The following is a 115,343-nucleotide window of genomic DNA, read 5'->3' on the forward strand; positions in this document are numbered from 1 at the left end:
GAGGGAGTAGGGTGCTTTGTACTGCTTCGCCTCGAATTAGTTTTAATAGATTTTCTACCAACATTTGTCCGGCTACTGTGGTGTTTTGTTCTACCGTGGTTAAAGGTGGGTTGGTATAGCTGGCAATGGCGATGTTATCGAAACCTATTACGGCAACATCTTTTGGTACGCTAATACCGGCTTCTTTGAGTGCGCGTATTGCACCAATGGCTATTAAATCGCTGGCTGCAAAGAGTGCATTAAATTTTATGTTATTGGCTATTAGTGAGCGAGTGGCATGATACCCCGACTCTTCAGTCGATATTGCATTTGCTGTTTTACGTTCGTTTAAGGTTACGTTATTAGCGCTTAGTTCATCTTTAAAACCTTGAAAACGGGCAAAAAACTCAGGGCTATGATCCGATGCGTCGCCTATAAACGCGCAGTCGGTTCTGTTGCGCGCAATTAAATGCGCTGCAGCTAGTTTTCCGCCACCATAATTGTCGCAGCACACAGTCAGATCGGGGCGATTGTCGACCGTTGCACCCCAACAAACAAACTTGGTGTTTTGCTCAAGCAGGGTGTTAAATTTAGGTTGATAATCTAAGTAATCACCATAACCGAGTAAAATAATACCATCGGCGCGGTGGCTATCTTCGTAGTCGGCTTGCCAATCGGCACTGGCCGATTGAAACGACACCAGTAAATCGTAACCTTCTTTAGCACAAGCGCGGGTAATACTGCCTAGCATGGCTAAAAAAAACGGGTTAATTTGTGATTCATCAGAGGTTGGATCTTCAAACAATAATAGCGCTAAGGTGCTACTTTGTTGGGTGCGTAAATTGCTGGCGTTTTTGTCTACTTTATAGTTGAGTTTTTTAGCTATATCGAAAACGCGCTTACGGGTTTCTTCGTTTACCAAGGGGCTGTTACGTAAAGCACGAGATACAGTTGATTGCGACACTCCAGCATAATGGGCTATATCAAATGACGTTGCTTTACCTTTCATGAGCACTACTTAAATAACAAAGAGAATAATGCAGCCATTCTCGTTTATTAATGATTTATTTCAAGCTAATTTATCAATTAAGCACTTTTTTAGTTGATCTACCCATGACACCGGTGTCATAATGAGGGCGTTTTATCATTTTGTTGTCAAAACGTATTGGCTGCCTATATTTTTATAGGCAGCATTTTTTTACTGTGATAGCTGCTTTGGGGTGATAGCCTAAAGTAATAAAAAGAACAATGGGTTACCCGTTGTAAAATAATAAGCATGAATCGCTTATACTAATCGCATTAAAGAGTGGACTATTAAAACGCAAAAAAAATAGCGCCAAAAAATGGTTTAATCACAAGGCGAAAGTAATCATATAGAGTTGTTTTATATGAATTGTTTTAACGCAGTGAGTAAGTTATTTAATTAGTTAAAATGTTCATTTTTTTAATAAGATTAGTATTATACAAAAGAGATAACACTATGAGCTTACACTCTTCTGCCCAATTTGATCCTATTTTAGTTGCCGATATTGGTGGTACCAATGCGCGGTTTGCACTAATTACTGCCTTTGATGCAGCAAAAAACGAATTTGTTATAGAATATAATCATACCTTTCCTAGTGCCGACTTTGGCTCGTTACAAAATGCAACACGCCATTATTTATCAACTGTGCCTCATATTAAACCTGTGCGCGCGTGTTTGGCAGTGGCAGGCCCTATAAAAGCAGGGCAGGTTCACCTTACTAATTTAGGTTGGCATTTTAGCGTTAGTGAGTTTAAACAGGCTTTTTCTTTTTTGCAGCTTGAAATTATTAACGACTTTGCTGCATTTGCCTACGCTGCCCCTTATTTAGATAGTAACCAAAATGTGGTTATTAAAGCAGGGCAAGCCGATGAAAACTCAAACATTGCAGTTATGGGCCCAGGCACAGGATTTGGTGCAGCTTGCCTAGTTAGAACAGCGCAGTCTAGTGCGGTGCTTAGCTCTGAAGGCGGGCATATTTCGCTGGCTGCCGTTACCGATTTAGATGCAAAGTTACTTATAGAATTACGCAAAGAACATCCGCATGTGTCTTTAGAAACTGTTTTTTCAGGCCCGGGTATTGCCCATTTATATAAAGCGATGGCGGCGGTTAAAGGTATTACTGCTAAGCATTTAGATGCCGCGCAAATTAGTAATTTAGCCAATACAGGCGAGTGTGAGGTTTGCGATGCAACTCTAAACCAGTTTTGTGACTGGCTTGGCAGTGCCGCAGGCGATTTAGCATTAGCTTATGGTGCGTTGGGCGGTTTATTTATTGGCGGTGGTATATTGCCACGCATGCAATCGCGCTTGTTAGAGAGTCGTTTTGTTGAACGTTTTTCACAAAAAGGTATTATGTCGCAATATAACGGGCAAGTTCCTGTTACGCTAGTAACCCAAGATAATATACCTTTGATTGGCGCTGCGGCGTGTTTGCATAATAGTAAGCAGGAATAATGCTGCTGGTATTTGGAAGTAAATAGATGAAAAAAGTCACCATAAATAGTGTAGCGAGTTATGCGGGGGTTTCTAAAAAAACAGTCTCTCGGGTGTTAAATAACGAGCCAAATGTAAGTGCAGCTACCCGCGAAAAGGTACTTAAAGTATTTAAAGAGCTTGATTATACGCCTAATCCTATTGCCCGTGGTCTTGCTCAAAATCGCAGTTTTATTATTGGTTGTATTTACGATAATCCAAGTAAAAGTTATATTACCCGCGTGCAAACAGGCGCATTGGCTGCCTGCCAAGAAAACAATTACAATTTATTAATTCATCCTTGTGAGCTGCGCGGTGAAGCACTAATCAATAATATTGATCAGTTACTGCAGTCATCACGCTTAGATGGCATTGTATTAACGCCGCCTTTTTCGGACTTTGCTGAACTAGTTGATTTTTTAAAATCGAAAAAAATACCTTATGCACGCGTTGCCTCTGCAGTACTTGAAGATGATTCGATTTCGGTGCGCAGCAATGACGAGCAAGGGGCATTTGAAATAACCGAGCATTTAATTACACTGGGTCATAAATCAATTGCTTTTATTAAAGGTCATCCCGATCACAGTGCCACTGAACAGCGTTTTAAAGGTTACCGACGGGCGTTAGCAAGCCATGGCATTGAATTTGAAGAGCGTTTAGTAGAAGAGGGTAACTTTAGTTATCATTCAGGGGTAGACAGTGCCCGTAGTATTTTAGATTTATCGCCACGGCCAACCGCAGTATTTGCTTCAAACGATTACATGGCAGCCGCCGTACTTAAATTAGCAACTCAACGCAGTTTACGTGTGCCCGATGATATTTCAATTGCTGGCTTTGATAACGCCCCTATAGCACGCCATATTTGGCCTGGGTTAACTACCATAGCGCAGCCAGTTGAAGAAATGACCAAACAGGCGGTTACTCAGCTTATTGCTCATATTATTCAGCCACAAGAGGTTGCGTATCAGGTGACCCTAGAGGCGCGTTTAATTACTCGCGAGTCGACAGCGCAGGTTAAATAAACTCAACTTAAAACGAATATTTACAGTAGCCCGAATGTGCACAAAGCATATTCGGGCTTTTTGTTGGCTGTCGTTAAATACAACGATGCTATACAACATTATTAAATGTCTATTTATAAAAAATAGTTGGCTATGTTAAAAAAAGTCACTATTTTTATTAGACAGGGTTGACACCGGTGTCATGGTCGTGCGTTAATACAGTGACACCGGTGTCAGGGTGGTTGTGAGAGGCCCTCTGATAAGGTACCTTTGAACGGGTAAGCCAAAGATGCTCAGTGCAATTAATTACGTGGAGTCTTTAATTGCCACTGAGCCTTTATCCTCTAACGAATAGAGCTGAGTTTAATTATGTTGCATCCACGAATTCAAGAAGTCACCGAACGTATCATTACGCGCAGTAAAGCAACCCGCCAAGCTTATTTAGATCGCATTTCGCACGCAAAAAAACAAACAAGAGTTCGTGCTGGATTAGGCTGCGGTAATATTGCCCACGTTATGGCTGCGTGTAGCACCGATGACAAAGCGCGTTTAAAAGCCGATGAGCAACCAAACCTTGCAATTATCAACTCATATAACGATATGCTTTCGGCACATGTGCCTTATAAAGATTACCCAGATTTAATTAAAAGCATTGCTACTAAATACGACGCTACAGCTCAAGTGGCAGGCGGCGTACCAGCAATGTGTGATGGCGTTACGCAAGGGCGTGACGGCATGGAATTGTCACTTTTTTCACGCGATGTAATTGCTATGTCTACGGCAATATCGTTATCGCATGATGTGTTTGATGGCGTTTTTTGTTTAGGCGTATGCGACAAAATAGTCCCAGGGTTATTAATTGGTGCACTGTCGTTTGGCCATTTACCGGTGTTCTTTTTACCGGCAGGACCAATGCAGTCAGGTATTCCAAATAAGGAAAAAGCCCGTATTCGTCAAAAGTTTGCGCAAGGCTTAGTAAGCCGCGAAGACTTGCTAGAAGCCGAAAGCGCGTCTTACCACAGTGCTGGTACCTGTACTTTTTACGGTACTGCTAACTCAAATCAAATGTTAATGGAAATAATGGGCTTACACCTTCCTGGTAGCTCGTTTATTAACCCATACACAGAGCTTCGCGATGGTTTAACCGGTAATGCGGTAGAAACCATGCTTAAGCAATTAACCGACGATAAAGACAGCCCGTGTTTAGCAGATGTGATCAGCGAAAAAACTATAGTAAATGGTTTAGTTGGTTTGCTATCTACCGGTGGCTCTACTAACCACGCCATTCACCTTGTGGCTATTGCCAAAGCGGCAGGTATTCAAATAACGTGGAAAGATATGTCTGATTTATCAGCTGAGGTTCCACTATTAACGCGCATTTACCCTAATGGCTCTGCTGATGTAAATCATTTTCAAGCAGCCGGTGGTATGGGCTTTTTAATGCGTGAACTTGCCAGCGCAGGCTACTTACATACCGACGTTAAAACTATGCTAGGCGATGGTTTAGCACCCTATATGACCGAGCCGCGTCTTGATCAAGACAACAGCTTAATAATGAGTGATGCAACCGGCCCAAGCAAAATTAAATGGGTAGCTTGCCCTGATAACTCACACGATGAAGATGTACTTCGCCCAGTGAGTAATCCGTTTAGTAAGCAAGGTGGTTTACAACTGCTTACGGGTAACTTAGGCAAAGCGGTTATTAAAGTATCGGCAGTAGCAATTGAACATCAAGTAGTTACCGCCCCAGCTAAAGTATTTAGCTCGCAAGGTGAGTTACAAGATGCTTATAGCCGCGGCGAATTAAACCAAGACTTTATTGCAGTGCTAAAAGAGCAAGGCCCTAAAGCTAAAGGTATGCCAGAGCTACATAAATTAACACCTGTAATGGCAACGCTACAAGATCAAGGCTTTAAAGTAGCTATTGTAACTGACGGTCGTATGTCGGGCGCGTCGGGTAAAGTACCTGCGGCGATTCACTTAGCGCCAGAAGCAGTTGAAGGCGGCATAATTGCTAAAATTCATGAAGGTGATTTAGTTACTTTAGATGCACCAAACGGCATATTAAAAGTACATGTTAGCGATGAAGAGCTTGCTAAACGTGAACTGCAATTAAGCCTACCAAGCTTAACCTTTGGCACAGGCCGAGAGTTATTTACCGGATTTAGAAATATCGTAAGCAGCGCCGATTTAGGTGCGAGTGCTTTCGGAATTGAAGAATAATCAGCCATTGTGGGTAATGAGGAACACGTAATGAGTATTGAAAAAATATTAGCATCGGCGCCAGTTGTGCCAGTAGTGGTAATCGAAAAATTAGAAGATGCAGCACCACTTGCTAGAGCCTTATATAACGGTGGCTTAAAAGCGCTGGAAATCACTTTGCGCACGCCCATTGCGGCAGAAGCAGTAAAATTAATGAAAGCAGCCGTACCTGAGGCCTATGTTGGCACAGGCACGGTAGTTGATAAAGCCAGCTTTGATGCTTCGGTAGCTGCAGGCGCTGACTTTATGGTAAGCCCAGGGGTTAGTGACGAGCTACTTGAACTGATAAAAACGAGCGATATCCCGTTTTTACCAGGCGCTGCTACGCCAAGCGAAGTTATGAAACTAGCGTCGCACGGTTTTAAGTATTTAAAGTTTTTTCCGGCAGAAGCCGCAGGCGGAACCGCCATGCTTAAATCAATCGGTGGGCCATTACCCGATATTACTTTTTGCCCAACGGGCGGCATAACGCTCGCTACTGCACCTAACTACTTAGCACTAAATAATGTTATTTGTGTGGGTGGTACCTGGATGTTAGATAAACAACTAATTGAAAATAAAGACTGGCAAGCTATTGAAGCGCTTGCTCGACAAGCTTGTGAAGTAAATAGGAGTCAAAAATGATTAACGTAGCAATTAATGGCTATGGCCGTATAGGTCGCAATGTATTGCGTGCACTTTACGAGTCGGCACAAAATAATGAGATTAAAATTGTTGCAATTAACGATTTAGCCCCAGCTAATGTTAATGCTCATCTTACGCAATTTGACTCAGTACACGGACAATTTGCTCATAAAGTAACGCTAGCCGATAACACTATGCTAATTGGCGACGATGTTATTACTTTAACGCAAGAGCGCGACCCAGCAAATTTACCGTGGAAAGCGTTAAATGTTGATATTGTTTTAGAGTGTACCGGTTTGTTTACTACGCGCGAAGCAGCCGCTAAGCATATTACTGCTGGCGCTAAAAAAGTAATTGTTTCGGCACCGGGCAAAGATATGGATGCAACCGTAGTGCATGGCGTTAACAGCGAAGTACTTAATGCACAAAGCCAAATTATTTCAAACGCTTCGTGTACTACTAACTGTTTAGCACCGATTGCTAAAGCAATTAACGACACGGTAGGCATTGATCAAGGCAGCATGACCACTATTCATGCATATACCAACGATCAAAACTTATCAGATGTATATCATCCTGATCTATACCGTGCACGCAGTGCAACGCAGTCGATGATCCCAACTAAAACTGGCGCAGCTGCAGCTGTTGGTTTAGTGCTACCTGAACTTGCAGGCAAGTTAGATGGTATGTCGGTACGTGTGCCTACAATTAACGTATCTTTGGTTGATTTTACGTTTATTGCGAAGCGCGATACCAGCATTGAAGAAATTAATGCAATTATGAAAGAAGCGTCAACGGGCTCAATGAAAGACATTTTACAATATAATGAGCTGCCGCTTGTTTCTATTGATTTTAACCATAACCCAGCGTCTTGTGTGTTTGATTCAACACAAACCAGAGCGAATGGTAAATTGGTTAAAGTTATGGCTTGGTACGATAACGAATGGGGTTTTTCAAACCGCATGTTAGATCAAGTTAAAGCGTTAGGTAAGTTTTTATAATTTTAGAGTTTAAGGTTATATAAATAACGTTAAAAACCACGCATTGCGTGGTTTTTTTGTGCCATTTATAAATTTACTACGCTTTACTTTATAACTGTGTAGTTAGCTGTGTGCTTAACTGCGAAAGTGTGGGGCGCTGTAAAATATCAGTTGTCATGCATTGCTTAGCTAGTTGCGCAAGCTTAACTGCTATTGCATTATTGTCGCTGCAAACACTTAGTAAATCATCAATTAAACAACCTAGCGCGCGTACTTCAATTAATTGCATTTGCTGGCGCTGATACTCACTCAACATAGCTAAATTAGTTGCTGCACCAAAATCGCCAAATAACACATCTGCGTCTTGGTTTACCATAGTGTTATGCGCATATACATCGCCATGGCTTACTTTATTTGCATGCAAATGTTGTAGGGTACTGGCCATTTGTTGCACAACTTTATAAATAGCTTGGCTACTATAATTACAGCCATCTGCGAAGGTGTCGCGAGTACACGTTTGTAAACTTGGCGGTAATCCTAAATTGCTAAAGCTATTATCTATTAGCTCCATTACTAAACCAAGTTGGCTGCCTTGCTCTATATAGGCAAGTACCTTAATTAAATTGGCATGTTCATTTGCCTGCAAGCAGCAATTAACTTCATCAAGCGGATAACCATCGCTGGTAATTGCGCCTTTAAACAGCTTAATAGCTACCGCTTTATTTGCTGCTTTTGCAAGGTGAATAACCCCAGAGGCACCTTGGCCAATAACCTGCTGTAATGTGTAATCACTCAGTGGCTTATTCTCTAAACTACTTTTTGTTAGGCACTGGGCTTTATTAAAGGTGTTACCAGCAAAGGCCAGCCAAGTAAGCTTTGGTAACTCAAATAACCAGTTATCTAGGTGCGTTAAGTTATTGGCAGATAAGCGCACTAATTCTAAGTTTGTACACTGCTGCATACTGCTTGGCAAAGTGCGTAACCGGTTACCCGCTAAAGCAAGTTTGCGCAGCTGTTTAAGCTCGCCGAATGATGCGGGTAATTGCTCAATACGGTTGTCGGTTAATATTAACCACTGTGTTGTAAGCGGCAGGCTATGCTGGGCAAACTCACTAATTTGATTGCCTTTAAATGCGATCATAACAAGTGCTGGGCATTGTGCTAAAACAGCAGGAATATGCTTAAACTGATTAAACGATAAAAACACCCGTTTAAGGCGGGTTAAACTGGCAAACTCTGCGGGTAAATCACTCAGGTTATTATTAGATAGGTCGAGTACTTCTAGGGTGTCGGCAAGGGTAAAAATTTCTTTTGGGAAATCAGTGAGGTTTTCCACCAATTGTAAGTGGCGAGCACCGCTTAAAGCACCGCTGCGTAGTTGTTCAAGGGTATTCAAAATTAACTAATCCATTTTACAAAAACAAAAAGGCCAAACTAAGTTGGCCTTTGATCACGTTTTATTATTAACGCTTAAAACTCTGCGTTGTGGTAAACGTTTTGTACGTCGTCGCAATCTTCTAGCATAGCTAAAAAGCGCTCCATAACCTCAACATCTTCGCCTTCAATAGGCGCTGCTATTTGTGGTACAAACGAAATTAAATCTTCGTCAAATTCAGTAACGCCCATTTCTTCAAGTGCTGTGCGAGTATTGTTGTACTCAGTATGTGGTGCAAATACAGTTACCTTGCCGTTTTCAACTTCTACGTCGGTTACATCTACATCAGCCATCATTAGTGCTTCAAGTACTGTTTCGTCGTCATCACCGTCAAATACAAAAATTGCAAGGTGATCAAATAAATGCGAAACCGAGTTTTGTGCACCAATTTTAGCGTTAGCTTTAGTAAAGCAAACACGTACATCAGCAAAGGTACGTTTATTGTTGTCGGTTAAACAATCAACAATAATCATACAGTTACCCGGGCCGTAACCTTCGTAACGTGTGGCTACGTAGTCTTCACCGCCGCCGCCTTTTGCTTTGTCTATTGCGCGGTCAATAACATGCGCCGGTACTTGGTCTTTTTTAGCGCGCTCAATTAAACGACGTAGCGATAAGTTACCGTCTGGATCGGTACCGCCATTTTTAGCACAAATATAAATTTCTTTACCGTACTTAGAATAAACTTTAGTTTTAGCACCCGCAGTTTTAGCCATTGAATCTTTTTTGTTTTGGTAAGCTCTTCCCATCTGCGTTTCGCCTTTAAATATAAGTATTAAAATAATTTTCAGGGGCATAGTTTAAAGGTAAATGTGGGGGAGGGCTAGTAACTATTAAATAGATTAATGCAGATAAAAACAGGATGGGTTGAGTTTTATACTAAGGGCTATAAAAATAACTGGGCAGAAAAAATATAACCCGCAATGGCGGGTTATATTTAATTGCAATTTAGCGCTCTATTACCAAATGCGTACGCGTTGATCCTCAGGAAGATACAGCTCATCGCCTGGTTTTACATCAAATGCTTTGTACCATGCGTCGTGGTTACGCGGGGCTTGTGCTCTAAAGCGACCCGGCGCATGCGTGCCACCGCGTAGCTGATTTAACATGCTTTGCTCGGTGCGTTTTTCTTTCCATACTTGTGCCCAAGCAAGAAAGAAACGCTGATCGCCAGTAACACCGTCAATAACCGGTGCTTCTTTACCGTTTAAGCTCAGTTTGTAGGCATGATAAGCCATGGCTAAACCACCCACATCACCAATATTTTCACCTAGGCTATTACGCCCGTTAACAAAGTTACCTTCAATTGGCTCATACTTATTGTACTGCGCTGCTAACTGGTCGGCTTTTGCGTCAAATGCGGCGCGATCGGCATCAGTCCACCAGTTACGTTGGATCCCATTTTCGTCTGATTTAGAACCTTGGTCGTCAAAACCATGGCCCATTTCGTGGCCAATTACTGCGCCAATGCCGCCGTAGTTTACTGCTGCGTCGGCATTTGGATCGAAAAATGGTGGTTGTAAAATTGCCGCTGGAAATACAATTTCGTTAAATGAACTGTTGTAGTAAGCGTTAACGCGCTGTGGTGTCATACCCCAACGGTTACGATCTGTTTTTTGCAGCTCTTTTGCAACGCTTTCGGCTTGAAAAAACTCACGCATGTTTTTTACGTTGCCGATTAAGTCGTTATTACTAATAGTTAAACCTTCGTACGACTGCCATACATCTGGGTAACCAATTTTTGGTACAAATGCAGCTAGTTTAGCGCGCGCATTTACTTTGGTTTCTGCGCCCATCCACTCTAGGTTATCAATACGCTCACCTAATGCGGTACGCAAGTTTTCGACCAGTTCAGACATTTGTTGTTTTGACGACTCAGGAAAATAACGTGCTACGTATATTTTACCAATAGCAAAACCAAGTGAATTGGTGCTCGACATTTCATCTATAGCACGTTTCCAACGCGGACGCGGCTCTTGCTGACCATTTAACTCTTTACCAAAAAATGCAAAATTAGTATTAAAAATATCTTCAGAGAGCAAGTTAGCGTTACCACTTATTGCGTGGTAGGTTAAATAATCTTTCCATACCGCTAAGTCTTCTTGATTGATTAATTCAATCATGGCTTTTATTGGCTCGGGTTGCGATACATTTAACTGCGGTACTTTGTAGCCTGTTTGAGCAAAATATGCATCCCAGTTAAAGTCAGGGTAGGCAGTGCTTAGCTCGTCGCGTTTAATTTGATTTAATGTAAGGTCGCGGTTACGGCGCTTTTCGCGTGGCCAATGGCCTTGTGCAATTTTGGTTTCTAGCTCTAAAATTGCCTGTGCGCGCTCATTGGCGTTATCTGCATCGGCAAATTTAAGCATGTCGGCAATATGAGCAACATAGGCGCTACGCGTATTAACAAAACGTTCTGAGTCTTCAAGATAGTATGAACGATCGGGTAAGCCTAAACCGCCAGCCCCTAACGACATTTCGTATTTATTAGGATCTAAGCGGTTAAACCACATGCCACCACCAAGCGGGGCTTTAACACCGGTTAACCAAGACTGACCAAACATTTTGGCTAAGTCGTCGGTTGATGATATTTCACTTATTTGCGTTAAAAGCGGCTTAATTGGTGTTATGCCTAGCTTATTAAGTGCTTTGGTGTCCATGTAGGCGTTGTAAAAGTCGGCTACTAGTTTTTCATCGGCATTTAAGTCTTTACGCGCGGCAATTTCTTCAATAATTACTTTAACGCGGTCTTCGCTGCGCTCGGCCAATGCCGAAAATGCACCATAGCGGGTTTTATCAGCAGGCATGCTGTAATTGTCATACCAAGTGCCACTGGCGTACATAAAAAAATCGTCGCCTGGTTTAACCGCTTCGTTACGTGCAGCTAAATCAACACCAAAACTACCCAACTCTGCTTTTTCTGTTGTTGCGGCTATTGGTGCAGTAGGTGCTGGTTGTACTTGCGTTTTTGATGTTTGTGGCTCTGAACAGCCGGTAATAAATGTGGCAGCTAATGCAGCTGCAATTAAACTCTTTTTCATTGTGTTCCCCTGAGCTTTCACTCTGTTTAATTAATATTTTTTATTATTGTAAATATTATCTTAACCTAGGTTCAGGTTATTTTAGTAATTGTTATTTATAAGAGGCTGCTAAACAAACCTTTTGAGGTGAATCACCCTAGAGGTCGATAAAATAGCAAATAAAGCCTTTATACGAGCAATATTAATGGTATTTATGTGTTTTTTGCTTGTTCTTGCTGCAATTGCCACATTTGCGCATATTGGCCGTTAAGGGCTAGTAACTCAGAATGTGTGCCTTGCTCAAGAAGCTCGCCTTTATGCAATACTAAAATATTATCGGCATCTATTATGGTTGATAAGCGATGGGCAATCACTATGCTGGTATGGTTTTGTGTGACAGCGCGCATAGCCGTTAAAATAGCTTGCTCGGCATGGGAGTCGAGGGCTGAGGTGGCTTCGTCAAAAATTAAAATAGGCGATTTTTTTAAGATTGCGCGGGCAATGGCTATGCGTTGTTTTTCGCCGCCCGACACTTTTAAACCGCGCTCGCCTACTAAGGTTTTATCGCCTTTATCAAGGCTGTTTATAAACGCTGTTAAATGCGCCATAGCAATGGCTTGATCTATTTCGGCCTCGCTGGCTGTTGGCCTGCCATAAGCAATGTTTTCGCGTATTGAAGTATTAAATAGCACGGTATCTTGCGGCACTATGGCTATAGCTTGGCGTAAACTGTGCAAAGTTACGGTGTTTATAGGTTGCTTATCTATAGTGATACTACCTGATGACACTTCATAAAAACGATACAAGAGCCTAGCTAATGAGCTTTTTCCTGCGCCACTTGCACCGACTATTGCTACCTTAGTGCCGGGTTTTACGCTAAAACTAACATTGTTAAGAATAGGGCGGTTAGCATCGTAACTAAAGCTTACATTGTTAAAGCTAACCTCACCTTTAGTGAGTGTTAGTAGTTGTGATGCAGGAGTGTCGGCAATGTGTGGTTTTTTGTTGAGCAGCCCAAGCATGTTTTCAAGGTCGGTAAGGGCGCGTCTTATTTCGCGATATACAAAGCCTAAAAAGTTAAGCGGTAAAAACAGTTGGATCATATACGCGTTTATCATTACGAGTTCACCAATGCTAAGTGTACCGGTTACTACTTCGCTTGAGCCTAACCACATAAGTGCGGTAATGGCGCTGGCTATAATTAACGCTTGCCCAGAGTTTAGTGCCAATAACGACATGCGGTTTTTTAATCGGGCTTTTTCCCAGCGCGCTAAAAAGGTGTCGTAGGTGCTGGCTTCAAACTCTTCATTGTTAAAGTATTTTACTGTTTCGTAGTTTAGTAAGCTGTCGATAGCGCGGGTATTACTTAAGTTGTCGGCGGTGTTAGCTTCGCGAATAAAGCGATTGCGCCACTGGGTTACGGTTACTGTAAAGGTAATATATATGGCAACTGCAAGTAGGGTTATAAGCGCAAACCAGATAGAAAACAAAGTGCCAAAAATTAATGCAACGGTAAGAATTTCAAATAGAGTAGGCACAATGTTAAACATTAAAAATCGCATTAAAAAGCTCAAACCGCTGGTGCCACGCTCTATATCGCGACTTATGCCACCGGTTTGTCGATCTAAATGAAAAGCCAGTTCAAGCGAATGCAAATGCTTAAACACCTTTAGGCCTATGTCGCGCATGGCGTGTTCGGTAACTCGCGAAAAAACCGCATCGCGTATTTCACCTAAAAATACGCTGGCAAAGCGCAGTGCACCGTACATAATAAGCAGTAGGGTAGGAATAAAAAGCACTGGGTGAATAGATTTATCAACGCTATCAATAATTTCTTTTAGTGCCCACGGCATAAGTAAAGTAGCACCTTTAGCGCCTACCAGTGCCATAGCTGCAATAAAAACTCGCCCTTTAAATTGTGTGATATAAGGCCAAAGTGTTTTTATACTTTGGCGCAGGTTCATTGCGTCGGGGCGTTTTACTGAGCTTTGTTTAGAGCGCATGAATGATCTCGGTTTTTATAATGGGTATAAATTGCTGTGGATTTAATTTTTCATCAAGCTAAATACTTAATTAGACTATTGTATTTTAAATAGCTGCCCTTATATACTAGTAATCCTTAATTAAAGTTTGAAAATTGATGTTTAAATTTCGTTTGTTTTTAACTGCATTTTTGCTTATTACTGCACTTTTTAGTGCATGTAGCGAAGCCGCGCCAGTTAAACATGGTTTAAACACTGCAAATTCTACTTTAATATCTGCTGCTTTTTCAGCAGCTCCTTTCTCACTAGATGCTACTTCATTAGATACTACTTCATTAGATACTACTTCATTAGATGCTACTTCATTAGGTGCTACTTCATTAGGTAATGTTTCATTAGATATAAGTCACCCCTCCATATTAGTTAAAGTATTGCATGCTAAACAACAAACTAAGCCTAATAAAACAGCGTTTGATGCACTGCAACCTAGGCTAACTGCCAGTAATTCATCGTTGTTTTTATTTAGTGCGCAAACAGAGCCTGAATACGACGTTATTTATGAATTTTTTATTCATACGCTAGCAAGGCAGTTTTATTTACAACCTAAAGCTATAAGCACGGCACTACCTTGGTATACAGTTGTTTCTAATAGTAAAAAGTCTCGTATTAGTGGCTGGAAAGAAGCTAACTTACTTTACAGCGCTACCAACACCCATCACGCTTAATTTCCTTATTTAATAATTAATAGGTTTTAACTTTTAAAGTTTTAGCTTGCAGATTAATTGTGCTTTTTTAAGCGCTTATCAGCTAGTTGCTGATAGTAAGGAATAACAATGTTGAGTTTTAAAAATAATAAAAAGCCGTTTATGGCTAAATTTAAATTAAGCACCTTTGCTATGCTGGTGGTATTACTGCTACTGGCAATGAGTGCGTTACCTAATTTATATCCAAACCAGTCATGGTTGTATATTAGTGCAGCCCCACACAGCAAAATGCAAACACCCCCGAGCACTAATACCTTAGTTACATTTTTAAATGAGCAAGGCTTAAATGCGGCGCAAGCGTATGAGTCGCAAGCAACAATAAATGTGCTACTTAACGAGCCAACAAAAAGTGCCCAGGCACAAGCGGCTATAAAAGCGCAATATGCAAATACTCAGACCAAAATTGTTGAGCGCGCTACCAGTCCAAGCTGGCTACAAAGCTTTGGACTTTCGCCAATAAAGTTAGGTCTAGATTTAAACGGTGGGGTGCTATTTGTACTCGATGTAGATTTAGACAAAGCAATTGATGAGCAATTAGTGAGTGCGTATCAGCAAGCTAAATCAATCATAATTAAGCAAAAGGCACATGGAGTAAAAGCGCTGCAAACTCAAACTGGGTTTGTAATAAATGCTCTACCTAATGCTGGTGATAAATTAACCCCTGTTATTAAAGAGCTGCAAAGCCGCTTTGCTAACTTAGCAGTAGTAACAAATAATAATGGCACAGTTAAAACGGCGCAATTTAGTTACTCAGAGCAAGGGCGAAGCGCGTTTAACAAAGAAGTTATGAGCCAAACCCTCACAACTCTACGTTCGCGTATTGAAGAGCTGGGCATAACCGAAGCGGTAACACAACGCCAAGGTAAGCAGCGCATTCGTATTGAACTACCTGGAGTGCAAGATCCTACCGAGGCGAAACGCATTATTGGCGCAACGGCATCCCTGGGGTTTTATCAATTAAAAGCTGTGGGTGGGCAAACCTTTAATTTACAGACGGGCGGTACTATAAAACTCGACCCTGTGCCAATTTTTACCGGTGAGCATATTAATAACGCTCATGCTTGGCGCGACGATTGGAGCAAACCGCTAGTGCAGTTAAGCCTTGATAGCCAAGGCGGCGATGCTATGTCGGCATTTTCTAAAGCTAATATAGGTAAACCTATGGCGACGGTTTACTCAGAGTATTCGCAAAATGCTAAAGGAGAGGTAGTTAAAAAGAGTGAGGTTATTAATGTAGCCAATATTGCTCAGCACTTAAGTTCGCGTTTTAGCATAACCAATATGCAAAGCCCACAAGCCGCGGCCGACTTAGCGCTATTGTTACGTGCAGGCTCGTTAAGTGCGCCGGTTACTATAGTGCACGAACAAACCATAGGGCCAAGCTTAGGCAGCGAAAATATAAGTAACGGCTTAGCCGCCCTAATGTTAGGTATGGGTATTACTTTGGCATTTATGGCTATGTGGTACAGACGTTTAGGGTTAATTGCCAACGTAGCACTTATTTTAAATTTAACCTCTTTAGTGGGTTTAATGTCGTTATTGCCTGGGGTAGTGCTTACGCTTCCCGGCATTGCCGGATTGGTGCTAACCATAGGTATGGCAGTAGATACCAACGTCATTATATTCGAACGTATAAAAGAAGAGCGCCGTAAAGGCCGCGCGCCTTATCAAGCTATTGAGCAAGGGTATAAGCAAGCATTTAGCACTATTTTTGATGCCAATATTACCACTATGATCACTGCACTTATTTTATACGGTATAGGTTATGGGCCAGTGAAAGGCTTTGCAATTACTTTGGCGCTGGGTTTAGTAACCAGTATGTTTACAGGCGTGTATGTATCGAAAGTGTTGAGCCAAAGTTTGTATTTAAAATTGGGTAAAAAAAGCGGAGTAAGTACAGATGCTTAATTATTTTTTAAAAGGCGAAACCGGCACACGCATGCGTTTTATGGGCTTGGTTTTAAGTACAGTATTAGTATTGCTATCGGTAGTAACCTTAGCGCAAAAAGGGCTTAACTTTGGCCTAGATTTTACCGGTGGTTACTTAACAGAATTTACGACTAGCCAAAGTATTGAGCTAAAGCAGCTTAAAACTTTTATAGCTAAAAACCACAACGGTGAGTTTGAACTAACAGCGCAAGGGAATAACCACTTTCAATTAAGAGAAGCGCCAGCTATTAATCAATCTGCGAGTAATAGTAGCAACGATTGGCAAAGTGCGGTAACACAAAGCACCGACATAAATGCCACGGTATTGTCATCGGCCTATATTGGCTCGCAAGTGGGCGATGAGCTATTTGAACAAGGCTGTTTGGCACTTCTAGCAGCTATGGTTGCAGTAATGCTGTATTTAGCGATAAGGTTTGAATGGCGTTTAGCCCTTGGCTCGGTAGTTGCTTTAACACACGACTTAATATTGGTGCTGGGTTTGTTTTCGCTATTACAGCTTGAATTTAACTTAACCGTATTAGCCAGTTTATTAGCAATTATAGGCTACTCACTTAATGACTCTATAATTGTTGGCGACAGGGTGCGTGAGCTATTAAGAGTTAAATTAAATGCCAGTATGAGCGTATCCAGCATTATAAATAGTGCGATTAAAAGCACCCTAACGCGTACCTTAATTACCTCAGGTACCACTTTAGCCACAGTAGCAAGTGTGTGGCTATTAGCTGGAACACCGCTGCAAGGCTTTGCTATTGCGTTATTTAGTGGCATTGTTGTGGGTACGTTTTCATCTGTTTGTATTGCCGCCACCTTGCCCGAGCTAATGGGGTTAAGTGCTAAAAACTACGAAGTGAAAATAGATAGCCAAAGCCAAGCGCTCATGGATATGCCATAAAGGCTCAAAGCATACAAATAAACAAAGCTTAGGGGCCAAACTATTGTGTTTAGCCCCCGTAGCAATGTTAAACTGCTCGCAATATTTTACTGTATGTGTGTAAACCCCATGAACAAAGCCCACGTTATTGAACACCTTAAGTTTGCCCTAGAGGCGCAGCTTACCACCGCAAAAGTGGCCGCTAAAACAGCGCACGACACCGCCACGCACGAAGAAAACATAGCAGAAAACAAATACGATACCCTAGGGTTAGAGGCCGCCTATTTAGCCCAAGGCCAAGCGCAGCGCGTAAACGATTGCTATAAAAGCATGGAGTTATTTAAGCCCATATTTAATCAGCCAGCCAGTAGTAAAATAGCCATTGGCTCGCTAGTGTGCCTAGAGGATACAAATGAGCAGCAAAAATGGTTTTATTTAGGCCCAAGCGCAGGTGGGTTAACCGTAGAGGTTAAAGGCTTAACGATTGCCGTTGTAACCCCCGGCGCACCACTAGGTAAGCTGTTATTAAATAAACAAATTGATGATGGCATTAGTTTAACCATTGCCGATGTAAAGCACGATTATGACATTGTAGAAATTTTATAAAATATTGGTTGTAAGCAAAGCCCATTTTTAAGCACCACAAAACGTATTTATTCCCCCTCATTTTATTGTCGGATGGCATGGCTTCGCCATTTATCCGACCTACGTCAATGTTGTATATATCCTAAATTTACGCTTTATTTATTTGATGCGCTTTAAATAATATAGTGAGAATAAAATGCAATATCGTAGGAATTATGTAAAAGGAGGGTCATATTTTTTTACTGTTAATTTGCTCGATCGTAATAAGTCGTTATTAGTTGAACATATTGATTTATTACGCGAGGCTATTCGCTTTGTTAAATTACGAAGACCATTTTACATTGACGCATGGGTTGTGCTACCCGATCACCTTCATGCAGTTTTAACTTTGCCAGATAACGATAGTGATTACTCTGGGCGTTGGCGTGAAATTAAAAAGCGATTTTCAAAATCACTCCCAAAAACAGAATTTTTAACTCAAACAAGAAAACGTAAAAATGAGCGGGGAGTTTGGCAACGCCGCTTTTGGGAGCATACAATTAGGGATGATAATGATTATTGGCATCATGTTAACTACGTGCATTTTAACCCTATGAAACATGGCTTAGTTAGTAGGGTTGCTGATTGGCCTTATTCAAGTTTTCACAGAGCAGTTAAGCAAGGTGTTTACACGAATAATTGGTGTGGTGAAAAACCATAAATTATGTGTCGGATGGCGTGGCTTCGCCATCTATCCGACCTACAGCAATGTTTTATTGTGTAATTTCATACATATGGAATATTTAAACGTAGGTCGGATAAGCGAAGCGCCATCCGACAATCAAGCCGCATCACAATAATATTTTATCACCCGAAAGAGCCAAGGCAAGGTTATAAACACTTACCGTTCCCATAAATTATGTGTCGGATGGCGTGGCTTCGCCATTTATCCGACCTACAGCAATGTTTTATTGTGTAATTTCTTACATATGGAATATTTAAACGTAGGTCGGATAAGCGAAGCGCCATCCGACAATCAAGCCGCATCACAATAATATTTCACCACCCGAAAGAGCCAAGCCAAGGTTATAAACACTTACCGTTCCCATAAATTATGTGTCGGATGGCGTGGCTTCGCCACTTATTCGACCTACATCAATAATTTTCATCTTCACGCTAAAAATATCTCGTTTGTTAGTTTATCAAAAAGGCCTTATAAAGCAGATGTGGTTTAGGATTACCTAAACTAAAGCACCCATCTTATTAAGTGACACGCGCAATGCACCACTTAGTACGATGGGTGTTTCTATTTTTAATGCTTAATTATAAAAAATTAAGCATGCTTTTATAATTAGACTTAACTAGGAAAAGTCGTGTTTAAAACCTTAATTGTGGTTGATAACAACGAGCAAACTCTTGCTCAATCATTCGAAAATGTTATTACGTTTAATACTTACCTACGTGACTATCCAAAACGTGATGAACCTAAAACTCGCATTATTAACTTATGTGACTCAAGCCAATACTTGAGCAAAGGTTACTATTGCTCGCTACTCGCTGAAGCGCGTAAGCACCAAGTATTACCAAGTGTAAAAACAATAAATGCGTTACGTAGCGGCCAAGCACCTATGCACAATGTTGGCCAAATAGATGGCGCTCTATACTTTGGTAATGCCACTAACGATGAGCAAACAAAAGCGGCTAAATCGGTATTTAAACAATACCCGGCGCCTATTTTATTTGTTGATAACCAAGGCTTATTACAACAAGGGTCGTTATCGTCATTAGATGAGCAACAGTACAGCGATTTTGTAGCTAAGTTGAATAACTTTACCCAAACGCAATGGCGTATTACTGCGGAGCGACGTCGTTTTCGCTGGGACATGGCAATACTTGTTGATCACAATGAAAAGGTGCCACCAAGCGATAAAGACGCAATAGCAAAGTTTATTAAAGCAGCGGCTAAACATGGTATTAATGCCCAAGCATTAAGCTTTGACGAAATAGACAATATAGCCCAGTTTGATGCGTTATTTATTCGTCAAACTACAGCAATTGACCACCCAACATATCGCCTTGCTAGCAAGGCACAAAGCTTAGGTTTAGTGGTTATTGACGATGCGGAGTCTATTTTACGTTGTTGTAATAAAGTGTATTTACACGATGCGTTTAACTATCAAAAAGTACCTAGTTTAAAAACAGTGGTTGTGGCTGATCAGTCAAGCGAGACTCTTGAGCAGTTAGAAGCGGCGTTTACCTACCCGTTAGTATTGAAAATGCCAGAAGGCTCGTTTTCAAAAGGGGTATATAAAGTAACGAACCGTGCTGAGCTGGAAGCTAAGTTAACTGAGCTATTTGAATTTAGTGCTTTAGTGCTTGCACAAGAATACATGTACACCGAATACGATTGGCGAGTAGGGGTACTAAATGGCCGTGCAATTTACGCGTGTCGTTACTTAATGGCGCGTAACCATTGGCAAATTTATAACCACGATGCAAAGCGGTTTTTTTCGGGTGGCTTTGAAACATTGCCTACTTTTGAATTACCAAAAGCGGTATTAGATGCAGCATTAAAAGCGTGTAAAACAGTGGGTAAGGGTTTATATGGCGTTGATGTAAAAGAACATCAAGGGCGTGCTTATGTACTTGAAGTAAACGATAACCCAAGTATTGATCATAAAGTAGAAGACGGCTATTTAGGCGATGAGCTTTATATGATCATTATGGATGAGTTTAAACAACGCCTTGAAGCGAGGGGGCGTGGTTAATGGCAAAAGCCATGGTTGAGAGTGTGGTTAATGAACAGACTGAGCAAGTGGTTATTCGCCAAGCGCTTATCAGTGATTTAACCGCGCTTACAGCACTTGAAAATGCTTGCTTTAGTAACGACAAGCTTAGCCCGCGCAGTTTAAAGCGCTGGCTAAGTGCTAAGCACGGTATTTTATTAGTTGCCGAGCAAAATAATGCGTTATGCGGTTATGGGCTAATTTGGTGCCATAAAGGCACTCGTCTAGCGCGTCTTTATTCGCTTGCTGTATTACCTACCATGCAAGGCAAAGGCATTGCAAAAATGCTACTTATTGCACTTGAAAAAGCCACCGCAGAGCGTGGGCGAATTTATCTGCGTTTAGAAGTGGCTGTAAATAACGACAGCGCAATTGGTTTGTATAAAAGCTTAGGTTATCGGGTGTTTGGTCAATATAGCGATTATTACGACGATCACAGCGATGCGCTACGCATGCAAAAAAACATTCGTAAAACCAGTGAGCTTAAGTTAGCACGGTTAACTCCGTGGTATCAGCAAACTACTGAGTTTACCTGTGGTCCTGCGGCGTTGTTAATGGCTATGGGGAGCTTAGATGCTAGCACTGAACTGACTCAATCGCATGAGTTGTCGTTATGGCGAGAAGGCACTACTATTTTTATGACCTCTGGGCATGGCGGCTGCCATCCGTTTGGTTTAGCACTGGCGGCACATAAACGTGGTTTTAACAGCGAGGTAATTGTTAATACCCTAGAGCCGTTGTTTTTAGATGGCGTGCGCAGTGAAAATAAAAAAGTAGTATTAGCAACGGTACATCAGCAGTTTGTAGATGGCATAACCGCTGCCAAAATACCGCTTAGTAATAAAGATGTTGAGCTTGAAGACATTGAGCGTTGGCTGAAGCAAAATTTTAGCGTGTTGCTATTAATAAGCACTTATCGGTTTGATGGTAAAAAATCGCCGCATTGGGTGTGCGTTACGCATTTAGATGAGCACTGTGTGTATGTTCATGATCCGTTTTGTGAGCCAGGAAGTGATAGTCAATTGGCTATAGATTGCCAATATGTGCCTATTGCCCGCAGCGACTTTAGTAAAATGTCGGCGTTTGGTAGCCAACGCTTAAGAACAGCTGTGGCTATTGCTAAATCAAAAGATTGTTAAAATAAAATTAAACTATTCATATATGAATAACGAGGAAATTACGTGTTTTTACCTGATTTATTTGATGTAGCTCCGTACTCATGGGCTGCAATTGGTACGGCGGCATTTTGTGGCGCTATTATTGGTATTGAGCGCCAATTACGTGGCAAACCTGTGGGTATTCGTACTTCTGCGTTAATTACTTTAGGTACCTATTTATTTTTATCGACCGCGTTTAATTTACAAGGCGATGTAATTGACCACTCTCGCGTAGTGGGGCAAATAATTACTGGTATTGGCTTTTTGGGCGCAGGCGTAATGCTAGCTAAAGACGGCGCTGTGGTAGGAGTAACGTCGGCAGCAACCATTTGGGTGTTAGCGTCTATTGGTGTAATGATAGCCACCGAAAACTTGGGCGCAGCTATTAAGCTCTCTGTGCTGGTGGTCGGTATTTTATACGGTGTTGATGTGCTTGAAGCTAAGTTTAAAAGCTTAAGTAAAGGTGTGCACACTAAAGTTAAAATTTATTCAAAACGCTATTATCGCAAAAGTGAAAATGAAACAGAGCGCCACTTATAAAGTGGCGTTTTTATAATTAAGTTTATAACTAACTTAATACTAATTTTTGATGCACTAAAGCATCGCAAAGTGCTTGTGGGCGGCCTAAATAATAGCCCTGAACCTTATCGACATTTAGTTTGCGGAGGGTGTTTATTTCTTCTAGTGTTTCTATGCCTTCGGCAATAATATTACAGCCAATGTCTTTAGCAAATCCGCATAACGCTTTAGCTAATAAATATTTACGACGATCGCTATTAATGTTTCGGGTAAGGCTAATATCAAGCTTAATAATATCTGCTTGTAGCTCCAAAATATGCTGAAAAGAAGAATACCCGGCACCAACATCGTCTATAGCTAGGCGTATGCCTTTTTTACGCAGTGGCGCGAGTGCCGTTAACATTTCATTGTAGTTGGCAATAGGAGAGTGTTCGGTTACCTCCAATACTATATTGCTGCAATCAGAAATAGCAGCTAATGCATTGGCAACGGCACCACTTAGTATATGCTCTGGAGAGGTGTTAATTGACACATACACCTCTTTATTAAAATGACTCATATTGCCTAAAACATTGTTTATTGCCAACATTTCTAGGGCTTCACCTAAACCAAACTGTGCTGCTTCATCAAACCAAATGTTAGGTGTTCTATAGGGCTCAACAAAAAAGCGAGACAAGGATTCGTAACCCGAAACTTTATTTGTGTTTAAGCTATATATAGGCTGGTAGTAAATTTCAATATTGTTTGTGTTTATAATATTAAGTACGTTAGATTTAATAATTTGTTTTGCTTCATTGTCTTGTATTTGCGTATCAATAAGCTGCGAAGCCAGATCTGAAATTAAATTTAAAAACGCCAGATCACGCTTAATGCCAGTCAGTTAACACTGACTGGCTTTTTTTTATACGGATATTTAGATGGTTTCTTTTTCACACATCGTGGAAAGCGGCGCTCATGACGCCTTGTCGGTAACTGAAATAGCGTCAGCGTTTCTAATAAATGCTCATAGTGTTTTGGTAAATTTCCCGGACTGGTCAGTGGGATAGTTAACAGAAATACGTTGATATGCCTTGAACAATGAGAAAAACTCAGTTGATTTGGCCATACTTCCAGTAACTCTGCGGCCTCACGCATGGCTATTCTTATAATATTGTAGGCAATTAGTAACCCCCACAACTCTTGCCTTATCATATCCGGCCTTTTTGAGCGTAGGATATAGTTTGAGTGCAGCATCGTTTGTTTTATTTCTCGATATCCTATTTCTATTTCCCAGCGATGCATGTACAAATCAGCTATTTCTTTTGATGGGTAACGCATTACATCAAGCATTGATGTAAGAATCTGATACTGCTTATTATTATGCGTGTAAGTAAGCAGCCGAGCTTCTAAAAACTCTGGCAAGTCAGTAAACTTTTTTCGCGCTTGGGGCGATGTTTTAAGACGCACTAACTGGTCATTTTTACTGATTTTCTTTATGGTATCAACCGTTAAGCCTTTTCTGACAGGTATCATCCAGTGTCTTTCAGTCCCTGCTTGATGCCAACGATGCAAAAGCCCTAATGAATAATAACCGCGATCAAATAAGGTTAATGAATTATCCGGTGTGCCTTCAATGAGTTCTTCAGCGAGTGTCATTTCCCCTTGATGCTGCCCGTTAAAAGCACAATTAATGAGTTGATGACTCGTTAGCTCCATGTGGCATACCATCCGAATTTGAGGATAGGTATGACGTGGTCAACTAAATTCAGTCACCCTAGTTAAGAAACCATATCTAATGTTTCGGTTCGTTCTTCAAAGTCATTTGGGCTTTGATAATTTAAGTACGAATGTAAGCGACGACTGTTGTACCACATGCAGATGTAATTCATCACATCCTGTTGAGCTTCATAACGCGTTGAGTAATTTTTCCAATGCACTCTCTCTTGCTTCAAACTACCGAAGAAGCTTTCTGCAACAGCATTATCCCAGCAACAGCCTTTCTTACTCATGCTACCAATGAAGTCTTTTGACTTGATCAATCTACGATATTGGTGGCTTGCATATTGAACCCCTTGATCTGAATGGATAATTAACCCTGCTTTGGGTTGGCGTTGCCACATCGCCATAGTCAGTGCGTCACAGACAAGCTGCGCTTTCATTCGTGAGCCCATGCTCCAACCAACGACTTTACGCGAATATAAATCAATCACTACCGCCAGATACAACCAACCTTCTGCAGTCCAAACATAAGTGATATCTTGTACCCAGGCTTGATCAGCTGCTTCAACGTTGAAGTTTTGCTCAAGTATATTGGGGTAAATAGGCTTGTTATGGTCACTATTCGTTGTCACTTTGTATTTCTTTTTATAACGCACCCAGACATTTGCCTCTTTCATTAACTGTGCTGTCTTGTGACGGCTCACCGGAAAACCGAGTGCATTTAAGACTTTCTGAATACGCCTTTCACCGTAAGTATTATCACTAAAGTGTGCTATGTCCTTGACCCAATCAATCATTTCTTGATGTGTTGGATCCTCAGATTTAGTTGAGTATCGCTTTTGATAACTATAGTAATTGTTACTTTTCACACCCAGTATTCGGCACATTACCGCCACAGGCCAGGTCTTCTTGTATTGGGTTATGAACGAATATTTCACTTCGTTTCTTTGGCAAAGAAGACCGTCGCTTTTTTTAATATTTCACGCTCCATTTCTAGGCGTTTTACTTGCGCTTTTAGCTCTCTGATCTCTTCTTGCTCAGGGGTTAAATTACCGTTCCCTCTAAAAGCCTGCCCATCATCATTTTCAGCTTCTTTTATCCACCGACCAAGCATGTTGGGGTTTACCCCTAAATTTCTAGAGGCTTCTGCTTGAGAGTAGTTTTGCTCAACAACTAATGCGATGGCATCAAGTTTAAATTCTTTGGAATACTTTTTACGTTTTGTCATTATCGATCTCCAGTTAAGTTGATTATCTCTTAACTGGGGTAGTCGAATCCATTAAACCACGTCAGTATTTTCACCATACTGGGTTGAGCCACACCCAAATACGTCTTTATTCTCTGGCGTATCATGTGTACGAAAGACAACCCCATCAACAGCTAATAGATTTAAGCCACAAAATGTATCAAAGTGGGCATGGTTATAATGCCGTGACGCCATCATCTTGAAGACCTGCTCGACAGCACCTTCACCTAAGCGTTGTCTCGCTTGAACCATGGCACTAGGGGCAACTAGTTTCCCTTTACCTGGTAAGGCGATGTCCATTTTAGAGGCTATATCCCAAACAGATTCATGACGAAATAAACTCATACCAATCACAGACCAAACGACAGCATCGAGTGGTAAACGACGTTTACGAACGGTGGCGACACCCGATTTTTCAAAAGCTTGGTTAAGTAATTCGGGATCTAATATGCCAGATAAGTTATCAAGGGCTGTAAATTCCTCGGCAGATGAGAAAGTGGTCGAAAGAGCTGTTTGAATATCCATAAAAAATCCGTAATTAGCGAAACTAATTACGGATTATTCACGATCATTTAGATCGGTCAACCGATCAATTAACCTTAACTGATCGGCATTACAGATCACGCTTGTTTAATGTGTCGTCTTTTTGCTCGTTATAGCAGCAAAATGTGCCATAAATATCGCCGTTAGATAAGGTAATTGGCACGCCAATATAAGCGCCAATATTAAGCTTTTTAGTAACCGGCATATTGCGGGTTATACTATTTTTACTGATGTCAGGTATTATATTATCTAGTTCATTATTGGCTAATTTATTACAGTAGGTTTCGTTTATGGGATCAAAATTACCTACTTTTACAATCTCGTTAGGGCGTTTGGTATCAACTAATTTAAATATACGTTTAGAGTCTTTAAACTCAGAAATAAAAGCAACGTCCATATCAAGGTGTTTACGAATAAGTGCTAGCAAGCGAGTTAGTCTAGTATTGAGATCAGTCTCTGCTTCAATATCTAATAGTAAATTTTCACTAAAATTTACATGCATATTTCCAACTTCCTGTGTTTTAGTTAATGGTTTATATTAATACAGTAGCTTGGCTTGTTTTTAAAGTATTAACCAAACAATTTTTTTCTCACTACTTTACGATACTCACTGGGTGTTTGGTTCAATATTTTTCTAAATATTCGCGTTAAATGACCTTGATCGTTATAGCCTACTTCTAACGCTACTTCCTGAATTGATAAATTTGACGAAGCGAGTAACTCTTTAGCACCTTCTACTCGTAACTGTTGCCAATACTCAATAGGGCTTTGGTTGGTAGCTGCTTTAAAGCGCCGCGTAAAAGAGCGATAGCTTAAATTAAACTGTGCGGCTACATCCTGTAAATTAAGCTCTGTTGCTAAGTTGGTTTTTAACCAAAATTGAATTTGGGCAATTAACTCATCGGGATGGCGATCAACCGCACCTTCAAGATAGCGCTGATCTTCGTAGGGTTTGCGTATTTCGTGGGAAAAATTGCGCTCAACATGCTGCGCTGCAGCTTTGCCATAATACTGGCTAATAATATGCACTATTACATCGGCTAGGGCGTTTAGGCTGGCTACGGTATAGAGTCGCTCGGATTGAGTAATAAAAAAGTCAGGCTTTAACAGTACCTTGGGGTAGTCGTGACTAAATTGTTTAGCGTAATGCCAATGGGTGGTTGCTGGGTGCCCGTCAAGTAACCCGGCCTCTGCTAGTAAACAGTTGCCAGTGCCTACACCTATAATATGGCTGCCATTTGTAAAACTTTGCCCCAGCCAAGTAACTATATTTTGATTAGTGCGTACAACTGGGCGCGGGTTTCGCCAAATACCGGGCACTATTACTAAATCGCAATTTGGGGTATTGCTGGTGGCGCAATCGGGAAGGATTGCCAAGCCGGTACGATTACTTATTGGTTCAAGGTTTTTAGCAACTAAATGAATAGCGAGTGGCCTAAAGTTTTTTTTATTAATATGGCCTTTTGCAAAGGCTTCGCCCGCTCTCAACATTTCTATAGGGAGGGTTAAACTCGTTATTAATAAGTGTTGGTAAACAGCAATAGCTATATTTAATGGGGGGTTACTCTGTTTATCAGTCATATAGATGCTCCGACCAGTTAGGGTTGGCCTTTTATGCTTAATATTTGGCTATTAAAGCACAAAGTATGGTGCGCAATCCATTTAAACTAGTGTCATATTCTTATAACACGTTTTTTAAAGGTAAATTATGACCGCATTACCCGTAATTGTAGGCATGGGAGGCATTAATGCCGCTGGCCGTACTTCTTTTCACCAAGGTTACCGCCGTATTGTGTTAGACAGTTTAAGTGCACAAGATCGTCAAGAAACGTTTTTAGGCCTCGCCACCTTGATGAATTTAGTTAGTGTTGTTGATAATCAACTACAAGACACTCAAGGTAACAATGTTGAGCAAAGCGACATAGAAGCACGTTTTGGTGAACAAATAATTGCCGGTACGCTTATTCGTAAAATCGAAAACGAACATTTTGATCCAGACGCTACCCCATGGCAGCAAAAAATGACGCTAAGCAACTCGGATGAGAATGCGATTGTGTTTGAAACCCGTGCTCGCGATTTACCACAACCGGTACCTGCAAGTTGGCAGGTAGAGCAGCTCGAAGGTAAAAAAGTTAAAGTTACTATTGCCGCAGATATAGATGTTAAACACGCTTCAACTCGCGACAACCCGATTAAATCGGCAGGGCAGTTTCCTACTGGGTTTGATCCGTCTGTAATGTATAACAGCCGCTATCAGCCACGTGGTTTGCAAGCAACTATTTTTGCTGCTACCGATGCAATAAAATCAACCGGGCTTGATTGGCAACATATAATGAATAGCGTAGAGCCAGACAAAATTGGTACTTATTCGGCGTCTGTTATTGGCCAAATGGATGACACAGGTTTAGGTGGCTTAGTTAAAGCTCGCCAGCAAGGCGACCGCGTAAGCACTAAGCAATTAGCGCTGGGTTTAAATACTATGTCGACCGACTTTATTAATGCGTATGTAACGGGCAACGTAGGTACTACGTTTTCAACTTCGGGCGCATGTGCTACGTTTTTATATAACTTACGTGCAGCGGTTAACGATATACAAGCAGGGCGTACTCGCGTTGCTGTGGTAGCCAGTGTTGAATGTGCTATTACGCCAGAGGTTATAGAAGGCTTTGGTAACATGAGCGCACTGGCAAACGTTGAAGGTTTGCGCCGTTTAGATAACTTAAGTAATACAGATGAGCCCGACTATCGTAAAAGTAGCCGTCCGTTTGGCGAAAACTGTGGCTTTACGCTAGGTGAAGGCGCGCAAGTGGCTATTTTAATGGATGATGCTCTAGCACTAGAGTTAGGCGCTGACATTATGGGGTGTGTGCCAGATGTATTTGTAAATGCCGACGGGATTAAAAAGTCAATTACTTCACCAGGGCCGGGTAACTACATTACTATGGCAAAATCGGCGGCACTGGCAAGTAGCTTATTAGGTAAAGAAGCCCTGCAACAGCGCAGCTTTATATTAGCCCATGGTTCAAGCACGCCATTAAACCGTGTAACCGAGTCATTGATTTATCATAAAGTGGCACAAACCTTTGCTATTGATAACTGGAAAGTAACTGCGCCAAAAGCATATGTTGGCCATACTATTGCTCCTGCAAGTGGCGATCAGTTAGCTATAGCATTAGGTGTATTTAGCCACAATATTATGCCTGGTATTACGACTATAGATAAAATAGCCGACGATGTTTACGCTGATCATCTAGATATTAGAAACAGCCACTATGACTGCGGTGATATGGATATTGCATTTATTAACTCAAAAGGCTTTGGTGGTAACAATGCTACCGCTACAGTATTGTCTGCAAAAATAACACTGCAAATGCTTGCCAAGCGCCATGGAAAAAGCGTTATGAATGATTATGCTAATAAAAATGTGGCTGTAAAAGCAGCGCAACAAAGCTATCAATCACAAGCTGATTTAGGCCAATACCAACTAATTTATCGTTTTGGTGATGGCTTAATTGACGACAATGACATTGTTATAGATGAGCAAAGCATACACCTTCCTGGCTTTGAAAAAGCGATTGCTTTTAATACAAAAAATCCCTATCAAGACATGTTTTAAGCACACATTCTTGTTTGGTAAGGCGCTTTTATAGCGCCTTTTTTGTTTTCACTAAGATATAAAATTAAGAGGTTACTTAAACTTTTTAATATAGCGTAATGTTATAAAGTTAATAATGGCCAGTAAAATAGCTATTTCGTAGCGACTGTAGGCCACAGCAATACCAATTAAACCCATATTCCAAATGCTCGCCGCGGTGGCAGTACCTGAGGTAGATTGGTTATTTTTTAAAATTGCGCCACCGCCAATAAAGCCGATACCGGTAATGATCCCCTGTAACATTTTTGATTGTGCTTCAGAGGAGTCAAGTACAGACAACGCAATTAACGCATAACCACATGATGCCACCGCTACTAACGGAAAGGTACGCAGCCCCGCACCATCTTGGCTGCGCTCTCTGTCGTAGGCCATTGGCAAAGCGAGTAAATAAGCTATGCCTAAGTGAATCAGATTATCAACGATTTCGTGCCACTGTAAATCAATTTCCATGATCTTGCCTTTTTAGTTAATCTTAATAACTAGCTAGCAATCTGTAAGCCATTTATTTAATATTTTAAATTCAGTAATTTAGGTTTGCCTTTATTTTTATTCTGCCTGGCTTGGTAATAGTTACACTACTATTTTACTATTTTACTATTTTACTAAGTAGTTAGTTTGATATCGCTTTTGAATATCCATATTCTTTTACTTATATTAAAGGTAATTATGTACATCACTTGCCTTTTAAAAAAAACAATAAATACAGCCACTAAACTTGAAAAAAACGCGTTATTACTGCGCGTTAGCAACCTCTGATGATTCTGCCGTTTTGGTTATACGCCTGGTCGTTTGCGTTGGGATTGTATGCTTGCGTATTATTAGTTGAAAATAACGAGCCTTTAAATCACAGCGTTGCGATTGTAGGTGCATTCCCTTTTTTGATTATATATTTACTGCAATTAATTGGTTTTGTTAAGGAGTTTATAAAAAAGGAAGTGCATGAGTAATGTGCTTTGTTTAACACCGTTACAATTTAAAATTTAAAATTTGATTTTATTTTACAAGGTCAGCATGCTCTAAATAAGCTTATGGGTAGAGCCACAGCAAGCAGGGTAATAAAAGGCGAGTGAATACTGATGCAAGTAAGGACGTTTTTTTAATAGTTTAAAATAATGTGTAGAGGGTTCTCTACACATTATTACTACAAACAATAATATTGTTATGCAGACAAATACTGATGATGAAATACCAAGTGCTGATCAATAAAGCTACTGATAAAAAAGTAACTATGATCGTACCCGGTTTGCATTTCTAGGGTCAGTGGGTAGTCTTTTTGTTTTGCAACAGCCACTAAATTTTGCGGTTTTAATTGCTCGTCTAAAAAGTTATCGGCATCGCCTTGGCTCACTAACATTGGCAAGTAGTTACTTTGCTCAGCTTTAGCCATTAATTTGCAGCTGTCGTATTGTGCCCATGTTGTTTTATCGGCTCCTAAATAACCCGTAAACGCTTTAACGCCCCATGGGCAATTAATAGGGTTTACTATAGGGCTAAACGCCGAGGCACTAACATAATCCTGTGGGTTTTTAAGGGCGATCATCAACGCACCGTGGCCGCCCATTGAATGACCACTAATTGCTTTTGTGCTAGTCACTGGAAAGTGCTGCTCTATAAGCGCGGGTAATTCATTCACTACGTAGTCGTACATATTAAAGTGAGTGTTGTAAGGGGCTTGTGTCGCGTTAACATAAAACCCAGCGCCTTGAGCAAAATCGTAGCTGTCTTCGTTAGGAACATTATCCCCACGAGGGCTAGTGTCGGGTGCCACAATAGCAATACCTAGCTCAGCTGCTTTTTTGAATGCGCCTGCTTTTTGCATAAAGTTTTCGTCGGTGCAGGTTAAACCTGAAAGCCAATAAAGTACCGGTACTTTATTACTTTCACTAGCGCCGGGCGGCAAAAAAACGGCAAAACGCATAGTACAATGAGTGCTTACAGCGCTGTGCGTATATTGTTTATGCCAGCCACCGGATACTTTTACACTTGAGATATTTTCTAACATGATAATCCTCAAAAGCCGCTTATATCCACACCGTGAATACAAGCGATTGGTTTATTGCTTAGTAATGAATAACGGTACGAATGCTTTTGCCTTCGTGCATTAAATCAAATGCATCATTAATGTCTTCAAGGCCCATTGTGTGGGTAATAAAGTCATTTAGTGCAAACTCGCCAGCCATGTAACGTTCTACAATTTCAGGTAGTTGTGAGCGGCCTTTAACACCACCAAATGCGCTACCACGCCATACACGCCCAGTAACTAATTGGAATGGACGAGTAGCAATTTCTTGGCCAGCGCCTGCTACACCAATAATTACCGACTCACCCCAACCTTTATGACAACACTCAAGTGCTGAGCGCATAACATCAACATTACCAATACATTCAAACGAGTAGTCAACGCCGCCATCGGTCATTTCAACAATTACGTCTTGAATTGGCTTGTCGAAGTCTTTTGGATTAATTAAATCGGTTGCGCCAAGCTTGGTTGCTAACTCGTATTTAGAGTTGTTTATATCGATACCGATAATACGACTCGCACCGGCCATTTTTGCGCCAATAATAGCTGATAAACCTATGCCACCTAAACCGAAAATAGCTACAGTGTCGCCCGCTTTTACTTTAGCTGTGTTTGTTACTGCGCCCATACCTGTTGTTACGCCACAGCCTAGTAAGCATATTTCTTCTAAAGACGCTTCTTTGTTTACTTTAGCTAAAGAGATTTCTGGCAGTACTGTGTACTCAGAGAAAGTTGAGCAACCCATGTAGTGGTAAATTGGCTGACCGTCTTTATAAAAACGTGTTGTACCGTCTGGCATTAAGCCTTTACCTTGGGTTTCGCGCACAGCAGAACACAGGTTAGTTTTGCCCGAGGTACACATTTTACATTCACCACATTCTGCGGTGTATAAAGGAATAACATGATCGCCAATTTCTACGCTGGTTACGCCTTCGCCGATTGCATATACAACACCAGCGCCTTCGTGGCCTAAAATTGCAGGGAATATACCTTCAGGATCTTCACCCGATAATGTAAATGCATCGGTATGACATACACCAGTAGCGGTAATTTTTACCATTACTTCGCCTTTTTTAGGCATCATCACATCAACTTCTTCAACACTAAGTGGTTGATTAGGACCCCAAGCAATAGCTGCTTTTGATTTAATAAATTCTGACATGTGCTTATCCTTTGTAGTGGGTAGATAATAATTGTAGACCCAATTTGCTTGGGTGATGTAGCTATTGTATTTGTTTCTCAAATAATGATAATCTCAATTTTATTAAAACACTTTTTCAGAACTGTAACAATGGCACGATGGGATGGAATAGACGAATTTATTGCGGTAGGTGAAGAAGGTAGTTTTACCGCTGCAGGCAAAGCAATTGGGCTGTCGGTTGCGCATATTAGCCGCCATGTTAGTGCGCTTGAACAACGCTTAAATACACAGTTGCTAACGCGCACAACGCGTAAAGTGGTTTTGACCAAAGAAGGTGAGGTGTTTTTACACCAAATAAAGCATTTACAACATGCAATGGATGATGCCACGCAAAGTTTAGCGCAACAGCAAAGTACGCCAAAAGGTAAAATTAATCTAACAGCCCCGGTAATGTATGGCGAGAGCTTTATTATGCCAATAGTGCATAATTTTATGCACGACCACCCCGATGTAGAAGTCGTTGCTACGCTCAGTAATGAGCAAGAAAACTTATTAGAAGGTGGTTTTGATCTAGCTATTAGACTGGGGCATTTAAAAGACTCGAGCTTAAAAGCACGGCGCTTAAGTGCACGGCGTTTTATTATGTGTTGTGCCCCTGATTATTTAACCCGATTTGGCGAGCCACACACATTAGGTGAGCTAATAAATCATCAATGTTTAGTGGGGAATAGTCGTTATTGGCGGGTAAACGAAGGAGGGCGCGAAAAGCATATTAAAATAGCTGGGCGACTGCAATGTAATAGTGGCTGGGCGTTGGTAGATGGCGCTAAAAAAGGTTTAGGGATTATTCAGCTCCCTAATTACTACATTGAAAACGAGTTAAAAACAGGGCAGTTAGTGCCTATTTTAACATCCTATCAGCCGCTGCAAGAAGGGGTATGGGGTGTGTATCCGCCTCGACAGTTTGTGGCAACTAATGTAAGGGTGCTACTTGATTATTTAGTCGCAGGACTAAAAGCTTAATAGCGGGTTAATCATTTAATTTTTATTCTAGCCAAGTATCAGATTTTTAAATATTTATTACATTTAGTGGCATACCCAAGTACGGATTATTCGTGTTATTATAAGTTACTATTTTTAGGATAAGTGTTTAAAAACAATATGTTTCAACCGGTTAGTTTGTTTATTGGGCTTAGATATAGTCGCTCCTCAAAAGGGAATGCGTTTATTTCATTTATCTCGTTTTTTTCTATTGCCGGTATTGCGATTGGCTTAATGGCATTATTTACTGTCAGTTCAGTAATGAATGGCTTTGAAAGCAGCTTAAAAACCAATATGCTTGGGCTTATTCCGCATGTTGAAGTGCAAGCTAATAAGCGTACTGCAGCGCAAATGAGTAGTTTAAAAGCAGATCTTGAACAATCTCCTTATGTAAGTACTGTAAGCCTTTATCAGCATGGTGAAGCTATATTACAAACCAATAAAGATTTACACGGTGTGTTGCTGCAAGGCTTATATGGCGATGACGGCTCGCTCTATAAAATTACCGATAAAATAGTACAAGGAAATTGGCAAACAGTACTTAATAAAAACTATAGCATTGCCATTAGTCGCTACCTGAGCCGTAAATTAGGTGTTGGTTTGGGAGATAAGCTGCGGGTTATTATGCCAAATGCTTCTACCTATACACCGCTTGGGCGAATGCCTAGCCAACGCTTGTTTAAAATAGCAGCCATTTACGAAACTGGCTCTGAAATTGACATGGGGCTGGCTTTTACCAGTGGTGCGTCGTTGCAACGCGTATTAAAGCTGGATCAAAACACTGCACCTAATTTAAGTATTTCTTTGTATGAACCCTTTGCATTGGATGAATTTATACAGGCCAGCAAACTAATATTAAAAGATCATACCTATACAGATTGGCGCAGCAGCCAAGGCACATTATTTGCTGCTGTAGCAATGGAAAAACGGATTATGTCGATGTTATTAGGGCTTATTGTGCTGGTTGCGGTATTTAATATTGTCTCTGCGCTAACGATGATGGTAAGTGAAAAACAAGGCGAAGTCGCTATTTTACAAACCTTGGGTTTAACACCATCGCAAGTACAAAAAGTGTTTATGGTGCAAGGACTTTATAATGGCGTGATAGGCACCGCAGTAGGGGCATTTTTAGGTGTATTACTTAGTTTATATATTAATGAGTTATTAGCATTAGTAGGGTTAAATTTGATGGCAGGTATAGAGTTGCCGGTAAAATTTGATGTGCCAAGCCTAATTGTTATCGCTTGTTCGAGTATTGCTATGAGCTTTTTAGCCACTGTTTACCCAGCGCGCAAAGCCGCAAAAGTAAAACCAGCCGAGGTATTGCGTTATGAATGATTTAGTTATTAGTTGTGAAAATTTAAATAAAGTTTATCAAGATGGTAGTAACCAAGTTGCAGTATTAAAAGGGGTTGATTTAGCCCTGCAACAAGGTGAAATGCTGGCTATTGTGGGCAGCTCTGGTTCGGGTAAAAGTACCTTATTGCATATACTCGGTACGCTCGATACTGCAACATCTGGCAGTGCTAAAATTAAAAATCAAGAAGTGGCTAAGCTCTCCCGTACAGAGCAAGCGGCATTTAGAAATAAAAACTTAGGCTTTATTTATCAATTTCATCATTTACTGATGGAATTTAGCGCGGTAGAAAATGTAGCTATGCCGCTTTTAATTAAAGGACTAAGTGCTAAAGCTGCGAAAGTAGCTGCATTAGAAATGCTTGAAAAAGTGGGCCTAGCACATCGTAGCTCTCATAAGCCGTCGGCACTGTCTGGTGGTGAGCGCCAACGAGTGGCAATTGCGCGCGCGCTCGTTACTAAACCGGCATTAGTGCTTGCCGATGAGCCAACCGGTAATTTAGATAAACAAAACGCGATTAAAATATACGACTTAATAAATGAGCTTAATAAAAGTTTAAATACCAGCTTTGTGGTGGTAACACACGACTTAGAGCTGGCCGACAAACTCGGTAAAATAGCCTATTTAGATGATGGAAAACTTACTATTAAAGAGTCGCAACATGTTGCTTAGTGCGTTTATAAGTAAACGCTTTAGAGCGTATTCTGGTCATAAAGATGAAAAAAATGGCTTTGTAAGCTTTATAGCTAAAGCATCTACTGTGGGTATTTTATTGGGCGTTGCGGTTTTAATAGTTGCGCTGTCGGTAATTAATGGCTTTGAGCAGCAATTAGTGCATCGCTTATTAAGCGTAGTGCCGCAGGTGGAATATGTAGCGCCTAATAGGCCAATTGCTAATTGGCCACAAAAAGTTGAGCAGCTTCAACAGCAAGATCATGTAACCGGCGCCGCGCCATTTATTGCAGTTAACGGCATGGCGCAATTTAAAAGCCAATTAAAAGCAGTAGAAATACGCGGGGTTGAGCCTTCATTAGAGGGGAGCGTGTCGGCTATTAATCAATTTACCAAAGGCAAATTGGTGAGCCAGCTTGGCATTGATGAAGTTATTTTAGGCAAGCAAATAGTTAACCAACTCGATGCCAGCGTGGGCGATAGTATTACCTTACTTATTCCTCAAATAGCTCAGCAAGGGCAGTCATTATTAGCCCCTAAGCGAGTAACGCTGTTACTTGCAGGTATTGTTGAAATGGGGGGGCCAATAGACAGCACAGCTGCATTTATCCACCTTAATAAAGCGCAGCAAACATTAGGTTACGATGAAAGCCAAGTAACCGGGCTTCGCCTAAGCGTTGATGACGTATTTACCGCGCATCAAATTGCGCTACGGGTAGGGCAAACCATAGACGACTATGTATATATTTCTAGTTGGTTTAGAACGCAAGGCAGCTTATACCAAGATATACAAATGGTGCGTACCATAGTTTATATTGTGGTGTTTTTAATTATAGCTGTGGCAAGTTTTAATATTGTGTCCTCATTGGTAATGGAAGTACGCGAAAAACAAGGCAATATTGCTATTTTAAAAACCATGGGCGCAAAAGACAGTACCATTTTAGCTACCTTTGTAATGCAGGGGTTAACGCAAGCTTTTGTAGGTGTGGTATTAGGCAGCTTAATTGGTGTGGTACTGGCAATAAATATTAGCGAATTATTTACTTGGCTCAGCCAACTCTTTGGCGCAAACCCACTTCAAGGAGTTTATTTTATAGAGTTTTTACCCAGTAAGTTAGTGTGGCAAGATATTGTGGTAACAGTTGTTGTTACTTTTATTTTAGCGGCGTTAGCTACTATTTATCCGGCGTGGCAAGCAACAAGAGTTGACCCTGCAAAAGTGCTGGGTAATTAGCGGCATTGGTAGCGTGTGCGCTGCTAAATAAAAACTAATAGGGCAGTATTGGCAAGTCTGTTAAACTAGGGCGCTTATTTACAAGCTAACAATAACTAACCATTGGGTTAGCATTTACTACTCTGGGATTTACTTTGACAAATAACGATATTTTACGCCGCATTCGCTACACTTTTAATTTAACCGACACCGCTATGGTAAATGTTTTTGCTGCAGCTGAGCATACGGTTACTACAGAGCAAGTAATTGCTTGGTTAACTAAAGAAGGCGAAGAGGCTTACACTGAAATAAGTGATACAGAGTTTGCAACTTTTTTAAATGGTTTTATTAATACGCAACGTGGTAAGCGCGAAGGCGAGCAACCTGCTCCTGAGAGCAAGTTAAATAACAATATTATTTTTATGAAGCTGCGTATTGCTTTAAATATGAAAGCGGAAGATGTGATTGCGACGCTGGCACTCGTTGACTTTAATTTGAGTAAGCATGAGCTAAGCGCGTTTTCTCGTAAAGTAGATAACAAGCACTACCGCGTATGTAACAACCAGGTACTTCGTTTATTTTTAACGGGTGTACAACAGCAGGTTCGTCCACAAAGCACTGCTGAGTAAGCAAGGTAAAGCCATTACTCTTTCAAAACGCTAAAACAGCCCTTGTTTTAGCGTTTTGTTGTTTTTAAGTTAAATATATTTCAACTTGTTACACGCCTACTTTAAAATTGTTCAATACCGCTTAATAAACTAGCAATTGAATGAGATCATTTAAATATCAAGTAATTACCTCCTTTGTTAGCTGTATGTTTGGTTTTAGTAACCGTGCACTGTATTTTTATATCGTTAAAGTGAATAAAAATTCGCCTAGTCGCTGTTTTATTTTTACACAACAGTAAAATAATTCAACTTGAATGACGTGCAACACCACTCTTTCTAATGGTAAGGTGTATGAAAATTATGATTTTAAAATAGATTTATATTCAAAAAACAAACTCAATCATACTTACCCGAATTCTCAAATTTTAAAAATAGCTTACACGGAAGAATAATTATGAATTATATACATAGTACGATAGCTCAATTAAAGCAAACTAGCCCCGCGCAAAGTGAGTTTTATCAAGCTGTTGAAGAAGTACTAGAATCTTTAGAACCTCTTTTTGCAAAAACTACAAATTATCAAAAAGAAGCCATTATAGAAAGAATGGTAGAGCCAGAGCGTCAACTAATGTTTCGTGTACCTTGGGTTGACGACGAAGGTAATATTCAAGTAAATAAAGGCTATCGCATTGAATTTAGCTCTACCTTGGGCCCATATAAGGGGGGCTTGCGTTTTCACCCGAGTGTTAATGCCAGTATTATTAAGTTTTTGGGTTTTGAGCAAGTGTTTAAAAACTCATTAACCGGCCTACCTATTGGTGGTGGTAAAGGCGGTGCTAACTTTGATCCAAAAGGGCGCTCAGACGGTGAAATAATGCGTTTTTGCCAATCATTTATGAACGAGTTATACCGCCACATTGGCCCAACTACCGACGTACCTGCAGGGGATATTGGTGTTGGCGCACGCGAAATTGGTTATTTGTTTGGCCAGTACAAGCGTTTAACAGGGCGTTACGATGGTGTGTTAACCGGTAAAAGCCTAATGTGGGGTGGCTCGTTAGTTCGTAAAGAAGCAACTGGCTACGGCGCAGTGTACTTTGCAAACTACATGCTACAAAACCGCGATGATAGCCTAGCTGGAAAACGTTGTTTAATTTCGGGCTCGGGTAATGTTGCTATTTATGCGATGGAAAAGCTGTATCAATTAAATGCAAAACCAATTACCTGTAGTGACTCTCGCGGTACACTATTTCATGACGCGGGTATAGACTTAACGCTTATTAAAGAGTTAAAAGAGCAGCAACGTGGCTGTTTAAGCAAATATAAAGAAAGCTACCCAGAAGCTACTTATATTGCTCGCGCAGATTACCCAGAAGATGGGCATGCAGTGTGGCGTTTTAAAGCCGATGCTGCGTTCCCGTGTGCCACTCAAAATGAGTTAACTCAAGGCGATGCAAAAGCGCTACTAAGCAATGGCTGTATTTTGGTGAGTGAAGGTGCAAACATGCCTTCGACCAAAGACGCGATTGACTGCTTTATTAAAGCCAAAATAGCTTACGGCCCAGGTAAAGCTGCTAATGCGGGCGGCGTTGCAACCAGCCAATTAGAAATGGCGCAAAATGCCAGTATGCAAAGCTGGACTTTTGAAGAAGTGGATGCAAAATTACAGCACATAATGAAAAACATTTTTAATATTGCTAACGAAACAGCGGCAGAATTTGGCCAACCTACTAACCTGTTACTTGGCGCTAATATTGCTGGTTTTCGCCGTGTTGCCGATGCAATGATAGAGCAAGGCGTAGTTTAACTAAAATAGTTTAAAGCAATTGCAGCTTATTGCTGTGAGAGCCTGTACTTAAAAACACCCCATAAATTTAGCTATTTACAGGGTGTTTTATTTAAATAACCGCTTAAGTTAGTTATAACGCTATAAAGCCAAGCTATAACAGCGTAGGATCAGGCTACTTTCGAATGAAAATAGGTTTGCACTTCGCGGTGCATTAACATAAAAAATTATGCAACTAACTGCAAAAGCATCACTTCCTAACGCATTACTTATTTCTATTAGTACACCTCACTTTAAAGGCGATGAAGCAACTGAGTCGCTTGCAGAGTTGGCACGCCTAGTTACCACTCTTGGCTTTAAAGTAGTTGGCACACAATCACAAAAGCAAAGTTCTACCCAAAAAGTAAATGTACTTGGCTCAGGCAAACTGGCTGAAATAGCGCGCCTTACTGGAAATAAAGGTTCTGCTGCAGATGAGGATGAAAATTTTCTTGATGACGATCCATTATCCGACATGCCATCAGAAATTCCATCAGACGGTTTAGATTTTGCTTGTGCCGATGTTGTCGTTTTTGACTGCGATTTAACGCCTTCTCAACTACGTAATGTTGAGAACCAGTTAGGTGTGGAAGTATTTGACCGCACCGGCATAATTATTGAAATATTTAGCCGCCATGCGCGTACTAAAACAGCAAAATTACAGGTTGAAATTGCTCGCCTTAACTATGTAGCGCCGCGTCTGCGTGAAACATCTACCGGCGATAAAGAACGCCAAATGGGTAAGGGTGCAGGTGAGACAACGCTTGAACTTAACCGTCGTAAAGTACGCGACCAATTAGCCGAGTTAAAGCGTGAACTGGTAAATGTTCAAGATGTAATGATGGACAGACGAGAACAGCGCTCAGAGCTATTTTCGGTTGCTTTGATTGGTTATACCAATGCGGGTAAATCGTCGATGATGCGCGCAATTACGGGCAGTGACGTAGAGGGCGAAAACAAGCTTTTTGCTACGCTGGATACCACAGTTCGTGCTTTGTATCCAATAACGCAACCACGCATATTGGTATCTGATACAGTTGGTTTTATTAAAAAATTACCGCATGACTTAGTTGCTTCATTTCATTCAACTTTAGCCGAGGCACATGATGCGTCGTTATTGTTATATGTAGTTGATGCATCGGATGCGTCTTTTCGCTCACAACTAGATGTAGTGCATAATGTATTGGCAGAAGTGGGCGTACAAGGTAGTAAAAAGTTATTAGTACTTAACAAGTCAGATCAACTTAGCGATGAGCAACAACAAGCATTAATGGCTGAATTTCCTGATGCCATGATGACATCAACACGTAACCCAGCTGATATAGCTAAATTACATAAATACATTGTTGATACAGCACAAAGCGACATGATTGAAGAAGAGGTTATTATTCCTTATACCGCCAAAGGTATAGTGGGTGAAATTCGCTCGAGCATGAGTGTCATTAAAGAAGAATATGAATATAGCCATATTAAGCTCACCGTACGCTCCAATGCGATTGACTTAGAAAGGCTAAAAAAGCGTATGCTTAATTTATAGTTAACCTGAACTCTGGTTAAGAGATTTACTAACATATTGAATCATCGTTATATTTAATTTTATTTTCTCTAGCCAGAGGTTTTCAGTGAAAACAAGGCGAATTTACGCGTCAATAGCTGGCCTATTGCAAGTAAATTCAACGCAGTTAGCGCTGAAAACAGCTGCTTGAGATTAGTTTATTATCCGGAGCTCAGGTTAGTTATTGCACGTTTGCTATAATAATAGCGCAGCCTGTTTTAGGCTGCGCTTTGTTAAAGTTGATAATTATGAAAATGCTTTTTCTGCTAACTCTTCTTGCATTTGTTCGCGCATTTTAAACTTTTGCAGTTTACCGGTTACCGTCATAGGGTAATTTTCAACAAAACGAATATGGCGCGGCACTTTAAAATAAGCTAGTTTGTCTTTTAAAAACAACCGTATTTGTGCTTCGTCTAGTTGTGCATCTTCTTTGGGTTGGATCCAGGCGCATACTTCTTCACCGTATTTTTCGTCGCTAATACCAAATATAGCGGCATCTTGAACACCTGGGTAGGTATAAAGCACTTCTTCTATTTCGCGGGGATAAATATTTTCGCCGCCGCGAATTATCATGTCTTTAATGCGGCCAACAATACTAACAAAGCCTTCGCTATCCATTACCCCTAAGTCGCCAGAATGCAGCCAACCATCTTGATCTATGGTCGCTTTGGTTTTTTCTTCATCGTTCCAGTAGCAACGCATAATTCCTGCACCCCGACTGCATACCTCACCCGATAGCCCCACGGGTTGAATGTTACCTAGCTCATCAATTATTTTAACTTCGGTATGCGCTAATGCACGGCCTACTGTCGTTACTTGGCGCTCAATAGATGAGTCGGTTTCAGTAATATTATTAATAGGGCTGCATTCAGTTTGGCCATATGCAATAACTACTTCGTGCATATTCATTAAAGTTTGTACTTTGCGCATTACTTGCTCGGGGCAGGTAGAGCCGGCCATTACACCAGTGCGTAATGTACTTAAGTCGTAATCATTAAAGTTACTTAATTCAAGCTCACTAATAAACATGGTCGGTACACCATGCAGTGCTGTACAGCCCTCATTTTGTACTACTTCGAGAGTTGTTTTCGGATCAAATGCATCCCCAGGATAAACGGCTGTAGCGCCTTTGCTCATAGACACTAAACTGCCAAGTACCATACCAAAGCAATGATAAAGTGGCACAGGTATGCATATTTTATCTTTATTGGTAATGTGCATGGCTTCACCAACAAATAATGCATTATTTAAAATGTTTTTGTGAGTAAGCGTTGCCCCTTTGGGGTTGCCAGTGGTGCCAGACGTAAATTGAATATTGATATCTTGATTGCAATTAAGGGTAGCGGCTACTGAATCTAACTGCTGTTTATGCTCTTGAGTTGCAAGTGCGGTTACTTCAGCGAATGAAAACATACCAGGGCTTGCTTCATCACCAATTCTAATGACGTTTTTAAGCGTGGGAAGAGCAGCGGCATTAAGCTGCCCTTTTTCGCACTCTGCTAGCTCTGGCGCTAAACTTTGTAGCATTTGCAGATAGTTACTGCCTTTAAATTCTGAAGCGGTAATTAAGGTAGTGCACTCAACGCTGTTTAAAGCGTACTGCAATTCGCTGGGGCGATAAGCTGGGTTTACACATACCATAATTGCGCCAATTTTAGCGGTGGCGAACTGAGTTAAACACCATTGAATGTTATTTGGCGACCAAATACCTACTCTTTCTCCAGGCTTAATACCCAGTGCTAGTAAGCCCATTGCTAATTGGTTTACTTGATGTTGAAACTCTTTATAGCTCAAGCGTATATTTTGATGGTGCACAACCACGGCTAATGCGTCGGGGGCATTGTCGACAATGCTGTCGAAGTAGTCACCTATGGTTTGCTTGGTTAATGGGGTGCTTTGTATTCCTTTAAAATAACTCTGCAATAGCGGCATAGGGTTTATTTTTTCTATTTCTTTAACCGCTTTTGTTGTTACATTCATGTCATTCTCCGTATCAATAGATATGAATAGCTTGAATGATAAATAAACATATATTGTCGACAAAGGGAAGAGGGGTAGACTAATGTCTTAGGTTTGTTGCTGAAAATGAAATAAGTAAAAATAAAGCAAAAAAAAACGCGCCTTACACTGTAAGTACGCGCTTTTAGCAATTACTAAATGAGGTTACATTTCGTCGCTGCGGTAAGTTTTTTTCATAATATAAACGTAAGCGTTTACAAAAGCATTTTCTTGATACTTTTTAAGACCGGTATCCTCAAAATCAATAGGGATAGGGTTGCGCTTAACTTGCTCTTTAATTTCGGTTGTTGTAAATAATTTTACATCAAGGTTTTCGATTAGCTGAATCGCGGTTTCCATTTTAAAACCATTAGCACTACCAGCAAATTTACCTTTTGGAGCACGTTGACGTATTGCAACAGAATCAATTTGGTAATCTTGCATTAGCTTGGCAAAATCAAACTGAAACTTACGCATTACTTCTGTGTCGTTACCGTTACCTAAGGTAAAGCGTGTTTGGCGCACGTCGCGAATATCAAATACGTCATTATCTTTACTTAAAATACAAAGTAGTACATCACTACCGGTAATATCTACACCACATGTTCTCATTACTATTCTCTAATATAACTTAATTACCCAGTATTATACGCAACATCCATTAAATTGCGAGAGTAAGCACTTAAGTCAGTTGTAAATTTAACGGCGATTAGATTTATTATATTGATGTTATAAAATCGGCGCTAAAACATTATTAATTTAGCCTTTATAACAAAATAGCAGGTGTTTTAGCCGCTTTAAACTTGTAATTAGTAGCGTTGCACGCGACAATATCTTTTTTGTAGTTGAGCAGACTCAGCATCTACATTAGCCAAATTTGGCGAAAAATAGTCAATGCTTATTCGTAAGAGCGTTGTCGAGTCATTCTCATTTAATTAATTTAAAAAAATACACGTGATACATTGTAGGTGTCACCACTGTAGCAAGGATTTATAATGCCAGTTATTACTCTCCCTGACGGAAGTCAACGTAGTTTTGAAAACCCAGTAAGTACGCTAGATGTTGCCAACGATATTGGTCCAGGGCTCGCTAAAGCGACCATTGCTGGCCGTGTTAATGGCGAGCGTGTTGATGCATGTGATCTAATAAGTGAAGATTCGCGCCTTGAAATCATCACCGCAAAAGACGACGACGGCTTAGAGATTATTCGTCACTCGTGTGCACACTTAATTGGGCATGCGGTTAAACAGCTTTTCCCAGATGCAAAAATGGCAATTGGTCCTACTATTGATAACGGCTTTTATTACGATATTGATATGGAACAGTCGTTATCTCAAGATGATCTTGACGCGATTGAAAAGCGTATGTTGCAACTTGCTAAAACAAACTACGATGTAGTTAAAAAAACCGTAAGCTGGCAAGAAGCACGCGATGTATTTGCAGCGCGTGGTGAAACATACAAAATAGAAATTTTGGATGAGAATATCGCTAAAGATGACCGTCCAGGGTTATATCATCACGAAGAATATGTAGACATGTGTCGTGGCCCTCACGTACCTAACATGAAATTTTGCCAAAACTTCAAAATAATGAAAGTAGCGGGTGCATATTGGCGTGGTGATTCAGAAAACAAAATGCTACAACGCATTTACGGCACAGCGTGGGGCGATAAAAAGCAACTAAAAGCGTATTTAAAACGCCTTGAAGAAGCTGAAAAGCGTGATCACCGCCGTATTGGTAAAGCACTTGATTTATGGCATTGGCAAGAAGAAGCGCCAGGTATGGTATTTTGGCACAACGATGGTTGGAGCATTTACCGTGAGCTTGAAGAGTTTGTGCGTGAAAAACTACGTGAATACGATTACGAAGAAGTAAAAGGTCCAATGATGATGGATCGTTCGTTATGGGAAAAATCAGGTCACTGGGAAAAATATGCAGATGCTATGTTTACCACAGTATCTGAAAAGCGCGAATACGCGATTAAACCAATGAACTGCCCAGGTCACGTACAAATATTTAATCAAGGTTTAAAATCGTACCGCGATTTACCACTACGTATGGCTGAGTTTGGTTGTTGTCATCGTAACGAGCCATCGGGTGCACTACATGGCTTAATGCGTGTACGTGGCTTTACCCAAGATGATGCGCACATTTTCTGTACCGAAGAGCAGATAATGGACGAAGTTTCAGCGTGTATTAAGATGGTTTATGATACATATGAGACATTCGGTTTTGAAAAAATCGTGGTTAAGCTCTCAACACGTCCAGAGCAACGTATTGGTGAAGACCATATGTGGGATAAAGCAGAGCTGGCATTAGCCGAAGCACTTAAACTAAACGAGATTGAATTTGATTACCTACCAGGTGAAGGCGCATTTTACGGCCCTAAAATTGAATTTACTTTGTACGATTGTTTAGACAGAGCGTGGCAATGTGGTACAGTGCAACTAGACTTTGCATTACCGGGTCGTTTAGGCGCAACTTATGTTGCTGAAAATAACGAACGCCGCACCCCAGTTATGATACATCGTGCTATTTTAGGTTCTATTGAACGCTTTATTGGTATTTTAACTGAAGAATACGCTGGTTTATTCCCTACGTGGCTTGCGCCAAAGCAAGTGGTAATTATGAATATTACCGATAAACAAGCCGATTATGTTAAAGAAGTTGTACAAAAATTAAATAAACTTGGAATTAGAGCCACTGCTGACTTGAGAAATGAGAAGATTGGCTTTAAAATCCGAGAGCATACACTTAAGCGTATTCCTTACTTACTTGTTGTTGGCGATAAAGAAGTTGAACAACAAGAAGTAGCAGTACGTACCCGCACAGGTGAAGACCTTGGCAAATTTAATGTTGATGACTTTGTAGCTAAAATTAGCGAAGAGATAAAAAGTCGACAATAAAAAATCGAGCGTGTAAGGCATTTACAAACAGCCAATTACACGCTTACTATTATTGATATTCTTGGAGGAACGTACTATTAGAGGCGGCAAGAAAGGGCAACAAACAGCCCAAAAAAATCGTATTAACGAAGAAATTACAGCTCAAGAAGTTCGCTTAATTGACATTGACGGCGAGCAAGCTGGAATTCAGTCATTAAAAGACGCGCAAACTATGGCTGATGCAGCGGGTGTTGATCTTGTAGAGATTAGCCCGAACGCTGAGCCGCCTGTTTGTAGAATCATGGACTACGGTAAGTTCATCTTTGAAAAAAGCAAAGAACTAAAAGAGCAGAAGAAGAAGCAAAAGCAAATCCAGATAAAAGAAATCAAATTCCGTCCTGGTACGGATGAAGGTGATTATCAGGTTAAGCTGCGCAACTTACGTAAGTTCTTAGAAGCTGGCGATAAAGCTAAAATTACGATTCGCTTCCGTGGTCGTGAAATGGCTCACCAAGAAATTGGTATAGAATTATTAAACCGTATCAAAGGCGATTTGGAGGAGCTTGCAGTTGTTGAGTCTTTCCCTAATCGCGTTGAAGGTCGCCAAATGGTTATGATGATGGCGCCTGTTGCTAAAAAATAATTTTTAAGCGATAATACGCACCGAAAATAGCTCAGGTCTGCAAGTAATATGTAAATATTCACCTGAGTTAACCGGTTTAAAGTAAGATTGCAGCATTTATGCTGGGTTTTCACCGGAACATGGCAGTAAGTTAGGCCTGAAAGTGGAGCTATAGCAATATATCTCACGCCTGCTTACTAATTTAAATGCAATACAATTTGGAGTTATTGCAATGGCTTATAAGCTAAAAAGTCACAGAGGCGCAGCTAAGCGTTTCAAAAAGACTGCTTCTGGCGGTTTCAAGCGTAAACAAGCGCATCTTCGTCATATTCTGACTAAGAAAACTTCTAAGCGTAAGTTACACCTACGTCCTAAGATGATGGTTCATAAAAATGACCATGGTCTAGTTTCACGTATGTTACCGTTCGCTTAATAGGGGTTTTTAGAAATGGCAAGAGTTAAACGCGGCGTTGTCGCACGTGCACGTCACAAAAAAGTTTTAAAACAAGCAAAAGGTTATTACGGAGCACGTTCACGTGTTTACCGTGTAGCTTTCCAGGCTGTTACTAAAGCGGGTCAATACGCTTACCGTGACCGTCGTGCGAAGAAACGTACTTTCCGTCAATTATGGATTGCACGTATCAATGCTGCTTCACGTCAAAATGGTCTGTCTTACAGCCGTTTTATCAGTGGTCTTAAAAAGACATCTGTAGAAATCGATCGTAAGATCCTTGCAGATATCGCTGTTTATGACCAAGTTGCATTCGCAGCGCTTGTTGAAAAAGCAAAAGAAGGCCTAGCGGCCGCTTAAGCTTTTTTATATAAGTATTAAAAAGGAGCCTATGGCTCCTTTTTTTGTGTTCGGCGTATAGTAATTATTCCGCAGTTTGCTTTTATCATTAGTATAAACTGTATAGTATATTGAATTTTAGTAAATTTATTGTTCCCCTTAATAATTCGCTAAACACAAACAAAGTGCTAAATGTTATTGGCTGCTTTTTTTTGTTGAATCACCGCACTTTCATCATATAAAAATGTTTAATTGATATAATTTATTTAATTAAGGCGTTTGTTAGAGAATTTTATGTTTGCAAGTTTATTGGTTTTATCAGCTAGTGTGGCGTATGACAGCCATTTACCTCCTTTGTTGCCATGGCAAGGGCAAAGCATATCCCTAATGCAAAAAGCAGGTCCACTGACCACTGACTTTGAACTTTCCTCTGGTGAAGCATCACCAAGTTATGCCGAGACGATGGCTTTTGTAGACAGACTGGTTGCTGCGAACCCAACGCAATTTAAAGCTCAAACAATTGGTTACAGCAATAGCCAACGGGCTATAAAAATGTTGATTGCCAGCGAGCAAGGGTATTTTCAAGCCAGTCAAATAGCAAACGATACTAAACCAACCATTTTTGTTCAAGCCGGTATTCATGGCGGAGAAATTGACGGTAAAGATGCCATGTTTATGTTGCTCAGAGATATAGCAACAGGTAAGCGCCGCGATATATTAAAAAACGTTAATATTTTATTTATTCCTATTTTAAACGTAGATGGCCACGAGCGCAGTAGTGCATTTAACCGTATTAATCAGCGCGGTCCGGTAAAAATGGGCTTTAGAACCAATGGCAATAATCTAAATTTAAATCGTGATTTTACTAAACTCGATACACCAGAAATTAAAAGTGTTTTAAAAGTAATTAACGACTACAACCCTAATTTGTATATTGATGTACATGTAACCGACGGTGCAGATTATCAATACGATGTAACCTATGGCTACAATCCGGTGTTTGCTAGCGAGTCGCCGGCGGTATCAGATACACTCAATCAACTTTTTAAACCTTTAATAGATGAAAAGCTGGTATCGCAAGGACATATACCAGGACCACTGGTATTTGTTATGGACAAGCGCGAGTTTAAAAGTGGCCTAGCGGGTTGGGTGGCTACGCCAAGATACTCTAACGGCTGGGGAGACTTAAAGTCATTACCGACCATTCTCGTTGAAAACCATTCATTAAAACCCTATAAACAACGAGTTTTGGGGACGTATGTGTTTTTAGATGGCGCAATAAGTGCGCTTGCTGAGCATAGTAATGAACTATTAGCTGCGGTAAAAAAAGAGCAAGCATTTATTCCTAAACAACTTAGTGTTAAGCGCGGCTATGCTGAGCAAGCAAACGAAATAGAATTTAAAGGCATAAGTTACGCGCGAGAACAAAATGCACTTTCTGGACAAGTAGAAGTTAAATATTTAGGTAATAAGCAAGACTACACTAATCTTCCTATTTATTGGCAAAAAGAGGTGCTGCATACAGTTGAAGTACCTAAAGCATTCTTTATTCCGCCAGTGTATAGCGACCTTGTAGCAAAACTTAAATTGCATGGTGTGGAGCTTACTCAGCTTGAAGGGGTAAATACTCAACCATTAAAAGTAGCGAAAGTAAAAGATTACACTTTTGATAAAGCCCCCTTTGAAGGGCGATTTAGAGTCTCGGCAAACTTTGATTATGTTGCTGCAATTAATGTTGATTTAAATGGCTGGTATCAAGTGAACACGCAGCAAAAAGCAGGCGAGTTGGCGGTGCATTTATTACACCCCGAAGCGCCTGACTCATTTTTTGCGTGGGGCGAATTTAATACTATTTTTCAGCGTACTGAGTACATGGAAAACTATGCATTAATTCCTTATGCCCGCCAAATGCTCAAAAATAATCCTAAATTAGCGCTCGCGTTCGATAAAAAGATTAATGACGATAAGGTATTTGCCAAAGATGCCGATGCGCGCTTAAATTGGTTATATGAGCAGAGCCCATTTTACGATCAAGCTTATTTAAAATATCCAATATTAATGTCTTTTGAAGAAGACATTGTACTTGCTGAGCAAAAAGATAAAGAAATTTAAGATGCATATAATTACAATACCCGTTACTACTTTTGCACAAAACTGTCGCATTATTGCATGCTCGCAAAGCAAACAAGCTGTGGTAGTAGACCCAGGTGGCGATTACAACAAGATTGTGGCGGCATTAAAACAGCACGATTTAACGTTAACAGCAATTTGGTTAACGCATGGCCATTTAGATCATGTTGGTGCGGCTGATGCCTTGCGTAATACCTATAGCGTAAAAATAATTGGCCCACATAAAGATGAGCACTTTTGGTTTGAAAATTTACCAATGCAAGCACAAATGTTTGGTTTTGCAGCGGTTACTGCTTTTTATCCAGATGAGTGGCTAGCACACGACGATATAATATGCGTTGGGGAGTTGAGCTTTATCGTAAGGCATTGCCCTGGGCATACTCCTGGTCATGTGGTGTTTTATCAGCCACAACAGCAGTGTGTTATTGTGGGTGATGTAATATTTAAAGGCTCAGTAGGGCGCACGGATTTCCCAAAAGGAGATGCTCAGCAGTTAATTACCTCAATTAAAACGCAAATAATGACGCTCCCCGATAATACCCGGATACTTGCAGGGCATGGCAGCGATACAAACGTAGGCTACGAAAAACAGAACAATCCTTTTATAAGTGGGCAGTTTGGTTAATGCTGAGTAAATAATTTTTTTGCCAAAAACAAGCAGACTGTTTTTTAAAACACATGTATAATTTAGCCAGTTTATCTGATAAATAAGAAATAAAATGTCTCTAAATCACGTAGATCGCCAAATTTTGGCACTTTTGCAGCAAGATGCTAGTTTATCAACCGCTGAAATAGCAGATAAAGTAGGTTTGTCGCAATCTCCTTGTTGGCGCCGTATTGCTAAGCTAGAGCAAGATGGTTACATAAAAAGTAAAGTTGCACTTTTAGATGAGAAAAAGCTGGGCTTTGATATGCTGGTTTATGCTCACGTGCGTTTATCGAACCATGGTAAAAAGAATCTTGCTGAATTTGAAAAACTAATATTGAGTTACGATCAAGTAACTGAATGTTACACTATGGCAGGCACCATGGACTTTATGCTGCGTATTATTTCACAAGGTATTGAGGGCTATGAGCACTTTGTACGTGATAACTTGCTTAGCTTAGAGTACGTTCAAGAAGTACATTCTAATGTGACCATGACTTGCGTTAAACGCAGTACCGCTCTACCTCTGTAACCAAATATCTATTAACGCTAAGTACTTATTGCTTAGCGTTAATGCCCTACTGACAATTGTTAACTGGGCGCTAATTTGATAGAATTCAGCGCTTTTTTTGTTACCCGTCCATAAAACACTTGAGGAACTCAATGTTTAACTTACTCAGCAAAGCGCCAAGCTCTGCTAAAAACGATATCCTATCTGGATTAACCGTGGCATTAGCCTTGGTCCCAGAAGCTGTTGCGTTTGCCTTTGTTGCAAATGTAGAACCTTTAGTTGGACTCTATGCCGCGTTTATCGTTGGTTTAATTACGGCTATTTTCGGTGGTCGCCCTGGCATGATTTCTGGCGCAACCGGTGCCTTAGCTGTTGTTATGGTAAGTTTAGTATTTGATCATGGGGTTGAATATTTATTTGCCACTGTGCTGCTAATGGGCATACTGCAAATACTGGCTGGAGTTTTTAAGCTCGGAAAGTTTATTCGTATGGTGCCGCATCCGGTTATGCTTGGCTTTGTGAACGGCTTAGCCATCGTTATATTCTTAGCTCAGTTGGGGCAGTTTAAAGTTCCCGATGGCATGGGCGGTCAGCAATGGATGACAGGGAATCCTCTGTATATTATGTTGGGGTTAGTGGCACTAACCATGGCTATTATTCATTTTTTACCTAAATTAACTACAGCAATCCCATCGTCGTTAGTTGCTATTGTAACAGTTACAGCCTTGGTTATTGGCTTTGATTTAGAAGCGCACACTGTACTTGATTTCCTAAAAGGGATGACCGGCGATGAAGCGGTAACGATTGCTGGCGGTTTACCTGAATTTCATATTCCTATGGTGCCATTTACCCTAGATACTTTTATTATTATTTTTCCTTATGCACTTATTTTAGCGGCAATTGGTTTAATTGAGTCTTTATTAACGCTGAGCCTAATTGACGAAATAACAGAAACGCGTGGGCATAGTAACAAAGAATGTATAGGCCAAGGCGCTGCAAATATTACCTGTGGCATGTTTGGTGCTATGGGCGGTTGTGCCATGATAGGTCAGTCAATGATCAATATTAACTCAGGTGGGCGTTCGCGTTTATCGGGCATTAGTGCTGCGCTAATATTACTTGCGTTTATTATTTTTGCCTCAGGTTTAATTGAAATGATCCCACTGGCTGCTTTGGTTGGTGTGATGTTTATGGTGGTGTTGGGTACTTTTGAATGGGCAAGCTTTAAAATGATGAAGCGTGTACCACTGTCTGATGCATTTGTAATTGTATTAGTGTCGGGTGTTACCGTTATTACCGACTTAGCCATTGCAGTGTGTGTGGGTGTGATTGTATCGGCATTGGTATTTGCTTGGCAGCATGCAAAGCATATATACACAACCAACTATATTGATGAACAAGGTGCTAAAGTATATGAATTACATGGACCGCTGTTTTTTGGTTCGGTTAAAAACTTTGTTGAATTATTTGATGTAAAGAACGACCCTAACGATATTATTATTGAATTTAAATATAGTCGTGTGGCCGATCACAGTGCCATTGAGGCAATTGACAGCTTAGCTGATAAATATAAAAAAGCAGGCAAAAAATTACACCTACGACACTTAAGTAAAGACTGTACGCAACTGCTGCATAAAGCACGCGATTTAGTTCAAGTTAATGTAATTGAAGATCCAACCTATAAAGTGGTATCTGATAAGCTTGCTTAATTTAAATTAAGCAATAATTTAGTAAATAAATACGTTAAAAGCGAAAGGTTTATTCCTTTCGCTTTTTTATGCGTAACAATAGATGCGATCAATACCTGTTTGCGGCAAGGCTCTTAAAAAGCAAGATGGTTGGTAGTGCTAAGCGTTTACATAACTCGATATAATAGTGACAAATACACAGGGTAATAATTTATTTTGAATTGGCAATCTTTGATTGATAACAGACAGCGTTTTTTTTGGCTCTTGCAAGTAGCAGGCTGGATTGGTTACGCCTTGGTAAATTATATCGGCTCTAAAGTATTTGAAATGCGCGATATTTACGTATTTGTTATTTTATTAAATGCCTACGCAGGCTGTTTAATGACAGTGCCGCTGCGCTATATTTACCGAAAAATTTGGCATGCTTCACCTTGGGTATTAATGCTGGTTGTATTTAGCGCGTCGTATATTACGGGCACTTTATGGGCTGTGGTACAAAAATTTAATTTATGGGAAATATACCGCCATGGCTATCGGCCAGAAGAATGGTTTTACTACCTGCAGCAAGGCTTAGATTCGGTATACATAATTTTATGTTGGAGTGGTTTATACTTTGGCGTTAAGTATTACCAGCTATTACAAAGTGAGCGTCAAAAAGCACTAAAAGCCACTACCATGGCGCACGAAGCTCAATTAAAAATGCTTAGGTATCAGTTAAATCCGCACTTTTTATTTAATACCCTCAATGCTATTTCTACATTAATTTTGGTAAAAGAGAACAAAGATGCTAATTTAATGGTGTCAAAATTAAGCGACTTTTTACGTTATACACTTAATACAGATCCAATTAAAAAAGTGCCGCTAGAGCAAGAGTTACATGCCTTAATGCTTTATTTAGAAATAGAGCGAGTGCGGTTTGATGAACGCTTAAAAGTAAATATAGAAATTAGTGAGCAAGCAAAGCAGGCATTAGTGCCGAGCTTGATTTTACAACCTATTATAGAAAATGCGATTAAGTATGCAATTGCACACTTAGTAGAGGGCGGTGTAATAGATATTAAGGCGCAAGTGTTTGCTAATGAATTATTACTTGAAGTAGGTGATAATGGACCAGGAACAGAACTAATTAATGGTCAGTTGGTAAATGCTCAAGGTGTAGGCGTTGCAAATACCAAGGATAGATTAAAAACGCTCTACGAAAATAATTATTCGTTTGTATTATCGCATAATACGCCAAGTGGATTAAAAGTTAATCTGCGAGTACCGTTTGAGAAGGCAGTAAAGTAATGATAAAAATAAAAACACTTATAGTTGATGATGAGCCGTTAGCACGTAGAGGCTTAGCTGTAAGGCTTGAAGAGTTTGCTGACATTGAAGTGATCAAACAATGTAGTTCCGGTGCCGATGCGATTGAAACATGTAAAAATCAAAAAATAGATCTCATTTTTTTAGATATTCAAATGCCTGGTATGAACGGTTTTGAAGTTGCACGCGCGTTAAGCGAAAGTACACGAGTATTACCAGCTATTGTTTTTGTTACTGCTTTTGATCAGTTTGCAGTTAAAGCATTTGAAATACATGCTTTAGATTACATTTTAAAACCCGTTGATGACAACAGACTTAAGCAGGCGGTAGAAAAAGTGCATACTTATTTAAAAACGCAGCAAGACAACGCCCATAAGAAAAAACTAGCAAGCTTTGTCGCTGGGATCACTGGTAATAATTGCGAAGAAATACTTAAAAAATTAGCCACAGGCGACACATTAACGGATAGACGTTACCCAGAGTCGCTTGCCGTAAAAGAGCAGGGCGAAATAATTCGTGTACCAGTTGTTACTATTCAATGGGTTGATGCTGCGGGTGATTATATGTGCCTACATTGCCAAGATGGGCAAACGCATATATTACGTAAAACCATGAAAGAGCTTGAACAAGAGCTTGATCCGCAGTTGTTTGTACGCGTGCATCGCAGTGCAATTGTAAATACTAAACAAATCAGTAAATTGGTCACTCAAGTAAGTGGTGAATATTTATTAGTACTTGAAAACGGTCAAGAGCTTAAAGTAAGCCGTAGCTACCGCGATAAAGTAAAAGCAGCATTAGCGAGTTAATATTTCAGTTAGTGATTGCAGAGTAGATACAAAAAAAGCGAGCTTAGCTCGCTTTTTGTATTTAAGTTACTGTATTAAATATTAGCTTACAGTAACAATTTTCATGGTGTTAGTTGCGCCCACAGTTTCCATAGAGTCGCCGTGAGTAATAATAACTGTATCACCAGACTCTAAAGCACCTTGTTCAACAAGTGTTGCAAGTGCCGCTTTAACCATGCCGTCTTTTTCAGTTTTAGTAGAATCAAAAAATACTGGATAAACACCACGGTATAGCGCAGTTTGTCCTAGTGTACTGGCATGGCGAGATAACGAGTAAATAGGTAAACCTGAGCTAATACGCGACATTAACTTAGCCGTACTACCTGATTCAGTTAAGGTAACAATTGCTTTTACTGAATCTAAGTGGTTTGCTGCATACATAGCCGAAAGGGCGATAGATTCTGCATTACTTGAAAAACGACTGTCTAAACGATGTTTAGAAACATGCGTTTCTTTTTGCGACTCAGCACCTAAACAAACTCGCGCCATAGTTGCAACGGTTTCTTCAGGATAATCCCCCGCGGCTGTTTCAGCCGAAAGCATTACGGCATCAGTACCATCAAGCACTGCGTTGGCAACATCCATTACTTCAGCACGTGTTGGCATTGGATTGTCGATCATCGACTCCATCATTTGCGTCGCAGTAATAACGGTACGGTTTAATGAGCGCGCACGGCGAATAATGAGTTTTTGCTTGCCCATTAGCGCGGCATCACCAATTTCAACACCTAAATCACCGCGGGCAACCATCACCGCATCAGACGCAAGAATAATATCATCAACGGCTTCTTGTGTTTCAACGGCTTCTGCACGTTCAATTTTTGCCAATAACTGCGCTTTTGAACCTGCGGCTTCAGCCAGTGAGCGTACGTAGCGCATATCATCGCCACTGCGTGGGAATGAAACGGCTATATAGTCAACGTCAATTTCTGCAGCTGTAAGTAGGTCTTCTTTGTCTTTTTCTGTAAATGCCGGCGCAGTTAAGCCGCCGCCTAAACGGTTAATCCCTTTATTGTTAGATAAAACACCGCCAACAGTTACAGTACAATGTACTAAGTGGCCAACAACTTCGTTAACGCGTAGCTGAATAAGGCCATCGTTTAACAGCAGTAAATCATTAGCGCTTACATCGTTAGGTAGTTCTTTGTAATCTATACCAACAGCGTTAATATCGCCTTCGCCTAACTCCATTTTTGCATCAAGGGTAAATTTGGCACCAACAGCTAGGGTTACTTTACCTTCTTTAAAGGTAGAAACACGAATTTTAGGGCCTTGTAAGTCAGCAAGAATAGCAATATGTTTACCTAAGCGTTTAGCAATTTCGCGTACCGCTTGGGCGCGGTCTTTATGATCTTGTGCCACACCGTGCGAGAAGTTTAAACGTACGACATTTGCACCTGCGCAAATAATTTTTTCTAAGTTGTTATCTCTATCAGTAGCAGGCCCTAGTGTCGCGACTATTTTTGTGCGTCTTAGCATTTAATTCTCCTGTATGCTTAATTTTAAGCAGATTGACGGTTATTTTGTTTTATAAAGCAGTTACCATTAGCAGGTAAAGTTTTAGTTATGGGCAATTTTTATTGTATTGCCACTATTATATACAAAATGAATGTGCGATCATTATGACACCGGTGTCAGGGGGCGTCAATGATCTATAAATTTTTAATCTAGCGACTATTTCTCCCCCTGAGTCCGCTGTTGTTTGATATAATTACATTGTGATAAAAGTATATTTTTTTGCTCATGATATAATACACGTGCCAAAGTATTTATTTAAATTAACTAACCAATTAGTTGTTACCGAGGAGGGCACTAAATGCAAGTTGCATTAGTAGGGTTAGGCGTTATGGGGAAAAACCTTGCCCTAAACTTAATTGAAAAGGGCATAACGCTGGTCGCTTATGACAAAAACCCCCATGCGGGTGAAGAGTTATTGAGCTGCGCTAAGTCAGAAGGTTTAGCTGATAAGCTGCACATTGTTTCTGATTTAGGAGACATGGTTAGACGTTTAGAAGCACCGCGTTCTATTTTGTTGCTTGTTCCTGCGGGCGAGTTGGTTGATGCTGTATGCAGTGAGCTCATAGAAGCAGGCGTACAGTGCAGCGATATTATAGTTGACTGTGGTAACAGTAATTATAAAGACGGTATTAACCGCAAGCTTAAATACCAAAATAAATTTGAGTTTGCCACTATGGGGATTTCAGGCGGCGCAGAAGGTGCTCGTCATGGTCCTGCAATGATGGCAAGTGGATCTGAAGGTGGTTGGGAGCGTGTCGAGCCATGGTTTACAAAGGTTGCTGCAAGTTATAAGGGTGAATCGTGTTTCGCTCGTGTGGGCCAATCAGCCAGTGGTCACTTTGTAAAAATGGTTCATAACGGCATTGAATATGCGCTAATGCAACTTATTGCTGAAGTGTATCAATTGCTGCGTCATGGCACTGGGCGTTCACCTAAAGAAGTAGCAGAAATTTTTGACGAATGGTCGCAAGAGCATTTAAACAGCTACTTATTGTCTATTTCTAGCCACATATTGTCACTTGAAAATCAAAATAATGTACCACTTGTGGACTTAATTGATAATAAAGTGGGCGCTAAAGGCACAGGTTTATGGACTGCGCAAAATGCATTAGAGCTTGGTATTGCAGTACCGTCTTTAGTAGCTGCAGTACAAGCACGTCATTTAACGAATGTTTATGACACAACTGCTGCACAAGAGATGACTTACGCCGATAGAGCAACCACTAAAGTTGAAATTGACTTAGTTGAGCTTAAAGATGCATTTACCTTAGCGAGCTTACTTGCTTATCGCCAAGGTTTGGCTTTAATTAAAGGCGCGTCGCGTACGCATCAGTGGAAAGTAGATTTGTCTAAAACACTGCAAACATGGCGTGCGGGTTGTATTATTCGTGCTGATTATTTAGATAGTGTTGCACAAGGCGTTGAATTTATTGACACCCTTGATAAAGAAGTATTTGCACTGCGTAAAATAACAGGCCAAGCAATGATGACAGGCTTAGCGTTTCCGGTGCTTAGCTCATCGCAAACTTACTTTGCTACATTAACCACTCCAAGTAATGGGCATTTAGTACAAGCCCAGCGTGATTACTTTGGTGAGCATGGGGTTAAAACCCATACAGGTGAAGTGTGTCATTTAACAGACCTAGTTGGGATTGACGCGAAAGTACGTTAATCAACCAGAGTTCAGGTTAATTATTAAAACGACAAAAAAAGCACGCTAAATTTAGCGTGCTTTTTTAATTTTAAGTCCGCTAAATTAACGGGTTAACTCACCGCGTAAATTGTCTTGCATTAAGTGGCGAATTGTCTCTACTTCAAGGTTTTGACTTAATAAGTAATGCAGCTTAGTTAAGCAAGCCTCTAATGTCATATCGTAACCACTGATCACACCTATATTAAGGAGCGCGTTACCCGTTGCATAGCCGCCCATATTTACATGACCTTTTATGCATTGGGTTAAATTTATAATAATAACGCCGCGCTTGCTGGCTTGCTCTAAAATAGTTAAAAATTCAGGATCTTGTGGTGCATTGCCTACGCCAAAACTTAATAATACCAATGCTTTAATGCTACCGTTTACTAAGCTTTTCACAACCTCGGTACTAATGCCCGGATATAAATGCAGCACACCAATAGGCTGCGTAGTAATGGGGGTTACTTGTAAATCGTTTTCAACATAGGGGCTTAATTGGCCTTTTATAAGTTGAATATTAATACCTGAAAGCGCTAAAGGTTCAAGGTTTGGTGAGGCAAATGCATCAAATCCATCGGCATGGGCTTTAGTGGCTCGATTACCACGAAACAACTGATTATTAAAAAATAAGCTTACTTCAGCAATAGGGTAGTTTGCTGCTAAGTACATAGCATTGAGTAAATTCACTTGCCCGTCTGAGCGCAATTGCGACAAGGGAATTTGTGAGCCGGTAACGATTACAGGCTTAGTTAAGTTTTCAAACATAAAAGATAAGGCGGCGGCGGTATACGCCATAGTGTCGGTGCCGTGGAGGACAACAAAGCCATCATAGTCTTGATATTTGTTTTTTATATCATCTGCTATTAACTGCCAGTGAGCAGGCGTCATATCAGAGGAATCAATTAAAGGGCAATACTCGTGAATATCAAAAAGTGGCATTTCTTCACGGTTAAATTCTGCATTATTGACCACAGTCTGAGTTAAGAACCCTTCTGCAGGAATATAGCCGCGACTCGATTTTTTCATCCCAATTGTACCGCCAGTGTAAGCGATGTAAATGCGTTTACGTTTCATAAAAAAAGCCCAGTAAAATAACTGGGCTTAGTATAACTTTAAATACAACTGCTTATAAAGGCAGATGCACTTTTATTGTGCTACAGAGCAAGCTAAACAGCGCGCATAAACACCTTGTGGATCGTTATAATCTTTAAGGTTATCTATTTCACTACTTAAACGCTTAACCACACTTTGTAAGTTAGCTTGCGTTGCAAGCACCGAGGTTGTTGCGTTGTTACTGCCAAGCATAGATTTAACCGACGCATTACCTAAAATATCTTGAATCATTTTTTGTTGCGGGCTCAAGCTTTGTTTAATCGTTTTAATATCGTAATGATTTAGTTTAGCAAGTGCTGCTGCCGCTTTAATTGCGTCTTGCTTATCACCTAGTTTATCGATTAAGCCTAGCTCTTGTGCTTTTGCTGCGATCCATACACGGCCTTGCGCAATATTATCAACTTGCTCAGGTGTCATGTTACGTGCATCTGCAACCACATCTAAAAAGCGTCCGTAGGCCTCCTCAACACTCATTTGAATTACTTGCGCCATTTTGTCATCAAGCGGGCGAGTAATAGAAAACCCAGCCATGTCGGTTGTTGCCACGCCATCCGAGTAAACACCAAGGTTAGATAAGGTGTTTTCAAAGGTCATAAAGGTGCCAAATACGCCAATAGAGCCGGTAATTGTGCTTGGCGCAGCCCAAATTTCATTCGCTGCTGAAGCAATCCAATAACCGCCAGAAGCCGCAACAGAGCTCATTGAAGCAATAACAGGTTTACCTGCTGCTTTAAGTGCTAACACCTCAGCGCGAATAACTTCAGAGGCAAACATACTGCCGCCACCCGAATCAATGCGCAGTACTACGGCTTTAACTTTGTCATCTAAACGTGCATTACGCAGTAGTGCAGCTGTAGAGTCGCCGCCAATTTCGCCGGCTTTGCGCTCACCATCTACAATTGTACCTCTAGCAACAACTACCGCGACTTTTTCTGTCATTGGGTTATCAAATACAACAGGGGGCTTAACTAGGCTTAAATATTGACGAAATGAAACTTGTTTAAAAGTTTTGCCTTTTTCATCAGCGCCAACTAAATCAATTAACTGTTGGCGAACTTGTTGATTGGTTTTTAATGTGTCGACCCATTGATTATCTAGCGCATATTGACCCGCGTCGCCATTTGCAGCTGTCATTTTTGCTAAAAATACATCCATAGTTTCGTCAAAGTTTGATTCATCAAAAGGACGTACTGCAGCAACATCTTGTTTGTATTCATTCCAAAGTGCTGTTAACCATACGCGGTTAGCTTCTTTAGCTGCATCCGACATGTCATTGCGAATAAACGGCTCAACTGCCGATTTAAACGTACCAACACGGAATATATGCTGCGTTACTTTTAACTTTTCAAGTGCTTCTTTAAAGTACAGTGGGTACATACCAAAGCCTTCAATTGCTACACTGCCATAAGGGTGCATAGCGACTTCATCTGCATGTGCTGCAATGTAGTATTGAGCTTGAGTGTAGTAATAACCAGAGGCAATAACCTTTTTACCCGTTTGTTTAAATGCTTCAAGTGCCTTGGTAATTTGTTTTAATTTATTTAAATGCGCTTTTGGCATTTCTTGTAAATCTAACAGTATTACGCTGATGCGGTCGTCTTTTGCGGCTTCGTTAATAACCTCAACTATATCATCGAGTAAAATTTCACCCGGTGATTCAGCGTTTGAAGTAGCATCACTAATTGCTGCTTCAATAGGATCTATATAGGTTTTTTCTTCAACAATAGGGCCGTTAAGGTTTAGTCTAAGTACTGAGCCATTTTCTACAATTATTTTATCGCCGTCACTTGAAAGAGACACAATAAAAACAATAACCAGTAATAAAAATAAAATGTTGAGTATTAAACGACGAGAAAAATTTATCCCAGTCCAAATACCTTTAAATACTTTTGCAATCAAAATAGATCCTTAATTTGGTACAACTAATACATTACAAGCATCTTAGCTCAGAATATAAATAAATTTAACTGCTAAATCGTAACGAAGTATTTATAAAGCTAATTATGCCACTGTTGCTATTCACATTTTTATCAATATAAACTTCAGTTGCACTTTTTGAAATTAAAAAAGTAGGCTTGTAGTAGCCGAAAAATGGGTATTGTTAGCCTAATGTGCAACAGTTTATTAAAATACTAAGTTCAGATATTGCTTATTGGTCGGTATTAAAGCAGAATTGATCAATGCACACAGGTTAGACCAGTTAATGGGGCACAGGATGTTAGAACAACAATTACAATTAAAACACACACAATTACGTAACCGCTTAGTAATGGGCTCAATGCACACCGGTCTTGAAGAAGGTTGGCATAACCGCAAACGCCTACGTGCTTTTTACGAAGCACGTGCTAAAGGTGGTACTGCCATGTTAATTACCGGGGGCTATAGCCCAAATTTACGCGGTAAATTAACGCCTATTTCGTCATCCTTTAATAGCTATTACGATGTTTTTAAACATCGTGCTTACACCAATGCAGTACACAAGCATGGTGGTAAAATATGTTTGCAACTACTTCATGCCGGGCGTTATGCGTATCACCCTTTTAATCAAGCTCCGAGCGCAATTAAAGCACCTATAAGTCCTTATAAGCCAAAGGCAATGTCGTTAAGCTCAATTAAAAAAACTATTAAAGACTTTGCACATTCAGCCTACATGGCTGAAAAAGCAGGCTACGATGGCGTAGAAGTAATGGGCTCTGAAGGGTATTTAATTAATGAGTTTATGGCACCGCATACGAATAAACGAGATGATGAGTTTGGTGGCAGTTTAGAAAATAGAATGCGTTTAGCCGTTGAAATAGTTAAAGCGGTTAGGGCTAAGGTATCGGAGCAGTTTTTAATTATTTTTAGACTGTCGGTAATGGATTTAATTCCTAATGGTTCTACCCCTGAAGAAGTAACTATTCAAGCGCTTGAACTTGAAAAAGCGGGTGTTGATATTTTTAATACAGGAATAGGGTGGCACGAAGCGCGAGTTCCTACAATTGCAAGTATGGTTCCGCCTGGGGCGTTTAAAGAAGCATCAAAACGCTTAAAAGATGTAATTAAAGTACCCGTTATCGCGGTAAACCGTATTAACACCCCAGAAATAGCTAACGAAATACTAAACGCAGGCGATGCCGACTTAATTTCGATGGCGCGGCCATTACTGGCTGATCCGGAGTTTTTTAATAAATATAATAATCAGTTATCAAAGCATATTAATATTTGTATAGGGTGTAACCAAGGGTGTCTGGATCACGTATTTAAAGGCAAACGTGCTACTTGTTTAGTTAACCCACAAGCGGCTTTTGAACTCGACTACCCACTAGAAAAAACGACTAAAGCTAAAAAGGTATTAGTAGTTGGTGCAGGGCCTGCGGGTTTATCATCAAGTTGTTATTTGGCAGAAAAAGGCCATACGGTAACGCTGATAGATCAAAAAATGCAAATGGGTGGGCAATTCAATTTAGCCATGCAAATACCTGGAAAAGAAGACTTTAATCATACCTTAGCGTATTACACTAATGAGCTTGAACGTTTAAACGTAACGGTTGAGTTAGGTAAAGCATACAACGACAGCATGCTTGCACACTATGATGACATTGTATTTGCCACAGGGGTAAGGCCGCGTGAGGCAAGTATTGAATGCAGTGATGGTAAACGCGTATTTGCCTACGATGAAGTTATTCGTGGTGAAGTAGAGTTAGGTAAGTCAATTGCTATATTAGGGGCCGGTGGAATCGGGTTTGATATGGTGGCTTTTTTAAGCGAGCAAAAGTCGCAAAGTATTAGTGACTTTAAAAGCCAGTGGGGTATTGAGTGCGAACCTAAACCCCATAAAGATGATCGCCAACTGTACATGCTAAAACGCAGTGCAGGTCGCTTTGGTAGTGATTTGGGTAAAACAACAGGCTGGATCCATCGCCAAGTAGCTAAACAACATAGCGTTAAACAAATTGCTGATTGTCAGTACCATAGTTTTGATAAAAATGGTTTAACCATTACAGTTGCAGGAGATAAGCAAGTATTAGCAGTAGATACTGTGATTGCCTGTATTGGTCAGGTTTCTAATAATGAAGTATTGGCAAAGCAAAGCGACAACGCCAAAGTGCATGTTATTGGGGGCGCTAAGCTTGCCACTGCAATTGATGCTAAACGTGCTATTTATGAAGCGCTGCAAATTGCCAGAGAAATATAACATTTTGGCTTAGCCAATAGGCTAGTCTAACTTGTTATAACCAATTGGCTACTGCATACTATACCCCGCTATTTAGGCGGGGTATAAGTTTATCCCGCCTGTTAATATACAGCTTAGGCTGTTTATCTATTATTCTTGCTAAAATAAGCACTGATATTACAGCGCTTTATTTTTCTATGTTAAATCAATGCTATGCTAGCTTTTATTTTGAGAGATGGTTATGAACGCGATTGAATTATTATTGACCCGTCAATCTGACGCCAAATTAACAGAGCCAGGCCCAAATGAAGAACAACTCGCGGTGATTCAGCAAGCTGCGCTACGTGTTCCCGACCATGGTTGTATTGCACCTTGGCAATTTATTGTTGTACAAGGCGATGCGCGCCATAAATTAGGCGACATTTTTCAGCAAAGTGCAATTGCTGAGCAACAAGCCGAAAAAATGATTGAGCGCACAAAAGAGCACCCGTTGCGCGCGCCTATGATTATTATTGCTATAGCAAAGTATCAAGAACATCCAAAAGTCCCGCGAATTGAGCAAATACAAAGCGCAGGGTGTAGCGTATTTGCTATGCAACAAGCGGCTTTTGCACAAGGGCTTAGTGGTATTTGGCGAACAGGTTTTTTTGCGCAAAGCCCTGCAGTTAAACAGGCATTAAAATTAAATGAGCAAGACGAAATAGTGGGCTATTTGTATTTAGGCACGCCGGCTGTTGAGTGTAAAAAGTCGCCTCGTCATAAAGCTGTTGATTTTTTCAGCTACTTATAAAATAAGATGAACTTTTTGCCCTACTTATACTCATACACCATTAACGCTTGTATGTTAGAGTGGATGTGTAAGTAACCAGAACTCTTGATAATAAATCTATCTCTAGCAGCTATTTTCAACGCTAGAGAAAATAAGTTTAAATATCATTATTATTAAATGTGTTAGTAAATACCTTAACCAGAGTTCAGGTTAAGTAGTTTAGCTGTGAGAAGTGCTAGGATGCGTAATCTATAAAACTCCTTCTGCAGTTTGTTTTTTAATCGATTGTTTTTTGATAAAGTATGGAAAGTCTTAATAAAAACAAAGATAAAGAAGACGAAATTAATGGGAAATTTATTTTTACGTGAAAAAGAAAGTTGGCTGGCCTGGTCTTTTTGGGGCGCCATAGGTGCTTTTATAACCCTTTATGTTGCAATGAGTACCAGTAAAGCACATTTTATTGTTGCCTCATCAATGGGGGTGTTAGTTGTTTTAACCTGGTGGATGCAACAATCTAAACGCTATGACTTTGGTCGTGCATTTAAAATATGTTGTTATGTGTTATTGCTCACCGTATTGCCTGCATTTTTGGTTGTAGTAGTGCCTAGTGATGATTTAAATCGGTTTGATTTAATATTTCAAAGTGCAACATTTTTAACTTTAAGTTTATTTGTGTGTTTGCTTTGTTCTTGGATTGCACGCAGGCCAAAGCAATATTACTAAAATAAACTCCTTTGTTAAATTTAGCAGTCGCTAAATTAATAACCGTTGGTATTTTAATAGATTGCTTTAATTTTAAGCATAAAATTATTTTTAACGATTTTATGCTTTTAAGCCTTTACAAGTTTGTCATTTACCCCTATTATTCGCGCCGTGCGGAGAGATGGCAGAGTGGTCGAATGCACCGGTCTTGAAAACCGGCATGGGTTTATAGCCCATCTAGGGTTCAAATCCCTATCTCTCCACCATTATTTAAAAAAACCGCCTTATTGGCGGTTTTTTGCTTTGTGGAACTTGTATGTCAAAATCAACTAACCTTTCAACCTCACAGCAATTAATTAAACACGTTTTATTATGGATTGTGTTTGCTTATTGTTATCAAAGTGCAATAAGTTTATTAGTCAAAATGGCGCTTGATGCGCAACCAAATAACCCTGTTATTACCGCCTTTGTTTATGCCCTCGGTTTTAATATTTTAGTGGCTCATTTAATTACTAAATACGATAAATTTTGGCCAGTTATTGGCTCAGTATTTATAGGTTTAGTTGGGCTTGTGGTAATTCCATTTTTATTATTTGGTGCTAGTGGATTACTCACTTTAGCGCTACTTGCTGGAATTTTATGCAGTTTACCAGTGAGTACCTATATTGTTGGCCTAATTAAAGTAAAACACAGCAAAAACTAGCCCCAAAGCGGGTTTATTTTGTGATAGCATAGTCGCGTCTTTTAACTAACAAAACGTGAAAAACACATTATGTCAGATAATTTTACTACAGATGCTGAAAAAGCAAGTTACGGTATTGGCTTACAAATGGGTGAGCAACTTAAGTCTAATCCTTTTGAAGGCTTAAACCTAAATTCAGTGTTTGAAGGCATGAAAGATGCGTACGCAGGTAGCGCTTTTCAAGTTGAGATCCCTGAGATCCAAGCTGCTTTTGAAAAAATCAATGAAGAAATTCAAGCTCGTCGTGAGCAAGAATCACAAGTACTTGCTGCTGAAGGCATTGCATTTCTAGAAGAAAATGCAAAACGTCCTGAAATCACAGTGACTGAATCAGGTCTTCAATACGAAGTAATTACTACAGGTGAAGGCGACAAGCCAACAGCTGAGTCTACAGTACGTGTTGATTACCACGGTACATTAATTAACGGTACTGTTTTTGATAGCTCATACGAGCGCGGTCAACCTGCTGAATTCCCAGTAGGTGGCGTGATCAAAGGCTGGACTGAAGCATTACAAATGATGCCAGCGGGTACTAAATGGCGTCTTTACGTTCCTCATGACCTTGCTTATGGTGAACGTGGTGCCGGTGCTGCAATCGCACCTTACTCAACACTAGTATTTGATGTTGAGTTACACGAAATTATTGCTTAAGTATTCTTAAGCAATAAATAAAAAACCGCATTCATTAAATTGAATGCGGTTTTTTTGTGTCTTACCGGTATATTTAACTTTTTCTATTGCTCATTTATTTCTTTTTGTGAAAAGTATTTAAAGTGAGATATGTATAAAGAGGATGTAAAACACTGTACTTTAGCAAGCAATAAATACGCCCCAGCATAGCAAGGGGCTTATTAATGATTAGCGGTAATTAAAGTATATTGTTAAAAGTAGCCGCGAATACCAAAGCGGAAGTTTCTACCTGGTAATGGGGCGGTGTCTTTAATAAATGAGCTATGTACAAAGCCAAGCTCATCAGTAATATTATCAACGTTGATATACAGTTGTGTATCAAGGTTACCTAAATCTAGCTGATAGTTAGCTTGTGCATCAAATAAAGTATAACCATCGGTTTTAGTCTCATAGGCGGTAATATCGGTTTGTGAAAAATAATGGGTACCGGTTAATGCGAATTGCCAATTACCTAAGTTGTATTGCAACTCAGAGCCTAATTTATTAGCAGGGATACGAGGTAAGTTTTCATCGTCTTGCTTGAGTTTTGCTCGCGTAGAGTCACCAAATACTTTAACCAAGGTGCTTGCGTTAACTTTATAATGCGCATCAAACTCTAAGCCAGTATTTTCTTGAAAGTAAAAATTTTTAATATCATTATAAAAAAAGTTTACAGAGTAACCAAAGTCACCGCTAAAGCGTCTAAAACCTAAATCAATATTGGTTGAGGTTTCTTGTTTGATATTCTCGGGTTCAAAATGCGCTTCACCGTCTTCAATATGATAGCCTAGGCCAAGCTCATAGGTACCAGTTGCAATGTGTAAGCCATTAGATAATAGCTCTGCAGAGAGCGGGGCACGTTCTGAGTGTGAAAGACTCATTGCCATACTATATCCAGGGGTATATTGCCAAATAGCACCCATTGAAGCGCTAAGGTTAGTAAAGCTTTTAGTGTAGTCAAGTACTTCAGCATTGCTTGTTTGCGTGTCATCATGGCTATGCTGATGCGTTGCTATTTGGCTTTTTATTTTATAGTCTTCAACTCGCGCACCTAACTCAATAGTTACATCACCAAACTCACGTTCTTCTAATAAATATAAAGCATTAGTGGTCGTTACACTGGCTGGCGTAAATGCTTCTTCGCCGTTGGCATCATAATCAGAATCACTGTAGTGATAACCCACCATGCCGTGCCAATCAGCTAATTTATGTTCTATGTTTAAGCGTGCTTCAGTGGTTTTGTTTTTAAATGTAGTGCCTATTTCACCATTTTCAATTTCACTGTGTAAGTAATCTGTATAGCCTAAGCGCAAATTAATGGTTTCAATCCAATTATTATGTAGCGCATAGCTTAATAGACCTTGCCAGCGATCTTGCTCTAACTGGGCAAAAACAGGTGTTTCTTCATGTGCTTCATCACTATGGGCATCGCCGTCGGCTGCATGATCGTGTTCATGTCCGTGATCATGCTCATGACCTGGAATACCATAATCCGTTTTTATTTTACCGTAAGAAAACCCAACCGTTAAATGCTCACCTACGTAGCTAGTACCAAAGTTAACGGTTTCACTGTCGATAAAGGTGTTTTCTACAGAATCTTTACTTTCAACATCACCATCTTCGTGAAGCTGGTTAAATCGTGGTGTTTGATAGTCATCGCCGCTGCGTTTAGTGCCATCAAAATGAAAGTTAAAATTATTATAACCCGTCTCTAACTTTGCAGCGTAGGTATTCGCGTTGGATACCGAATCGTGACTGTATTCTACTGCACCGGTTAATTCATCTATATTACTCGTAGGAATGCGGTTATCAACTACGTTTACCACACCACCAATAGCACCAGAGCCATACAGTAGGGTACTTGGGCCACGTAGTACTTCTATTTGTTCAGCAGCTAAGCTGTCGCTAGAAGTAGCATGATCAGGGCCAATACGCGATGCATCACTGCTGTCTAAGCCATTTTGCATAATTTTAACCCGAGGGCCATCTAAGCCACGAATAATTGGGCTTGATGAAACAGGGCCAAAATAACTCGCGTTAACTCCCGGTAAGCCTTTTAGGGTTTCGCCAAGCGTTGGCTTTGACTTGTTTCTTAGCTCATCACCAGAGAGTACATTTACCGGAGAAATCATTTCTAAGCTACTTTTGTGCAAGGCCGATGCAAACACAACTACAGTTTCAATAGAGGTTGGCTTTAAAGCAATTGCAATATTGTTTGATGACTCGGTTACCGTAATGCGTGAATCGCTATAGTTATCTTTGCTAATATGCAGCTGGCCGCTCGCATCAAGCTCAATGGCAAACTCGCCAAGCTTGTTGGTTTTAACGCTTTGAGATTTACCGTGTACATGAATAGTGGCGTTTTCAATAGGTTGATTTTTTTCATCTGTTACTTTGCCATTAACAGTGGCAGCAAGTGCAGAGTGAGAGCATAAAACAGAAAAAATTGCAGAAGAAATTAATGTTAGCTTAGTCATGAGTCTTTAAGTTCGTGGTTGTTATGTTGTGATATAATATAACACTACAAAAGCGACGGTTCAATGATGTTATAGTATAACCTTATCGATTTTAGTAATTAATTAGCAGGGAAATCTGCAAGACTTTGATTGTTAACAATTTATGAAGGTTAATTAATTTAGTTTATGAATATGCTTTTTATAAAGGGCTAAAAAGTACTTTTAAACTAAGTGGTTTAAAAGTACTTAAAACTGATTAGAGAGTGATTTTTAGACTGTTTGGTTTAAATGAAGTTGAAGTTAAAGTTTAATATGTATGTCGCCATTAGGTTTGCAGCAGCACAACAGTATTTCGCCGTCGCGTACAAACGCTAGAGGCTCTTCATTATAATCAACTTTACCTGACACTAAAGTCGCTCTGCAGGCACCGCAATAGCCTTCGCGGCATTGAAAGGCCACTTCTATCTGTTGAGATTCTAGGCAGTGTAAAACAGAAGGGCAGCCAGTGCTAAATTCTATGCACTGGCTGATATCTGCAAGCGTAATGCTTGCAGTAGGTCGATCAGTCATTATAAATCAAAGTCACCAAATTCAGAGGCATCAACTTGCGAGTCTATTTGACCAACAAGGTAGGAGCTAATTTCAGCTTCTTGTGGTGCTACTTGCACGTTATCTGACACCAACCAAGAGTTTATCCATGGGATAGGATTACTGTTGTTTTTAAACTGTGCAGGAAAACCAATGGCTGTCATTCGAGCGTTGGTAATGTATTCAACGTACTGACATAAAATGTGTTTATTTAAGCCAATCATTGAGCCATCTTTGAATAAGTACTCGGCCCATTCTTTTTCTTGCTCTGCAGCGTCCACAAACATTTTAATTGCTTCGTCGCGGCACTGCGCGGCAACAATCGCCATTTCTGGATCGTCTTTACCGTCTTGCATAATATTTAAAATATGCTGAGTGCCAGATAAATGTAGCGCTTCATCGCGGGCAATAAGCTTGATTATTTTAGCGTTACCTTCCATCAATTCACGCTCAGCAAACGCAAACGAGCAGGCAAAGCTGACATAAAAACGAATCGCTTCTAAAATATTTACCGACATCATTGCCAGGTAAAGTTTCTTTTTCAGCTCAAATAAATTAACAACAACAGATTTACCGTTAATCTCATGTTTGCCTTCACCGTATAAATTGTAAAGCGACACTGAGTTAATTAAATCATCGTAGTATTTTGTTACCGCATCGGCACGTTCACTAATTTTGTCATTGCTAACTATGTCATCAAAAATAAGTTCAGGTGCTTGGGTAACATTACGAATAATATGCGTGTACGAGCGGCTATGAATCGTTTCACTAAACGCCCACGTTTCTATCCATGTTTCTAACTCTGGTAGCGATACAATAGGCAGTAGGGCCACGTTTGGTGAACGCCCTTGTACGCTATCAAGCAATGTTTGATATTTTAAGTTACTTAAAAATATATGCTTTTCATGATCAGGTAATGCTTGAAAGTCTAAGCGGTCTTTGCTTACGTCTACTTCTTCTGGGCGCCAAAAAAACGAAAGCTGCTTTTCAATTAGTTTTTCAAAAATAGGGTATTTTTGTTGATCATAACGAGATACGTTAACGGTTTGGCCAAAAAACATTGGCTCTTCCATTTGGTTATTATGTTTACGACTAAAGGTAGTATAAGACATGTTTATCACTCAAAAAACTATCAGAATAAAGCGGGCTTAGTGCCCGCTTAAAATAAAAACTCAAAAATTAAATTTTACACGCGCCGCCTGCGCAATCATCATCTTCAAGATCCGGTGTATCTTCTTGTGCATCAGATGCACCATCGCGGGTATTGTGATAGTACAAGGTTTTAACACCCAGTTTGTAGGCGCTAAGCAAATCTTTTAATAAGACTTTCATCGGTACGCGACCGCCTTCAAACTTACCAGGATCATAATTTGTATTGGCCGAAATAGACTGGTCAATAAATTTTTGCATTATACCCACAAGTTGTAAGTAACCATCGTTTGAAGGAATATCCCACAGTAACTCGTAGTTATCTTTTAAACGTTCATATTCAGGTACAACTTGCTTTAAAATACCGTCTTTACTTGCTTTAACGCTAATATGACCACGTGGTGGCTCAATACCGTTTGTTGCGTTAGAAATTTGCGACGATGTTTCTGATGGCATTAGCGCACTTACTGTTGAGTTACGCATACCGTGCTCTTTAATGCTGGCACGTAATGCATCCCAATCAAGGTGTAGTGGCTCATCACAAATTTTGTCAAGATCTCGCTTGTACGTATCTGTTGGCATTATACCTTGAGAGTAGGTTGTTTCGTTAAACTTAGGACATGCACCACGCTCTTTAGCAAGCTCGTTTGATGCTTTCATTAAGTAGTATTGAATCGCTTCAAATGTTTTGTGCGTTAGTGCATTTGCGCTGCCATCTGAATAACGCTTACCGTTTTTAGCTAGGTAGTATGCGTAGTTAATTACGCCTATTCCTAGAGTACGACGACCCATAGTGGCATTTTTTGCAGCCGGTACTGGGTAGTCTTGAAAATCAAGTAAGTTATCTAAAGCGCGTACAGCAAGCTCAGCCAATTCTTCAAGTTCATCTAGTGACTCAATAGCCCCTAAGTTAAATGCAGAGAGTGTACATAGCGCAATTTCGCCTTCTTCGTCGTTTACGTTATCCAACGGCTTAGTTGGTAATGCAATTTCTAAACATAAATTAGATTGGCGAATAGGTGCCACTTTAGCAATGAACGGGCTGTGCGTATTACAGTGGTCAACGTTTTGTAAGTAAATACGACCGGTACTTGCACGTTCTTGCGCAAACATTGAGAACAGTTCAATAGCTTTAATGCGTTTTTTACGAATTGATTCGTCTTGTTCGTATTTTACATAAAGCGCGTCAAACTCGTCTTGGTCTTCAAAAAATGCATCGTAAAGGCCTGGCACATCAGAGGGGCTAAACAAGGTAATGTAGTCGTCTTTAATTAAACGCGAGTACATTAGTTTATTAAACTGTACGCCGTAATCTAAATGACGCACGCGGTTGTCATCAACCCCGCGGTTATTTTTAAGTACTAACAGGTTTTCTACTTCTAAATGCCAAAGCGGGTAGAACAAGGTTGCTGCGCCGCCACGTACACCGCCTTGCGAACAGCTTTTAACCGCTGTTTGAAAGTGCTTATAAAAAGGAATACAACCCGTATGGTACGCTTCGCCATTGCGAATATGGCTACCCAGTGCACGAATGCGACCTGCGTTAATGCCAATGCCGGCACGTTGCGATACGTATTTAACAATTGCAGACGAGGTGGCGTTAATTGAATCAAGGCTGTCGCCACACTCTATTAATACACACGAGCTAAACTGGCGTGTTGGCGTACGAACACCTGCCATAATTGGCGTAGGCAGTGAAATTTTAAACAATGAAATCGCATCGTAAAAACGTTTTATATACGCAATACGTGTATCGCGAGGGTAGTCAGCAAATAAGCTAGCAGCGACTAAAATATATAAAAACTGCGCGCTTTCATAAATCTCACCGGTTACACGGTTTTGAACTAAGTATTTACCTTCAAGCTGTTTAACCGCAGCATAACTAAAGTTAAGGTCACGGCTGTGATCTAGGTATTCGTCTAATTCGTCAAGCTCTTGCTCGGTGTAATCTACCAGTAGGTGAGCGTCGTAGCGTTTGTCGCCAACCATTTTTGTTACATGATCAAATAAACGTGGTGGCTCAAATTGGCCATACGCTTTTTTACGTAAATGGAATACAGCTAAACGTGCTGACAAATACTGATAATCAGGAGATTCTTTTGAAATCTGATCGGCTGCAGCTTTAATGATGGTTTCGTGAATATCTTTAGTACGAATACCGTCGTAAAATTGAATGTGTGATTTTAATTCAACTTGCGAAACCGAAACGTTATTTAACCCTTCGGCGGCCCATTCAATAACGCGATGGATCTTGTCAAGATCAAGTGGCTCTTTACGGCCGTCACGTTTGCTTACAGATAACTGTTGGTTCATAGTTTTGCCTGTATTCCTTGGAAATTAAGTATTTTGACCAATGATTAATACTCCAAAATAACAGAGTATCTATTCATTTATTATTGTTTACACCAATTCAGGCGATTTTATTGAATAACATTTAGCCACAATATCTGGTGTTGTTCAAATTAGAGATCACAAGATAGTGTGGTCCGCGTTGTTTTGCAAGGGACAGAATTGCCCCTAATTGTGGATAACGTCGGGATAACACATTTGTGTTAGTAAGCATTAACCTTCGAACATTCGGTTAAGTTGAAATTTACAAAAATCAACTAAGGATCTACTAAATTTACGCTTTTTAAAAATATATTTTGACTGCTTTTTTTATCAGCAGGCTTTGTGTGAAAACTAACACAATCACAATATATAGTGTTTAATAATTAACATAGCACTATATATGGTTAAAACCTTCAATAGGGCTTTGCCAATTAAAATCGGCCTGCCAGCTCAAAACTTCGGTTAAGTTAGGCACGTAACCCCAAAGTGCGGTTGCGGTGTGCATACCTGCCGCTTTACCTGCTTGAATGTCACGCAAAGCATCGCCAATGTACAAGCAACGATTTGGTGCAACGCCCATTAGCTTGGCACAATGTAGTAAAGGTAAAGGCGAAGGTTTAGCTTCAGCTAAAGTATCGCCACTGATAACCACGCAGGCATTTTTTAAAGCAGGGATCGCGGCTACTAAAGGGGCGGTTAAAAATCCGGGTTTGTTAGTCATGATCCCCCATTTGATGTTTTTTCGCTCCAGTTCGATAAGTAGTGGCTCAATACCAGCAAAGCACGTGGTGTGTTTGGCTATATTAGCCGCGTAGGCATCAATTAATTGCTTAACGAGTTGTGCTTGCGGTTGCTCACCCCATTTATCTTTAAAACCGACCTCTAACAAGGCTGCTGCGCCATTAGATGCAGCAGCGCGATATACCTCACGACTTACTGTATCTAATTGCTGCGAACGCAGTACGGTATTTAAAGCTGCACCTAAGTCATCAGCGGTATCGAGTAAAGTGCCATCTAAGTCAAATAAAAAAGCATCGTACTCTATAGTAGGTGACGTTGATTGAGAGCTGACCATTACGCTAACTTCTCAAAATGCAGAATATAATTTACGCTTACGTCGGTATTAAGCGAGTACTGCTTAGATAATGGATTATAAGATAACCCAGCACTGGCGCGCACTTTTAAACCCGCTTGTTCAGCCCAGGCAATTAACTGTGCTGGTTTAATAAACTTTTTATGATCGTGAGTGCCTTCAGGCACCATTTTTAATAGCTTTTCTGCACCAATAATGGCGTATAAATAGGCTTTAGGGGTTTTATTAAGTGTTGAAAAAAACACATCAGCACCGGGTTTTGCAAGCTCTGCAACAGCATGAATAATAGAAGCCGGATCGGGTACATGCTCCAGCATTTCCATACAGGTTACTACATCAAAGCGAGCAGGGTGCTCGGATGCATATTGTTCAGCAGGTACTTTAATATACTCTACATGTACGCCTGTCTCTAGGCTGTGTAATTTGGCAACAGTTAAAGGCTCTTGGCCCATATCTATGCCGGTTACCTTTGCCCCCATGCGCGCCATGCTTTGGCTTAAAATACCGCCGCCACAACCTACGTCTAGTGTTTCTTTGTCAAATAGACCGCCAGTTTTATTGGCTATAAAGTCTAAACGTAAGGGGTTTATTTCGTGAAGCGGTTTAAATTCCCCGTCTAAATCCCACCACCGCTCTGCGATGGCCTCAAATTTTGCAATTTCTGCGTGATCTACATTTTGATGTTCGGTCATAAAATACTTCCTCGTCAATCTGGGGGCATTATATAGGGCTAAATTGGTAAATCGCAAAGTTTTGCGCCTGTAAATCTAAATAAATTGTGGTAGCATGTTTCTTTAGCAATAATAACAAATTCTCTTGATACCTAATAGTGGGTGTTTAAGAGCTGATACTGAAGGAATGTGATATCAATGACTGATCTCGCCCATGGCATTCTGCCAGTCAATATTGAAGACGAGTTAAAAAACTCCTACTTAGATTACGCAATGAGCGTAATTGTAGGACGTGCATTACCAGACGTGCGTGATGGCTTAAAACCTGTTCACCGCCGCGTTTTGTTTGCAATGAACGAGCTTAGTAATGATTGGAACAAGCCTTACAAAAAATCGGCACGTGTTGTCGGTGACGTAATCGGTAAATACCACCCACACGGCGATAGTGCTGTTTACGACACTATAGTACGTATGGCACAGCCATTCTCACTGCGTTATATGCTAGTAGATGGTCAAGGTAACTTCGGTTCGGTTGATGGTGATTCAGCAGCGGCAATGCGTTATACAGAAGTACGTATGGCAAAAATGTCGCATGAATTATTAGCCGATCTTGAAAAAGAAACGGTTGATTTCGTTCCTAACTACGACGGCACTGAGCAAATCCCTGACGTTTTACCAACCAGAGTTCCTAACTTATTAGTAAACGGTTCATCGGGTATTGCGGTAGGTATGGCAACAAACATTCCACCTCATAACTTAACTGAAGTGGTAAATGGCTGTTTAGCACTCATTCAAAACCCTGAATTATCTATTTTAGAGTTAATGGATTATATCCCGGGCCCAGATTTTCCAACTGCTGCAATTATCAACGGTAAAAAAGGCATAGAGCAAGCCTATTTAACTGGCCGTGGTAAAGTGTACATGCGTGCCCGCGCTGAAATAGAAGTAGATGAAAAAACGCATCGTGAAACTATCATTGTTCACGAAATACCTTATCAAGTTAACAAAGCGCGCCTAATTGAAAAAATTGCCGAGCTGGTTAAAGATAAAAAAATTGAAGGTATTAGTGCGCTACGTGATGAATCAGATAAAGACGGTATGCGTATCGTTATTGAGATTAAACGTGGTGACGTAGGCGAAGTTATTTTAAATAATTTATATGCGCAAACGCAGTTACAAACTGTGTTTGGTATGAATATGGTTGCGTTAATTAACAACCAGCCTAAGTGCTTTAATTTAAAAGAAATGCTTGAAGAGTTTATTATTCATCGCCGTGAAGTAGTAACTCGTCGTACTGTTTTTGATTTACGCAAAGCGCGTGACCGTGCACATATGCTAGAAGGTTTAGCAATTGCACTGGCAAACATCGACCCAATTATTGAGCTTATTCGTAATTCACCAACACCTGCTGAAGCAAAAGTTGCTTTAACAGCGCGTTCGTGGGAATTAGGTAACGTAAAAGCCATGCTTGATAAAGCAGGCGAAGACAACGTTGCCCGCCCAGATTGGTTAGCTGCTGAGTTAGGTATTCGCGATGGTCAATACTTTATTTCTGAGCAACAAGCTCAAGCAATCCTAGATTTACGCTTACATAAGCTAACGGGTTTAGAACACGAAAAGATTCTAACTGAATACCAATCGTTATTAGATTTAATTGCTGAGCTTTTACATATTTTGGCAACACCAGAGCGTTTAATGGAAGTTATTCGCGATGAGTTAGTTGAAATTAAAGCGCAATATGGTGATGAGCGTCGTACTGAAATAAATGCCGCAGCACACGATATCAGCCTTGAAGATTTAATTACCGAAGAAAACGTAGTAGTAACGCTTTCTCACGAAGGTTATGTTAAGTATCAGGCTCTGTCTGATTACGAAGCGCAGCGTCGTGGTGGTAAAGGTAAATCGGCAACGAAGATGAAAGATGAAGATTTCATTGAACGTTTATTAGTTGCTAATACGCACGATACTATATTGTGTTTCTCAACGGCTGGTCGTTTATATTGGCTTAAAGTGTATCAGTTACCACTTGCAAGTCGTGCAGCGCGCGGCAAACCAATTGTTAACTTATTACCACTTGAGGCAGATGAACGTATTACCGCTATATTACCAGTACGCGAGTATGCAGAAGATAAATACATCTTTATGGCAACCGCATTTGGTACAGTGAAGAAAACACCACTAACGGCATACAGTCGTCAACGTGCAAGCGGTATTATTGCGGTTAACCTAAATGAAGGCGATAGCCTAATTGGTGTTGATGTTACCGATGGCAGCAACGAAATTATGTTGTTTACCGATGCAGGTAAAGTAGTACGCTTTAAAGAAGCAGAAGAAACAACGGTTGTTGATGAAAACGGTAACCCAGTACTAGACGAAGAAGGTAACCCTGAGATTCGCTTCAAAGGTGTTCGTCCTATGGGCCGTACAGCTACAGGTGTTCGTGGTATTAAAATGCCTGAAGGACAACGCGTAGTATCGTTAATTGTGCCTAAAACAGATGGTGCTATTTTAACCGTGACTGAAAACGGCTACGGTAAACGTACTTTACTTGAAGACTACCCAGCGAAGAGTCGTGCGACTCAAGGTGTAGTGTCTATTAAAGTAAGTGAGCGTAATGGTGCGGTTGTAGGTGCTGTACAAGTTGACGATAACGATGAAATAATGATTATTTCAAATCGTGGGACCTTAGTACGAACTCGCGTTAATGAAGTTTCTACGGTTGGACGTAACACGCAAGGTGTTATTTTGATCAGAACTATTGACGAAGAGCAAGTAGTTGGTTTACAACGTATAGAAGAGATTGAAGTTACCGAAAGTGACTTAATTGATATCGAAGACGTCGAAACAGTTGATACGGTTATTGATGAAGTAGCGGATGATAATCCTCCTTCAGAATAATTGAGATTAAAAAAGCGGCCTTGGCCGCTTTTTTTAATGGTGTTGAATAAAATTAATATTAATAATACTGCGCAATAAAATAATTTTTACAATAGCAAAAAGACTCAATTGCAAGACGTTAATTTATATATATAGTTGTTCTCAGTAATTGTTTTATATTGCTCTGTTTGCTGCATTAATGCAGCTTTATAGGTAATGAAGGCTTTAATACTATGAGTGAGGCTATAGCCCACTTAATGATCACAGCTTTAATTTAATGTGTATAACCTGATTGAATGGTAATCGGGTGTTTAATTTTTTAATTACTGGAATGAGGAAAAGGTAATGAGTAAGTATAATTTTTGTGCGGGGCCGGCCATGTTACCGCCAGCAGTAATGAAAAAAGCACAACAAGAATTTATAGATTGGCAAGGTTTGGGTGTATCGGTGATGGAAATGAGTCACCGTAGTAAAGAGTTTTTAGCGCTCACTAAAAAATGTGAAGCGAGCCTGCGTCGTTTAATGAATATTAGCGATGAATTTGAAGTGCTGTTTATGCATGGTGGCGGTCGCGGTCAATTTAGTGCTGTGCCATTAAATTTACATCAGGAAAATAAATCAGCGGTTTACTGCGAAAACGGCGTATGGTCAAAAAGTGCAACGGATGAAGCAAATAAGTTTACCCAAACTACTGCTATCGATGTTCGTAACGATACCGATGGTCAATTTTCGATTAAAGCAGTGGCAGACTGGCAGTTGCCAGCAGATGCGTCGTACATTCACTATTGCCCTAACGAAACCGTTGATGGCTTAGAGATTTTTGATGTACCGAGTCATCCAACAGCGCCAATTATTGCAGATATGTCGTCAACTATTTTATCGCGTGAAATTGACGTTAATCAATTTGATTTAATTTACGCTGGCGCACAAAAAAATATAGGTCCTTCGGGCATTGCAATCGTTATCGTACGTAAAACATTACTAGCACGTGAAGGGCTTCCTAAACCAGGTATTTTAGATTATGCACTAGAGGCCAAGCAGGGCAGTATGTTTAATACGCCACCAACATTTGCATGGTATTTAGCGGCTGAAGTATTCCAATGGCTTGAGCAAAATGGTGGTGTAAAAGCCATGGAAGCACAAAATATTGCAAAAGCTGAACTACTTTATAATTTTATCGATAATTCTGATTTTTATTCTAATAAAGTAGCTAAGCATAGTCGCTCGCGTATGAACGTCCCTTTTTGGTTAAATGATGAAAGCTTAAACAGTAAGTTTGTTGCTCAATCAAACGAAGCGGGCTTGCTAGCACTCGAAGGCCATAGAATTGTAGGTGGAATGCGCGCCAGTATTTACAACGCAATGCCACTTGAGGGCGTGCAAGCGCTTGTTGATTTTATGGCTGCTTTTGCAAAGGAAAATAGCTAATGGAACAATTACGCTTAGAACCTATTTCGTGTGTTAATGGCAGCGTCACTCTGCCGGGTTCAAAAAGCTTATCAAACCGTATATTGTTATTAGCGGCATTGGCAAATGGCACTACTGTTGTTGAAAACTTACTTGATAGCGACGATATACGCCATATGTTGGGCGCGTTACAATTATTAGGTGTTAACGTTAGTTTAAACCAAGAGCGAACAGTTGCTACAGTACAAGGTGTTGGTGGGGTATTTAAAACCCCAAGAGAGCCTTTGTTTTTAGGTAATGCAGGCACAGCTTACCGTCCTTTAACCGCTGTACTTGCTGCGGTTGCAGGTGAGTACGAACTGATTGGCGAGCCACGCATGGAAGAGCGCCCAATAGGGCATTTAGTCGATGCGCTGCAAGCACTTGGCGGTGATATTACTTACAGCAAAAATAAAGATTACCCACCGCTTAAAATTATAGGTGGGCAAATTAACGGTGGTGAAGTTGCAATTGACGGCAGTATATCAAGTCAATTTTTAACTGCATTACTAATGGCTGCACCACTGTTTAATGGTGATACCAAAATAACGATTAAAGGCACTTTAGTATCTAAACCCTACATTGATATTACCCTTGATGTAATGGCACGCTTTGGAATAGAAGTTGAGCATAGTAATTATGCAACTTTTACCGTAAAAGGTGGTCAACAGTACCAGTCACTTGAACGTATTATGGTTGAAGGCGATGCGTCTTCTGCGTCTTACTTTGTAGCTGCAGCTGCAATTGCCGGTGGCGAAATTGAAATTAAAGGTGTCGGTGCTAAATCGGTGCAAGGCGATATTGGCTTTGCTAAAGTAATGGAACAAGTGGGCGCTAAAATAGATTGGTATGATGAGCGTTTAGTTGTTCGTAAAGGCCAATTAAACGGTGTTGATATTGACGCAAATGCCATACCTGATGCAGCAATGACATTAGCCACTGTGGCTCTATTCGCTAAAGGGCCAACGGCTATTCGTAATATTTATAATTGGCGCGTAAAAGAAACCGATCGACTACACGCTATGGCAACTGAGCTCAGAAAAGTGGGCGCAGAAGTTGTAGAAGGGCACGATTTTATAGAAATCACTCCCCCGAAACACTTTAACGATGTAGCAATTGATACTTACGATGACCATCGCATTGCCATGTGTTTTGCTATGGTTGCCGTAGGTGGAAAGCCAATCACGATTAATGATCCTAAGTGTACTTATAAAACATTTCCGACATTTTTCAATGTATTAGCATCAGTTAGTGAGTAGGTTTTTGATGTTAATTAATAAAAAGTTACACACTAATAGCGATCTATTTAAATAACTGACGTATAATATTGCGGTTTACTTAGGTGTGCATTGTAGGAGGTTTAAATGCAGGCGTTATTAATGCCCGTGATCACCGTAGATGGCCCAAGTAGTTCAGGTAAGGGAACTGTTTGTCGCTTGTTAGCCGAAAAGTTGGGATGGGATGTACTTGATAGTGGCGCAATTTACCGCGTTTTATCTCTAGCGGCACTTCACCATCAAATCGCATTAGATAACGAAGATGCATTAGTTCCCTTAGCTGCTAACTTAGATGTACAGTTTTTGGTAGATAGTCAAACTAATGCAGCAAAGGTTGTTTTAGAAGGTGAGGATGTAACCACCACAATCCGTAACGAAGAAGTAGGGGCTGCAGCATCAAAAGTAGCAGCACTACCTCGCGTACGCGAAGCGTTATTACGTCGCCAACGCGCATTTAGAACTGAACGAGGTCTAATTGCTGATGGTCGTGATATGGGTACTGTGGTTTTTAAAGATGCACCGCTAAAAATATTTTTAACCGCCAGTGCACAAGAACGCGCCAAACGACGTTTTGTTGAGTTGAATGCTCGCGGTCTTAATGTTACACTGAGTGGTCTATTAAAAGACATTCAAGAGCGTGATGATCGCGATATGAATCGTGCCGTTGCGCCACTTGTGCCTGCAGAGGATGCTATTGAGCTTGATACTAGCGAGCTTAATGCACAGCAAGTATATGATAAGGTATTAACTTTATTGGATACGGCTATCTCTGAAGGTCGGCTTCCTAAACGAAGCTAAACACATTTTATGCACCAGCAGGATGCCAGTGCTATTTTAACAACCCCATGCAGCATGGTTGCTTATTGGTATAATATATAGAGACGTATATTCGTATGTCAGAAAATTTTGCGCAGTTATTTGAAGAAAGCTTAAAGGGTTTTGAAGCAGAGCAAGGCTCTATCGTTAAAGGTACAGTAATCTCAATCGAGAACAACATTGTACTTGTAGATGCTGGTCTTAAATCAGAAAGTGCTATCCCTGCTGAGCAGTTCAAAAATGCTGCTGGTGAACTTGAAGTTGCTGTTGGCGACGAAGTAGATGTTGCACTAGATGCAATTGAAGACGGTTTCGGTGAAACTATCCTTTCTCGTGAGAAAGCGAAGCGTCACGAAGCGTGGATCCGTCTTGAGAAAGCATGTGAAGAGCAAGAAACTGTTACTGGTGTTATCAACGGTAAAGTTAAAGGCGGTTTCACAGTTGAAGTTGATTCAATCCGTGCTTTCCTACCTGGTTCACTTGTTGATGTTCGTCCAGTACGTGACACAACTCACCTTGAAGGCAAAGAGCTTGAATTTAAAGTAATCAAGCTTGATCAAAAACGTAACAACGTTGTTGTTTCACGTCGTGCAGTTATCGAATCTGAAAACTCACAAGAACGTGAAGAGCTTCTTGCTAACCTTGTTGAAGGCCAAGAAGTTAAAGGTATCGTTAAGAACCTTACTGACTACGGTGCATTCGTTGACCTTGGTGGTGTTGATGGTCTACTACACATTACTGATATGGCGTGGAAGCGTGTTAAGCACCCTTCAGAAATCGTTAATGTTGGCGACGAAATCGCAGTTAAAGTTCTTAAATTCGACAAAGATAAAACTCGTGTATCTCTAGGCCTTAAACAGCTTGGCGAAGATCCATGGGCAGCTATCGCTGGTCGTTACCCAGAAGGTTCTAAACTTTCTGGTCGTGTTACTAACCTTACAGATTACGGCTGTTTCGTGGAAATCGAAGAAGGCGTTGAAGGTTTAGTTCACGTTTCTGAAATGGATTGGACTAACAAGAACATCCATCCTTCAAAAGTTGTTAGCCTTGGCGACAGCGTTGAAGTTATGGTTCTTGAAATCGACGAAGAACGTCGTCGTATTTCTCTTGGTCTTAAGCAATGTATTGCTAATCCTTGGCAGGAATTTGCTCGTCTACAAAACAAAGGCGACCAAGTTACTGGTAAGATCAAATCAATCACTGACTTCGGTATCTTTATCGGTCTTGACGGTGGTATTGATGGTCTTGTACACCTTTCAGACATTTCTTGGAATACACCTGGCGAAGACGCTGTACGTGAATTCAAGAAAGGCGACGAAATCACTGCTATCGTATTGCAAGTTGACCCAGAGCGCGAACGTATCTCTCTAGGTGTTAAGCAAATCGAAGCTGACCCATTCAATAACTACCTTGATGCAAACAAAAAAGGTGCTATTGTTAAAGGTAAAGTGACTGAAGTTGATGCTAAAGGCGCAACTATTGAACTTATCGAAGGCGTTGAAGGTTACATCCGTGTAGCTGATATCGCTCAAGAGCGCGTTGAAGATGCAACTACTGTTGTTTCTGTAGGCGACGAAATTGAAGTTAAATATGTTGGTGTTGATCGCAAGAACCGCACTTTAAGCTTATCTGTTAAAGCTCTTTTCGAAGCTGAAGAGAAAGAAGTAATAGAAAAGCTTAAGAAAGACGAGCCAGTGTTTGAAAACGCAATGGCTGCTGCTTTCGCAAATGCACAAAAAGACTAATTAATCAGTCTTTAATTGGAAGGGCAGTTTATGCCCTTCCATTATTTCTTTTAAGGAAATGCTATGACTAAGTCAGAACTGATAGAAACACTTGCACAGCAACACGCACACGTTCCAGTGAAAGATGTTGAAAATGCAGTAAAAGAAATTCTTGAACAAATGGCCGGCTCATTATCTTCTTCAGATCGTATTGAGATCAGAGGTTTTGGTAGTTTTTCTTTGCATTATCGCGCTCCACGTACCGGTCGTAACCCTAAGACTGGCGAAACAGTAGAGCTAGATGGTAAACATGTACCACATTTTAAACCAGGTAAAGAATTACGTGATCGTGTAAACGAGAGCATTGCCTAGTTAACTTATTGGAGTAGGGTACTTGTTTAAGGTATTAAAAATTATTCTGGTTGCACTTTGCTTGATCAGTGCATTTGTATTGGGTTCTCAAAATCCACAATTAGTACAAATAAACTATATTATAGCCAGCAATACATTGCCTTTAGCCGTTATAATAAGTATTTGCTTTTTATTAGGTGTTGTAATTGGTTGTTTTGTAAGCTTTAAATTGTTTTCACAACTTAAGTGGCAAAATTATCGTTTAAAAAAACAGTTAGCACCTGAACAAAATAAAAAAAAGCCTGCTGCTGATAAAGACTCATAATTATGATTGAGCTGTTATTTTTACTACTTCCTGTGGCTGCCGGTTACGGCTGGATAATGGGAAAAAACAGTGCTAAAAATCAAGCTCATCAATTTAATCGGCAGATCACCTCTGAATATAGTAAAGGCTTAAAGTTTTTACTCGACAGGGAAGAAGATCAAGGCCTTGAACATTTAATTAATTTACTAGAAGTTGCAGCTGACTCGGTTGAACATTATTCAACGCTTGCAACTATGTTTCGCCGCAGAGGCGAGCTAGACCGCGCAATAAAAATTCACGAACTCCTTTTAAAACACCCAAGCCTTAATGAGCAACAAGCTGCTGCTAGTCGTTTAGAATTAGCAGAAGATTATGTTATGGCTGGGCTATTAGATAGTGCCGAAGAGCATTTAGTTTGGCTTGTTAAAATGGACCACAGTGAAGCATTAGATCCTATTATCACTCTATATTCGCAAACCCGAGAGTGGCAAAAAGGGATTAATATGTTTGAAGCGCATAGTGAATTATTTTCAAAAGAACAACACTTTAAAGCCATAGCTAACTTTTACTGTGAGCTGGCGTTAAGTGATAATAACCCCTCATTAATGCGCAAAGCCATTAGTTTGAATCATAAAGCGATACGTCCTTTATATGAACTTGGTTTGTCTGCATATACTAAAGAAGACTACGTAAAGGCAATTTACTATTGGCGCGAATTAATTTGCCAATTTACATTTTTTGCTCCTTTATTTGTCGATAAATTAGCACATTGTTATAAGCATCTAAATTTAACTCATCAATTTCATCAGCTGATCAGTGAGTTACTCGACAAAGGTGGCGTGCTAATAAAAATACAACATTGCCAAGCTTTGTTAGAGCAAGGTAATACAGAGCAAGCTTTTGAGTTTTTAACTGATAGCTTAAAGCGCCAACCAACCATACGCGGGTTTAGTTTTTTATTACAACTAATGGGCGCTCAAGATAAAAATACTAAAGAGGTGCTCGACCAAATAGATAAACTGGTCACTTCTTATATTGCCACCAAACCAGACTTTCAATGTCAGCATTGTGGCTTTACTAGTTATACAATTTATTGGAATTGTCCTTCTTGTAAGCATTGGGAAACTACTGTACCAAGCAAGGGCTTAGACGGATTTTAATCTTTTAGTTTTCAAATAACACTTTCGCTATAAAGTAGGATAGTTATGCCTTTCGAAAAATCAAAAAAAATTCTTATTGCACTCGATTACGATGATCAGCAAGCCGCTTTAGACTTTGTAAAACAGCTATCACCCGATTCATGTCGCCTTAAAGTAGGTAAAGAAATGTTTACTTACTTTGGCCCTGCATTTGTAAAAGAGTTAATTGATTTAGGTTTTGATGTGTTTTTAGATTTAAAATTTCATGATATTCCTAACACAGTGGCAAAAGCAGTGACTGCGGCGGCAAAAATGGGTGTATGGATGGTTAATGTGCATGCAAGTGGTGGCTTTGAGATGATGAGCAAAGCTAAACAAGCACTAGCTCCATTTGGCGATAAAGCCCCATTATTAATTGCTGTTACCGTGCTAACGAGTATGGATGAGACAGAGTTAAAGCGTTTAGGCGTAGAAAAAACACCACAAGAGCAAGTTATTTATTTAGCGAAGCTGGCAAAAGAAGCAGGACTTGATGGTGTTGTTTGCTCTGCTCAAGAAGCACAACAATTAAAAGCAGAGTTAGGCGCAGGCTTTAAGCTAGTAACGCCTGGTATTCGCCCAGTAGGGAGTGATGCTGGCGATCAAAAACGCATTATGACTCCTAAACAAGCTATAGATGCAGGCAGCGATTACTTGGTGATCGGACGTCCAATTACTCAAGCAGACAATCCTGTTGCTGTTTTGGCAGATGTTAATAAATCTATAGGATAATTTAACAAAAGTTCAGACTTTGTTGCCAGAACCCTTGCGAGATGTTTGTTTTATGTTACATTAATAAAATCAAAATGCAGTAAGGGTTTTATTTTGAGACTAATGTTAGGTTCTATAGTGATTATTGTTGCTGGATTTTCAGTAAACAAATATGTTTTTTCTAGTAAAGTGTATGATGGAGTAACGACAGTTACGGATATTGTTGCTATATATCCCGTAAATATATTCGAGTTTAAACAAACAATGCAAAATTACGCTTATCACCTTTGTTATAAAAATGAGGATAGATTAAGTCAACAGCATGTAACTTCACACGAATGTGTAGATAGCCATGATAGCCTTAAACGAGATTGTGAAGATAAAGTATTTCGTTTAGCGCCATTAAATTTGCAAAATAAAGAAGAAGTGCTCAATTACGCTAAGCAATATACACAATGTACTTTGCCGTATAAATATATTATTGGGTAGTGAAAGGTTAGTTATAAGCGCTAAGTGCAGCACTTAGGCTACACTCAACGCATAATAATAAATTGTTATTTTAAGCGAATGGATTTCGCTTCAATTTCTATTAATCCTAGTTTAAATAATCCACCAATTGCCTTTTTATAATTAGCTTTACTGGTCGAAAATATTTTCTTAATTGTTTCAGGATCAGACTTATCACCTAAAGCAATAACGCCACCTTCCTCTTTTAGCTTTTCCATTATAACATCGCCAAGATTACTAACTTTAGCCATACCTGGTTTTTCTAATACAACGTCAATTTTGCCATCTTCACGTACTTTTTGAATAAAGCCTTTTAGTTTTTGACCTACAAATAAGCTTTTAAATACCATATTGTAAAAAATAACACCAAAGTGAGATTCTTCAATAAGGACTTTGTAACCAATGTCAGTTTTACCCGCTATGATCAAATCGACTTCTTGTAAATGGGTGTATTGCGGCTCATCTTTAGATAAAAAACGATTAAAGTTATTTGATGCACAAATACGCTTACTGGCATTGTCTAGGTACAAACGCACTAAATACGAATGACCTTCTTGCATACGCGGTTTTTGCTCATTAAACGGCGCTAGTACATCTTTTTCTAAGCCCCAATCTAAAAAGGCACCAATACTATTAATTTCTTTAACACGCAGTAGGGCATATTCACCTACTTGTGCATGAGGCTTTTTAATTGTTGCTGTAGGTAAATTAGCATTATCTAAAAATATAAATACGCTAATACTATCACCAGCTTCAAGCTCATGTTTTATTTCTTGTTTTGGTAAAAATACTTCGCCTAAATCGTGGCCGTCTAGGTAAGCACCTTCGTTACTAACTTCTTTTACAAATAAGGTTTGTGTGGTTCCAAGGTAACTCATAATTATTCCTGTTCAGGCTTTTTTCTGCGGCGCATAGGAGTATCGCCATCAATATTAATAGGGGCTTTAATGGGAGCTGATGGTTTTTTAGGCTTAGCTTTGCGTTTAAACACTGGCTTTTTAGCTGCTACTGTTTTTTCTGTGGCTAAAACTGCAACTGGTTTCTTTTCTTTAATCCCTTTAAATTTAGCTTTTAAACCATCAACGCTATCAAACTTTAATTCATCATTTAAGAATGCTTTAATTGCTAAATAACTTGGCCAATCTTTAGGGCCTACTAACGACAGTGCGCTGCCTTTAAAACCAGCTCGACCTGTACGCCCAATTCGGTGAACATATTCTTCAGCGTGTTTAGGTAAATCAAAATTTATAACATGGGTAACACTGAGTAAATCTAAGCCACGTGACGCAACATCTGTGGTTATTAATATTTTGAAGTTTTCGCGGCTAAATGCATCCATAATATCGAGACGCTTATTTTGTGCTAAATCACCTGCTAATGGCTGTGCTTTAAAACCTCTAGCGCAAAGCGCTTCGCTCAAACGGCTGGTATCTGCACGGGTAGCTGTAAATATAATACATTGGCCAACATCGTCTTGATTCAAAAAGTGCTCAAGTAAGGCTTCTTTATGATCAAGATGATCAGCAAGATATAAGCTTTGTTTAATATCTGAGTGTTGCTCGTTTGCAGCGCTGAGCATTATTTGCTTAGGCTTTTTTAATAAGTTGCGTGATAGTGCATCTACTTGTGCATGATCTAGTGTAGCCGAAAACAATAATGTTTGGCGCAGGCGATGATCGGCCAAGTCATTAATCATTTTAAGTTGTTCGGTAAAGCCTAAATCTAGGATACGGTCTGCTTCATCAAAAATAAGTAGCTCAAGACCGCTCAATTGTAACGTACGCTTTGTAAGGTGATCGGCTAGACGACCTGGTGTTGCAACTACAAACTGCGGATCGTTTCTAAGCGCTTTAATTTGGTCATTAAAATTTTCGCCGCCGAGTATTTTTACGGCTTTAATGTTTGTACCTGCGATTAATAAACGCAGTTGTGTAAATACTTGCGTAGCAAGCTCACGTGTTGGAGCAACAATAAGTACCCGAGGATCGCGTTTACTGAGTGCTTTTTGTTTCATTACTCGTTGAACAGCGGGTAATAAAAACGCCAAGGTTTTGCCTGACCCTGTTTTAGACTGGGCGAAAATGTCATGCCCTGCAAGTGCTGTAGGCACTGCATGTGCTTGAATGTCGGTAGGCTGGGTGATCCCTTGATGTGCTAGTTGTGTTTCAAGGCGATTATCAATCCCAAGATCAGTAAAGTGCAAGGTGTGTTTCTCCAAAATGAGCAAGTTATATCTTAATTCTATCGGCGCATTATAGCCCACAGAGGCGTATGGCTAACAGTAAAATGCAAATTATAAGGCTAATTTTTGCATTTAATCACAAAAAGCGTAAAATACGCGCCCAAGATGCGCCGGATTTACGATTCGGTATATATTAAAAAGCAAAATAGGAAAAAATATGACGGCTGTTCATAAAGACAATTTAACCAGCGAGCACTTTATAGTGTGTGCACTGTATAAATTTGTAGCATTACCTGAGTTTGAAGCGCTTAGAAAACCATTACTAGATGTAATGGAGGCAAATGAAGTTCGCGGTACTTTACTAATCGCCTCTGAGGGTATTAATGGTACGGTTTCAGCTAAACGTGCTGGCATAGATAATCTTCTTAAATGGCTTGAACAACAGCCAAGCCTTAATAACATTGTTACTAAAGAATCTTACGATGACGAATGCCCATTTTACCGCACCAAAGTAAAACTAAAAAAAGAAATTGTGACTATGGGGGTTGAGGGCATCGATCCGCTAAAAGTAGTGGGTAGTTATGTTAAGCCAAATGAATGGAACGCATTAATTTCAGACCCAGAAGTGATACTTATAGATACCCGCAACGATTACGAAATTGAAATAGGTACCTTCCAAAACGCAGTTGATCCTAACACCAAAACATTCCGTGAATTTCCGCAGTGGGCTAAAGAAAACCTTGATCCAAGCAAGCATAAAAAAGTAGCTATGTTTTGTACTGGCGGTATCCGCTGTGAAAAATCAACAGCGTATATGAAAGAGCAAGGCTTTGATGAAGTGTACCATCTTGAAGGCGGTATTTTAAAATACCTTGAAGAAGTACCAAAAGATGAAACCATGTGGGAAGGCGAATGTTTTGTATTTGATAATCGTGTAGCGGTTAATCACGACTTACAAAAAGGCTCGTATGACCAATGTCATGCGTGTCGTATGCCAATCACCGAAGACGAAAAGTTAAAAGCTGAATATATGGAAGGCGTGTCGTGTCACCATTGTATTGATAATGTAAGCGATGAGCAGAGAGAACGTTTTGCTGAGCGACAAAAGCAAATAGAGCTTGCACAAGCGCGTGGCGAAGGCCACATTGGTAATGAAGCACAAGCTATCTTACAGCAACGTAAAGAGGCTAAAAACGCTAAAAAACAAGCCCAACGTAGTAAATAATATTTTATTAAATTAATTTAAAAAGAGTCATTATTGACTCTTTTTTTGTATCCACTATATGTTTTAACCTAAGATTGGTAATGTTAGTCTTTAGGTAATACCAATTGCATTAAATTAGTATAAAACACATCATAATATCGCTATGTAGGAAGCAACTATGCAAGCCGAACAAATAGAAATAGCGCAGTTTTTAGCACAGCATCCCCCTTTTAACGATTTACCCATTAAAGCGCTTAACGAGCTGGCGCAACAAGTTGAAGTTGCATACTTTAGAGCGCAAACAGAGATTTTACAGTTAGGCCAAGATATTGCCGACTTGTACGTTATAAGAAGCGGCTCGGTAGAAATGTATCGCCGTAATGGCGAGCTTTATAATCGTTTAGCCGTGGGTGGAATATTTGGCCAAATGGGCCTATTGATGAACCGCAAAGTGCGTTTTCCGGCTACTGCACTAGAAGACACATTGGTTTACTGCATTAATGTTGAACTGTTTAATCGTTATTGCGATGAGTTTGATGCATTTGCTGATTACTTTGAAACCGATGGCAATGTACGTTTGCACCAAGCTATTGTTGAGCAAGCCGACAGTAACGATTTAACGACAGCAAAAGTAAAGTCGCTTATTCATCGCGATGTAGTGACAGTATTAACCACTTCTACGGTGCAAGATGTTGCTAAATTAATGAGTGAAGAAGCGGTTTCATCAGTACTGGTTACAGATATAAATAAGCCCGTTAACGACGACCCGGAAGAGGATGATGGCCAAGTAGTTGGCATAATTACCGACCGAGATTTACGTAATAAAGTGGTTGCGCCAGGATTGTCGTTTGACACTCAAGCACAGCATATTATGTCTACTAACTTAGTGATTTTAGATGCTAATGCCTACGTTTTCGAAGCTGTATTAGCTATGTTAAGAGACAGCCTGCATCATTTGCCGGTAGTGCAAAAACGCAGGCCGATTGGGGTAATATCACTGTCTGATATTTTACGTTACGAGTCGCAAAGTAGCTTGTTATTAGTGCGTGGTATTTTGGCTCAGCAATCAGTGGAAGACTTAACCCATTATGCCCGCCAGTTACCTAATGTATTTGTGCGTATGGTTAACGAAGATGCAAACTCTCATATGGTTGGTACAGCCATGGCAGTGATTGGCCGTACTTTTAAGCAAAGGTTATTAATATTAGCTGAAGAAAAGTATGGGCCAGCTCCCGTGCCTTATTGTTTTATTGCTTTAGGCTCCATGGCGCGCGATGAGCAACTGATAGTAACGGATCAAGATAATGCGCTTATTTTAGATGACAGTTACAACGATGAGTTACATAACGAGTACTTTCAAAACATTGCTGATTTTGTTTGTGATGGTTTAGCACAATGCGGCTACACCTATTGTGATGGCGAAATTATGGCGTCATTTAAAAAGTGGCGTAAAACTCGCTCTCAATGGTTTGAGCAATTTGCAGATTGGATAGCAAAACCAAAACCACAAACGTTATTACACAGCTCTATATTTTTTGATTTGGACGGCGTTTGGGGTAAAACAAAATGGGCCGATGAGCTCAAAGTCTTTGTTGCTAAACAAAGTAAAGCAAATAGGGTGTTTTTGGCAAATATGGCTGCTAATGCACGTAATCGAACGCCGCCTCTTGGGTTCTTCAAAGGTTTTGTTTTAGAGCATAACGGCCAGCATAAGCACTCAATGAACTTAAAACGCCGTGGTACCGCACCACTTTCGGATGTTATACGGGTGCATGCATTAGCGATTGGTTCACGCAAACAAAACTCGTTTGACCGCCTTGAGGATATAATTGCCGCAAAAAGTTTACCCGAGGGTAAAGCACAAGATTTACGAGATGCGCTGGAGTATATAGCTATGATGCGAATTCGTCATCAAGCATTACAAATAGAGCAAGGTGAAGAGCCCGATAATAATTTAGATCCGCATCAACTTTCACCGTTTGAGCAGCGTAATTTAAAAGAGGCATTTGCGATTCTTGAAAAAGCGCAAAACTATCTAAAATTTAGCTTTATTTCAAATACAAATGTGAAGTGATTTTTCTATGAGCAAGCAAAAGCAAGCAATAGTTGACTGGTCGCTTAGGTATCAGCAATTAGCAAATAGCAGTGAAAATGCATTGTTACAGCAATTTTATGCATCGGCTTTTAATCAGCCTGCTGCAGCAATAGCTGATGTGCCATTTGTAGCGATGGATTTTGAAACCACCGGCTTAGATAGCGAAGCAGATGACATAGTGAGTGTGGGTTTAGTGCCTTTTAACTTACAGCGAATATACTGCAAGCACAGCCGCCATTGGGTAGTACAACCGCGCAGAAACTTACATGAAGAATCAATAATCATTCATGGTATTACGCACTCAGAGGTTGATGATGCACCAGACTTTAATCGTATTATTGAGCCTTTGCTTGCCGCGCTAAGCGGTAAAGTCGTGGTGGTACATTATGCAGCAATTGAGCGGCCATTTTTAAATAATGCGTTGTTACTTAGGCTGCACGAAGGCATAGAGTTTGCGTTAGTTGATACTATGGATATTGAAAAAAGAGCATTAACAGCACGCCAGGGTTTAATAGGGCGGTTATTTAACTCTAAAATAGGCTCGTTGCGATTAAATGATTGTCGTAAGCGCTACTCACTTCCTGCCTATAATAACCATAATGCCCTAACTGATGCATTAGCCACAGCTGAGTTGTTACAAGCACAGCTGAGTCATCATTATCGCTTAGATACGCCGATAGATGATTTGTGGATATAAACTTTATTTTATAGCTATAAAAAACGCCGCATAATTTGCGGCGTTTTTATTAGTACTTTTTATAATTACCAGTAAGGGTAGTAAGTACGGTTACTTTTTAGTACGAGGCTCAGTACGTAAGCCCAACAGTAAGCTTAAACACATAAACAACAATACAATAGTAAAAGGTAACCCGGCAGATATAGCGCCAGCTTGCAGCGCTTGTATAGCTTCAGTTCCACCTATCCAAAGTAGTGCGGCAGCTACCGCACCTTGGGTTACAGCCCAAAAGATACGTTGTGGTACAGGTGCATCAATTTTGCCACCAGCCGTGATCGAATCAATTACCAATGAACCAGAATCCGATGACGTAATAAAAAACACCAATACTAAAATAATCGCTACAAACGATAAAATGTTAGACAAAGGTAATGCATCAAACATTTGGAACATAGCAAGTGGTACTTCAGTAAGGCCGTTAGTACCTAGCTCACCTACATTATTAACCACCTGATCAATAGCAATACCGCCGTATATAGACATCCATAAAATAGTAACAGCAGTAGGCACTAGTAATACCGCAATTAAAAATTCACGTATAGTACGACCACGAGAAACACGCGCAATAAACATACCTACAAACGGTGACCAGGAAATCCACCATGCCCAGTACGATACAGTCCAGCCATGCATCCAAGTTTCATCTTCACGACCATGAGGATTACTTAAGGGAATAATATTTTCTACATAGCCCATTATGGTAGTAGGAACATTACCTATAGCAACAGCAAAGCCAACTAAAAATACAAACACAAGTAAAACCAAGGCAATTAACATATTGGCATTACTAAGTACTTTTACTCCGCCATCAATCCCTCTAACTACCGAAATAATAGCTAAAAGTGAAACCCCAATAATAACTAAAATTTGTGAACCAACACCACCAGAGGTACCAAATACATGATCTATACCTGCAGAGGCTTGTTGTGCTCCTAGCCCTAGTGAAGTTGCAAGACCAAAGAGTGTTGCAAGCACAGCTAAAATGTCGATAAGGTGGCCAGGCCATCCCCACGCTCTATCACCTAAAATAGGATAAAAAATAGAACGGATAGACAGTGGTAAGCCTTTGTTATAAGTAAAGAATGCAAGTGAAAGTGCGACAACTGCATAAATAGCCCACGGATGTAGACCCCAATGGAACATAGTTGCGCCCATTGCTAGTTTTGCAGCCTCTGGTGTATTAGGAGCTACATTTAAAGGTGTTTCAAACCAGCCAGTATAATAAGCAAGCGGTTCTGCAACACCCCAAAACATTAAGCCAATACCCATACCTGCAGCAAATAACATAGCTAACCATGAAAGGCGAGAGTGAGTAGGTACTGCATCATCTCCCCCTAAACGTATTTTACCGTAAGGCGATACAATAAGTGCTAAACAAAAAATAACGAAAAAGTTAGCAGCCCACATAAATAAGGCATCAAAGTTATTAATAATATCTGTTTTTATACTATCAAGTGCAGACTTAGCTGTTTGTGGATCGGTAACTAAAATAGCGATCAAAAAGATGACAATCAGACCAGCACTTATGCCGAAAACAGAGTTATGTATATCTAACCCCCATTTTTGTACGTTGTCTTGACCTACGGTATAGTCCGTACTATCAATACTATATTTGTCATGCTCTTCGCTCATGCAATACCTCATTTGTTGTTCTAACCCTGGATGTTACCCAGTGTCGTAATTAATTATATTAGTCTTGTAATTATATTAGTTTAAACACAAATAATTAGAAGACTAACTAATCTGATTTTTGATCATTAACTTTACTAGTGTATGAGTTAAATACTAAATGTAAATGATTTTGTATTTAGACTGCTGATATTATAGTCAAAATGATGATATTTGTTGCTTTTAAGTATAAAAAACAAACACTCTCTAACTTGTTAAATTAGTTTACTATTTACTAATACATATACGAGAACACTTATAAATCAGCGCATATTATCCGAAATCAGAATTATAAAAACACATAGGTAAATAATTACTGTCACGGAGTATGTAAATACTAATAAGCTGCTAATTAAAGGTGCCTAATATAAACGCCCCTTTAACCTAGGAATACTTAGTATATGATTTAACATTAGGTTATATTTTAACAGTAAAGTAGTTAAAGGAGTAAATTGCGACTATGACTAATGATATTAAACATTTAGTTGGAAAAAATGAGCTTAGTGAGCATTTTAAATCGGTACGTAAATATAGCCTATCACTCATTAGTGCGTTAAGTGCAGAAGACTGTCAATTACAAGCAATGGCCGACGTAAGCCCAAGTAAATGGCATCTTGCGCATACCAGTTGGTTTTTTGAAACATTTTTACTCTGCATTCATAGCCGTAATTACAAAGTATTTAATCCTGAGTTTAAAATATTATTTAATTCTTACTACAACGGAATTGGTGAGCAATTTAAGCGGGGCAACAGAGGCAGCCTATCGAGGCCGAGTCTTGATGACGTAATAGCATACAGACGATATATTGATGAAGCTGTTATAAGCGTGTTAAATACTGCAATAACCCCAGAAATAGAGCAAATAATTACTCTTGGCCTAAATCACGAGCAACAACACCAAGAGCTAATGTTGATGGATATTAAGTATAACTTTTCTATTAACCCAATATTTCCTGCGTACCAATCACTAAAGCCAACTCAAGTACCAAACCAGCAATCCAGTGCCGCTATAAAGTTTATAAACTTTGACCAAGCAATTATAAATATAGGGAGCAATGCTGAAAACCAATTTGCCTACGATAACGAACAACCTAAGCACTCTGTGCTGGTTCATCCATTTAGCTTTGCTAATAGATTAGTGACTAATGCAGAGTATTTAGGCTTTATTAATAGCTCAGGCTATAGCAACCCGCAACATTGGCTAAGTGACGGCTGGGCACATATACAGGCTAATAATTTAACACAGCCATTGTATTGGCATTATATAAACGGGGAGTGGTTTGAGTTTACCCATTACGGATTATTACCCCTTAACTTAGCCGCGCCGGTTGGTCATGTTAGTTATTATGAGGCCAGCGCTTATGCAAGTTTTGTTAATGCACGCCTGCCCACAGAATTTGAATGGGAATATGCAGCCCAGCAACACGCACCAAGTAATACAGCGCACACGTCACTTTTATTGCCAAATATGGCCGATAGTAGCGCTGCTATTGGGCAGCTTACAGATAGCTGCTGGCAATGGACAAACAGTGCTTATTTACCTTACCCTGGTTTTAAGCCAGTAGCAGGCGTGGCAGGAGAGTACAATGGTAAGTTTATGAGCAATCAAATGGTATTACGTGGCGGTTGCGTGTTAACTCCTGCTAATCATTTACGTACAACCTACAGAAACTTTTATTATCCCCATCAAGCCTGGATGTGTAGTGGTATAAGACTCGCTAAGGATAAAACATGAGCCAAATGACAACAATAAAGCAGTGCAGTATAAATACCTCTATAAGCAACTGTGAATTTTTAACAGATGTAATAAGTGGCTTAACCCAGCAACAAAAATCACTCCCCTGTAAATATTTTTATGACGACAAGGGGGCAGCATTATTTGAGCAAATAACAAGGCTGCAAGAGTATTACGTAACCCGTACTGAGCTGGCTATTTTAGAAAGGTACTCAAAAGAGATTGCACAAATCTTACCTGAAAGCTTATCAATAATAGAACCCGGTTGTGGTTCAGGCAAAAAAATTGCCCACTTATTAGCTCATATGAGCAAAGTAAAAACGTTTGTACCGTTCGAAATATCTACAGAAATGCTTAACTATTCATTAGCGCATTTATCGCCGTTATTCCCTGAACTGGTTATTGCTCCGTTATTAGGCGACTTTACCGATAGCGCAATGGTTAAACAGCTTATTAAAGAAACCGCCCTCGATAGCCAAACTAATTTAGTGTATTTCCCGGGCTCCACCTTAGGTAATTTTAATACGCTTAAAGCCATTGAAATAATGAGAAACTTTCAGCATTTATGTGGTGTAAATGGCTATGTTTTAATCGGGATTGACTTGGTAAAACAGCGCCAAGTACTGTTAGATGCATACGACGATAAACTCGGTGTAACCGCTGCATTTAATAAAAACTTATTACAACGAATCAATGACGAACTAAATGGATCATTTAATTTAGCCAATTTTAACCATGAATCACGTTATAACGAGCAGCATAACCGCATAGAAATGCACTTAGTGAGCCTTTGCGAGCAAACAGTGATAATTAATAACCAACAAATTAATTTTAAACAAGGTGAAAGTATTCATACCGAAAATTCTCATAAGTACACCCTAGAATCGTTTAAACAGCTTGCGGCACAAGCTAATTTAAGTTTAGAGCAAACATGGCAAGACGATAATAATTACTTTGCCTTATGCCTATTAAGGCCGCTATAAATTATTAGTAAATAACAACTTGGCCGTTGTTAAGTTCATAGTTTAACAACGCGCCATTAGGCGATTGCTGTATAAGCGTAACTTTATTTAAACCGTATAGTCTAAATAATAAGGGTGCAATAACCGATACTGCTGAACCCGTTGCGGTATCTTCGTTTACACCAAACTGCGGGGCAAAGTATCTAAAATGTGCAATGGCATTTTGTGCTTGAGTATTTTGTACTGTTAGCGCAATAACCGCATTTTTATGCAGGTGACTTAGGGCTTTAAAATCAACTTGTAAGCGTGTTAAATCGTCTTGTGCATTGAACAATAACAAGGTGTAACCGTTTTTATTGGCACTGCTGTACGCGGCTTTTATTGATAATGAAAATACTCGCTGTAATTTACAGTAGCAGGGGGACTTTATCGACTCAATACTTGCTAATACCAACTGAGCCTGTTGCCTGTTAATTTTTATTTTAAAACGCTCATTACAGCTTGTAATAAATACCTGTGGGCAATAAGAAAAATAATGAAGTAAAAAGTTAGCTGCAGCCAAAGTGCCATGCCCACAGCGCTTAATTTCACTTGTTTGGTTAAACCAGCGAATTTTACAATAAGGTTGAGTTATCTCATTTTGATTTAAAAATACAGTCGCAGGATGATTCGATTTTGACGCAATATATTGCATTAATTTAGAGGTTAAGCCCTTTTTATAAATAACAATTAAAGCACTTGAACCGGCTAAGTTAGCTGTGTGGTTATAAAAAACAGCTTGAGACGATGTGAGTGTTATAAAGCGCCACACAAGCCATGCTGGCTTGTGTGGCGCTAAGCAAATTCGCTTAGCTTTTGCTAGCATACGCATCGTTATGAATAAGCGCGGCACGTCCAGAAGGGTCAGCATTATTTTGAAACGACGCATCCCATGCCAGCGCTTCGGGCGTAGAGCACGCTACCGATTTGCCATAAGGCACACATTTAGCGGCGGCATCACCAGGAAAGTGAGATTCAAAAATAGCGCGGTAATAATATGCTTCTTTAGAATCGGGGGTATTTATAGGGTATTTAAACTTTGCATTGGCAAGCTCTTGATCGCTCACTTGCTCGTTTACAAACACTTTTAAGGTATCAATCCAGTTATAACCTACACCGTCTGAAAACTGCTCCTTTTGACGCCATAATACTTCCTCTGGTAAATAATCTGCAAAGCCTTCGCGTAAAATATGCTTTTCTATTTTTCCCTCTGTACACATTTTAGCTTGTGGGTTAATACGCATTGCCACATCCACAAACTCTTTATCTAAAAATGGTACGCGAGCTTCAACTCCCCATGCTGCCATCGACTTATTGGCACGTAGGCAATCAAACATATGCAGTTTAGATACTTTACGGTTAAGCTCTTCATGAAACTCTTGTGCATTCGGCGCTTTATGAAAATACAAATAGCCACCAAACAGTTCATCTGCTCCTTCGCCCGATAGCACCATTTTAATACCCATGGCTTTAATTTGTCGGGCCATTAAATACATAGGAGTAGAGGCACGAATAGTGGTTACATCGTATGTTTCTATGTGGTAAATCACTTCGCGCAGGGCATCTATACCTTGCTCAATAGTAAATATAATAGGGTGATGAATAGTGCCTATCATATCGGCTACTTTTTTAGCCGCGGCTAAATCAGGTGAGCCCTCAAGGCCAACAGAAAAAGAATGCAATTTAGGCCACCATGCATCGCTTTCGTCGTTATCTTCAATTCGTTTTGCCGCAAAACGCTGGGTTATAGCCGATATAAGCGACGAATCTAAGCCACCAGAGAGTAATACGCCATAAGGCACGTCGCACATAAGCTGGCGTTTAACGGCAGCCTCTAGTGCGCTTTTCACATCTTCGGCCTTTGCGCTGTTATTTTTAACGGCGTCAAAGCTTTGCCAATCGCGTTTGTAATACGCTTTAAGCTCGCCATCTTTACTGCTTAGGTAATGCCCAGGCGGAAATTCTTCAATGTGCTTACAAATTGGTGAAAGGGCTTTTAGCTCTGAAGCTACGTAAAAGTTACCGTGTTCATCGTGACCGGTGTAAAGCGGAATAATACCAATATGATCGCGGCCAATAAGGTAACTGTCATTTTCTTCATCGTACAAACAAAATGCAAAAATGCCATTTAAATCATCTAAAAAGTCGGCACCTTTTTGTTTGTAAAGCGCTAAAATAACTTCGCAGTCAGATTCTGTTTGAAAGGTAAAATCGGTGGTTAAATTTGCCGCTAATTCTTTATGATTATAAATTTCACCGTTTACCGCTAAAATATGTGTTTTTTCTGGATTATATAAAGGCTGTGCACCGCTAGAAACCCCTACAATAGCTAGGCGTTCATGTACTAAAATTGCTTTTTTCGATGCATAAACACCCGACCAATCAGGGCCGCGGTGCCTTAATAACTTCGACATTTCGATGGCTTGCGTACGCAACTGTACGGGATCAGATTTTATATCTAACACCCCAAAAATTGAACACATAGACTACCCCTCATTCTTGTTTTTATGTGTATTGCAGAGCAAAAAAACTCTGCGACTCACCTTTGTTTTAGCAGAATTAATAACGTAAGTCACACCGCATTTACAAAATAATAAGAATAATTTATGCACCAACATAGCTCGTATTGCACCAAAATGATTAATGTGTGGTGCCGGCTGCTATTTTTACATCGCGCTCATTGCTCAAAGCTTCAGCTATCATTACTTTTAGCGCATTTATTACCACTTCTTCACTCATGCTTGGTGCGCCATTATGGTGCACTGCTTGGCTTGGTAAATAAGGAATATGAATAAAGCCGCCTTTCATTTTTGTATAGTTTTCGTTTATATAATGCAGCAAACCATACATCACATGGTTACACACATAAGTACCGGCAGTATTAGAAATGGCCGCAGGAATATCACTTTCATGTAAGGCGCTTAGCATACGTTTTATTGGTAAATTGCTAAAATAAGCATCGGGGCCATTTTTTGCAATTGGGGTATCAATAGGTTGCTTACCGGCATTATCTTTAATGCGCGCGTCATCTATATTAATCGCAATACGCTCTATAGATATTTCGCTACGTCCACCAGCTTGGCCAACACATAAAACTATCGCCGGGTTATGGGCCTCTATCGCTTGGTGTAATTGCGCAATAGAGGTATTAAACTCACACGATAACTCAATAGCACATACTCTATGTTTCATTATTATATGGTCGTCGAGCTTTTGCACTGCTTGCCAAGAGGGGTTAATGGTTTCGCCATCAAAAGGAGTAAAACCGGTAATTAATACGCACGCCATAGGGTAAGTTGATTTAGTCATTGAACACCACGCTATACATTAAAACAATATTAACGGCGAGTAAGGTTACTGCCGTAGGAGTTTGTACTTTTATTACACTATGCTTCTATTTATATTTAAATCGAGCATAACCGTCCTATTTTTTATTATTGCTATTATTGAGTGCCAAACTGAGCTGATGTAAATGAGCATTTTGTTTATGTTGGGCTCTGTGTGCTTGCTCTAGGGTTACATATTCAAATTCTATATTATCGGCTGCTCTAAACTGTGCAAATTGATGTAAGTCAGCACTGATCACTGTACCTAGTAGCGGATAGCCGCCGGTAGTTTGGCCATCATTAAGTAATACTATGGGCTCTCCGTTGGGGGGCAATTGTATGCTCCCTGGGTTCACAGCCACAGAAGGTAATGAATGTGTGTGCATCAGATTATCTGTATTATTTACTAACCTTACGCCCATTCTATTACTGTTAGGGCTGGCTTTAAATTTACCCGAAGTAAAGCTATGCAAAAGTGTTTTACCTAATAACTTTGCGTGTGGGCTAGGGTGCAAGCGGATAATTTTACGTTGCGGTGGAGCAATAGCCCCCATTTTTATAAAAGGGCCATTAAAAGGCTTAATTGGAATGCAGTCACCACTGCTGAGTGCTTTGCCATCGAGCCCACCAAAGCATGCATTTAAATCAGTTGCTCGAGAGCCCATTATTAGTGGGCACTGCACGCCGTCTTTTACTGCAATATATGCTCTTAACCCCGCTCGTCCTGTGGCAAAGCTTAATACTTGTTTATTTTTAATAGCGTATGTCCAACCTGGGTAAATCGGCTGTTCATCAAGCTTTGCCTGTAAATCAGCGCCTTGGATGGCAATGACAGTATCGCAGTTAAATTCAAGCTCACATAAGCCCACAGTTACTTCAAGCACCGCATCGTTGTCGTTATTACCAAGGAGTCGATTAGCTATTAATTGTGCACAGGGGTCTAAGCTGCCAGCTTTACTTACTCCTAAATGACGATAGCCAATTCGGCCAAAATCTTGAATAGTGAGTTGTACGCCTGGTTTTAGTACTTTTATCATGCGCTTGCTCCTTGGTTTTTTAGCGCTACAAACTCAAGGGTATCGCCTGGTTGCATTAAGCAAGGTTGCGAATGAGAGCTATTAAATAATGTGGTATTGGTATGGCCAATAATATGCCAGCCACCGGGAGTGTCGCTAGGGTAAATACCGGTTTGGGCAGCGCCAATAGCCACCGCACCTTTAGGTACTTTAATGCGAGGCTCAGCGCGCCTTGGGGTATGTAGGCGTGTATCTAAACCATGTAAATAGGCAAATCCGGGCTGAAAGCCTAAAAACAAAACGTGATACTGAGCTTTGCTATGTATACTAATTACCTCATCAATACTTAAATTATGAAAGCGGGCTACATAAGCAAGATCTTCACCCTCGTATAGGGTCTCTATTAAATGGTGTTTACCAGTAAAAGTACTGCTTTTAAGCTCATCCCATAATAATGGTAATGCCTCTAGCCATTTAGTTAAGCCCGCCGATGACTTCAAATACAAAGTGAGGGAATTCATTCCTGCAACTAAGTCGGTAAACTCTGCGGTGTTTTTACAGTGCGCAGCTAAAGCCCAAATTTTTTTTTGTATAGTTAATACATTGTTTGCGTCTAAATGTGCTGCATCTATCAATAAGCTATTGTTACTAAGTGCATAAATTATAGGAGCCGAACTCATAAAACAAACCTGTTAATACAACATGTTTCAAAGCTAACATAGTTCTATTGATTTATTTACACCATTGCGACCAGCAAAATGGATTAAGAGATAAAATATAAACCTTATAGGCCGCTCACTCGTATTTAATTACTTACCAAGTTGAAATAATAATTCAACAGGTAAGGTCTTTATTAAAGCCTGTTACTATTTTTTGTTCAAAATACATTCGCAACAGTAACCGGCCTTAGCATTTATTTAAGAGGTAGTTTATGTCGTATCAGGGTTTAATTTATTTATCTAGCGTTGCTATTTTATTTAGCGCAAGCAGTGTTGCTTTATCAATGGAAAAAGTAGTGCAAAGTAATGTTCAAGCGACTATGCACGTAGAAACACTAGTACTTGGCTCAGGTTGCTTTTGGGGCGCTGAAAAACGCTACGAAGCACTTAATGGTGTTATTGATGCTGAGTCAGGTTATGCCGATGGAAACGGCTTTAAAGCCACTTACAGCAATATAACCAGTCAATCACGTCGCTTTGACGAGGACAATTACGCCGAAGTTGTGCAAGTTACCTATAACAGCAATATTATTAGCGCAAAGGAGCTACTCGAAAACTACTTTGAAAGCCACGACCCAACACAAAAAAATCGCCAAGGTAACGATGTAGGCACTCAGTATCGCTCAATTATTTTAACTACCACCACTGAGCAAGCGAAAGTAGCAAAGCAAGTTAAATCGCAATATCAACAACTGCTTACGCAAGCAGAGTACGGCACTATAGCAACTATTATTAAGCCACTTGACACTTTTTATGCAGCTGAAGAATATCATCAAAATTATTTAGAAAAAAATCCAAATGGCTATTGCCCTGATCACTCAACTGGCGTGGTGTTTAACAAAAAACCGCCCGAACAAGTAGATAACTCCGCTTTATTAATGGGTAAACAAATCGTGGTATTAGACTCACGCGAATACTGTCCATACTGTGAAAAATTTAAAAGCGCTGTAGCTAACGACTACAAAGGCAGTATTGCTATGAGCTTTCGCCACGCCGATCAACTCCAAGGTTTAACCATTAAGTCGGCAACCTGGGCAACCCCCACTATTTTATTTTTAGAAAATGGCACTGAAGTATACGGACGTCAAGGCTATGCAAGCCCAGAGGCGTTTTACAAAGCCCTTGGCGCATTTAAACTAGGCGATAGTGAAGCCTATAAAGTTGCATTTAATTCAAAAACCGATCGCGCTTATTGCAAAGAATACAAAATTTTTAAAAATACACCCGATGGCACCTTTGTCGATAAGCTCAGTGGCGAGCCGCTATTTGATACCCGCGATAGGTTTAACTCTGGAACTGGGTGGTTATCGTTTACGCATCCAATAAAAAGTAGCGTTACTGAACATGACGACAGTAGCTGGGGAATGACTCGTATTGAGCTGCGCTCTAAAAGTACTGGCATACACTTAGGGCATTTATTCCCCGGGGAAGGCCCACGCGGTACAGACCGTTATTGTATAAATGCTACGGTTCTTGAATTTATACCAAGGGATTAAAAATACGTGAGATATACAAAAGCCCAGTAAACTTAACTTTTACTGGGCTTTTTAATTAAGGCTTTAGCTAAAAAGCAGTATTAAAGCCTAATTTATTTTTAGTAAATATTATGTGGATTGCCTAAAAATAAAAACAGTTCAAGCCAAGTCACCACCTAACTTGAACCGTTTTTTACACTGACAACATCTTACACACACAATATAAGATTCTTTTACCAGCTTAATTATTAAACCTTAAATTAAGCTGCGATACTTTCGATAGGTGAACTTTAGATTTATTGAGCATTAATCACAAACGATAAAAATACACCCAATGAGTGAAATAAATTAATCTATAGGTTTGGTTTGTGTATTTTTAAAAGTAGCTATAACCCACTTAGCAAATAAATCAAGCGGATGATTTACATTACTTGGCTCGTGTTGCACTAAATAGTACTTGTCTTTAGTGGTCAGCGGGCGCTCGAATAGTTTATATAACCAGAGTTCGTCTAGCCAGCTTTGGCTTATAGGCAGAGGAATAAGCGCAATACCCATACCTTGCTGCGCTGCTCGTGCTACACCAAACATGCTGTCAATTTGTATAATTTGGGTTGGTGAAAAGTCAACTATTCCTGCTTTCTCGGCCCACTGATGCCATGCCCAAGGGCGTGCTTTGTGTAATATAAGCGGCACTTGATTAAGGGCTTTACAATGATCATCCTTCCATTGTGACAACAAATTTTTATTGCAAGCAGGTATATACTCTAAGTTAAACAGCTCTGTTACAACACCTTCGGTTGGCTTATTCGAGGACAGCACTATTGATAAGTCGCTATGTCGGGTTAGCTCTTTACGGGTTTTAAGCGTATCCATTTGTAAATTAATATTAGGGTGCGCCGACGTCCATTCGCGCAATCTAGGCATTAGCAACTCGCTTGCAAAAAACTCAGGCAAGGTAATCGTTAAATTTGTATTTTGCTGCATTTGGCTAAATTCATTAATTGTGCTCTCAAGCGTACTAACTATTGGCGATATAGCTTCAAAAAAGTCCTTTCCAGCTGTAGTTAAACTAATCGAGCGGGTTTTACGCACAAAAAGCTCAATGCCAAGTTGTTCTTCTAGTTGTTTAATTTGATGGCTTACAGCCGAAGGCGTTAAATACAGCTCATTTGCTGCATGCTTAAAGCTTAAACTTCGTGCCGCGAAGCAAAATGAGCGAAGACCACGTATAGGAGTTTGCATGTTTTCCAATATAAAGTTGTTTGAGTCGCCTATATAAGGCAATAACTGAACCAATTATTAAAATCAATAATATCAGAAGGTTGAAACTTTTACTGCATTAAGTTCACAATAATGGTGCAACAAGGTAACAAGGTGGTGCAGAGCAGTTACAAGTTAGCGTAAAATTTCAGCTTCTTAAAATAATAATAAAACTTAGAAAAATAGGCAAAAAAAATCCCTCGTTAGAGGGATTTTGGGTAACTCAGCGCCATTGGCACTGGGAATGAGGTCGGTACAAGGTAAAGTTTAAACCTAGGGCTTAAAACACCATTTCTGGTACTTCACCGTCAACAAGTAATTTACCTGCTGTTTTACTAATAATTTCATCTACAGATACGCCCGGAGCGCGCTCTAACAGATGAAATGCGCCGTCTTTAACTTCTAGTACGGCTAAATCTGTAACTATTTTTTTAACGCAATTAACGCCGGTAAGCGGTAATGTGCAGGCCTCTAATAGCTTTGAGTCGCCATGCTTACTGGCGTGGGTCATGGTAACAATAATATTTTGCGCGCCTGCAACCAAGTCCATTGCGCCGCCCATGCCTTTAATTAACTTTTTAGGGATCATCCACGACGCTATGCTACCGTTTTGATCTACCTCAAAAGCGCCCAGAACTGTTAAGTCTACATGACCACCGCGTATCATGGCAAAACTATCTGCACTATTAAATATGGCTGCACCTTTTGCAGCTGTCACGGTTTCTTTACCCGCGTTAATCATATCGGCGTCTAGCTCTGCTTTAGTTGGGTATGGTCCCATGCCTAACAAGCCATTTTCGGACTGTAACATAACTTCAATATCGTCTGGAACATAGTTTGCGACGAGTGTCGGAATTCCTATGCCTAAATTAACGTAATAGCCATCTTTTAGCTCTTGTGCAACGCGCATTGCAACTTGTTCACGTGATAATGCCATAATATTAATGCTCCTGCTTAATCTCGTGTAGTAACACGCTCAATGCGTTTTTCAAAGTTGCCTTTAATAACGCGGTTTACATAAATGCCAGGGGTATGAATTTGGCTTGGCTCAAGTTCACCCGGCTCTACAATTTCTTCTACTTCGGCTACCGTAATTTTACCAGCGGTTGCGGCAAGTGGGTTAAAGTTCATTGCAGTGTGGCGAAACACTAAATTTCCGTAACGGTCGGCTTTCCATGCTTTAACAATAGCAAATTCACCGGTTATCGACTCTTCTAAAATATAAGGGCGACCATTAAATTCTTTTACATCTTTACCTTCGGCAACGGGCGTACCGTAACCTGTTGCGGTGTAAAACGCCGGAATACCTGCACCACCAGCACGCATTTTTTCTGCCAAAGTGCCTTGTGGTGTAAGCTCTACGTCAATTTCGCCGCTGAGTAACTGTTGCTCAAATAGGGCATTTTCGCCAACGTATGAGGCAATTACTTTTTTAATTTGTTTGTCTTGTAATAAAATGCCCAAACCAAAGTCATCAACACCGCAGTTATTAGACACCACAGTTAGCTCTTTGGTTTTCATTTGCTTAATTTGTTTAATTAAGCCCTCAGGAATACCACATAAACCAAAACCACCGGCAATTACGGTATCGCCGTCTTTTAATCCTGCCATTGCAGCTTCGTAACTAGAAACTACCTTATCAAATCCGGCCATGAGTCACTCCTCATTGTGTGCTTAAATTGTTTAACTAACTACATGATAGTTAGTTTATAAGTACTTTGTATAAAAATTATTGGGGATGTTATTTAGCATGCAATGCAATCGACACTTTACTTACGGGTTGTTTGCCAAGCGCTTTTGTTATTTGCCATCCTGCATCACTAAGCCTTTGTAAATCAATTGCGTGCTTAATGCCAAGCCCTTGCAGTAAGTAAACTACATCTTCGGTGGCAACATTTCCTGACGCCCCTTTAGCGTAAGGGCAACCACCAAGGCCTGCTACTGCCGCGTCAACCGTTGCTATACCTAAGTTTAGTGCCGCGTAAATATTTGTGAGCGCTTGGCCGTAAGTGTCATGAAAATGCACTGCAAGTTGCGACTTATCAATGTGCTGTAATAGTAAAGTAAGTAACTCAGTTACCTTTTTAGCTGTGCCTACACCTATGGTATCGCCAAGACTTATTTCATAACAGCCCAGTGCGAGTAGCTTTTGGCTAACATAAAGTACAGCTTGAGGGTCTATTTCGCCTTCATACGGGCAACCTAAAACACAACTTACATAGCCGCGTACTTTAATGTTATGCGCTTTGGCAAACTCCATAACGTCGCTAAAACGCTCAATACTTTGCTCAATACTGCAGTTAATGTTTTTTTGACAAAACGATTCGCTAGCCGCTGTAAATATGGCAAATTCTTTAATTCCAGCGGCATGCGCAGCTTGTGCGCCTTTTAAGTTAGGGGTTAACGCACTTAAGTTTACATCGGGCAAATTAAGAGCCGATATCACATCAGCTGAGTCTGCCATTTGCGGCACCCATTTAGGGGATACAAACGCACCGGCTTCAATGTCTTTTAAACCCGCAGCAGCAAGTGCGTTAATAAGCGCTACTTTGTCGGCAGTGGTTACTGCTTTTTCGTTTTGTAGGCCATCGCGCGCGCCTACTTCAACAATACGCACCTTTTGCGGAAAAACGCTCATTATGCGCCTCCCTTAGCAGGGTCACTTGCAACTGTCGTATCTTCAACTATAGCCAGTAACGCGCCATGGCTTACTAGTTCACCTTCGGCAAAACAATAGCTTTGTAAAATACCATCGTGCGGGGCGTTGAGCGTATATTCCATTTTCATCGCTTCAATAATAACCACAGGGTCACCTTTGGTAATACTACTGCCCAGCTCAACTAAGTGTTTTACTACCGTACCATTAAGTGGCGCAGCTAAAGGCAGGGCATCACTTTGGTGATCGCTAATATAGTGCTTATTTACTAGCTCTAGGCGAGTTTGTAGTGCTTTGTGCATTACGGTGATCACGTTATTAACGCGACTTACGTGGGCTGTGTGTTTTTCGCCGTTTATAAATACACTACAAAGGCCATTATTTAAACTGCCTTGAACATTAAATACGTGCTCATTATGGGTAATACTGTAGCCATTATTCGTTTTAACCGCATTAAGAGTTAAATCAACAAACGCAATTTTAACGCTTTGCGGTGCATTTAGAGCAAAGCCACTGAGTTGTTGCCAAGGGCTTGTATTTGGCGCTTCTTGAGTGCTAACTAGCTGCTCTAAATAAGTAAAGGCTGCAATAAGCTGGCTTGCTTGGCGAAGAGATTGATCAACCGCCACTAACGAATCGCCTTGCTCGGCAATAAAGTGAGTGCTAGGCGCGCCTTGTTTAAAGCTAGGGTGCACAGCTAAGTTATGTAAAAAGCCAATGTTAGTACTAAAGCCCGCTAAGTGAAATTGCTCAAGCGCGTGTTGTAAACGGCTCAGCGCTTGTTCGCGATTATCATCATGCACAATTAACTTGGCTATCATGGGGTCGTAATATGGGCTAATTTCGTCGCCGGCTGCAATGCCAGTATCAATGCGCACAAACTCACTGTTTAGCGGAGTATAAAGTGCTTCAATTGTGCCTGAGCACGGAATAAACTCATTAGCAGGGTCTTCAGCGTAAATACGCGCTTCAAAGCTGTGGCCTTGCAATTTAATATCAGCTTGTTTGAATGGCAGTGTTTGCCCGCCGGCAATATTAATTTGCCACGTAACTAAGTCAACACCAGTAACCATTTCGGTAACCGGGTGCTCTACTTGCAGACGCGTGTTCATTTCCATAAAGAAGAACTCATCGCCACACAGTAAAAACTCAACTGTACCTGCACCGCGATAGTTTATTGCAAGAGCGCAACGCACCGCGGCTTCACCCATTTCTTTGCGCAACTCGTCTGATAAACCCGGGGCAGGGGCTTCTTCAATTACTTTTTGATGACGACGTTGCAACGAGCAGTCACGATCGCCTAAATAAACACAGTTACCGTGGTTATCGGCAAACACTTGTACTTCTACGTGGCGTGGTTGGTTAACGTAACGCTCTAGCAATACAAGGTCATTACCAAAACCAGCAACGGCTTCACGCTGTGCGCCTTCAAGTGCGCTAATAAATTCATTCGCATGATTTACCACGCGCATGCCTTTACCACCGCCACCAAATGCTGCTTTGATCAGTACCGGGTAGCCAATTTTTTCGGCCTCTGCTTGTAAAAAAGCAGGATCTTGCTTGTCGCCATAATAACCAGGTACTAATGGCACATTAGCCGCGGCCATAATTTCTTTAGCACGCGTTTTAGAGCCCATAGCTTCAATGCTGCTTGCTGGTGGTCCAACAAATACAATATTATTTGCTTCACATGCGTTGGCAAACGTGCTGTTTTCAGACAAAAACCCATAACCAGGGTGAATACAATCTGCGCCGCTGTCTTTTGCTACTTGCAGTATTTTATCGGCAACTAAATACGAGTCTTTACTTGGCGCTGGGCCAATGTGGTAGGCTTCGTCAGCCATTTTTACATGCTGCGCGTGTTTATCAGCATCGGAATACACAGCAACTGTGGTTAAGCCCATTAATTTAGCACTGCGCATTATTCTGCATGCTATTTCACCACGGTTAGCAATGAGTATTTTTTGTAATTTATTTACGTTCATAATTAATCCTACAGTTGCCATTGTGGTGGACGTTTGTCAAAAAAAGCGCTTAAGCCTTCTTGGCCTTCATCCGATACACGAATTTTGGCAATACGATGAGCAGTAAGCTCAATTAGCTCATCGGTTATTTCTTTATTTGCTACATCGTTAATAAGTGCTTTTGCCGCTTTTACTGCAACCGGGCCATTATCAATCAATGTTTGCAGCATAGCGTCGAGCGCACATCCTAAATTACCGGTTACTTGATGAATTAACCCAAGTTGCTTAGCGGTATGCGCATCAAACACCTCAGCAGTTAAAAAGTATCTACGCGCTGCACGCTCACCAATGGCTTTAATTACATAAGGGCTAATAACCGCAGGAATAAGCCCCAGCTTTACTTCGCTTAAGCAAAATTGTGCATTGTCTTGGCATATTGCAATGTCGCAACAGGCAATTAAACCCAAAGCGCCGCCAAACGCAGCACCTTGCACGGCACAAATAGTAGGGTGCGGGCTTGTTGCTAACACTTGCATTAATTTAGCTAACTGCATTGAATCGGCTAAATTATCGTTAACATTGTTATCTGCCATCGATTTCATCCAGGCTAAATCGGCTCCGGCTGAAAAATGTTTGCCTTCAGTTTTTAACACCAAGGCGCGAATATCGAGCGTATTAGCATGTTCAATACATTTTATAAGCTCTTGAATGACTTCGCTGTTAAATGCATTGCGTTTTTCGGGGCGGCTTAAAACGAGTACCGCCACATTTGATTTTGTTATTTGTAGAGTAACTGACATTTTACGCTCCGATTACATTCTAAATACGCCAAATTTCGACTCTTGCACTGGTGCATTACTAGCGGCACTTAAGGCAAGTCCTAAAACGCTACGTGTGTCGGCAGGATCAATAATGCCGTCATCCCATAAGCGGGCGCTGGCATAATACGGATGTCCTTGCTCTTCGTACTGATCAATAATTGGCTGTTTAAAGTCACTTACTTCTTGCTCGCTCATGCTTTGGCCTTTACGGGCTAAACCGTCTTGCTTAACTTGCGCCATTACACCGGCTGCTTGCTCGCCGCCCATTACAGAAATACGCGCATTGGGCCACATCCACATCATGGTAGGTTCAAATGCACGGCCACACATGCCGTAGTTACCTGCGCCATATGAGCCACCAATTAGTACGGTAAATTTAGGCACATCGGCACACGATACCGCCATAACCATTTTAGCGCCGTGTTTAGCTATACCCTCGGCTTCGTATTTTTTACCTACCATAAAGCCGGTTACGTTTTGTAAAAATACTAAAGGAATGTTGCGCTGCGTACATAGCTGAATAAAGTGCGCGCCTTTTTGCGCCGACTCACTAAACAAAATACCGTTGTTAGCGACTATGCCCACTGGGTGGCCATAAATACTCGCAAACCCCGTTACTAGGGTTTCGCCAAAGTAGCGTTTAAATTCGTCAAACGATGAGTCATCAACTGTGCGCGCTATTACTTCGCGTACATCAAATGGCTTTTTAAGATCGGTGCCAACAATGCCGTAAAGCTCGTTAATATCATAACGAGGTGGTTTAACTTCCTCTAGCAACGGCGCAGTAGGGCGGGTGTAATTAATACGCGCTATACATTGGCGCGCAATCGACAACGCATGTTCGTCATTTTGCGCGTAATGATCGGCAACTCCCGATGTTTTACAGTGCACGTCGGCACCACCAAGGTCTTCGGCGGTTACTACTTCACCGGTTGCAGCTTTAACAAGAGGCGGACCCGCTAAAAATATAGTGCCTTGATCTTTTACAATTATGCTTTCATCGGCCATGGCCGGTACATAGGCACCGCCTGCGGTACATAAACCCATAACCACAGCAATTTGTGGAATACCTTTACCCGACATACGGGCTTGGTTGTAAAATATACGGCCAAAATGCAGCTTATCGGGAAATACATCATCTTGCTCTGGCAAGTTTGCACCGCCCGAATCAACTAAATAAATGCAAGGTAAATGGCAACGTTCAGCAATATCTTGCGCGCGTAAATGCTTTTTAACCGTTAGCGGAAAGTAAGTACCGCCTTTAACCGTGGCATCGTTTGCAATAATCATGCATTCAACACCTTTAACACGGCCAATACCTGCTACTACACCGGCACACGCAATTTCTTGCTCGTAAACACCAAAGGCGGCAAATTGCGAAATTTCTAAAAATGGCGAACCTTCGTCAATTAAAGTGCTAATACGGTCACGTACAAATAATTTACCGCGGCCTTCGTGGCGCTCTTTTAATGCAGCGCCGCCACCTTGGCTAATTGTTGCCACTTTATTACGTAAATCATCTACCAACGCCGACATATTTTTATGGTTTTGTACAAACGTTGGATCGTGAGGATTAACGCTCGATGTTAAAATCGTCATTATTTAATCCTTAACGGCTTTCAGTGAAAAGTTCGCGGCCAATTAGCATACGGCGTATTTCTGAGGTACCTGCACCAATTTCATATAATTTGGCGTCACGTAGTAGGCGGCCCGTTGCGTATTCATTTATATAACCATTGCCACCTAAAATTTGAATGGCATCTAGCGCCATTTTAGTTGCCAGCTCGGCTGCATATAAAATAGCACCGGCAGCATCTTTACGGGTGGTTTCACCGCGATCACACGAGCGAGCCACTGTATATACATACGAGCGTGCGGCGTTCATTTGCGTATACATGTCGGCTACTTTGCCTTGAATTAACTGAAACTGACCAATAGGCGTATCAAACTGTTTGCGCTCATGAATATAAGGTACAACAATATCCATACACGCTTGCATAATACCCAGTGGGCCTGCTGCAAGTACTACGCGTTCGTAATCAAGGCCGCTCATTAATACTTTAACGCCTTCGTTTAAGTTACCTAAAATGTTTTCTTCGGGTACTTCGCAGTTTTCAAATACCAGTTCACAGGTATTTGAGCCACGCATACCGAGTTTGTCGAGCTTTTGCGCGGTTGAAAAACCAGGGAAGTCGCTCTCTACAATAAATGCAGTAATACCTTTTGCGCCGGCAGTTAAATCGGTTTTAGCGTAAATAACTAAAGTATGCGCATCTGGGCCATTGGTGATCCACATTTTATTACCGTTTAAAATGTACTTATCACCTTTTTTCTCGGCTTTAAGTTTCATTGAAACTACGTCTGAACCCGCATTTGGCTCACTCATAGCAAGGGCACCAATGTGCTCACCGCTAATAAGCTTAGGCAAGTATTTTTCTTTTTGGGCTTGCGTGCCGTTACGATTAATTTGGTTTACACACAGGTTTGAATGCGCACCATAGCTTAGGCCAATAGAAGCACTTGCACGGCTAATTTCCTCCATGGCAATAACATGCTCTAAATAACCTAAACCAGCACCGCCAAATTCTTCAGCTACTGTCATTCCCAATAAACCCATTTCGCCCATTTGTGGCCAAAGTTGATTTGGGAAAGCGTTATCAAGGTCAGTTTTTTCGGCTAGTGGGGCAATTTCTTGGCTGGCAAAGCTGTTTACATGTCCGCGGATCATATCGGCGGTTTCGCCAAGGCCAAAGTTCATTTCTTTATATAGTGAAATAGTGCTCATGATTCATTCCTGTGTGATTGATTAAGTTAATACCGCGTATTACTCATCTATTTTATTAAGTGTGTCGCGGCAACGGCGCTCGGCTGTTACCAATTCCATAAGAACAACTTTAATGTCGTCCATTTGTTGTGATAGGTCGGCTTTTTTCTCGCTAATAAGGTCCAGCATAGTTACCAGCTGCTTAGCACTTGATTTGTCGGCGTCGTAAAGTTCAAACAAACGTCCTGTTTCTGCCAGCGTAAAACCTAAGCGTTTACCACGTAAAATTAATTTTAAGCGTACTTTATCGCGTTTAGAGTAAATACGGGTTTGGCCATTTCTACTTGGCGTAACAAGCCCTTGGTCTTCATAAAAGCGGATAGAGCGGGTGGTAATGTCAAACTCCTTTGCGAGTTCGCTAATACTAAAAGTTTGTTCGTTATTGGCAGGCACAGTGGCCGACGTTGCAAAGCTTGATTGATTATCTGGTTTCATAATAGTGTTTTACCTCATTCGAATAACCCCAATATAAGTGAAGTTTACGTAAAGGTAAAGCAAGATGTTTGTGTAATACTTTAGACTAATGAAAATGGCGAGTAAACTTTCATTAAAGTTAGGCTTTAAAGCCTGCGTAGGCGTTTTTACTGAAGTGTAATGAAACATAATACAAATAAGTTTACAGTTTTTACAGTCAACTAAAAGTTGATTTTAGATTTACGTTGGCGTAAACGTAAATATTATGTATGCTCGTAAACAGATTATAAATAAATTGTTTGGTTCAGCGCATTAAATTGCACGGGGCCAATTACTAAATGGAGCCTTTTTATGACTACTGAAGCCGTTGTTATTGTAGCAGCAAAACGCACCCCAATGGGTGGATTTATGGGCGCACTTAATGATGCGCAATCAACTGAGCTGGGGGCAACCGCTATTGCTAGTGCATTGGCAGAAACAGGCCTAAGCACAGATGCTATTGATGAAGTAATTATGGGCTGTGTATTACCTGCTGGTGTAGGCCAAGCGCCTGCTCGTCAAGCAATGTTAAAAGCAGGCCTAGCACTTAGCACGGGGGCTACCACTATAAATAAAGTGTGTGGCTCTGGCTTAAAAGCGGCAATGTTGGCACATGATCTAATTAAAGCGGGCTCTATAAACTCAGCAGTTGCTGGTGGCATGGAAAGTATGAGTAATGCACCGCACTTTATTCCCAAAGCTCGCGGCGGCATGCGCATGGGGCATGGCGAAATTAAAGATCACATGATGAGCGATGGCCTTGAAGATGCTTACGACAACAAAGCTATGGGTTGTTTTGCACAAGACACCGCCGATGAATACGGTATAGGCCGTGAACAAATGGATAACTTTGCACTAAGCTCGCTAACCAAAGCAAAAGCCGCAATTGAAAACGGCAGCTTTAATAACGAAGTTGCACCGCACACTATGCAAACACGCAAAGGCGACGTTACCGTTGCCATTGACGAGCAGCCAGGTAATGCCCGCCCAGAAAAAATTCCGAGCCTACGTGCTGCATTTAAAAAAGACGGCACTATTACAGCCGCTAACTCATCGTCAATTTCAGACGGTGGCGCAGCACTTATTTTAATGAGCGAGTCAAAAGCCAAAGAGCAGGGCTTAACCCCGCTTTGTAAAATTGTAGCCCACAGCACGCATTCTCAAAAACCAAGCGAATTTACAGTAGCGCCAGTGGGCGCAATGAACAAAGTACTAGAAAAAGCCGGTTGGACTACAGACGATGTTGACCTGTGGGAAATTAACGAAGCGTTTGCCATGGTTACTATGCTTGCTATTAACGAGCTTAAACTAGATGAAAGCAAAGTAAACGTAAATGGCGGTGCTTGTGCATTGGGCCATCCAATTGGTGCAAGCGGCGCACGTATTTTAGTAACGCTTATTCATGCACTTAAAAATCGCGGCCTTAAAAAAGGCGTAGCGTCTTTATGTATTGGTGGCGGTGAAGCAGTGGCCATGGCAGTAGAAGCACTTTAATTTTTTATCATAAAATAATAATCAATGCAGCGCTAATTATAATAATAAAGCTGCACTAACACTCTTATAAAACAGGATTTAATTATGCACCAAGTACCACTACTGATTAATGGCGAATTTATTCAATCAAGCTCAAAAGAACTTATTGACGTAATAAACCCAGCCAACCAAGAAGTGCTAGCCCAAGTACCTTGCACCACAGACGCAGAAATGGATGCAGCTATTGCCTCGGCTTCAGAAACGTTTAAAACGTGGAAAGATGTGCCAATTACTGAGCGCGCGCGCATTATGATGAAATACGCTGCGCTATTAAAAGAGCACCACGACGAGCTTGCCACTATTATTTGTCATGAGCTTGGTAAAACATTTGAAGACGCTAAAGGCGATGTATGGCGTGGTATTGAAGTAGTTGAGCAAGCGGCTAACGCACCGTCATTAATGATGGGCGAAACCATGGAAAACGTAGCGCGTAAAATCGATACTTATTCTTACATGCAACCCTTAGGTGTGTGTGCGGGTATTACGCCGTTTAACTTTCCGGCAATGATCCCATTATGGATGTTTCCGCTGGCAATTGTGTGTGGTAACACCTTTATTTTAAAACCGTCTGAGCAAGATCCACTTACGCCAATGCGCTTAGCTGAGTTATTTATGGAAGCTGGCGCGCCAAAAGGCGTGTTACAAGTAGTACATGGTACAAAACCACAAGTAGATCGCATACTAGAGGACAAAGCAGTACGCGCTATTTCGTTTGTTGGCTCGTGTGGCGTTGGCGCTTATATTTATTCAAAAGGCACAGCAAATCTTAAACGCGTACAAGCGTGTGTGGGTGCTAAAAACCACATGGTTATTATGCCTGATGCCAGCAAATCGCATGTGGTAAATAACTTAGTTGGCGCGTCGGTTGGTGCCGCTGGTCAGCGTTGTATGGGTATTTCGGTTGCGGTATTTGTTGGCCAAGCAAAAGACTGGGTTGATGAAATTAAAGCGGGTTTTGAAGGTGTACGCCCAGGCGTATGGGATGATGCAGGCGCAGCGTATGGTCCGCAAACATCACCGGCTGCAAAAGCACGTATTTTATCGCTTATTGCCGGTGGTAAAGAGCAAGGCGCTAAATGTTTAATTGACGGCTCAAACTTTACGGTTGAAGGCTACGAGCAAGGTAACTGGGTAGGCCCAACCTTGTTTACCGATGTAACTAAAGACATGGACTTATATAAAGAAGAAATTTTTGGTCCCGTACTGGCGTGTATGTTTGTAGATACATTAGATGAAGCCATTGCCCTAATAAACGACAGCCCTTACGGTAACGGCACATCGCTGTTTACCTCAAGCGGCGCAGTTGCACGTAAGTTCCAACACGAAATTGAAGTAGGCCAAGTAGGTATTAACGTGCCAATTCCGGTGCCACTGCCGTTCTTTTCGTTTACTGGTTGGAAAGGCTCGTTTTATGGCGACACTCACACTTACGGTAAGCAAGGTATTCGT

Annotated in this window: 97 protein-coding genes, 1 tRNA gene and 1 pseudogene (2 of these 99 running past the window's edge); 56 read left to right on the forward strand and 43 right to left on the reverse strand. The window is 40.5% G+C overall.

Annotation, left to right across the window (positions count from 1 at the left end):
• Positions 1-988: the 5' portion of a LacI family DNA-binding transcriptional regulator gene (locus tag AAEZ18_RS02225; RefSeq protein ID WP_179806613.1), read on the reverse strand. Its footprint begins 29 nt before the window's first position; 988 of the gene's 1,017 nt are visible here — the first part of the coding sequence; its start codon is at positions 986-988; its stop codon lies off the left edge, out of view.
• Between the two features lie 471 nt (positions 989-1,459).
• Here AAEZ18_RS02225 and glk point away from each other — a divergent pair, with 471 nt between their 5' ends.
• The 5 genes from glk to gap all read left to right on the forward strand — a co-directional run bounded on the left by glk (position 1,460) and on the right by gap (position 7,364).
• Positions 1,460-2,458, forward strand: coding sequence for a glucokinase (gene glk / locus AAEZ18_RS02230; RefSeq protein ID WP_089368210.1), 999 nt, complete (start codon positions 1,460-1,462; stop codon positions 2,456-2,458).
• Between the two features lie 26 nt (positions 2,459-2,484).
• Positions 2,485-3,498, forward strand: a complete 1,014-nt coding sequence (locus tag AAEZ18_RS02235) for a LacI family DNA-binding transcriptional regulator (RefSeq protein WP_011328046.1) — start codon at positions 2,485-2,487, stop codon at positions 3,496-3,498.
• Positions 3,499-3,846: 348 nt separating this feature from the next.
• Entirely contained in the window at positions 3,847-5,700 is a 1,854-nt protein-coding gene (gene edd / locus AAEZ18_RS02240) for a phosphogluconate dehydratase (protein ID WP_192531678.1), read from the forward strand.
• Positions 5,701-5,730: 30 nt separating this feature from the next.
• On the forward strand, positions 5,731-6,363 hold the full coding sequence (gene eda / locus AAEZ18_RS02245) for a bifunctional 4-hydroxy-2-oxoglutarate aldolase/2-dehydro-3-deoxy-phosphogluconate aldolase (protein ID WP_011328048.1): 633 nt from the start codon (positions 5,731-5,733) through the stop codon (positions 6,361-6,363).
• Complete coding sequence (gene gap / locus AAEZ18_RS02250; protein WP_192531677.1) at positions 6,360-7,364, forward strand: type I glyceraldehyde-3-phosphate dehydrogenase; 1,005 nt, start codon at positions 6,360-6,362, stop codon at positions 7,362-7,364. Before eda ends, gap begins: the two co-directional genes overlap by 4 nt.
• A gap of 88 nt (positions 7,365-7,452) precedes the next feature.
• On the opposite strand, the gene AAEZ18_RS02255 is transcribed toward gap, so the two are convergent.
• From AAEZ18_RS02255 to AAEZ18_RS02270, 4 genes are all read right to left on the reverse strand, one after another.
• A complete protein-coding gene (locus tag AAEZ18_RS02255; RefSeq protein ID WP_192531676.1) occupies positions 7,453-8,739 on the reverse strand; it encodes a leucine-rich repeat-containing protein kinase family protein in 1,287 nt (428 codons plus the stop codon).
• Between the two features lie 74 nt (positions 8,740-8,813).
• Positions 8,814-9,527 carry a YebC/PmpR family DNA-binding transcriptional regulator gene (locus tag AAEZ18_RS02260; RefSeq protein WP_011328051.1) on the reverse strand — a complete coding sequence of 238 codons (714 nt, stop codon included), beginning with the start codon at positions 9,525-9,527 and terminating at the stop codon, positions 8,814-8,816.
• Positions 9,528-9,737: 210 nt separating this feature from the next.
• A complete protein-coding gene (locus tag AAEZ18_RS02265) occupies positions 9,738-11,819 on the reverse strand; it encodes a M13 family metallopeptidase (RefSeq protein ID WP_086995990.1) in 2,082 nt (693 codons plus the stop codon).
• 191 nt (positions 11,820-12,010) lie between these two features.
• A complete protein-coding gene (locus tag AAEZ18_RS02270) occupies positions 12,011-13,801 on the reverse strand; it encodes an ABCB family ABC transporter ATP-binding protein/permease (RefSeq protein ID WP_089368215.1) in 1,791 nt (596 codons plus the stop codon).
• A gap of 137 nt (positions 13,802-13,938) precedes the next feature.
• On the opposite strand from AAEZ18_RS02270, the gene AAEZ18_RS02275 reads away from it, so the two are divergent.
• The 8 genes from AAEZ18_RS02275 (at position 13,939) to AAEZ18_RS02310 (ending at position 22,412) form a co-directional block, all read left to right on the forward strand.
• Entirely contained in the window at positions 13,939-14,505 is a 567-nt protein-coding gene (locus AAEZ18_RS02275; RefSeq protein WP_089368216.1) for a hypothetical protein, read from the forward strand.
• A gap of 108 nt (positions 14,506-14,613) precedes the next feature.
• Positions 14,614-16,452, forward strand: a complete 1,839-nt coding sequence (gene secD / locus AAEZ18_RS02280) for a protein translocase subunit SecD (protein WP_350593741.1) — start codon at positions 14,614-14,616, stop codon at positions 16,450-16,452.
• Entirely contained in the window at positions 16,445-17,386 is a 942-nt protein-coding gene (secF, locus tag AAEZ18_RS02285; RefSeq protein WP_089368218.1) for a protein translocase subunit SecF, read from the forward strand. The genes secD and secF overlap by 8 nt, the downstream gene beginning before the upstream one ends.
• 108 nt (positions 17,387-17,494) lie before the next feature.
• Positions 17,495-17,971, forward strand: coding sequence for a GreA/GreB family elongation factor (locus tag AAEZ18_RS02290; protein ID WP_041454691.1), 477 nt, complete (start codon positions 17,495-17,497; stop codon positions 17,969-17,971).
• Between the two features lie 175 nt (positions 17,972-18,146).
• Complete coding sequence (locus tag AAEZ18_RS02295; protein ID WP_089368219.1) at positions 18,147-18,650, forward strand: REP-associated tyrosine transposase; 504 nt, start codon at positions 18,147-18,149, stop codon at positions 18,648-18,650.
• A gap of 652 nt (positions 18,651-19,302) precedes the next feature.
• Positions 19,303-20,697, forward strand: a complete 1,395-nt coding sequence (locus tag AAEZ18_RS02300) for a RimK family ATP-grasp domain-containing protein (RefSeq protein WP_086996005.1) — start codon at positions 19,303-19,305, stop codon at positions 20,695-20,697.
• A complete protein-coding gene (locus tag AAEZ18_RS02305) occupies positions 20,697-21,854 on the forward strand; it encodes a GNAT family N-acetyltransferase/peptidase C39 family protein (RefSeq protein ID WP_172459230.1) in 1,158 nt (385 codons plus the stop codon). The genes AAEZ18_RS02300 and AAEZ18_RS02305 overlap by 1 nt, the downstream gene beginning before the upstream one ends.
• Before the next feature lie 42 nt (positions 21,855-21,896).
• Positions 21,897-22,412 carry an MgtC/SapB family protein gene (locus tag AAEZ18_RS02310; RefSeq protein ID WP_011328060.1) on the forward strand — a complete coding sequence of 172 codons (516 nt, stop codon included), beginning with the start codon at positions 21,897-21,899 and terminating at the stop codon, positions 22,410-22,412.
• 28 nt (positions 22,413-22,440) lie between these two features.
• On the opposite strand, the gene AAEZ18_RS02315 is transcribed toward AAEZ18_RS02310, so the two are convergent.
• From AAEZ18_RS02315 to AAEZ18_RS02340, 6 genes and pseudogenes are all read right to left on the reverse strand, one after another.
• The gene (locus AAEZ18_RS02315) at positions 22,441-23,271 is read right to left on the reverse strand and encodes an EAL domain-containing protein (RefSeq protein ID WP_350593791.1); all 831 of its coding nucleotides are present in this window, start codon (positions 23,269-23,271) and stop codon (positions 22,441-22,443) included.
• Positions 23,268-24,107 (reverse strand): annotated as a pseudogene (locus AAEZ18_RS02320) (IS4 family transposase); the annotation flags it as partial. The pseudogene AAEZ18_RS02320 and the gene AAEZ18_RS02315, both read right to left, overlap by 4 nt.
• Before the next feature lie 41 nt (positions 24,108-24,148).
• Positions 24,149-25,317, reverse strand: a protein-coding gene (locus tag AAEZ18_RS02325; RefSeq protein WP_502935378.1) for an IS3 family transposase whose coding sequence is annotated in 2 segments (ribosomal slippage) — positions 24,149-25,071 and positions 25,071-25,317 — 1,170 coding nt in all. Because the reading frame shifts where the segments join, the coding sequence is not laid out codon by codon here.
• A gap of 51 nt (positions 25,318-25,368) precedes the next feature.
• Positions 25,369-25,860 carry a transposase domain-containing protein gene (locus AAEZ18_RS02330; RefSeq protein ID WP_350593746.1) on the reverse strand — a complete coding sequence of 164 codons (492 nt, stop codon included), beginning with the start codon at positions 25,858-25,860 and terminating at the stop codon, positions 25,369-25,371.
• Between the two features lie 88 nt (positions 25,861-25,948).
• Positions 25,949-26,380 carry a GAF domain-containing protein gene (locus AAEZ18_RS02335; protein WP_350593748.1) on the reverse strand — a complete coding sequence of 144 codons (432 nt, stop codon included), beginning with the start codon at positions 26,378-26,380 and terminating at the stop codon, positions 25,949-25,951.
• 68 nt (positions 26,381-26,448) lie between these two features.
• The gene (locus AAEZ18_RS02340) at positions 26,449-27,459 is read right to left on the reverse strand and encodes a GlxA family transcriptional regulator (protein WP_086996007.1); all 1,011 of its coding nucleotides are present in this window, start codon (positions 27,457-27,459) and stop codon (positions 26,449-26,451) included.
• A 127-nt stretch (positions 27,460-27,586) separates the two neighbouring features.
• Here AAEZ18_RS02340 and AAEZ18_RS02345 point away from each other — a divergent pair, with 127 nt between their 5' ends.
• A complete protein-coding gene (locus AAEZ18_RS02345; protein ID WP_011328063.1) occupies positions 27,587-29,494 on the forward strand; it encodes a beta-ketoacyl synthase in 1,908 nt (635 codons plus the stop codon).
• A gap of 72 nt (positions 29,495-29,566) precedes the next feature.
• Here AAEZ18_RS02345 and AAEZ18_RS02350 read toward each other — a convergent pair whose 3' ends face one another.
• From AAEZ18_RS02350 to AAEZ18_RS02360, 3 genes are all read right to left on the reverse strand, one after another.
• Entirely contained in the window at positions 29,567-29,983 is a 417-nt protein-coding gene (locus AAEZ18_RS02350) for an MgtC/SapB family protein (protein ID WP_011328064.1), read from the reverse strand.
• A 709-nt stretch (positions 29,984-30,692) separates the two neighbouring features.
• Positions 30,693-31,535, reverse strand: a complete 843-nt coding sequence (gene fghA, locus AAEZ18_RS02355; protein WP_011328066.1) for an S-formylglutathione hydrolase — start codon at positions 31,533-31,535, stop codon at positions 30,693-30,695.
• Between the two features lie 58 nt (positions 31,536-31,593).
• Complete coding sequence (locus AAEZ18_RS02360) at positions 31,594-32,715, reverse strand: S-(hydroxymethyl)glutathione dehydrogenase/class III alcohol dehydrogenase (protein ID WP_011328067.1); 1,122 nt, start codon at positions 32,713-32,715, stop codon at positions 31,594-31,596.
• Positions 32,716-32,844: 129 nt separating this feature from the next.
• On the opposite strand from AAEZ18_RS02360, the gene AAEZ18_RS02365 reads away from it, so the two are divergent.
• From AAEZ18_RS02365 to hflX, 7 genes are all read left to right on the forward strand, one after another.
• Positions 32,845-33,717: a LysR family transcriptional regulator gene (locus tag AAEZ18_RS02365; protein ID WP_086996014.1), complete on the forward strand. Its 873-nt coding sequence runs from the start codon at positions 32,845-32,847 to the stop codon at positions 33,715-33,717.
• Between the two features lie 138 nt (positions 33,718-33,855).
• On the forward strand, positions 33,856-35,073 hold the full coding sequence (locus tag AAEZ18_RS02370; RefSeq protein WP_041454692.1) for a lipoprotein-releasing ABC transporter permease subunit: 1,218 nt from the start codon (positions 33,856-33,858) through the stop codon (positions 35,071-35,073).
• The gene (gene lolD / locus AAEZ18_RS02375) at positions 35,066-35,764 is read left to right on the forward strand and encodes a lipoprotein-releasing ABC transporter ATP-binding protein LolD (RefSeq protein ID WP_011328070.1); all 699 of its coding nucleotides are present in this window, start codon (positions 35,066-35,068) and stop codon (positions 35,762-35,764) included. The genes AAEZ18_RS02370 and lolD overlap by 8 nt, the downstream gene beginning before the upstream one ends.
• Positions 35,754-36,998 (forward strand): lipoprotein-releasing ABC transporter permease subunit, encoded by a 1,245-nt coding sequence (locus AAEZ18_RS02380; RefSeq protein ID WP_011328071.1) that lies wholly within the window; start codon positions 35,754-35,756, stop codon positions 36,996-36,998. Before lolD ends, AAEZ18_RS02380 begins: the two co-directional genes overlap by 11 nt.
• A 134-nt stretch (positions 36,999-37,132) precedes the next feature.
• Positions 37,133-37,606: a YehS family protein gene (locus AAEZ18_RS02385; protein ID WP_089368223.1), complete on the forward strand. Its 474-nt coding sequence runs from the start codon at positions 37,133-37,135 to the stop codon at positions 37,604-37,606.
• Positions 37,607-38,039: 433 nt separating this feature from the next.
• Positions 38,040-39,392, forward strand: coding sequence for an NADP-specific glutamate dehydrogenase (gdhA, locus tag AAEZ18_RS02390; protein WP_011328073.1), 1,353 nt, complete (start codon positions 38,040-38,042; stop codon positions 39,390-39,392).
• 208 nt (positions 39,393-39,600) lie between these two features.
• A complete protein-coding gene (hflX, locus tag AAEZ18_RS02395; RefSeq protein WP_350593750.1) occupies positions 39,601-40,947 on the forward strand; it encodes a GTPase HflX in 1,347 nt (448 codons plus the stop codon).
• Positions 40,948-41,211: 264 nt separating this feature from the next.
• Here hflX and AAEZ18_RS02400 read toward each other — a convergent pair whose 3' ends face one another.
• Positions 41,212-42,945, reverse strand: a complete 1,734-nt coding sequence (locus AAEZ18_RS02400) for an AMP-binding protein (protein WP_309217097.1) — start codon at positions 42,943-42,945, stop codon at positions 41,212-41,214.
• Positions 42,946-43,128: 183 nt separating this feature from the next.
• A complete protein-coding gene (locus AAEZ18_RS02405; protein ID WP_011328076.1) occupies positions 43,129-43,575 on the reverse strand; it encodes a DUF3010 family protein in 447 nt (148 codons plus the stop codon).
• Positions 43,576-43,958: 383 nt separating this feature from the next.
• Here AAEZ18_RS02405 and thrS point away from each other — a divergent pair, with 383 nt between their 5' ends.
• The 10 genes from thrS to AAEZ18_RS02455 all read left to right on the forward strand — a co-directional run bounded on the left by thrS (position 43,959) and on the right by AAEZ18_RS02455 (position 54,346).
• Positions 43,959-45,869, forward strand: a complete 1,911-nt coding sequence (gene thrS / locus AAEZ18_RS02410) for a threonine--tRNA ligase (protein WP_089368226.1) — start codon at positions 43,959-43,961, stop codon at positions 45,867-45,869.
• Between the two features lie 61 nt (positions 45,870-45,930).
• Positions 45,931-46,491, forward strand: a complete 561-nt coding sequence (gene infC / locus AAEZ18_RS02415) for a translation initiation factor IF-3 (RefSeq protein ID WP_080516827.1) — start codon at positions 45,931-45,933, stop codon at positions 46,489-46,491.
• A 211-nt stretch (positions 46,492-46,702) separates the two neighbouring features.
• Positions 46,703-46,903 carry a 50S ribosomal protein L35 gene (rpmI, locus tag AAEZ18_RS02420; protein ID WP_004587840.1) on the forward strand — a complete coding sequence of 67 codons (201 nt, stop codon included), beginning with the start codon at positions 46,703-46,705 and terminating at the stop codon, positions 46,901-46,903.
• 15 nt (positions 46,904-46,918) lie between these two features.
• The gene (gene rplT, locus AAEZ18_RS02425; RefSeq protein ID WP_011328079.1) at positions 46,919-47,281 is read left to right on the forward strand and encodes a 50S ribosomal protein L20; all 363 of its coding nucleotides are present in this window, start codon (positions 46,919-46,921) and stop codon (positions 47,279-47,281) included.
• A gap of 273 nt (positions 47,282-47,554) precedes the next feature.
• On the forward strand, positions 47,555-49,372 hold the full coding sequence (locus tag AAEZ18_RS02430; RefSeq protein ID WP_086996030.1) for a M14 family metallopeptidase: 1,818 nt from the start codon (positions 47,555-47,557) through the stop codon (positions 49,370-49,372).
• Between the two features lies 1 nt (position 49,373).
• The gene (locus AAEZ18_RS02435; RefSeq protein WP_192532446.1) at positions 49,374-50,015 is read left to right on the forward strand and encodes an MBL fold metallo-hydrolase; all 642 of its coding nucleotides are present in this window, start codon (positions 49,374-49,376) and stop codon (positions 50,013-50,015) included.
• A 94-nt stretch (positions 50,016-50,109) separates the two neighbouring features.
• The gene (locus AAEZ18_RS02440; RefSeq protein WP_011328082.1) at positions 50,110-50,568 is read left to right on the forward strand and encodes an Lrp/AsnC family transcriptional regulator; all 459 of its coding nucleotides are present in this window, start codon (positions 50,110-50,112) and stop codon (positions 50,566-50,568) included.
• Positions 50,569-50,699: 131 nt separating this feature from the next.
• Complete coding sequence (locus AAEZ18_RS02445) at positions 50,700-52,256, forward strand: SulP family inorganic anion transporter (RefSeq protein ID WP_011328083.1); 1,557 nt, start codon at positions 50,700-50,702, stop codon at positions 52,254-52,256.
• A 195-nt stretch (positions 52,257-52,451) separates the two neighbouring features.
• Positions 52,452-53,522, forward strand: coding sequence for a sensor histidine kinase (locus AAEZ18_RS02450; RefSeq protein ID WP_011328084.1), 1,071 nt, complete (start codon positions 52,452-52,454; stop codon positions 53,520-53,522).
• Positions 53,522-54,346 (forward strand): LytR/AlgR family response regulator transcription factor, encoded by an 825-nt coding sequence (locus AAEZ18_RS02455; RefSeq protein ID WP_182677644.1) that lies wholly within the window; start codon positions 53,522-53,524, stop codon positions 54,344-54,346. Before AAEZ18_RS02450 ends, AAEZ18_RS02455 begins: the two co-directional genes overlap by 1 nt.
• 81 nt (positions 54,347-54,427) lie before the next feature.
• On the opposite strand, the gene pyk is transcribed toward AAEZ18_RS02455, so the two are convergent.
• Positions 54,428-55,864 (reverse strand): pyruvate kinase, encoded by a 1,437-nt coding sequence (gene pyk / locus AAEZ18_RS02460; protein WP_011328086.1) that lies wholly within the window; start codon positions 55,862-55,864, stop codon positions 54,428-54,430.
• A gap of 337 nt (positions 55,865-56,201) precedes the next feature.
• On the opposite strand from pyk, the gene gnd reads away from it, so the two are divergent.
• The gene (gnd, locus tag AAEZ18_RS02465; RefSeq protein WP_182677646.1) at positions 56,202-57,575 is read left to right on the forward strand and encodes an NADP-dependent phosphogluconate dehydrogenase; all 1,374 of its coding nucleotides are present in this window, start codon (positions 56,202-56,204) and stop codon (positions 57,573-57,575) included.
• Between the two features lie 84 nt (positions 57,576-57,659).
• Here the strand turns inward: gnd and ansA are convergent, their stop codons facing one another.
• Positions 57,660-58,670 (reverse strand): asparaginase, encoded by a 1,011-nt coding sequence (gene ansA / locus AAEZ18_RS02470; RefSeq protein ID WP_011328088.1) that lies wholly within the window; start codon positions 58,668-58,670, stop codon positions 57,660-57,662.
• A gap of 72 nt (positions 58,671-58,742) precedes the next feature.
• Entirely contained in the window at positions 58,743-60,608 is a 1,866-nt protein-coding gene (gene sppA, locus AAEZ18_RS02475; protein WP_182677648.1) for a signal peptide peptidase SppA, read from the reverse strand.
• A 316-nt stretch (positions 60,609-60,924) separates the two neighbouring features.
• Between sppA and AAEZ18_RS02480 the strand changes: the two genes are divergently transcribed.
• From AAEZ18_RS02480 to bamJ, 6 genes are all read left to right on the forward strand, one after another.
• Positions 60,925-62,886 (forward strand): oxidoreductase, encoded by a 1,962-nt coding sequence (locus AAEZ18_RS02480; RefSeq protein ID WP_182677650.1) that lies wholly within the window; start codon positions 60,925-60,927, stop codon positions 62,884-62,886.
• A 220-nt stretch (positions 62,887-63,106) separates the two neighbouring features.
• On the forward strand, positions 63,107-63,655 hold the full coding sequence (locus AAEZ18_RS02485) for an NAD(P)H nitroreductase (RefSeq protein ID WP_089368956.1): 549 nt from the start codon (positions 63,107-63,109) through the stop codon (positions 63,653-63,655).
• A gap of 324 nt (positions 63,656-63,979) precedes the next feature.
• Complete coding sequence (locus tag AAEZ18_RS02490; protein ID WP_011328092.1) at positions 63,980-64,357, forward strand: hypothetical protein; 378 nt, start codon at positions 63,980-63,982, stop codon at positions 64,355-64,357.
• 154 nt (positions 64,358-64,511) lie between these two features.
• Positions 64,512-64,602, forward strand: a tRNA-Ser gene (locus AAEZ18_RS02495).
• A gap of 50 nt (positions 64,603-64,652) precedes the next feature.
• Positions 64,653-65,039 (forward strand): hypothetical protein, encoded by a 387-nt coding sequence (locus AAEZ18_RS02500; RefSeq protein WP_011328093.1) that lies wholly within the window; start codon positions 64,653-64,655, stop codon positions 65,037-65,039.
• A gap of 69 nt (positions 65,040-65,108) precedes the next feature.
• Positions 65,109-65,729 (forward strand): BamJ family beta-barrel-assembly machinery protein, encoded by a 621-nt coding sequence (gene bamJ, locus AAEZ18_RS02505; RefSeq protein ID WP_011328094.1) that lies wholly within the window; start codon positions 65,109-65,111, stop codon positions 65,727-65,729.
• 230 nt (positions 65,730-65,959) lie between these two features.
• Here the strand turns inward: bamJ and AAEZ18_RS02510 are convergent, their stop codons facing one another.
• The 6 genes from AAEZ18_RS02510 to ubiG all read right to left on the reverse strand — a co-directional run bounded on the left by AAEZ18_RS02510 (position 65,960) and on the right by ubiG (position 74,056).
• Complete coding sequence (locus tag AAEZ18_RS02510) at positions 65,960-68,224, reverse strand: TonB-dependent receptor (protein ID WP_352254912.1); 2,265 nt, start codon at positions 68,222-68,224, stop codon at positions 65,960-65,962.
• Positions 68,225-68,503: 279 nt separating this feature from the next.
• Positions 68,504-68,773 (reverse strand): class I ribonucleotide reductase maintenance protein YfaE, encoded by a 270-nt coding sequence (gene yfaE / locus AAEZ18_RS02515; RefSeq protein ID WP_350593753.1) that lies wholly within the window; start codon positions 68,771-68,773, stop codon positions 68,504-68,506.
• The gene (gene nrdB / locus AAEZ18_RS02520; RefSeq protein ID WP_011328097.1) at positions 68,773-69,903 is read right to left on the reverse strand and encodes a class Ia ribonucleoside-diphosphate reductase subunit beta; all 1,131 of its coding nucleotides are present in this window, start codon (positions 69,901-69,903) and stop codon (positions 68,773-68,775) included. The genes yfaE and nrdB overlap by 1 nt, the downstream gene beginning before the upstream one ends.
• Before the next feature lie 67 nt (positions 69,904-69,970).
• A complete protein-coding gene (nrdA, locus tag AAEZ18_RS02525) occupies positions 69,971-72,253 on the reverse strand; it encodes a class 1a ribonucleoside-diphosphate reductase subunit alpha (RefSeq protein WP_011328098.1) in 2,283 nt (760 codons plus the stop codon).
• A 412-nt stretch (positions 72,254-72,665) separates the two neighbouring features.
• The gene (locus tag AAEZ18_RS02530; RefSeq protein ID WP_179806586.1) at positions 72,666-73,346 is read right to left on the reverse strand and encodes an HAD family hydrolase; all 681 of its coding nucleotides are present in this window, start codon (positions 73,344-73,346) and stop codon (positions 72,666-72,668) included.
• Positions 73,346-74,056, reverse strand: a complete 711-nt coding sequence (gene ubiG, locus AAEZ18_RS02535; protein WP_086996055.1) for a bifunctional 2-polyprenyl-6-hydroxyphenol methylase/3-demethylubiquinol 3-O-methyltransferase UbiG — start codon at positions 74,054-74,056, stop codon at positions 73,346-73,348. The genes AAEZ18_RS02530 and ubiG overlap by 1 nt, the downstream gene beginning before the upstream one ends.
• 177 nt (positions 74,057-74,233) lie before the next feature.
• On the opposite strand from ubiG, the gene gyrA reads away from it, so the two are divergent.
• The 10 genes from gyrA to AAEZ18_RS02585 all read left to right on the forward strand — a co-directional run bounded on the left by gyrA (position 74,234) and on the right by AAEZ18_RS02585 (position 85,208).
• A complete protein-coding gene (gene gyrA / locus AAEZ18_RS02540) occupies positions 74,234-76,933 on the forward strand; it encodes a DNA topoisomerase (ATP-hydrolyzing) subunit A (RefSeq protein ID WP_011328101.1) in 2,700 nt (899 codons plus the stop codon).
• Between the two features lie 324 nt (positions 76,934-77,257).
• Complete coding sequence (gene serC / locus AAEZ18_RS02545; protein WP_011328102.1) at positions 77,258-78,340, forward strand: 3-phosphoserine/phosphohydroxythreonine transaminase; 1,083 nt, start codon at positions 77,258-77,260, stop codon at positions 78,338-78,340.
• Positions 78,340-79,617, forward strand: a complete 1,278-nt coding sequence (gene aroA / locus AAEZ18_RS02550; protein ID WP_179806585.1) for a 3-phosphoshikimate 1-carboxyvinyltransferase — start codon at positions 78,340-78,342, stop codon at positions 79,615-79,617. The genes serC and aroA overlap by 1 nt, the downstream gene beginning before the upstream one ends.
• Before the next feature lie 105 nt (positions 79,618-79,722).
• Positions 79,723-80,433: a (d)CMP kinase gene (cmk, locus tag AAEZ18_RS02555; RefSeq protein WP_350593755.1), complete on the forward strand. Its 711-nt coding sequence runs from the start codon at positions 79,723-79,725 to the stop codon at positions 80,431-80,433.
• A 95-nt stretch (positions 80,434-80,528) separates the two neighbouring features.
• Positions 80,529-82,196 (forward strand): 30S ribosomal protein S1, encoded by a 1,668-nt coding sequence (gene rpsA, locus AAEZ18_RS02560; protein WP_011328105.1) that lies wholly within the window; start codon positions 80,529-80,531, stop codon positions 82,194-82,196.
• A gap of 63 nt (positions 82,197-82,259) precedes the next feature.
• Positions 82,260-82,547, forward strand: coding sequence for an integration host factor subunit beta (gene ihfB / locus AAEZ18_RS02565; protein WP_011328106.1), 288 nt, complete (start codon positions 82,260-82,262; stop codon positions 82,545-82,547).
• Between the two features lie 22 nt (positions 82,548-82,569).
• Positions 82,570-82,851 carry a lipopolysaccharide assembly protein LapA domain-containing protein gene (locus AAEZ18_RS02570; protein ID WP_011328107.1) on the forward strand — a complete coding sequence of 94 codons (282 nt, stop codon included), beginning with the start codon at positions 82,570-82,572 and terminating at the stop codon, positions 82,849-82,851.
• 2 nt (positions 82,852-82,853) lie between these two features.
• Positions 82,854-83,990, forward strand: coding sequence for a lipopolysaccharide assembly protein LapB (gene lapB, locus AAEZ18_RS02575; RefSeq protein WP_086996072.1), 1,137 nt, complete (start codon positions 82,854-82,856; stop codon positions 83,988-83,990).
• 45 nt (positions 83,991-84,035) lie between these two features.
• Positions 84,036-84,740 carry an orotidine-5'-phosphate decarboxylase gene (gene pyrF / locus AAEZ18_RS02580; RefSeq protein WP_182677662.1) on the forward strand — a complete coding sequence of 235 codons (705 nt, stop codon included), beginning with the start codon at positions 84,036-84,038 and terminating at the stop codon, positions 84,738-84,740.
• Between the two features lie 93 nt (positions 84,741-84,833).
• Positions 84,834-85,208, forward strand: a complete 375-nt coding sequence (locus AAEZ18_RS02585) for a hypothetical protein (protein ID WP_350593757.1) — start codon at positions 84,834-84,836, stop codon at positions 85,206-85,208.
• A 65-nt stretch (positions 85,209-85,273) separates the two neighbouring features.
• On the opposite strand, the gene AAEZ18_RS02590 is transcribed toward AAEZ18_RS02585, so the two are convergent.
• Positions 85,274-86,104, reverse strand: coding sequence for a CvfB family protein (locus AAEZ18_RS02590; RefSeq protein ID WP_058373336.1), 831 nt, complete (start codon positions 86,102-86,104; stop codon positions 85,274-85,276).
• A gap of 2 nt (positions 86,105-86,106) precedes the next feature.
• Positions 86,107-87,429 (reverse strand): DEAD/DEAH box helicase, encoded by a 1,323-nt coding sequence (locus AAEZ18_RS02595; RefSeq protein ID WP_350593760.1) that lies wholly within the window; start codon positions 87,427-87,429, stop codon positions 86,107-86,109.
• A 196-nt stretch (positions 87,430-87,625) separates the two neighbouring features.
• Here AAEZ18_RS02595 and trhO point away from each other — a divergent pair, with 196 nt between their 5' ends.
• From trhO to AAEZ18_RS02610, 3 genes are all read left to right on the forward strand, one after another.
• Positions 87,626-88,633: an oxygen-dependent tRNA uridine(34) hydroxylase TrhO gene (gene trhO / locus AAEZ18_RS02600; protein WP_011328113.1), complete on the forward strand. Its 1,008-nt coding sequence runs from the start codon at positions 87,626-87,628 to the stop codon at positions 88,631-88,633.
• Between the two features lie 157 nt (positions 88,634-88,790).
• Positions 88,791-90,686 carry a putative nucleotidyltransferase substrate binding domain-containing protein gene (locus AAEZ18_RS02605; RefSeq protein WP_011328114.1) on the forward strand — a complete coding sequence of 632 codons (1,896 nt, stop codon included), beginning with the start codon at positions 88,791-88,793 and terminating at the stop codon, positions 90,684-90,686.
• 7 nt (positions 90,687-90,693) lie between these two features.
• Positions 90,694-91,404 (forward strand): 3'-5' exonuclease, encoded by a 711-nt coding sequence (locus AAEZ18_RS02610; protein ID WP_011328115.1) that lies wholly within the window; start codon positions 90,694-90,696, stop codon positions 91,402-91,404.
• A 90-nt stretch (positions 91,405-91,494) separates the two neighbouring features.
• Here AAEZ18_RS02610 and AAEZ18_RS02615 read toward each other — a convergent pair whose 3' ends face one another.
• The gene (locus AAEZ18_RS02615; RefSeq protein WP_011328116.1) at positions 91,495-93,075 is read right to left on the reverse strand and encodes a BCCT family transporter; all 1,581 of its coding nucleotides are present in this window, start codon (positions 93,073-93,075) and stop codon (positions 91,495-91,497) included.
• Between the two features lie 496 nt (positions 93,076-93,571).
• On the opposite strand from AAEZ18_RS02615, the gene egtB reads away from it, so the two are divergent.
• Together egtB and egtD are read left to right on the forward strand one after the other, a co-directional pair.
• Positions 93,572-94,846 (forward strand): ergothioneine biosynthesis protein EgtB, encoded by a 1,275-nt coding sequence (gene egtB, locus AAEZ18_RS02620; protein ID WP_350593762.1) that lies wholly within the window; start codon positions 93,572-93,574, stop codon positions 94,844-94,846.
• Complete coding sequence (egtD, locus tag AAEZ18_RS02625) at positions 94,843-95,829, forward strand: L-histidine N(alpha)-methyltransferase (protein WP_086996097.1); 987 nt, start codon at positions 94,843-94,845, stop codon at positions 95,827-95,829. The genes egtB and egtD overlap by 4 nt, the downstream gene beginning before the upstream one ends.
• A gap of 4 nt (positions 95,830-95,833) precedes the next feature.
• On the opposite strand, the gene AAEZ18_RS02630 is transcribed toward egtD, so the two are convergent.
• From AAEZ18_RS02630 to pxpB, 6 genes are all read right to left on the reverse strand, one after another.
• On the reverse strand, positions 95,834-96,673 hold the full coding sequence (locus AAEZ18_RS02630) for a PhzF family phenazine biosynthesis protein (RefSeq protein ID WP_350593764.1): 840 nt from the start codon (positions 96,671-96,673) through the stop codon (positions 95,834-95,836).
• Positions 96,657-98,330 carry an asparagine synthase B gene (gene asnB / locus AAEZ18_RS02635; protein ID WP_086996100.1) on the reverse strand — a complete coding sequence of 558 codons (1,674 nt, stop codon included), beginning with the start codon at positions 98,328-98,330 and terminating at the stop codon, positions 96,657-96,659. Before asnB ends, AAEZ18_RS02630 begins: the two co-directional genes overlap by 17 nt.
• Before the next feature lie 157 nt (positions 98,331-98,487).
• On the reverse strand, positions 98,488-99,156 hold the full coding sequence (gene pcp / locus AAEZ18_RS02640; protein ID WP_011328121.1) for a pyroglutamyl-peptidase I: 669 nt from the start codon (positions 99,154-99,156) through the stop codon (positions 98,488-98,490).
• Positions 99,149-99,229: a hypothetical protein gene (locus AAEZ18_RS02645; protein WP_303394021.1), complete on the reverse strand. Its 81-nt coding sequence runs from the start codon at positions 99,227-99,229 to the stop codon at positions 99,149-99,151. Before AAEZ18_RS02645 ends, pcp begins: the two co-directional genes overlap by 8 nt.
• Positions 99,230-99,271: 42 nt before the next feature.
• On the reverse strand, positions 99,272-100,210 hold the full coding sequence (locus AAEZ18_RS02650; protein ID WP_011328122.1) for a 5-oxoprolinase subunit C family protein: 939 nt from the start codon (positions 100,208-100,210) through the stop codon (positions 99,272-99,274).
• A complete protein-coding gene (gene pxpB, locus AAEZ18_RS02655) occupies positions 100,207-100,869 on the reverse strand; it encodes a 5-oxoprolinase subunit PxpB (RefSeq protein WP_192532036.1) in 663 nt (220 codons plus the stop codon). The genes AAEZ18_RS02650 and pxpB overlap by 4 nt, the downstream gene beginning before the upstream one ends.
• Positions 100,870-101,120: 251 nt before the next feature.
• On the opposite strand from pxpB, the gene msrA reads away from it, so the two are divergent.
• The gene (gene msrA / locus AAEZ18_RS02660; RefSeq protein ID WP_086996109.1) at positions 101,121-102,404 is read left to right on the forward strand and encodes a peptide-methionine (S)-S-oxide reductase MsrA; all 1,284 of its coding nucleotides are present in this window, start codon (positions 101,121-101,123) and stop codon (positions 102,402-102,404) included.
• A gap of 327 nt (positions 102,405-102,731) precedes the next feature.
• On the opposite strand, the gene AAEZ18_RS02665 is transcribed toward msrA, so the two are convergent.
• From AAEZ18_RS02665 to AAEZ18_RS02705, 9 genes are all read right to left on the reverse strand, one after another.
• A complete protein-coding gene (locus AAEZ18_RS02665) occupies positions 102,732-103,625 on the reverse strand; it encodes a LysR family transcriptional regulator (protein WP_192532035.1) in 894 nt (297 codons plus the stop codon).
• Positions 103,626-103,923: 298 nt separating this feature from the next.
• Positions 103,924-104,580: a 3-oxoacid CoA-transferase subunit B gene (locus AAEZ18_RS02670; RefSeq protein WP_011328126.1), complete on the reverse strand. Its 657-nt coding sequence runs from the start codon at positions 104,578-104,580 to the stop codon at positions 103,924-103,926.
• Positions 104,581-104,597: 17 nt separating this feature from the next.
• Positions 104,598-105,296, reverse strand: a complete 699-nt coding sequence (locus tag AAEZ18_RS02675) for a CoA transferase subunit A (protein ID WP_011328127.1) — start codon at positions 105,294-105,296, stop codon at positions 104,598-104,600.
• A gap of 88 nt (positions 105,297-105,384) precedes the next feature.
• Positions 105,385-106,281 carry a hydroxymethylglutaryl-CoA lyase gene (locus tag AAEZ18_RS02680; protein ID WP_011328128.1) on the reverse strand — a complete coding sequence of 299 codons (897 nt, stop codon included), beginning with the start codon at positions 106,279-106,281 and terminating at the stop codon, positions 105,385-105,387.
• Entirely contained in the window at positions 106,281-108,284 is a 2,004-nt protein-coding gene (locus AAEZ18_RS02685; RefSeq protein ID WP_350593767.1) for an acetyl/propionyl/methylcrotonyl-CoA carboxylase subunit alpha, read from the reverse strand. The genes AAEZ18_RS02680 and AAEZ18_RS02685 overlap by 1 nt, the downstream gene beginning before the upstream one ends.
• Positions 108,285-108,292: 8 nt before the next feature.
• Positions 108,293-109,063, reverse strand: coding sequence for an enoyl-CoA hydratase/isomerase family protein (locus AAEZ18_RS02690; RefSeq protein WP_350593769.1), 771 nt, complete (start codon positions 109,061-109,063; stop codon positions 108,293-108,295).
• A gap of 12 nt (positions 109,064-109,075) precedes the next feature.
• On the reverse strand, positions 109,076-110,683 hold the full coding sequence (locus AAEZ18_RS02695; protein ID WP_350593772.1) for a carboxyl transferase domain-containing protein: 1,608 nt from the start codon (positions 110,681-110,683) through the stop codon (positions 109,076-109,078).
• A gap of 10 nt (positions 110,684-110,693) precedes the next feature.
• Positions 110,694-111,869: an isovaleryl-CoA dehydrogenase gene (locus AAEZ18_RS02700; protein WP_011328132.1), complete on the reverse strand. Its 1,176-nt coding sequence runs from the start codon at positions 111,867-111,869 to the stop codon at positions 110,694-110,696.
• Between the two features lie 39 nt (positions 111,870-111,908).
• Positions 111,909-112,343: a MerR family transcriptional regulator gene (locus tag AAEZ18_RS02705; RefSeq protein ID WP_182677687.1), complete on the reverse strand. Its 435-nt coding sequence runs from the start codon at positions 112,341-112,343 to the stop codon at positions 111,909-111,911.
• A gap of 330 nt (positions 112,344-112,673) precedes the next feature.
• Between AAEZ18_RS02705 and AAEZ18_RS02710 the strand changes: the two genes are divergently transcribed.
• A complete protein-coding gene (locus AAEZ18_RS02710) occupies positions 112,674-113,855 on the forward strand; it encodes a thiolase family protein (protein ID WP_350593774.1) in 1,182 nt (393 codons plus the stop codon).
• Between the two features lie 84 nt (positions 113,856-113,939).
• Positions 113,940-115,343 carry the 5' portion of a CoA-acylating methylmalonate-semialdehyde dehydrogenase gene (locus AAEZ18_RS02715; RefSeq protein WP_011328135.1) on the forward strand. The gene runs 87 nt beyond the window's last position, so only the first 1,404 of its 1,491 coding nucleotides appear in the window; the start codon lies at positions 113,940-113,942; its stop codon lies beyond the right edge, outside the window.

The sequence above is a fragment of the Pseudoalteromonas sp. 19-MNA-CIBAN-0066 genome, from assembly GCF_040308705.1.
Taxonomy (GTDB): domain Bacteria; phylum Pseudomonadota; class Gammaproteobacteria; order Enterobacterales; family Alteromonadaceae; genus Pseudoalteromonas; species Pseudoalteromonas nigrifaciens.

Bases quoted from the DNA above. Each gene is read 5' to 3' on its own strand.
- glk (WP_089368210.1), top strand. From the start codon at position 1,460: ATGAGCTTACACTCTTCTGCCCAATTTGATCCTATTTTAGTTGCCGAT.
- AAEZ18_RS02235 (WP_011328046.1), top strand. From the start codon at position 2,485: ATGAAAAAAGTCACCATAAATAGTGTAGCGAGTTATGCGGGGGTTTCT.
- edd (WP_192531678.1), top strand. From the start codon at position 3,847: ATGTTGCATCCACGAATTCAAGAAGTCACCGAACGTATCATTACGCGC.
- eda (WP_011328048.1), top strand. From the start codon at position 5,731: ATGAGTATTGAAAAAATATTAGCATCGGCGCCAGTTGTGCCAGTAGTG.
- gap (WP_192531677.1), top strand. From the start codon at position 6,360: ATGATTAACGTAGCAATTAATGGCTATGGCCGTATAGGTCGCAATGTA.
- AAEZ18_RS02260 (WP_011328051.1), bottom strand. From the start codon at position 9,527: ATGGGAAGAGCTTACCAAAACAAAAAAGATTCAATGGCTAAAACTGCG.
- AAEZ18_RS02265 (WP_086995990.1), bottom strand. From the start codon at position 11,819: ATGAAAAAGAGTTTAATTGCAGCTGCATTAGCTGCCACATTTATTACC.
- AAEZ18_RS02270 (WP_089368215.1), bottom strand. From the start codon at position 13,801: ATGCGCTCTAAACAAAGCTCAGTAAAACGCCCCGACGCAATGAACCTG.
- AAEZ18_RS02275 (WP_089368216.1), top strand. From the start codon at position 13,939: ATGTTTAAATTTCGTTTGTTTTTAACTGCATTTTTGCTTATTACTGCA.
- secD (WP_350593741.1), top strand. From the start codon at position 14,614: ATGTTGAGTTTTAAAAATAATAAAAAGCCGTTTATGGCTAAATTTAAA.
- secF (WP_089368218.1), top strand. From the start codon at position 16,445: ATGCTTAATTATTTTTTAAAAGGCGAAACCGGCACACGCATGCGTTTT.
- AAEZ18_RS02290 (WP_041454691.1), top strand. From the start codon at position 17,495: ATGAACAAAGCCCACGTTATTGAACACCTTAAGTTTGCCCTAGAGGCG.
- AAEZ18_RS02295 (WP_089368219.1), top strand. From the start codon at position 18,147: ATGCAATATCGTAGGAATTATGTAAAAGGAGGGTCATATTTTTTTACT.
- AAEZ18_RS02305 (WP_172459230.1), top strand. From the start codon at position 20,697: ATGGCAAAAGCCATGGTTGAGAGTGTGGTTAATGAACAGACTGAGCAA.
- AAEZ18_RS02330 (WP_350593746.1), bottom strand. From the start codon at position 25,860: ATGGATATTCAAACAGCTCTTTCGACCACTTTCTCATCTGCCGAGGAA.
- AAEZ18_RS02335 (WP_350593748.1), bottom strand. From the start codon at position 26,380: ATGCATGTAAATTTTAGTGAAAATTTACTATTAGATATTGAAGCAGAG.
- AAEZ18_RS02340 (WP_086996007.1), bottom strand. From the start codon at position 27,459: ATGACTGATAAACAGAGTAACCCCCCATTAAATATAGCTATTGCTGTT.
- AAEZ18_RS02345 (WP_011328063.1), top strand. From the start codon at position 27,587: ATGACCGCATTACCCGTAATTGTAGGCATGGGAGGCATTAATGCCGCT.
- AAEZ18_RS02350 (WP_011328064.1), bottom strand. From the start codon at position 29,983: ATGGAAATTGATTTACAGTGGCACGAAATCGTTGATAATCTGATTCAC.
- fghA (WP_011328066.1), bottom strand. From the start codon at position 31,535: ATGTTAGAAAATATCTCAAGTGTAAAAGTATCCGGTGGCTGGCATAAA.
- AAEZ18_RS02360 (WP_011328067.1), bottom strand. From the start codon at position 32,715: ATGTCAGAATTTATTAAATCAAAAGCAGCTATTGCTTGGGGTCCTAAT.
- AAEZ18_RS02365 (WP_086996014.1), top strand. From the start codon at position 32,845: ATGGCACGATGGGATGGAATAGACGAATTTATTGCGGTAGGTGAAGAA.
- AAEZ18_RS02370 (WP_041454692.1), top strand. From the start codon at position 33,856: ATGTTTCAACCGGTTAGTTTGTTTATTGGGCTTAGATATAGTCGCTCC.
- lolD (WP_011328070.1), top strand. From the start codon at position 35,066: ATGAATGATTTAGTTATTAGTTGTGAAAATTTAAATAAAGTTTATCAA.
- AAEZ18_RS02380 (WP_011328071.1), top strand. From the start codon at position 35,754: ATGTTGCTTAGTGCGTTTATAAGTAAACGCTTTAGAGCGTATTCTGGT.
- gdhA (WP_011328073.1), top strand. From the start codon at position 38,040: ATGAATTATATACATAGTACGATAGCTCAATTAAAGCAAACTAGCCCC.
- hflX (WP_350593750.1), top strand. From the start codon at position 39,601: ATGCAACTAACTGCAAAAGCATCACTTCCTAACGCATTACTTATTTCT.
- AAEZ18_RS02400 (WP_309217097.1), bottom strand. From the start codon at position 42,945: ATGAATGTAACAACAAAAGCGGTTAAAGAAATAGAAAAAATAAACCCT.
- AAEZ18_RS02405 (WP_011328076.1), bottom strand. From the start codon at position 43,575: ATGAGAACATGTGGTGTAGATATTACCGGTAGTGATGTACTACTTTGT.
- thrS (WP_089368226.1), top strand. From the start codon at position 43,959: ATGCCAGTTATTACTCTCCCTGACGGAAGTCAACGTAGTTTTGAAAAC.
- rpmI (WP_004587840.1), top strand. From the start codon at position 46,703: ATGGCTTATAAGCTAAAAAGTCACAGAGGCGCAGCTAAGCGTTTCAAA.
- rplT (WP_011328079.1), top strand. From the start codon at position 46,919: ATGGCAAGAGTTAAACGCGGCGTTGTCGCACGTGCACGTCACAAAAAA.
- AAEZ18_RS02430 (WP_086996030.1), top strand. From the start codon at position 47,555: ATGTTTGCAAGTTTATTGGTTTTATCAGCTAGTGTGGCGTATGACAGC.
- AAEZ18_RS02435 (WP_192532446.1), top strand. From the start codon at position 49,374: ATGCATATAATTACAATACCCGTTACTACTTTTGCACAAAACTGTCGC.
- AAEZ18_RS02440 (WP_011328082.1), top strand. From the start codon at position 50,110: ATGTCTCTAAATCACGTAGATCGCCAAATTTTGGCACTTTTGCAGCAA.
- AAEZ18_RS02445 (WP_011328083.1), top strand. From the start codon at position 50,700: ATGTTTAACTTACTCAGCAAAGCGCCAAGCTCTGCTAAAAACGATATC.
- AAEZ18_RS02455 (WP_182677644.1), top strand. From the start codon at position 53,522: ATGATAAAAATAAAAACACTTATAGTTGATGATGAGCCGTTAGCACGT.
- pyk (WP_011328086.1), bottom strand. From the start codon at position 55,864: ATGCTAAGACGCACAAAAATAGTCGCGACACTAGGGCCTGCTACTGAT.
- gnd (WP_182677646.1), top strand. From the start codon at position 56,202: ATGCAAGTTGCATTAGTAGGGTTAGGCGTTATGGGGAAAAACCTTGCC.
- ansA (WP_011328088.1), bottom strand. From the start codon at position 58,670: ATGAAACGTAAACGCATTTACATCGCTTACACTGGCGGTACAATTGGG.
- AAEZ18_RS02480 (WP_182677650.1), top strand. From the start codon at position 60,925: ATGTTAGAACAACAATTACAATTAAAACACACACAATTACGTAACCGC.
- AAEZ18_RS02485 (WP_089368956.1), top strand. From the start codon at position 63,107: ATGAACGCGATTGAATTATTATTGACCCGTCAATCTGACGCCAAATTA.
- AAEZ18_RS02490 (WP_011328092.1), top strand. From the start codon at position 63,980: ATGGGAAATTTATTTTTACGTGAAAAAGAAAGTTGGCTGGCCTGGTCT.
- AAEZ18_RS02500 (WP_011328093.1), top strand. From the start codon at position 64,653: ATGTCAAAATCAACTAACCTTTCAACCTCACAGCAATTAATTAAACAC.
- bamJ (WP_011328094.1), top strand. From the start codon at position 65,109: ATGTCAGATAATTTTACTACAGATGCTGAAAAAGCAAGTTACGGTATT.
- AAEZ18_RS02510 (WP_352254912.1), bottom strand. From the start codon at position 68,224: ATGACTAAGCTAACATTAATTTCTTCTGCAATTTTTTCTGTTTTATGC.
- yfaE (WP_350593753.1), bottom strand. From the start codon at position 68,773: ATGACTGATCGACCTACTGCAAGCATTACGCTTGCAGATATCAGCCAG.
- nrdB (WP_011328097.1), bottom strand. From the start codon at position 69,903: ATGTCTTATACTACCTTTAGTCGTAAACATAATAACCAAATGGAAGAG.
- nrdA (WP_011328098.1), bottom strand. From the start codon at position 72,253: ATGAACCAACAGTTATCTGTAAGCAAACGTGACGGCCGTAAAGAGCCA.
- AAEZ18_RS02530 (WP_179806586.1), bottom strand. From the start codon at position 73,346: ATGGTCAGCTCTCAATCAACGTCACCTACTATAGAGTACGATGCTTTT.
- ubiG (WP_086996055.1), bottom strand. From the start codon at position 74,056: ATGACCGAACATCAAAATGTAGATCACGCAGAAATTGCAAAATTTGAG.
- gyrA (WP_011328101.1), top strand. From the start codon at position 74,234: ATGACTGATCTCGCCCATGGCATTCTGCCAGTCAATATTGAAGACGAG.
- serC (WP_011328102.1), top strand. From the start codon at position 77,258: ATGAGTAAGTATAATTTTTGTGCGGGGCCGGCCATGTTACCGCCAGCA.
- aroA (WP_179806585.1), top strand. From the start codon at position 78,340: ATGGAACAATTACGCTTAGAACCTATTTCGTGTGTTAATGGCAGCGTC.
- cmk (WP_350593755.1), top strand. From the start codon at position 79,723: ATGCAGGCGTTATTAATGCCCGTGATCACCGTAGATGGCCCAAGTAGT.
- rpsA (WP_011328105.1), top strand. From the start codon at position 80,529: ATGTCAGAAAATTTTGCGCAGTTATTTGAAGAAAGCTTAAAGGGTTTT.
- ihfB (WP_011328106.1), top strand. From the start codon at position 82,260: ATGACTAAGTCAGAACTGATAGAAACACTTGCACAGCAACACGCACAC.
- lapB (WP_086996072.1), top strand. From the start codon at position 82,854: ATGATTGAGCTGTTATTTTTACTACTTCCTGTGGCTGCCGGTTACGGC.
- pyrF (WP_182677662.1), top strand. From the start codon at position 84,036: ATGCCTTTCGAAAAATCAAAAAAAATTCTTATTGCACTCGATTACGAT.
- AAEZ18_RS02590 (WP_058373336.1), bottom strand. From the start codon at position 86,104: ATGAGTTACCTTGGAACCACACAAACCTTATTTGTAAAAGAAGTTAGT.
- trhO (WP_011328113.1), top strand. From the start codon at position 87,626: ATGACGGCTGTTCATAAAGACAATTTAACCAGCGAGCACTTTATAGTG.
- AAEZ18_RS02605 (WP_011328114.1), top strand. From the start codon at position 88,791: ATGCAAGCCGAACAAATAGAAATAGCGCAGTTTTTAGCACAGCATCCC.
- AAEZ18_RS02610 (WP_011328115.1), top strand. From the start codon at position 90,694: ATGAGCAAGCAAAAGCAAGCAATAGTTGACTGGTCGCTTAGGTATCAG.
- AAEZ18_RS02615 (WP_011328116.1), bottom strand. From the start codon at position 93,075: ATGAGCGAAGAGCATGACAAATATAGTATTGATAGTACGGACTATACC.
- egtB (WP_350593762.1), top strand. From the start codon at position 93,572: ATGACTAATGATATTAAACATTTAGTTGGAAAAAATGAGCTTAGTGAG.
- egtD (WP_086996097.1), top strand. From the start codon at position 94,843: ATGAGCCAAATGACAACAATAAAGCAGTGCAGTATAAATACCTCTATA.
- AAEZ18_RS02630 (WP_350593764.1), bottom strand. From the start codon at position 96,673: ATGCTAGCAAAAGCTAAGCGAATTTGCTTAGCGCCACACAAGCCAGCA.
- asnB (WP_086996100.1), bottom strand. From the start codon at position 98,330: ATGTGTTCAATTTTTGGGGTGTTAGATATAAAATCTGATCCCGTACAG.
- pcp (WP_011328121.1), bottom strand. From the start codon at position 99,156: ATGACTAAATCAACTTACCCTATGGCGTGCGTATTAATTACCGGTTTT.
- AAEZ18_RS02650 (WP_011328122.1), bottom strand. From the start codon at position 100,210: ATGATAAAAGTACTAAAACCAGGCGTACAACTCACTATTCAAGATTTT.
- pxpB (WP_192532036.1), bottom strand. From the start codon at position 100,869: ATGAGTTCGGCTCCTATAATTTATGCACTTAGTAACAATAGCTTATTG.
- msrA (WP_086996109.1), top strand. From the start codon at position 101,121: ATGTCGTATCAGGGTTTAATTTATTTATCTAGCGTTGCTATTTTATTT.
- AAEZ18_RS02665 (WP_192532035.1), bottom strand. From the start codon at position 103,625: ATGCAAACTCCTATACGTGGTCTTCGCTCATTTTGCTTCGCGGCACGA.
- AAEZ18_RS02670 (WP_011328126.1), bottom strand. From the start codon at position 104,580: ATGGCATTATCACGTGAACAAGTTGCAATGCGCGTTGCACAAGAGCTA.
- AAEZ18_RS02675 (WP_011328127.1), bottom strand. From the start codon at position 105,296: ATGGCCGGATTTGATAAGGTAGTTTCTAGTTACGAAGCTGCAATGGCA.
- AAEZ18_RS02680 (WP_011328128.1), bottom strand. From the start codon at position 106,281: ATGAGCGTTTTTCCGCAAAAGGTGCGTATTGTTGAAGTAGGCGCGCGC.
- AAEZ18_RS02685 (WP_350593767.1), bottom strand. From the start codon at position 108,284: ATGAACGTAAATAAATTACAAAAAATACTCATTGCTAACCGTGGTGAA.
- AAEZ18_RS02690 (WP_350593769.1), bottom strand. From the start codon at position 109,063: ATGTCAGTTACTCTACAAATAACAAAATCAAATGTGGCGGTACTCGTT.
- AAEZ18_RS02695 (WP_350593772.1), bottom strand. From the start codon at position 110,683: ATGACGATTTTAACATCGAGCGTTAATCCTCACGATCCAACGTTTGTA.
- AAEZ18_RS02700 (WP_011328132.1), bottom strand. From the start codon at position 111,869: ATGAGCACTATTTCACTATATAAAGAAATGAACTTTGGCCTTGGCGAA.
- AAEZ18_RS02705 (WP_182677687.1), bottom strand. From the start codon at position 112,343: ATGAAACCAGATAATCAATCAAGCTTTGCAACGTCGGCCACTGTGCCT.
- AAEZ18_RS02710 (WP_350593774.1), top strand. From the start codon at position 112,674: ATGACTACTGAAGCCGTTGTTATTGTAGCAGCAAAACGCACCCCAATG.